The following is a 111,932-nucleotide window of genomic DNA, read 5'->3' as shown; positions in this document are numbered from 1 at the left end:
CGGCAGTGGCTTCATCGGTCCTCCCATGACGCGATCATCCTATGCTTTTGCAGAATTTTGTGTTGGAATCGGATTCCAACATTAGATGCCAAGGAGATCGGCCCATGCCAGCGCCTGTTCGCGGGAACCCGGTCACGTGGCTGTCGAGCACGGCCCTGAAGTTCCCTGCGCTCACTGTCGCCATCTGGCTGGCACTGAGTGCAGTTCTGGTCGTCGTTCCGCCGAGCCTTGAAGACGTTGTCGAACGAGGCACGACCGCATTCCTGCCTGACGGGGCGCCGAGCGTGCGTGGCCTGGACGCGATGGGTTCTGCGTTCGGCACGGGAAAGGCGGAGGCCTACGCGTTCATCGTCCTGGTCAACGACGACGGGCTGAGCAAGGCCGACGGGGCCACCTATCGGCGTCTCGTGGCCGGGCTCGATGCCCATCCGGATGAGGTGGTCGAGGTCCAGGACTATCTGGAGCAACCTCAGTTGCGGACTGTGTTGACCAGCAAGGACGGCCGCGCCACCTACATCCCAGTCGGGTTGAAGGCCCCTATCGGGTCGCCTCGGTCGAACGAGGATGTGGCGCTCCTACGCGGCATCGTCGATGACGCGGGCACTGCCCCGGGCACGAAGGTCCACATCACGGGCGACCCGGCGACGGTGGCTGACCTGACCACGGCGGTCGAGGAGGCCTCGGACAGGATCCACCTCATCAGCGTCGGCTTGCTGGTGCTGATCCTGGCGCTGATCTATCGGCGACTGGTCACCGTGCTGATTCCGCTGGTCACTATCGGGGTGGCCCTGGTCTGCACACGGGGCGTGCTGTCGATCCTCGGTGAGTCGGGGCTCGCACTGTCGTCGTACACCTCGGCGTTCGTGATGGCCATCGTGCTCGGTGCTGGCACTGACTACTCGGTGTTCCTGATCAGCCGGTTCCGGGACGAGTACCGTGACACCGGCCAGGTGGCGACGGCGATCCAGACGGCCACGACGCGGATCGGGACCGCGCTGGTCGCCTCCGCTGCCACGGTGATTCTGGGCGCGAGCACGTTGATCGCGGCCAAGCTCGGCATCTTCTCCACCACCGGTCCGGGGATGGCGATCGCGGTCGCAGTGTCCCTGGCGGCCACCCTCACCCTCACTCCCGTCCTCATTGCCTGGACCGGCACCCGGATCGGACCTGCGCCGGCGATCCGCCCCGAGTCCCTGTGGAGCAGGGTCGGCACGCTCGTCGCAGCACGACCCGCTCGGGTGCTCGTCGGCAGTGTCCTGTTCCTGGGAATCCTGGCAGCGTTCCTGCCCACGATGACGCTGTCGTTCAACACCCGGGCAGCTCAGCCCTCAGACACGCCGAGCAACATCGGAAACGCTGCACTGACCAAGCACTTCGCACCCAACGAGACTCTGCCCGACTACATCTTGGTCACGGCGCAACGCGACATGCGCAACCCGAAGGACCTGGCCAGCCTCAACACCCTGAGCCGTGCCATCGCCAAGGTCCCGGGGGTGACCTCGGTACGCAGCATCACCCAGCCCAGCGGCGAGCCGTTGTCGCAAGCACAGATCAGCAAGCAGCTCACCACCCTGGCAAAGCAGTTGAACAAGGCGGACCGCAAGCTCACCAAGGCACAACCCGGCCTGATCGAACTCAGCGACGGAGCCGCCGAGCTGGACCGAGGCGCCAACAAGTTGGCCGACGGCAGCGTGCAGGCCGTGGACGGCGTCGACCAGTTCGTCACCGGCCTGACCGAACTCAACGAAGGGCTGGAGACTGCCGCAGACAACACCGATACCGCTGCGTCTGGCGCAGGCGACCTCGCCGAGGGCGCACTCCAGCTCGCCCGTGGGCTTCAGAGCGCGCATGACAAGGCCACCCTCGGGGTCGAGGGACTCAAGGCGATCGAGCAGGCGCTTGCCAAGGACCTCCTGTGCGGTGTCGACCCGGTCTGCAATAAGGCGAGAAAGGGACTCAAGCAGATCGTCGATGCCCAGGACGAACAGCTCCTCGGCGGCCTCCAGGAAGCTGCTGACGCCGCCCTGAGCATCGCGAATGGACAAAGCACCCTCGCCGACGGACTCCGCAAGCTCCACGGCGGCCTGGTCCGCGCAGAGAAGGGCAGCGGACAACTCGCCGACGGGCAGAAGGTCTTCCGGACCAAGCTCCTCCAACTCGCGACAGGGACCGAAGAGCTCGCCGCAGGAACCAGTGCGCTGAGCCCGGGCATCAATCAGCTCGCAGACGAGACCTCCCGACTCACCGACGGACTCGACCAGGCAGGCACCTACCTCTCCGACGTGGGCGCACAAGCCAACACTGCGGATGCCGGCGGGTTCTACCTCCCCGCCAGCGCGCTCGAGAACCGGGACTTCGCGCTGGCCCGCACAACGTTCCTCAGCGCCGACGGTCGGGTCGCCCGGATCCAGATCAGCGGCGAGACCGACCCGCTCAGCGTCGATGGCGTCGACCGCTACACCGTCACCCGCGATGCCGCAGCACGAGCCATCCGCGGCACGACCCTGGCTGACGCCGACCTGCTCGCGACAGGAGCCGGCGGGCTGGGAGCAGACCTCCAGGACTACCTCGACCACGACACCCGTTTCGTGGTCGGACTGGTCCTTCTCATCGTGTTACTCATCCTGATCCTCACCCTCAGGTCACTGATCGCTCCCGTCTACCTGCTGGCCTCGGTGATCTTGTCCTGCGGCGCGGCACTCGGCCTGACCACCTTGTTCTGGCAACACCTCATGGGGCAGAACATCGAGTTCAACGTGCCCGTCATCACGTTCGTCCTCTTGGTCGCCGTCGGCGCCGACTACAACATCCTGCTGATGAGCCGGATGCGAGAAGGAGGCCTGAGCCTCAGCCGACGCGACGTTGCTGATGCCGTCACCGCCACCGGCCCCGTCATCACCTCGGCCGGCGTCATCTTCGCCAGTGCCTTCGTCGCGCTGATCGGCTCGTCCGTGCACGGACTGGCTCAAACCGGATTCGCCGTCGCAGTCGGACTCCTCCTCGACACATTCGTTGTCCGCACCCTCGTTGTCCCCGCGTGCGCCGCCCTGCTCGAGGAGCACAACTGGTGGCCCACGCGACCCGGCACTGGTGAGGCCAGCGAGTCCGCGTGATCGCCGATCGAGAGCAGAAGGGACACCTCAGGATGAGCCAACCCGTCAGGATCTACGACCCGTTCGACCCACAGGTCCAACAGGACCCGTACCCGGTCTACGAGCAGTTGCGAGACGAGGCCCCGGCGTACTGGGCCGAGGACGCCAACACTTGGGTCCTGAGCCGTTACGACGACGTCTCCGCGGCTCTCGCCGCTCCAGAGACCTTCTCTTCGGCCAAGGGGATCTTCCCGTCGCCACCCGGCGTCGATCAGTCGGACCTCTTCCTACCGATGCTGATCATGACCGACCCACCACGGCACGCCCAGCTGCGCGCCCTCGTCAGTCGGGCCTTCACGCCGCGACGCATTGCTTCGATGGAGACCTCAATCCGGCAGACCACTGACCACCTTCTCGGGCAGATCAACCCGGGCCCATGGGACTTCGTCTCCGATTTCGCGGGACCCTTGCCTGCGATCGTGATCGCCGAACTGGTCGGGGTTCCCGCCGACGACCGCGAACAGTTCCGGGCATGGTCATCGACCCTCGTGCAAGCGAACCCGATCCACGGAGCGCGCGATGGTCTTGCCGCAGCCGCGTCGCTCTACGAGTACTTCGCCGGCTTCCTCGCCGAAAGACGCCGCACACCCAGGAGAGACCTGATCTCCGATCTGGTCCATGCCGAGGTCGAGGGCGAAAGACTCACTGACGACGAGGTGTTGGGGTTCTGCCTGCTGCTCCTGGTGGCCGGCCACGAGACCACGACGAACCTCCTTGCCAACAGCATGGCCATCCTCACAACCCGTCCCCAGGACCGAGCCCGGATGGCACACGAGCCTGCGGTCCTGGCCTCGGCAATCGAAGAACTGCTGCGCTACGACTCCCCCGTTCAAGGACTCTCGCGGACCCTGACCCGTGACATCACCCTCCACGGCGAGACGCTCCACTCCGGGCAGACAGCCCTGCTCCTCTTCGGCTCCGCCAACCGTGATCATCGAGCGTTCGCCAACCCCGACGAGTTCCAGGTCGAACGCGAGCCGGGACGCCAAGTCGCCTTCGGGCGAGGACCTCACTTCTGCCTCGGAGCCGCCCTCGCCCGCATGGAGACACGGATCGCTCTTCACGCCTTGCTCAACCACACGTCCTTCAAGTGGTTCGCCGATTTACCCGCCGCCAAACGACTTCACTCCGGCCCCATCCGCGGCTACGCATCACTTCCCGTGCAGTAACGGACCCAATCAACGACAGCGAAGGAGGTACCGATGAAGGCCGAGCCCAAACCGAGTCGCGCCAGCGTCCTGCACGCGGTCATCGACACCACGCTTGCCCGACGAGACGGGCAGATCCCTACCGACATCGAGGGTATCGACAACTTCTTCGACGGCATCGAGGACCTTGCAAGCGCACTCCTTCTACGTTGGCACACACGCCTGATCGCATCGCTGGAACGCGGACTGTCCGATGAACCCGAGGATCGCGAGGAAGCCGTCATCGAGGCATGGCGCCACGCCACCTGGATCTACTGGGGCGTGCGAATGGTGATCGACGAACTGACGGAGAACCCACCGACCGAGACCATTGCCGAAGCCGTCCGCATGACCGCCCGCAACGACTGGGCAGCCATGGCCATCGCCGCCGGCCTGGCCAGCGGGTTCGACGAACCCGCCGCCCGCGTCGGCCATCGAATGGAGCTGGAGGCACGCCGCCGCAACCAGCTCGAGCGCAGCACGGCCCGGGACCCGCACGAACGAGGGTTTCTCATCAGACTCAAGGACGCGATCATCGGCCGCGCCTCGACCTCACCGCTCTCCGATACCTAGTGTCCAAGTTCCTGGGGAGTCGGGCCAATGTCATTCGCCGAAGCCACTGATCCGCGCGGCGGGCCCTAATCGAGCCTAGGAGCGGCCGGGGTTGGCGCGTTCACGCCGTCACCAGGTCCCGCGCCGGGACGTAGATGTTCCGGCGGCTCAGCCAGTCAGGCGTCTGTGCGCGGACCCGGTCCGGGGTGAGGAACGGGTGCTCGGGTGTCCACGGCGTGGGCAGCGATGAGCGGATCGACCAGGCCGGCGCGTCGAGTCCTGCCGACTCGAGTTCGTGAGCGACGACCGCAGCCAGCAATGCATCCCACTCGGCCGATCCGACCGAGGCGGGCTCGGCCGCCCATGAATCGAGGAGGATCTGGCGCAGTGTGTCGTCTTGTTCGCCGACGATCGCGTTGAGGTGGTCGCGGCCCTGGAGGAGCATCCGCCAGATCCACTCCCTTTCGCCGGCGAGGAAGTAGCCCCGCATCGCAGCAGCGGTGGCAGGCGCCGACATCAACCCACGGGCTTTCGCGGCGCCGAGAGCACGACCGAGCCGCTGGGCGCGGATGAGGAACTGGGCGAAGGGTCGGGTGTCGCCGGTGAGGTAGGTCGAGAGCCGCGGCGCCGAGGTCCCCAGTGCCCGGGCGAAACCGGCTTGGGAAAGGCCGCTGATGGTCACCGCGTCTCGCAGGAGGGTGATGACCTCGGCGCTGTCGCGGTCGAGTGGCTGTCCCATGCCCGGATTCTACCATTATCTAACTCGGTAACGGCTTCCCTCGCATCGATGCAACCAAGCTCCTCAGCGATCGGTCAGAGGTCCTTCGTGGCCAGGCTCGACAGGGCTTCGGCTATGACCTTGTCGCGGTTCTCGGCCGCGTGCTGATAGCGCAACGCTGCGCCGGCAGTGGAGTGTCCGAGGCGGGACATCAGTTCGGCCAGGGTTGCGCCAGTGCTGGCAGCCAGGACCGCTCCGGTGTGGCGAAGATCGTGGAACCGGAGATCAGGTCGACCGGCGGCCTCCCGGGCCTTGTAGAAGACCCTGTAGAGGGTGGCGGGCGCCAGGTGCTTCGTTGGGTCGCCAGCGGCAGGGAACAGGAGGCCATCGCGGCCTCCGGTGATGTTGTCGCTCAGGTGCGCCTTCACGACGGGGAGAAGGTGCGGTGGAATCGAGACGTCGCGCGTGCCCGCGTCTGACTTCGGCGTGCCGATGATGGACTCGCCCTTCACGCGGACCACGGCTCGGCGGATCTTGACGACGCCGTTGATCACGTCGAAGTCGTGGCGGCGTAGTTCGGTGATCTCTCCGAAGCGGAGTCCGCACCATGACGCGAGCAGGATCATCAGCCGGTAGCGCTCAGGCATCGCCTTCGTCAGTGCCTCGAGCTCAGCCAGGGTCGCAGGGGTGATCTGCTTGACGCGTTTCGTGTTGGCCGCGCCGCGAATGTGACAGGGATTGAAGTCGATCAGACGACGTTGCACGGCGTCGCCCAGGATCGTCCTGAGCAGGCCATAGGCATGTGCAGTGGCGGTCGGGGTCGCCTCCCCCATCCGGTAGTGCCAATCGTCGATCAGATCGGCAGTCACGTGCTTCAGGGCGACGTCGCCGAACGTCGGCAAGATCCGCGCGTCGAGAATCTGGCGATAGTGATAGCGAGTGCGCGGCTTCAACTGACGATGCGTGAGCCAGCGCTCGGCGTGCTCCCCGAACGTGAGTGGCTTAGTCGTCCTAGGCGGCGTCCAGTCCTCGTTGTTGATCTCGCGACGCCGATCGGCGAGCCACGCCTCGGCATCCTCAGCCGTCTCGAATGTCACCGATGCCTTGTGCCGGACTAGGTCGGGACCGAGGTAAGACGCCTGATAGCGCTTGCTTGGAAGCTTCCTGATCGCTCCGAACCCGCGCCTGCGTGGCATGCCCACTCCCCATTTTCGTGCAACAACGTGCAACAAGGATGGCAAAACCCGTGCATTTCTGTCCAGATGCAAAAGCGATACTGGATCCTGTTTCCGCAGGTCAGGGGCGTTTTGTCCACTAATGTCCAGTATCGCCGCATCCCGTGAAACAAGATTCAAACCCAGTATCGCCCACCATCCAGAGAACCCTCTCTGAGCTGCATCACTGCAGGTCAGAGAGGGTTCTCTCATTTCTCTTCGACCTGCCGATTTGGGAATCATTCTCAGAAAATCGGCCATTGGGAAGCAGATGGGAAGCAAGCATCTCCGGCAAGCAGCCCGACAGCCACGAAGAAGCTCGCACAGCACCTCAACAAGCTGCGCACGCCGAAGGCGAAGGTCCCTGCCTGATGTCAGAGCTTCTGTATTTCTCGTGGCCGAGGGTCGTTCTCCATGATCTCGAGCCGCTGTCTGTCGTCGTCGGGTGCGAGCGGCACGGGGGGCGCCAGGGCTGTCTGGCCGGAGGCCGTTCGTCAGCCGAGTGGCTATTTCTTCCTCGCCCGCTGCCCGATGGCAGCAGCAGCGGCGCGCAGCAGGATCGATGTCATGAACACGATCACCAGCAAGTCCCTTCGCACCGCCGTCGTCTCCCTCGTGGCGCTGGGCGTCTTCGCAGCCTGTGGCACCGACTCCGACGACGCAGAGAAGACCGACGCCGACCAGAGCAGCCAGGTCGCCCAGGCCGCGACGCCGTCCGACATCCTCGCGGCCACTCCGTGGGAGACCACAAGCGCCGTCGACCAGGACGGCAACGAGGTGTCGCTCGACGACGAGAACGTCAACACCTTCGTCGGCTGGGCGTACTTCAAGGCCGACGGCACGTTCACGATGTACACCCTCGACGACGCTCCCAAGATGCAGGGGGACTGGACCGTCACCGAGGACGGAAAGACCCGCAGCATCGTCGCCAAGGACGAGGACGGCAAGGTCCTCTTCACCCGCGACTCCGACATCGTCACCCTCACCGACGCCGAGTTCACCTACCGGGTCTTCCCCGAGGAGGGCGACACCAGCGCCTACTACGACATCGTCCACACTCCTACCGACCACGCGGAGCCGACCGCCTGAGGTTCCTGGAGCCACACCCGACGGGCGCTCGGCAACAGCCGAGCGCCCGTTCGCGTGTTGTTGAGCGCGGGGTCGTGGCGTCCTGACAAACTGGGTCGGCTCGCTCTCCAGGAGGTCGGATGGACACCACCACGACGATCGTCTTCGTCGCCGTCGTCGTCGGTAGGTTCCTGCTCCCGCTGCTGATCCTTCGCCACCCCCTGCCAGCGATCGTCGCTTGCCTGATCCTCGACGGAGTCGATCAGTCGATCTTCCAGTGGTTCGGCCACGACCCGCCGGGATACCAGGGCTACGACAAGGCGATGGACATCTTCTACCTGGCGATCGCCTACCTCGCGACGCTCCGCAACTGGACGTCGATGTGGGCGTTCCAGGTTGCGTGGTTCCTCTACTTCTACCGGCTCGTGGGGGTCGTGCTGTTCGAGTTCCTCCACGTGCGGGTGCTCCTGCTGATCTTCCCCAACACGTTCGAGTACTTCTTCATCGCCTACGAGGCGATCCGCACCCGCTGGCGTGTCGTCGGTCGCGACTACCGCTTCTGGATCGGACTCGCCACCGTCATCTGGATCGTGGTGAAGCTGCCGCAGGAGTACTGGATCCACGTGGCTCGGATGGACCTCACCGAGACCTTGGCCGACCACCCGTGGACGATCGGTCTCCTGGTCGCGCTGATCGTGGTGGCGCTCGGTGCCGCGACCTGGGCGCAACGCCGCTATCTCGGCGCGCCCGACCACGCGTTCACGCTCGCCAGCCCGCCGATCCCGGCGGAGATCGACGAGGCGCGCGAGCGCGCGGCCTGGACCGCCAAGTACGCGCGGGTCCGCTCGATCGCGACGCTGGAGAAGATCGTCCTCGTGGGTCTGGTCTCGGTGATCTACGCGCAGGTGCTGCCCGACTACGACGGGTCGAAGCTGCAGCTCTTCATCGGTGTCGCCATCGTGGTCGCGGTCAACGCGGCGTACACGATCGCGGCCTCGCGCCGGATGTGGACGGTGGAGAGTGCGTGGGCCGGCTTCGTCGGGCGCCTCGCCTTCAACGTCGCCTTCGTCTACGGCGCCGACTGGCTGCTCAACCGCAACAGCGGCGACATCGACATCATCGACACCCTCTTCTTCCTGAGCCTCATCAGCCTGATCACCTCCCTGCACGACCGCTATCGGCCGGTGCACTCCGTGCGCAAGCGGCAGTTCGTGCCCGAAACCGATGGGAGTACGCCGGCCCTTGGCCGATAGGCTGGGCGCGGCCACGACCGTTGGCCACCAGTCGCTACCTCCAGGAGGAAACGTGTCCGAGATCCAGGTCTCCGTCGTCGGCGCCGAAGGGCCAGCGCAGCAGACGGTTCCTGCGGGCACGCGCGCCTGGGAGCTCTTCCGCGACGACGCCGACGTGATTGCTGCGCGGGTCTCGACAAGCTCGACCACCGGCGGAGCAAGCTCGACCACCGGCGGGGCAAGCTCGACCACCGGCGGTGCGGACGCGACCACGGAAGCCGTGCTCAAGGACCTCTCCTACGTCCTCGCCGAGGGAGACGTGGTCGTGGGTGTCCAGATGGGCACCCCCGACGGCCTCGACATCCTGCGCCACTCCACTGCGCACGTCCTGGCGCAGGCCGTGCAGCAGGTGTTCCCGGAGGCGAAGCTCGGCATCGGCCCGCCGATCCAGGACGGCTTCTACTACGACTTCGACGTCGAGACGCCGTTCGTGCCCGAAGACCTCGACAAGCTCGAGACCGCGATGCGCAAGATCATCAAGGAGAACCAGCGCTTCGAGCGCCGGGTCACCACCGACGCCGACGCGCTGGTCGAGCTGGCCGACGAGCCCTACAAGGTCGAGCTCATCGGGCTGAAGGGCGGAGTCTCGACAGGCTCGACCACCGACGCGATCGCCGAAGGGGCGAGCGCGGAGGTGGGTGCCGGAGAACTCACCATCTACGACAACATCAACCGCAAGGGCGAGGTGGCCTGGAAGGACCTCTGCCGCGGGCCGCACCTGCCCACCACCAAGCGCATCCCGGCGTTCAAGCTGATGCGCACGGCGGCGGCGTACTGGCGAGGCAACGAGAAGAACAAGCAGCTCCAGCGCGTCTACGGCACCGCCTGGCCCAGCAAGGAGGAGCTCGACGCCCACCTGCACCGGATCGAGGAGGCGGAGCGCCGCGACCACCGCAAGCTCGGCCGCGAGCTCGACCTGTTCTCGTTCCCCGACGAGATCGGCTCCGGGCTGCCGGTCTTCCACCCCAAGGGCGGCGTGATCAAGCGGGCGATGGAGGACTACGTCCGCGAGCGTCACATCGCCGAGGGCTTCGAGTACGTCGGCACCCCGCACATCGCCAAGGAGGGGCTCTTCTACACCTCCGGCCACCTGCCGTACTACGGCGAAGGCATGTATCCCGCACTCGACGTCGACGGCATGGACTACCGCCTCAAGGCGATGAACTGCCCGATGCACAACCTGATCTTCCGTTCCCGGCAGCGCTCCTACCGCGAACTGCCGCTCCGACTCTTCGAGTTCGGCCACGTCTACCGGCACGAGAAGTCGGGCGTGATCCACGGCCTGACCCGCGTGCGCGGCTTCGCCCAGGACGACTCGCACTCCTACGTGACGCCGGAGCAGGCACCTGCCGAGGTCGAGCACCTGCTCAACTTCATGCTGTCGCTGCTCCGCGACTTCGGTATCGACGACTTCTACCTGGAGCTCTCCACCCGTGACGACTCCAAGGACAAGTTCATCGGATCCGACGAGGACTGGGAGAAGGCGACGCAGGTGCTCGAGGAGGTAGCGCGCGCCACCGGCCTCGAGCTGGTCCCAGACCCGGGTGGCGCGGCTTACTACGGCCCGAAGATCTCCGTGCAGGCCAAGGACGCTATCGGGCGCACCTGGCAGATGGGCACCGTCCAGTACGACTTCAACCAGCCCTCACCCGACCGCTTCAACCTGGAGTACGTCGCCGCCGACGGCAGTCGCCAGCAGCCGGTGATGATCCACTCGGCGAAGTTCGGCTCGATCGAGCGGTTCATGGGCGTGCTCGTGGAGCACTACGCAGGCGCGTTCCCGCCCTGGCTCGCACCGGCCCAGGTGCAGGGCATCCCGATCGCGGAGCGGCACGTCGACTACCTCTACGAGGTGGCGGCAGAGCTGAAGAAGCACGGGATCCGCGTCGAGATCGACGAGTCCGACGACCGGATGCAGAAGAAGATCCGCAACGCGCAGCTGCAGAAGGTGCCGTTCATGGTCATCGCCGGTGACAACGACGTCGAGGCCGGTGCGGTGAGCTTCCGCTATCGCGACGGTCGTCAGGACAACGGCGTGCCGATCGCCGAGGCCGTCCAGCGGGTGGTCGACGCCGTCGTAGCGCGCGAGCAGGTCTGAGCGTCGAGATGGAGCAGCGGCAGCACGGGGTCGGCGAGCCGGACGGGCTGGAGCGGATCTGGACGCCGCACCGGATGGCCTACATCCGGGAGAGCGACACCGACGTGGGATGCCCCTTCTGCACGATCCCGTCCGGTGCGTCGGCGGCCGGCCTCGTGGTCGCGCGCGGCGAGCACACCTACGGGGTGCTCAACCTGCATCCCTACAACCCGGGCCACCTCATGGTGCTGCCCTACCGGCACGTCGCCGGCCTCGATGAGCTGACCAAGGACGAGTCCGACGAGCTGATGGCGCTCACCCAGGCCGCGGTGCGGACGATCCGGGCGGTCAGCAACCCGCACGCGTTCAACGTCGGCATCAACCTCGGCCGGGCGGCCGGTGGCTCGCTGGCCGACCACCTCCATCAGCACGTGGTGCCGCGTTGGACCGGCGACGCCAACTTCATCACCGTCACCGGCGGCACGAAGACGCTGCCGCAGCTCCTCGGCGACACCCGCGAGCTGATAGCCGTCGCCTGGGACGGTCCGGGGGCGATCCACGAATGAGCGGTGCGGCGTACGGCGTGCACTCGGAGGTGGGAACCCTCCGGAAGGTGCTCGTCTGTGCGCCGGGGCTCGCCCACGCGCGCCTCACCCCGTCGAACTGCGACGACCTGCTCTTCGACGATGTCATGTGGGTGCAGAACGCCCAACGGGATCATGCCGAGTTCATGGAGCTGATGAGCGGTCGCGGGATCGAGGTGTTGGAGTTCCACCAGTTGCTGAGCGAGACGCTGCAGCAACCCGAGGCGCGCAGCTGGCTGCTGGATCGCAAGGTCACGGCCAACCAGGTCGGCCTCGGTCTGGTGGACGACACCCGCGCGTTCCTGGAGGCGCTGGTGGCCGAGGAGCTGGCCCGCTATCTCGTCGGTGGTCTGGCCGTCGCGGATCTGCCCGACGAACACCGCACGGACTACCTGGCGCTGGCCAGGGGATCTCGGGGTGTGCACGAGTACCTGCTCCCGCCGCTGCCGAACATGCTCTATACCCGCGACACCACCTGCTGGATCGGCGACGGCATGACGCTCAACCCGCTGCACTGGCCGGCACGACACGACGAGACCCTGCTCTACAAGGCGCTCTACTCCTTCCACCCCGCCTTCGCCGACGCGGGCATCCCCGTGTGGTGGGGCGACCCAGAGGTCTCGTGGGGGCAGGCGACGCTCGAAGGCGGAGACGTGATGCCGCTGGGCAACGGCGTGGTGCTGGTCGGGATGAGCGAGCGGACCTCCAGGCAGGCGATCACCCAGCTCGCGGCTCGGCTCTTCGAGGGCGGAGCCGCCGAGCAGGTGGTGGTCGCCGGGATGCCCAAGATGCGGTCGGCGATGCACCTCGACACGGTGCTCACCTTCGCTGACCGCGACGTGGTGACCGCCTATCGCGACGTCGTCGACCACCTGGCTCCCTTCACCCTGCGTCCCGGGGTCGGGGGCGGCGTACATGTCACCGCGGAGCGGCGCCACCTCACCGACGTCGTCGCGAAGGCACTCGGAATCGATGGGATCCGAGTGATCGAGACCGGTGGCGACGTCTACGCGAGCGAGCGTCAGCAGTGGGACTCGGGCAACAACGTGGTCGCGCTCGAACCCGGTGTGGTGGTCGGCTACGACAGGAACACCCACACCAACGCGCTGCTGGAGGCGGCCGGGATCGAGGTGCTCACCATCGTCGGCGCAGAGCTCGGCCGGGGCCGCGGCGGCGGGCACTGCATGACCTGTCCGCTCCTTCGCGACCCATGCGCGTGGTGAGTCCCCGGTGACCACCGGGTAGCCTGCTGCCGCCATGTTGGAGAGATTCCGCGCGTTCTGGACGCGCCTGCTGTCGCCGATCGCCCGCCTGTTCATCCGTCTGGGGATCAGCGCGGACGCCGTCACCCTCGTCGGGACCCTCGGCGTGTGCGCGGGTGCCCTGGTCTTCTTCCCCCAGGGAAAGCTGCTCACGGGTGTCCTGGTGATCACCGCGTTCGTCTTCAGCGACCTCATCGACGGTCACATGGCGCGGCTGACCGGCAAGACGAACAAGTTCGGAGCATTCCTCGACTCCACCCTCGACCGGATCGGCGACGGCGCGATCTTCGGCGGACTGGTGCTCTACTTCGCCGGTCCCGGCGACAGCCGGCTCTACACCGTCCTCGCTCTCGTCTGCCTGATCATGGGCGCGGTCACCTCCTACGCCCGGGCGCGAGCCGAGGGTCTTGGCTACGAGGCGAAGGTCGGTATCGCCGAGCGTTCCGACCGGCTCGTCTCGATCCTGGTGATGACTGGCCTCGGTGCGATCTTCGACCTGCCGATCCTCATGGAGATCACCCTGTGGGCACTCGCGATCGCCAGCACGGTCACCGTCGCGCAACGGATCTGGGTGGTGCGCAAGCAGGCGTACGCGGAGGCGGAGTCCGCATCCTGAGGCGGACCTGCCACGTGGCGTGAGACTCGGCTGAGGGCAGCGCGACGCTGGCTCTACGATGAGTCCATGGCTTCTGAGACTCATCTGGACGGCGCTGCGGCGACCGGTACGTCCGCGGTCAAGCGCGGCATGGCGGAAATGCTCAAGGGCGGCGTGATCATGGACGTGGTCACCCCCGAGCAGGCGAAGATCGCCGAGGACGCGGGAGCCGTCGCAGTGATGGCGCTCGAGCGGGTTCCCGCCGACATCCGCGCTCAGGGCGGCGTCTCCCGGATGAGCGACCCGGACATGATCGACGGCATCATCGAGGCCGTCTCGATCCCGGTCATGGCGAAGGCCCGCATCGGCCACTTCGCCGAAGCCCAGGTGCTGCAGTCGCTCGGCGTCGACTACATCGACGAGTCCGAGGTGCTGACCCCGGCCGACTACGCCAACCACATCGACAAGTGGGCCTTCACGGTGCCGTTCGTCTGCGGGGCGACCAACCTCGGCGAGGCCCTGCGCCGGATCACCGAGGGTGCGGCGATGATCCGTTCCAAGGGTGAGGCCGGCACCGGCGACGTCTCCAACGCCGTCACGCACATGCGCACCATCCGTCGGGAGATCCGCCGCCTCGGGGCGCTCGACGCCGACGAGCTGTACGTCGCGGCGAAGGAGCTCCAGGCGCCGTACGAGCTGGTCAAGGAGGTGGCCTCGACCGGCAAGCTGCCCGTGGTGCTCTTCACCGCTGGCGGTATCGCCACCCCCGCTGACGCGGCGATGATGATGCAGCTCGGCGCGGAAGGCGTCTTCGTAGGATCCGGCATCTTCAAGTCAGGCAATCCGGCGCAGCGTGCCGAGGCGATCGTCAAGGCGACGACCTTCCACGACGACCCCGACGTGGTGGCGAAGGTCTCGCGCGGTCTCGGTGAGGCGATGGTCGGGATCAACGTCGAGGAGATCCCGCAGCCGCACCGGCTCGCCGAACGCGGCTGGTGACCGACTCGGGCGAGGAGCGCGACGTCTCGGAAGGGTCGCGCACCTCGCCACGCCGACTGCTCGCCTGGACCGTCGGCGTCACTGCGGCGCTGGCTCTCTTCGTCTACGTGCCCGGTCCGGTTGCTACCGTGCTGCACAAGCGGGACGCTGCACAACTGGTCGATCAGGTTGCTGATCAACGGACAGCGGCCCTTCAGCGCGCGGAGACTGCCCGGTCAGCGCTCGCGCCGTTGGGTTCACCGGTGCGCTCCTGGTCTTCGGTCAACTGCGAGGTCCGCCCGCGCTACAGCGACGGGGACGGGGAGCAGGGGGTTGTCGTCCGCTATCAGCAGGCGTGCGAACCCATGGTCCGCGAGATCTATGCCCTGCCGAGCGGGCGCAGCACCGTGGCAGATGCGGCGGCGCTCCTGAAGGGCCGGCTGAGCGAGTCAGAGCGCACCTGCTATGAGCCGATCTACGATGTTGTGGACCTGCGGCTGGGGGAGATCGACGCCGATGGCTACGCGATGGCGCTGCGGTGGGTCGGCCGGCAGGGCAAGTCGTCACATGGTGACGTCTCCTGCGCGTTGCCGGTCCCGAATGACGACGGCGCGACCCGCGTCGAGATGATCGTCGACGAGCCGCTGACTGCCGATGCCTATGTGGTGTTTTCGGTGTTCGGTGAGACGGTCCTCAGCAACATCGGTTGCGAGCGGTCGGTTGGCTGGCTCGGCAGCTGCACGGACCCGCCGGAGGGCGCGCCCTACCTATGATCAGGAGAGCAATGCGACGGAGTACGCCGGAAGACGAGTTGCGCGACCTGGCGAGACTTCTGGTGCGCGCGGGCCTGGGCTCACCGGAGGACGTCCGCCAGGAGCTCGCGGACGCGATCGAGCGGCTGGTGCCCAGGCGAGATTCCGGCCGCCTGGCGGCCGCCTGGCTGGAGGAGGCCCGCCGCGATGCGCTTGCTGAGCAGGAGTCCTGGTCGAGGCGCACCGACTACGACCTCCTGGAGGAGGCCTTTGCGACCTGCGAGCAGCAAGGCGTGCGAGTCCTTCAGGGGGTCGCCGATCACTGGAGTGCCAAGGCGGAGCTGGAGCGGTCTCCCGGTGGGCGCGGCATCGTCTGGTTCACGGCACCCGACGTCTGGCACGCGATCGACCACGGGATGCTCGAGATCAACCTGTGGCACGCTGACACGGCCAATGCCGCACCCGGGGACGAGCTGCTCGACGAGGTCGTGGCGATCTTCGCCCGGCACGGTCTCGACGCCCACTTCGACGAGGGCCGGATCGAGGTGGCGGCGCACTGGCGGCGCCGGCTCTGAGAGCAGCCTGAACGGCAGGCGAAGCGGCGCGGCGCGCCCCTGTGGATAAGTTCTGCGGCCGTCGGCGATCCACGGCACCCTCGTCGCCATGACATTTCAGGACCTGCCCGACGACTGGAGCGACCGTTCGCTCACCCCTGACCTGCTGCCCGACATCGTCGACCTCTTCGTCAGCGACGAGGCTAAGAGCGCGGGTTGCCTCGCCCTGCTCGTGCTCGACAGCGAGCTCCGGATGCTGCAACCGATCGTGATCAGCGAGATGGCCGGGCACCGCCCAGGGGAGGGTGGCGGCGACTTCCTCGAGCAGTTCGCGGCGATGCTCGACGAGAGTGGTGCCCGCGTGGTCGCTGCGCTCGGTCGCCTCGGGGACGTGCCGCCGAGTGAGGGCGACGTGGCGTGGGCGTCCTACCTGCGGGACAGCCTCGGGGGTCGCCTGGTGGCCGTCTTCCTCGCCACCCGTGACGCGGTGGTCGAGATCGGCCCGACCACCGCAGCCGCCTGACCGTTCGGACCGATGCCGGGAGCCGGGCCCCGAGTGTCAGGGCGTCAGGCGAGCCAGGATCTCGGCAGCCGGGCCCGACAGGGCGGAGCGGTGGCCGGCTCCGGCCCAGAGTGCCATCGCCTCCGGGTCGCCGGCCTGCGCCGCCGCGGTCCGGATCGGTCGGGACAGGTGGTGCAGGTTCGGGTACGCCGCCACCGCGGTCGCCTCGTGGGTGCGCGTGAATTCGTTGGCGAGCGCTCGTGCCCACCGGCCGCTGAAGGCTCGGGTCACGACCGCCTCGCGAGGCGGGCCGGTCAACGCCTCGCGGTGCGGGAGGGGTGTCTTGCTCTCCTCCGCCACGAGGAAGAGCGTGCCGACGGCGACCGCGGCCGCGCCGGCCTCCACGAGCCGGTCTACGTCTGCGCTCTCTGCGACACCACCGCTCGCGATGACGGGGAGCCCCAGGTCGAGGACGGCACGAAGCACCTCCACGGTCGCGTCGTCGTTCGGCTTGTCGGCGAGGTGCCAGGTCCCGCGGTGACCGCCTGCTGTCGCGCCCTGGGCGACCAGGAGGTCTGCGCCGAGCACGACGGCCTCGCGTGCCTCGTGAGCCGAGGTCACGGTGAAGCCCACGGCGGTGCCGGCGCTGTGCAGCGCCTCGACGGCCGATCGCGGGACCGGGCCGAAGGTGAAGGTGACCAGCTCGACCGGGTCGGCAACCAGACGGGTGAGCTTCTCGGCGAAGGCGTCGTCGTCGAACCGTGGCCTACCTGGCGTGGTCCCGTATCGGGAGGCAGTCTCCGAGAGCGCTGCGCGATGAGCCGTGATCCGGTCGGCCAGCTCCGCGCTGCGATCGGTCTGCGGGGTGAAGAGGTTGACGGCCACCGGGCCGCCGGTGAGCGCGCGATAGGCAGCGATCTCGGCGCCCATGGCGTCGGCTGTGAGGTAGCCGGCTGCGAGGAACCCCAGGCCGCCGGCGTCGGTGACCGCCGCGGCGAGGGCCGGGGTCGAGGCGCCGGCCATGGGGGCCGCGACGACGGGGGAGGGACGATCGAGTGCACGCACGTGTCGAGGGTAGGACGACGCTCCGAGGCCTGCCCCGGCGACACTACGATGCGAGACATGACCAGGATCGGTGTGTTCGCGCTCCAAGGCGACGTCCGGGAGCATCTGCAGGCGCTCGGTGAGCTCGGGGTGGAGGCGTTCGGCGTCCGCCGGCCGGCGGAGCTGGAGCGATGTGACGGCCTGGTGATCCCTGGCGGTGAGTCGACCACGATGGGCAAGCTGGCCCGGATCTTCGACCTGCTCGAGCCGCTGCGGATGCGGGTCAAGGGCGGCATGCCCGTCTTCGGCACCTGCGCAGGCATGATCATGCTGGCTGACCGGGTGGTGGACGGCACCATCGACCAGGAGACGATCGGCGGCCTGGACATGACGGTGCGCCGCAACGCGTTCGGTCGCCAGGTGGACTCCTTCGAGACGCGTCTCAGCGTCACGGGCCTCGACCAACGGGTGCCGGCGGTCTTCATCCGGGCGCCCTGGGTCGAGGAGGTCGGGCCGGGGGTCGAGGTGCTCGCACGTGTCGACGCCGACCCGGCCTACGGGGACGCCGCGGGTAGGATCGTTGCGGTCCGGCAAGGCCGGCTCATGGCGATGTCCTTTCACCCCGAGATCGGGCAGGACACCTGGGCACACCGGTTGTTCGTCGATCTGGTCGAGGAGACCCTGCCCGCCGCGTCGGACCGACGACCGAACTGACCGGAAGAAGGACACCATGTCTGGCCACTCCAAGTGGGCGACCACCAAGCACAAGAAGGCCGCGATCGATGCCAAGCGCGGCAAGCTCTTCGCCAAGCTGATCAAGAACATCGAGATCGCAGCGAAGATGGGTGGTCCTGACCCTTCCGGCAACCCCACGCTCTACGACGCCATCCAGAAGGCCAAGAAGCAGTCGGTCCCCAACAAGAACATCGACTCCGCGGTCAAGCGCGGCGGCGGTCTCGAGGGCGGCGGCGTCAACTACGAGACGATCATGTACGAGGTCTACGGACCGCAGGGCGTCGCCTTCCTCGTCGAGTGCCTGACCGACAACAAGAACCGCGCGGCCATGGAGGTGCGGACCGCGGTGAACCGCAACGGCGGCACCATGGCCGACCCGGGATCGGTCTCCCGACTCTTCACCCGCAAGGGCGTCGTCATGGTCACCAAGGCTCAGGAGAGCCGGGAGGTGGCCGAGGACGACGTGCTCGAGGCCACCCTCGAGGCCGGCGCCGAGGACGTCAACGATCTCGACGAGGCGTTCCAGGTGCTCAGCGAGGCGACCGACATGGTGGCGGTCCGCACGGCGCTCCAGGAGGCGGGCATCGACTACGACTCCGCAGACGTGGAGTTCGTGGCCAGCATGGAGATCCCCGTCGACGCCGAGGCGGCAGGCAAGGTCTTCCGGCTCGTCGACGCGCTCGAGGACCTGGACGACGTACAGAACGTCTTCACCAACGTCGACGTGCCCGACGACGTGATGGCGGAGCTCGACGCCTGAGCCCGATCGACACGAACCGCCCGGCTCCCGCGTACCGGGAGGCGGGCGGTTTGCGTACCACGGCCGCGGCCCGACTCCCATGGTCGCGCGTGTCGCGACGCTGCGGCCCCGGGGCTGTTGTTAGGTTGAGGTACGAACATGTGTTCGGATGCCAGGAGGTGGACGCGTGCGCGTCATGGGGATCGATCCCGGGCTCACCCGGTGCGGGGTCGGCGTCGTCGACGGCTCGGTGGGTCGGCCGTTGCGGCTTGTGGACGTCAACGTCATCCGGACCTCCGCGCAGATCCCGGTAGCGACCCGGCTGGTGACCATCGAGAAGGGCATCGATGCCTGGCTCGACGAGTATCGCCCCGACGCCGTGGCAGTCGAACGGGTCTTCGCGCGCTCCGACGTCAGCACGGTCATGGGCACGGCGCAGGCCAGCGGTATCGCGCTCGTCTGTGCCGCGCGCCGCGGACTGCCCGTCGCCCTGCACACCCCGAGCGAGGTGAAGGCCGCGGTCTCGGGGAACGGGCGCGCCGACAAGGCCCAGGTCGGAGCGATGGTCGCTCGGATCCTCGGCCTCGATGCGGTGCCGAAGCCGGCCGACGCGGCGGATGCACTGGCGCTGGCGATCACCCATGTCTGGCGAGGCGGAGCCCAGGCTCGGATCGAGGCTGCCGTCGCGCAGGCCCGCGGTGCCGGCGTACGGGCAGCGACGCAGGCAGGCAGCCGATGATCGCCTTCGTCCGCGGCACCGTCGCCGCCGTCGGTCTCAACGACGCGGTCGTGGAGGTCGGCGGGGTGGGTCTGGCGCTGCAGTGCACGCCGCACACGATCTCGACCCTGCGCGTAGGGGAGCCCGCCGTCCTGCCGACCTCCCTGGTGGTGCGGGAGGACTCGCTGACCCTCTTCGGCTTCCTCGACGAGGACGAGCGTCAGTGCTTCGAGCTGCTGCAGACCGCGAGTGGCGTCGGGCCGAAGCTGGCGCAGGCGATGCTCGCGGTCTTCCGTCCCGACGACCTGCGCGTCGCGGTGGCTGGCGACGACGTCAAGACGCTGACGAAGGTGCCGGGCATCGGCCAGAAGGGCGCACAACGCATCATCTTGGAGCTGAAGGACCGGATCGGAGTGCTCCCGACCGGCGGCCCGCAGCGGCAATCGGTAGCCGGCGCCGGGGCGCCGTGGCGCGACCAGGTCCATCAGGGCCTGGTCGGCCTCGGATGGTCGGCGAAGGAGGCCGAGCAGGCGGTCGAGCTGGTCGCGCCCGAGGCCGGCGATGTTCCCGACGTCGCGGCCCTGCTCCGCGCTGCGCTGCAGGCCCTGAGGAAGGGCTGAGCGGATGGATCACTTCGAGACCGCGGAGCAGGAGCACCTCGACCGTTTGATGAACGCCGACGCGGACGGCGCCGAGCGGGCCGCCGAGGCGGCGTTGCGGCCGCGCACCCTCGACGAGGTCGTCGGCCAGCAGCGGGTACGCGATCAGCTCGGGCTGGTTCTCGACGCGGCGAAGGCGCGACAGCGCACCCCCGACCACGTCCTGCTCTCCGGTCCACCCGGACTCGGCAAGACCACCCTCGCGATGATCATCGCCGCCGAGATGACGGTTCCGCTGCGGCTGACCAGTGGCCCTGCCATCACCCACGCGGGTGATCTGGCCTCGATCCTGTCGGGGCTCAACGAGGGAGACGTGCTCTTCGTCGACGAGATCCACCGCATGTCCCGGGCGGCCGAGGAGATGCTCTACATGGCGATGGAGGACTTCCGGGTCGACGTGGTGATCGGCAAAGGCCCGGGGGCGACGGCGATCCCGCTGGAGCTACCCGCGTTCACGCTGGTCGGCGCGACCACGCGTGCAGGGCTGCTGCCCGGACCTCTGCGCGACCGGTTCGGATTCACCGGCCATCTCGAGTTCTACGAGCCCGATGAGCTCGACCTCATCGTGCGGCGCAGCGCCGGGCTGCTCCGTACCGAGCTGACCGATGACGGCAGCCGCGAGATCGCCGGGCGCTCCCGCGGTACGCCGCGGATCGCGAACCGGCTGCTCCGCCGGGTGCGCGACTACGCGCAGGTCCGGGCCGACGGCCTGGTCACGCTCGACATCGCGCAGCGGGCGCTGGAGCTCTTCGAGGTCGACGCCTCGGGGCTCGATCGCCTCGACCGGGGCGTCCTGGAGGCGCTGTGCCGGCGGTTCGCCGGCGGACCGGTCGGCCTCTCCACGCTCGCTGTCGCGGTCGGCGAGGAGCGGGAGACAGTGGAGGAGGTCGCCGAGCCCTTCCTGGTCCGCAACGGCTTCTTGGCCCGTACGCCGCGGGGCCGGGTCGCGACCCGGCTGGCCTGGGAGCACCTCGGCCTGACCCCGCCTCGGAGCGACGTGGCGGACGCCATGCTCTTCAACGAGTGATCTGAGGCTAGACTCCTGTGTCGTTCTGCCCTCGACATGTGCTGAGAGGTCCTACCCACCATGGGTGAGCTGGTTTCACTGCTCCCGATCATCGCGATCTTCGCGATCTTCTATCTGTTGATGATCCGTCCGGCGTCGAAGCGGCAGAAGGCCCTCCGCGAGATGCAGCGCAGTCTCGAGGTCGGCGACCGCGTGTTGACGCAGAGCGGCATCGTCGGCGTCATCCAGGCGTTCGAGGGCGACCTCGTGCGCCTACAGATCGCCGACGGCGTCGTGGTCACCGTGATCCGTCCCGCTGTGGCCGGACTCGCCGGGGAGGTCCTGGGGCAGCAACAGCCCGAGGAAGCGCCCGAGCAGGACGGGTGATCGGGTGACGGTCACCCGCGTCTGGACCGATCTGGTCAAGGACGTTCCTGACTACCCCCAGCCCGGCGTGATGTTCAAGGACATCACCCCGGTCCTGGCCGACCACGATGCGTTCACCGCGGTGGTGTCCGACCTGGCAGCGGCAGGTCGGAACGAAGCCGGCGACGTGGTGGTCGACAAGGTGGTGGGCATGGAGGCCCGCGGCTTCATCCTGGCTGCGCCGGTGGCGTTGGCCTTGGGCGTCGGCTTCGTTCCGGTACGGAAGGCGGGCAAGCTCCCACGGCAGTGCCATGCGATCTCCTACGAGCTGGAGTACGGCGAGGCGACCCTGGAGATGCACACCGACGCGATCGCGCCGGGGGAGCGGGTGCTGCTCGTCGACGACGTACTCGCCACCGGCGGCACGGTGGCGGCGACCCGCGAGCTGATCGCCCGCAGCGAGGGTGTGGCGCACGCGGTCGCCGTACTCATCGAACTCAGTTTTCTTCCGGGACGCGACGCGGTGGGAGACCTCCCGCTGACCTCGCTGCTCCGGGTCTGATCCTTCCCAACATCCACGAGAACCCGAGGTAGAAGTCAACGTGTCGACGTCGGACCACTTTGAAATCTGGCAGCGCCGCGAGGCCCTGGCCGAAGCGATGATCCCGGTGATCGGACGGCTCTACCGCGAGCGGGACGTCACCATCTTGGTGCACAGCCGGTCGCTGGTGAACAAGTCCGTGATCAGCATCCTCAAGACGCACCGCTATGTGCGCCAGATCGAGGACCGCGAGCTCGCCATCGAGGACACGTCCCCGATCCTCAATGCCCTCGCCGAGCTGGACCTCGGTCCGTCCCGCATCGACATCGGGCAGCTGGCCATCGCCTATGCCAAGGACGAGCGTGGCCTCAGCGTCGAGGAGTTCACCAAGGACGCCGTCGCCGGGGCCCTCGGTGACAACAAGGTCGTGCGCGAGGGACCGACCGACGTGGTGCTCTACGGCTTCGGGCGGATCGGCCGGCTGCTGGCACGGCTGCTGATCGAGAAGGCCGGCTCGGGCAACGGCCTGCGGCTGCGCGCTGTCGTGGTCCGCAAGGGCTCCGAGGACGACCTGATGAAGCGGGCCTCGCTGCTGCGCCGCGACTCGATCCACGGCCAGTTCAACGGATCGATCCACATCGACGCTGACGAGAACGTGATCTGCGCCAACGGCAACGCGATCAAGGTCATCTACTCCAACGACCCGTCCGAGGTGGACTACACCGAGTACGGCATCAAGGACGCGATCCTGATCGACAACACCGGCAAGTGGCGTGACCGCGAGGGGCTCTCCAAGCATCTGCGGCCGGGCATCGCGAAGGTCGTGCTCACCGCGCCGGGCAAGGGCGACGTCAAGAACATCGTGCATGGCGTCAACCACCACACCGTCGACGGCGACGACACCGTCATCTCCTGCGCGAGCTGCACGACGAACGCGATCGTGCCGCCGCTCAAGGCGATCAACGACGAGTTCGGCATCGTGCGAGGACACGTCGAGACGGTGCACTCGTTCACCAACGACCAGAACCTGCTCGACAACTTCCACAAGGGCAACCGGCGTGGCCGCTCGGCACCGCTCAACATGGTGCTCACCGAGACCGGGGCCGCCTCCGCCATCGCCAAGGCGCTCCCGGAGCTCGAGGCGCACATCTCCGGATCGGCGATCCGGGTCCCGACGCCGGACGTCTCGATGGCGATCCTCAACCTCGACCTGGCGAAGGAGACGACGCGCGAGGAGCTCAACCAGTACCTGCGCGAGGTCTCCCTGCACTCGCCGTTGAAGCGGCAGATCGACTTCACCACCTCCAGCGACGCCGTCTCCACCGACTTCGTCGGCTCCCGGCACGCCAGCATCGTCGACGCCAACGCGACGATCGTGAACGGGAAGAATGCGATCGTCTACCTCTGGTACGACAACGAGTTCGGCTACTCCTGCCAGGTCGTGCGTGCCGTCCAGCACATCTCGGGCGTCGAGTACCCGCTCTTCCCGCAGGACTGACGGCCGGCTCGCTGCCCCGCGCGCCCCCGCCTCGCCTATCGGTGAGCGGGGGCGCTCGTGCGTTTCCGATCTCCTAGACTGTGGCAATGGCCGACCAACACTCCGAGTCACCGCGCAATCCGGAGCCGTTGGGCGCGCACTCGGCGCGACGGATGAGGGCTCGGCTGGCGCGGATCGGAGCTCGGCCGCAGGGTGGCAACCCGGTGCTGGAGCCGCTCTTCAGGGTGGTGCGGGCCAACCACCCGAAGGCCGACCTGGCGCTCCTCGAGCGTGCCTACCAGACCGCTGAGCGGTTGCACGGCACGCAGATGCGCAAGAGCGGCGACCCCTACATCACCCATCCGCTGGCGGTGACGACGATCCTCGCCGAGATCGGGATGACGGAGCCGACGCTGATCGCGGCGCTGCTGCACGACACGGTCGAGGACACCGACTACACCCTGGAGCAGCTGACCTCCGACTTCGGCTCCGAGGTGGCCCAGCTCGTCGACGGGGTGACCAAGCTCGACAAGGTGCAGTACGGCGACTCGGCGCAGGCCGAGACGATCCGCAAGATGATCGTCGCGATGTCGCGCGACATCCGGGTGCTGGTGATCAAGCTCGCGGACCGGCTGCACAACATGCGGACGCTGCGCTACGTGAAGCAGGAGACCCAGGAGCGCAAGGCACGCGAGACGCTCGACATCTATGCGCCGCTGGCCCACCGACTCGGCATGAACACGGTGAAGTGGGAGCTCGAGGACCTTGCCTTCGCCACGCTGCACCCCAAGATCTACGACGAAATCGTGCGCATGGTCGCCGAGCGGGCTCCCTCGCGGGACCAGTTCCTCGCCGAGGTCATCGACCAGGTCCAGCAGGATCTCAAGGTCGCGAAGCTCAAGGCGACGGTCACCGGCCGCCCGAAGCACTACTACTCGATCTACCAGAAGATGATCGTCGGCGGTCGTGAGTTCTCCGACATCTACGACCTGGTCGGCATCCGGATCCTGGTGGACGACGATCGTGACTGCTACACGGCCCTCGGCGTCGTGCACGCGCGGTGGAACCCGGTACGCGGTCGCTTCAAGGACTACGTCGCGATGCCGAAGTTCAACATGTACCAGTCGCTGCACACGACGGTCATCGGTCCCTCCGGCAAGCCCGTCGAGATGCAGATCCGGACCTTCGCGATGCACCGACGTGCGGAGTACGGCGTCGCCGCACACTGGAAGTACAAGGAGGACGGACGCAACGGCGTCGACACCGAGCGGCTCGCCGAGGGCGACGACATGGCGTGGGTACGCCGGCTGTTGGACTGGCAGAACGAGATGGAGGATCCGGGGGAGTTCCTGGAGTCGCTCCGCTTCGAGATCAACCGCGCCGAGGTCTACGTCTTCACGCCGCGCGGCGACGTGATCGCGCTGCCGACCGGCAGCACGCCCGTCGACTTCGCCTACGCCGTGCACACCGAGGTCGGCCACCACACGATCGGCGCTCGCGTCAACGGGCGCCTGGTGCCGTTGGAGTCGACCCTGGAGAACGGCGACGCCGTCGAGGTCTTCACCTCGAAGGCGCCGAACGCAGGCCCCTCGCGTGACTGGCTGGGGTTCGTCCGCTCGCCGCGGGCGCGCTCCAAGATCCGGCAGTGGTTCACCAAGGAGCGTCGCGAGGAGGCCACGGAGCGCGGCAAGGACCAGATCGCGAAGCTGCTGCGCAAGGAGGGCATGCCGCTCAAGCGGCTGATGTCGCACGAGTCGCTGACCGAGGTCGCCACTCAGCTCAAGCTCGCCGATGTGAGTGCCCTGTACGCTGCGGTCGGCGAGGGCAACATCAGTGCCCAGGCGGTGGTACGCCGCGTGGTGGATCTGCACGGCACGACACCGGAGCCCGCGGAGACACCGGCAGAGGAGCTGCCGATCTCCCGGCGCCATCGGGTCCCGCTGGGCGCCGGCGACGACTCCGGCGTGCAGGTCAGGGGAGCCGACGGCCTGTGGGTCAAGCTCGCCAAGTGCTGCACCCCCGTGCCGCCGGACGAGATCCTCGGCTTCGTGACCAAGGGCGGGGGCGTCTCGGTGCACCGGGTCGACTGCACCAACGCTGCCGAGCTCAAGACACAGCCTGAGCGGCTCGTCGAGGTCGAGTGGGCCCCGAACGCCAAGTCGACCTTCCTGGTCAACATCCAGGTCGAGGCGCTCGACCGCGCCCGGCTGCTCTCCGACATCACGCTCGCGCTCAGCGACGTGCACGTCAACATCCTCAGCGCCTCGCTCACCACGACCCGCGACCGTGTCGCCAAGAGCAAGTTCTCCTTCGAGATGGCCGACGCGATGCACCTCGACACGGTGCTGCGCGCCGTTCGCAACGTGCCCGGCGTCTTCGACGCCTACCGCATCACCCAGTAGAACGCCGCGGCTGCCGGGTCAGTCGTTCCCGGTGGCCGGGTCTGTCGTTCCCGGTGGCCGAATCCGTCGCTCCCGGTGGTCGAGCCTGTCGTTCCCGGTGGTCGAGCCTGTCGTTCCCGGTGGCCGAATCCGTCGCTCCCGGTGGTCGAGCCTGTCGTTCCCGGTGGTCGAGCCTGTCGAGACCACAGTCCGGTGGAGGTCTCGACAACTTCCCCACCGGCGGCTCGGCCACCGGTGGGGAACGGGTCAGCCGTTGAAGTCGGCGGCGGCCTTGCGGGCCATGTCGAGGAACGCCTGACGGGAGGCGAGGTTCTCCTCGAGCTTCTTGACCTGCTTGTCGTCGCCCTTGGTGCGTGCGGCGGCCAGGTCCGACTCGATCTCCGCGATGGCGGTCTCGAGCTTGCCGATCATGTCGTCGGCGCGAGCGCTCTTCTCCGGGTCGCTACGCCGCCACTGCTCGTCCTCGACGCCGCGAATGGCCTGCTCGACCTTGCGCATCCGGCCTTCGAGGTCCTTGATCCGGCCGCGCGGCACCTTGCCGGCCGCGTCCCAGCGGTCGGAGATGTCGCGGAAGACCCGCTTGGCGGCGTCAAGGTCGGTGACCGGCAGGAGCGCCTCGGCCTCCACCAGCAACTGCTCCTTGACGACCGCGTTGGCCTCGAACTCGGCGTCGATCGCCGCGTTGGCGGCGTCCCGCGCGGCGAAGAACGTGTCCTGCGCTCCGCGGAAGCGCTTCCACAGCGCGTCGTCGATGTCGCGTGGAGCCGGGCCGGCCGCCTTCCAGTCCCGCATCAGATCGCGGAACTTTCCTGCCGTCGGCCCCCAGTCGGTGGAGTCCGCCAGCGCCTCGGCGGCCTGGGCGAGCTTCTCCTTGACGACCCGGGCGCTCTCGCGGCGCTCGGCCTGCTCGGCGAAGTGGGACTTGCGGCGCCGGGTGTAGCCCGTGCGCGCGGTGGAGAAACGCCGCCAGAGGGCGTCATCGCTGGCACGGTCCAGCCGTGGCAGCGCCTTCCACTCCTCGAGCAGGTCGCGGAGCCGATTCGCGCCGTTGCGCCAGTCGTTCGACTCCGCGAGCTTCTCGGCCTCTGCGACGATCGCCTCCTTGCGCTCGCGCGACTCCGCGACCCGCTGCGCGCGTTCCGCCTTGCGCGCCTCGCGCTGCTGGGCGATGACCGGGGCCAGCGCGTCGAGACGCGCCAGGAGGCCAGCGAGATCACCGACGGCGGAGGCATCCACGATCTGGGCGCGCACGCCCTTGACGGACTCGCTCGCCTCCTCGGGGGTGAGGGCTCCTCCGGCCACTCGCTGGGCCAGGAGGTTCACCTCGAAGGCGAGGGCTTCGAAACGGTTGGTGTAGAAGGCCAGGGCCTCCTCGGGGGTCCCTTCGGGGTACTGACCGACGGGGCGTTCCCCGTCAGCAGTGCGGACGAAGACGGTGCCGTCCTCGGCCACGCGACCCCACTCGGACTCATGCTGAGCGCTCATGGTCGACCATCGTAGTCATGCCGCCGGTGCGGGTCGGTAGGCTCTACCGGTCAGAGTGTCCGCGCGAGTTGAGGTGCGCCTTGTTCATTGCCGGATTCCCCGCCGGGCCGTGGGGAACCAACTGCTATGTCGTCTCCACCGGTGCCGGCAACGAGTGCGTCGTCATCGACCCGGGCAAGGACGCTGCCGACGGCGTGGCTCAGGTCGTGCGGGAGCACCGGCTCAAGCCGGTGGCGGTCCTGGTCACCCACGGCCACGTCGACCACATGTGGTGCGTCGCCCCGGTCGCCGGGACCTATGACGCGACCGCATGGATCCACCCGAGCGACCGGCACCTGCTCACCGACCCGTTGGCGGGGATGAGCCGGGAGTCCAGTTCGATGCTGCTCGGCGGCGACTACCAGTGGGCGGAGCCGGACGACGTCCAGGAGCTCGCCGACCTGGCCGAGCTGGAGCTGGCCGGTCTGCGCTTCGTCGTCGACCACACGCCGGGACACACCGAGGGGTCGGTGACCTTCCGGACGCCGTACGCGCGCGACGACATCTCCGAGGTGATGTTCTCAGGCGACCTGCTCTTCGAGGGCTCGATCGGGCGCACCGATCTGCCGGGCGGCGACCACCCGACGATCCTGCGGAGCCTCGCCACCAAGGTGCTGACGCTGCCCGATGACATCGTGGTGCTTCCCGGTCACGGCAACCAGACCTCGATCGGCCGGGAGCGTGCCACCAACCCCTACCTGCTCGACCTCCAGCGCGAGGGCGGCGCCGACCAGGTCACGCGGGGGCTGTGATGGCGAAGATCGCGCCGCTCAGCGGATTCCCCGAGTTCCTGCCGGCCCAGCGCACGGTCGAGCGGCTGGCCATCGAGTCGCTGACCCGCACCTTCGAGCTGCACGGGTTCGGCAACATCGAGACGCGTGCCGTCGAGCCCCTTGAGCAGCTGCTGCGCAAGGGAGACACCTCCAAGGAGGTGTATCTGCTGCGCCGCCTCCACGAGGAGTCCGAGGAGGGCCATGCCGGACTCGGGCTGCACTTCGACCTGACGGTCCCGTTCGCCCGCTACGTGCTTGAGAACGCCGGAAAGCTGGAGTTCCCCTTCCGCCGCTTCCAGATCCAGAAGGTGTGGCGCGGTGAGCGACCACAGGAGGGGCGCTACCGGGAGTTCACCCAGGCCGACATCGACATCGTCGGGCGCGACGTACTGCCGTTCCACCACGACGTCGAGGTGGCGCGCGTGATGCTTGAAGCGCTCTCCGGCCTCGACTTCCTTCCGGGGTTCCGCCTGCAGGTCAACAACCGCAAGCTCATCCAGGGCTTCTACCTCGGCCTGGGCGTCGACGCCGCCGGCGCCGAAGAGGTGATGCGGCTGGTCGACAAGCTCGACAAGCTGCCCGAGGAGAAAGTGCGCGAGCTCCTCCTCGACGAGGCTGGGGTGACCGCGGAGCAGGCCGACCGGTGCTTGGCACTCTCTCGGATCTGCACACCCGACGACTCGTTCGTCGACCAGGTGAACGCGCTCGGCGTCGAGCACCCGCTTCTCACCGAGGGCCTCGCGGAACTGGCGGAGCTCATGCGCGCCTGCGCTCCGCTGGTCACCGACCGGGTCCGGATCGAGGCTGACCTCAAGATCGCTCGGGGCCTCGACTACTACACCGGCACTGTCTTCGAGACTCGCCTGGACGGTCACGAGTCGCTCGGTTCGATCTGCTCCGGGGGGAGGTACGACGCCCTCGCCTCCGACGGGCGCAGCACCTACCCGGGGGTCGGCATCTCGCTCGGCCTGAGCCGGGTCCTGGCCCCGCTGCTCGGCAAGGGTCTGTTGGCCGCGGACCGGAGCGTTCCGAGCGCCGTCCTCGTGGCGCTGGCCGACGAGGAGTCGCGAGGCGAGTCGGAGGTGATCGCGCAGAGCCTGCGCAGCAACGGCGTGCCGTGCGAGGTAGCGCCGACGGCGGCCAAGTTCGGCAAGCAGATCCGTGCCGCGGAGCGGCGGGGCATCCCGTGGGTGTGGTTCGCGCAGGCCGACGGGACCCACCAGGTCAAGGACATCCGCTCCGGCGACCAGATCACGGTCGATCCGGCCACCTGGACACCACCCGCAAACGATTTGAGGCCTACCGTCGGCACCGCCGATAGTTGACTCGTCGGCACCGCCGATCGTCGGCACCGCCGGCCATGAGCAGCGAGCTCCGCACCGGAGATCAACACCGCGGCTCAGCCACCGTTCGTCGTAGTACCCATCCAGCAGCATCCGATTCGAGGAGTACCCACCGTGATCCGCACCCATGACGCCGGCGCCCTGCGCGTCGAGCACGTCGGCCAGACCGTCACCCTCGCCGGGTGGGTGGCCAACCGGCGCGATCACGGCGGCGTGGCCTTCATCGACCTGCGGGAGGCCAGCGGAGTCGTCCAGGTGGTGATCCGCGACGAGGCGGTGGCACACAGCCTGCGCAACGAGTTCTGCCTCAAGGTCACCGGTGAGGTCACCGCTCGTCTCGAGGGCAACGAGAACCCCAACCTGCCGACCGGCCAGATCGAGGTCGTGGCGAGCGAGGTCGAGGTGCTCTCGACGGCCGCGCCGCTGCCCTTCCCGATCAGTGACCACGTCGAGGTGGGGGAGGAGGTGCGGCTCAAGCACCGTTACCTCGACCTGCGCCGTAGCGAGCCCAACCGGATCATCCGGCTGCGCAGCAAGGTCAACAAGGCCGCTCGCGACGTCCTCGACCGCCACGACTTCGTCGAGGTGGAGACACCGACGCTGACCCGCTCGACTCCGGAGGGCGCCCGCGACTTCCTGGTCCCGGCGCGCCTGCACCCGGGCAGCTGGTACGCCCTCCCGCAGAGCCCGCAGCTCTTCAAGCAGCTGCTCATGGTCGGCGGGCTGGAGCGGTACTACCAGATCGCGCGCTGCTACCGGGACGAGGACTTCCGCGCCGACCGACAGCCGGAGTTCACCCAGCTCGACATCGAGCTGAGCTTCGTCGACCAGGACGACGTGATCGCCCTCATGGAGGAGGTGCTGGCGGAGATGTGGGCCCTCGTGGGCCACGAGATCCCGCGCCCGATTCCGCGGATGACCTATGCCGATGCGATGGCCAGGTTCGGCTCCGACAAGCCCGACCTGCGGATGGGCCAGGAGCTCGTCGACTGCACCGCCTACTTCGCCGACACCGGCTTCCGGGTCTTCCAGGCGCCGTACGTCGGTGCTGTCGTGATGCCCGGCGGCGGCAGCCAGCCACGCCGTCAGTTCGACGCCTGGCAGGAGTGGGCCAAGCAGCGCGGTGCGAAGGGTCTCGCCTACGTGACTGTGGGGGAGGACGGCACCCTCGGTGGACCGGTCGCCAAGAACCTCAGCGAGACCGAGCTCGCCGGGCTGGCCGCACACACCGGCGCCAACCCGGGCGACTGCATCTTCTTCGCAGCCGGCGCGGTCAAGAGCTCGAGAGCACTGCTCGGCGCCGCGCGCCTCGAGATCGGGCGGCGTTGCGGGCTTATCGACGAGTCGGAGTTCGCTTTCACCTGGGTCGTCGACGCACCTCTCTTCGAGCCGGCCGACGACGCGGTTGCGAGCGGTGACGTGGCCGTCGGTGCGGGCGCCTGGACCGCGGTCCACCACGCCTTCACGAGCCCGAAGCCGGAGTTCCTCGACACCTTCGAGGCAGACCCGGGCGCAGCCCTCGCGTTCGCCTACGACATCGTCTGCAACGGCAGTGAGCTGGGCGGCGGCTCGATCCGTATCCACCGCGAAGACGTGCAGAAGCGCGTCTTCGAGGTGATGGGCATCGGGCCCGAGGAGGCCGACGAGAAGTTCGGCTTCCTCCTCGACGCCTTCAAGTACGGCGCCCCGCCGCACGGCGGCATCGCGGTCGGCATGGACCGGATCGTGGCGATTCTTTCGGGTGCCGACTCGATCCGCGACGTGATCGCCTTCCCGAAGTCGGGTGGTGGCTTCGATCCTCTGACCGAGGCTCCTGCCCCGATCACGCCGGCGCAGCGCAAGGAGGCCGGCGTCGACGCCGTGCCCGAGAAGGCCGACGAGGCGCCGACGGTCGGCTGATCCGGTGGGTCAGCCGGCCGAGCCGACGGGCCAGGAACACAACGGGCAGGGCGAGGGCGGCACCCGCCCCCAGAACCCGAACGCGACCCGATTCGCCCCGGTGACCGCCACCGAGCCGCGCCCGCGCCTGGCCCAGCATGCCGTGATCGGTCTGCTGGTCGTCCTCGGCGTGCTGATCGTCGCCTTCATGCTGGCCACGCTCGCCGTCGCTGTGCTGATGGTTCCACGTTGACGAAGCGGTCGGTGGGGGCGCAGCCGAAGGTTCCGTCGAAACCGGATCGTTACTCACGGGTGACACGTTCGCTGCTTGCCGAGCCGTAGAGTCCGACCGAGCCTCGGGGCACGTGCCTCGGGCGATGGAAGCGAACGCGACGGGACGAGGTGGCAATGTCCAACCCCATTGGCCTGCAGGACGGTGGGCTCGCGGATCCCGCGTCGACCTCTGGTGCCTCTGAGGAGCCCGGCGGTCCCGTGATCAGCAAGTCGCCAACGCAGTTGGCGATGGGGCGCCTGCTCAAGGACAAGCTGACGATGATCTCGGCCGCGTTCGTGGTGTTCTTCGTGCTGCTCGCGCTGACGGCCCCGCTGGCGTATCACGTCTTCGGCTGGATCGACCCGCTGAAGTCAGATCAGGATCTGCTGAACGACTTCAGCCTGCCCGCGGGCAAGTGGGGAGGCATCTCATCCGACCATTGGCTCGGGGTCGAGCCAGGCGCGGGTCGGGACACGCTCGCCCGGGTCTGGTACGGCACCACGTTCTCGCTGCTGATCGCCCTGTCGGCAACGATCGTCGCGATGGTGCTCGGCGTCGTGTTGGGTATCGTCTCCGGCGCTGCCGGGGGTTGGGTGGACGCGATCATCGGCCGCATCATCGACCTGACCTTGGCGTTCCCGCAGACCCTGATGCTGCTGGCGCTGGCCAGCACCGGCATGATCATGGTCCGCAACTACCTGCACACGCCTGCCGGGAACGTCACCGCGGCCGTCTACGTGGTGATCGTCCTGGGCGCATTCGGCTGGACCAGCATCGCGCGGATCGTGCGTGGCCAGGTGCTCTCGATGCGGGAGTTCGAGTTCGTGCACGCTGCGCAGATGATGGGTGCCTCCAAGGTCCGCATCTACTTCCGCGAGATCCTGCCCAACCTGTGGGCGCCGATCCTGGTCACCTTCACGCTGATGATGCCGGCGTTCGTCTCGGCGGAGGCGGCGCTCGCCTACCTCAACGTGGGCATCGGCGCCCCGACGCCGACGCTGGGCAATGTGCTGTCGGACTCGATCAGCTTCGCTGACACGGCCCCCGTCTACTTCTTCGTGCCCGCCTGCATGATCGCCGCCATCGTCATCTCGTTCAACCTGCTGGGCGACGGCTTGCGCGACGCCCTCGACCCGAAGGGCAACCGGTGACTTCTCGCCGGGCCACAACTGAGCTTTGTCGACACAGCGTCGACGGAGGTGCCGCACGAAGTGCCGCACGACAAGGAGGAACCAATGGGTAACAGACTGAAGAGGATGGTCGCGCTCGGTGCGGCCGGAGTCCTCGGGTTGTCTCTCGCCGCGTGCGGCGGGGACTCGAACGACAACGGAAACAAGGGCCCCGGGGGCAACAACGGCGAGCCCGGCGAGGCCGGCGGCACGCTGACGGTGCTTCAGCACTTCCCCTTCGAGAGCTCGGACCCCAACCGGATCTACTACGGTGTGCAGCTTGCCTCGTGGCGCCGGACGCTCTACCGCGGTCTCGTGGCCTTCCCGATGTCGGAGGACCCGGCGGTCGCCAACACGCCGGTCGCTGACCTGGCGACGGACACGGGCACCTCGTCCGAGGGCGGCAAGGTCTGGTCCTTCACGCTCAAGGATGGCGTGAAGTGGGAGGATGGCTCGGACATCACCTGTGAGGACGTCCAGTACGGCGCCAGCCGTAGCTTCGCCAACGACGTGATCATCGGAGGGCCGACCTACCTCCTCAACTACGTCGACGTGAAGGACTACCCGGGCCCCTACAAGGCGACCCCGGAGCAGCAGCAGGCCTTCGACGAGGCCGTCAGTTGCGATGGCAAGACCATCACCTTCCACTTCAACAAGCCGTGGGCCGACTTCCCGCAGGCGATCGCCGGCCTGATGATGGCCGACCCCTACAAGGAGTCGCAGGACAAGGGTGACGGTTCCAAGTGGACCATCCTCTCCAACGGCCCTTACAAGATCGAGGGCAACAAGTGGGACAAGAACAAGGGCGCGACGCTGGTCCGCAACGACCAGTACGACCCGGCCACTGACGACCCGGAGCAGTTGCGTCTGGCCCTGCCCGACCAGATCAACTGGGAGGTCAACCCGTCCGACACCGCCGGTGAGCTCTTCAACGACCGCCTGATCCAGGACGGCCCGAAGGACCAGGCCGCGATCACCTGGGCGCGCCTGAACCCGGCGCAGCTCTCGCAGATCTCGGGTCCGGTGGAGGACCGTTACCTGAACGTGGTCTCGCCCTACACCGACTATCTCGTGCTGAACCACAAGACGCTGACCGACCCCGCCGTGCGCAAGGCCCTCGCGGTCTCGCTGAACGCCAACGGCTACATCAAGGCCACCGGTGGCTCCACCGTGGCAGAGCCGGCCGAGACGATCATCAACCCCGGTGTCTCCGGCTCCCAGGACAACCCGGCCTTCGCCGAGGACAACGACAACAACGGTGACCCCGAGGCCGCGAAGGCGATCCTCGAGGAAGCCGGCGTGAAGATGCCGGTCAAGATCAAGCTCGCCTACCAGAAGTCCCCGACGCAGGACAAGGCGATGGCGATCATCCAGCAGACCTGGAACGAGTCCGGCTTCGAGGTCACCCTCGACGGCCAGGGCGACACCTACTACGACGTCATTGCGCAGCCCGACAAGGACATCGACGTGATGTGGGCCGGCTGGGGTGCCGACTGGCCGTCGGCGATGACCGTGCTGCCGCCGCTCTTCGACAGCCGGCCGAACTTCTCCTCGACCACCTGTGGCAACGACTACGGGTGCTACGAGAGCGACGAGGTCAACAAGCTGTTCGACGACGCTGCGAACGCGGCTGACGTCGACACGCAGGTCGGCATCCTTCAGGAGATCGACGCCAAGCTGGGTGAGGACTACGCCTACATCCCGCTCGACAACCAGAAGTTCAACTGGCTGCGTGGCTCGAAGGTGACCGGCTTCACCACGACTCCAGCATCCTCGCAGTACCCGGAGATCGGCCTCATCGGCGTCGCGAAGTGACGCAATGAGTCCGAAGTGACTCCTCCGGTGCCGGGCATCCATCACACGGTGGATGCCCGGCACCTCCCCGGGCGGGCTTCCCCGCTCACCCCGTCACGCTTCCGCGTGACGGCCCCGATTCAGAAGGTGGGAACCCTCCATGTGGGCCTATGCTGCGCGCCGCGTCGTCATCGGCATCCTGCTGCTCCTTGCCCTCTCGCTGGTCACGTTCATCCTGTTCTTCGCCTCGCCGGCAGACCAGGCCAAGCTGGCCTGCGGCAAGCAGTGCACACAGGCACAGATTGCGGTCACTGAGAAGGCGCTGGGCTACGACAAGCCCGTCTACGAGCAGTGGGCCGGCTTCGCCAAGGGCGTCGTCGCTGGACGGGACTTCCCGATCGACCAGGCACAGAGAGAGGCTGCACCGGAGACGGTCACGCACTGTGCAGCGCCCTGCCTCGGCTTCAGCAAGTACTACGGCGAGACCGTCAACAGCCTGATCAAGGACTATGCGCCGATCTCGATCTCGCTCGCGGTGGTCGCGGTAGTGCTCTGGCTGTTCTTCGGCGTGCTGTTGGGTATCGCCGCAGCCGTCACGAAAGGTTCGATCCTCGACCGAGGAATTGTCGGCCTCACCCTGCTCGTCTACGCCTTTCCTACCTTCTTCATCGGCGTCTTCTTCCTGAAGTACGTGGTGGTCAAGTGGGGGCTCCTCGACTATCCGTACTACACGCCGATCGCAGAGGGTGGAGTGTGGGGTTGGCTGACCAACCTCTGGCTACCGTCGCTGACCCTCGCTCTCGTCTTCCTGGCCAGCTACGTCCGCATGACGCGCGCGTTCGTGCTGGAGTCGCTGGGCGAGGACTACATCCGCACAGCCAAGGCCAAGGGCCTCAACTCACGGGCGGTGCTCTTCAAGCACGGCCTGCGCGCGGCGCTGACACCGCTGGTGACGATGACCGGCATCGACTTCGGGACTTTGCTCGGCGGTGCGATCATCACGGAGTCGGTCTTCGCCTATCCGGGCCTCGGCCTGCTGACCGTGCAGTCCTCCCAGGCCTGGGACCTGCCGACCGTGGTCGGCATCGTGCTGATCGCCGGTTCGTTCGTGGTCCTGATGAACATCATCGTCGACATCGCCTATGCCTTCATCGACCCGCGGGTCCGGCTGGGCTAGGAGATCGCTGAGATGGAGCAGAACGCACACATGGACGAGAAGCAGCCCTTCCTGAAGGTGGAGAACCTCAAGGTCCACTTCCCGACGCAGGACGGACTGGTCAAGGCCACGGACGGACTCAGCTACGCGCTCGACCGAGGCCAGACGCTCGGCATCGTCGGCGAGTCCGGGTCGGGCAAGTCGGTCTCGAGCTCGGCGATCCTCGGCCTTCACCGCGGCACGAACGCCAAGGTGGAGGGGCGGATCCTGCTGGACGGCGTCGACCTGCTGGCGCTGAACAACGCGGAGATGCGCAAGCTGCGGGGCAAGGAGATCGCGATGATCTTCCAGGACCCGCTCTCGGCGATGCACCCGTACTACACCGTGGGCAACCAGATCGCCGAGGCCTACCGGGTGCACCACAAGGTCAGCAAGAAGGCGGCGCGTACCCGCGTGATCGACATGCTGGAGCTGGTCGGCATCCCACAGCCCGACGTGCGCTTCGACAGCTACCCGCACCAGTTCTCCGGTGGGATGCGGCAGCGGGCGATGATCGCCATGGCGTTGATCAACGACCCCAGCCTGCTCATCGCCGACGAGCCCACCACGGCGCTCGACGTGACGGTGCAGGCCCAGATCCTCGACCTCCTGCAGAACCTGCAGCGGGAGTTCAACACCGCCATCATCATCATCACGCACGACCTCGGCGTCGTGGCCGAGATGGCTGACGAGGCCCTGGTGATGTACGCCGGCCGCGCGGTGGAGCACGGCCGGGTTAAGGAGGTGCTCACGCACCCCCAGATGCCCTACACCTGGGGCCTGCTCTCCAGCGTTCCCGACATCACCGGCGATCCCAACGCACGGATGGTTCCGGTACCCGGCAACCCGCCGAGCCTGCTGAGCCCGCCGACGGGCTGCGCCTTCCACCCCCGGTGCGTGCACCGCGACAAGGTGCCCGGCGACCTGTGCACGACCGAGCTGCCCGATCTCGTCCCGGGCCCGCGGGGAGGGCTGCACCTGAAGCGCTGCCACCTGGCGGACCCCGAGTCGATCTATCAGAACGAAGTGATCCCCGAGATCGCTCCCGACCTCGCTGAGGAGCGGTGATGACCGAGTACGACGAGGCCACCGCTGCTGCCTCCGGGCCGAGCCTGGACGCGGTCCTGGCTCAAGCGCACGCCCCTGCGCAGCTGGACCCGAACGCACCGCCGGTGTTGACGGTGCGTGATCTTGAGATGCACTTCCCGGTGCGCTCCACCGGCGTTGTCCGGCGAAAGATCGGCGACGTGAAGGCGGTCGACGGCATCTCCTTCCAGATCCCCAAGGGTGGCTCGCTCGGTCTGGTGGGAGAGTCGGGCTGCGGAAAGTCCACGGCCGGACGTGCCATCACACGGCTCTACAAGCCGACCGGCGGCTCGGTGGAGTTCGAGGGCCGCGACCTTGCGAAGGTGTCGAACCGGGGTCTGAAGCCGCTGCGCCGCGAGGTGCAGATGATCTTCCAGGACCCGTACAGCTCGTTGAACCCGCGGCACACGGTCGGCTCGATCGTCGGGGCGCCGCTGCGGATCCACAACGTCGTGCCGAAAGACCAGACGCTGAAGCGGGTCCAGGAGCTCCTGGAGGTCGTCGGCCTCAACCCGGAGCACTACAACCGGTACCCCAACGAGTTCTCCGGCGGTCAGCGCCAGCGCATCGGCATCGCGCGCGCTTTGGCCCTGCAGCCGAAGGTCATCGTCGCCGACGAGCCGGTCTCGGCACTCGACGTCTCGATCCAGGCCCAGGTCGTCAACCTGCTCCAGGACCTGCAGCGTGAGTTCGACATCGCCTTCCTCTTCATCGCGCACGACCTCGCCGTGGTCCGCCACTTCTGTCCCGAGGTCGCGGTCATGTACCTCGGCAAGATCGTGGAGATCGCCGACCGCGAGACGCTCTACAGCCGGCCCAACCACCCCTACACGCAGGCGCTGCTCTCAGCGGCACCGGACGTGAAGCAGGCGGCGATCGGCGGCCGGCGTGAGCGGATCCGGCTGGAGGGCGACGTGCCGAGCCCGATCAACCCGCCGTCCGGCTGCCACTTCCGGACCCGGTGCCCGCTGGCCCGGGAGATCTGCGCCAAGGTGGAGCCGCCGATGCTCCAGATCGGCCCGCGCCACAAGGTCGCGTGTCACTTCGCCGGCGAGCTGGGCCAGCACCCGGCCGACCCGGTGACCGCGCGGATCCTCGGTGTCGACAACGCCGGCAACCCGGACCCCGGGGCCAGCCCGGTGGAGCTGGACGACCAGCCGGGCTTCTCCGATGTGTGGTTCGACCTCAAGGCGCGCACGACCGTCAAACCCTGACTGCGTAGGCTGAGCGGGTGGACGGTCTCTTCGACGCCCCCGGGCAGGTCAGCAGTGGCTCCCTCGCCGGCAACGCCCATTCCTCGGCACCGCTGGCGGTGCGGATGCGGCCGCGTCGACTCGACGAGCTCGTGGGTCAAGCGCACCTTCGTCAGGAGGGCTCTCCGCTCCACCAGCTGATCACCGGGAACCGGCCGATGAGCGTGGTGCTGTGGGGGCCGCCGGGCACCGGAAAGACGACGCTCGCCGCGATCCTCTCCGGCCAGACCGACCGGGACTTCGTCGAGGTCTCGGCAGTCTCGGCGGGCGTCAAGGACGTGCGCCAGGCGGTCGACGCCGCGCGTGCCCAGCTGGTGCGCCAGGGGCGCGAGACGGTGCTCTTCGTCGACGAGGTGCACCGCTTCAGCAAGGCACAGCAGGACGCGCTCCTGCCGGGGGTAGAGAACCGCTGGGTCAGCCTGGTGGCGGCGACCACGGAGAACCCGCACTTCTCGGTGATCTCGCCGCTGCTCTCGCGCTCGCTCCTGGTCACGCTGGAGTCCTTGACCGAAGACGACATCGGGGAGGTTCTGGCCCGCGCCGTCGCCGACGAGCGCGGCCTGGCGGGGAGGTTCGAACTCGCCGACGAGGCGCGAGACCACCTGGTCCGCCTCTCCGGCGGCGACGCGCGCCGCGCCCTCACCTACCTGGAGGCGGCAGCCGGCGCGGCGATCGCGACGAGCTCGACCAGCGGGGACGGTGCGAGCGATGTGGTCGTGATCGACCTCGAGACGGCGGAGACCGCGGTGGACCGGGCCGCCGTGCGCTACGACCGCCAGGGCGACCAGCACTACGACGTGGTGTCGGCGTTCATCAAGTCGGTGCGCGGCTCCGACGTCGATGCGGCCCTGCACTACCTGGCCCGGATGATCGCCGCGGGGGAGGACCCGCGGTTCATCGCCCGTCGGCTGGTCATCCTCGCCAGCGAGGACGTCGGCCTGGCTGACCCCAACGCCTTGCCCATCGCCGTGGCTGCTGCCCAGGCGGTCCAGCTGATCGGCATGCCCGAGGCGCAGCTCAACCTCGCGCACGCAACCATCGCGCTGGCCGTCGCCCCCAAGTCGAACGCCGTCACCAACGCGATCTTCGCCGCGCTCGGCGACGTCAAGGCAGGCAAGCTCGGTCCGGTGCCGTCGCACCTGCGTGACGCGCACTATGCCGGTGCCAAGAAGCTCGGTCACGGCAAGGGCTACCGCTACGCGCACGACGAGCCGTTCGGGATCGCCGAGCAGCAGTATGCACCGGACGTCGTCGACGGCACCGAGTACTACAAGCCGACCGCGCTCGGCGCGGAGGCGGCCATCAAGGACCGCTGGGAACGTGTGCGCCGACTGATCCGTGGCGCGCGGTAGGGTCAGGTCTCATGACCACCGCCATCGTCGTGACCGCCGCGTTCTGCGCCGTCACCCTGCTTGCCGTGGTCATCGCAGGCGCGCTCCTGGTCCGGACGGCCCGCGCGCAGGCGCGTCGTACCGAGCTGGCACTCGCCGAGGCACGGGCCGAGGCGGAAGCCCTGCGGGCGCGGGTCGATGCGCTGGCCCTCACCGCCGCCCCGACCGTGGTCGAGGAGTATGTGATCACCGGTCTGGGCACCGAGGTCGATGAGACCGCCGCGCGACCCGTCGCGGAGCGGATCGACGGCCGACTCTTCGTCGACATCGTCGCGCGCGAGTCCGTGGTGAAGGCCGCCGCCTTCGGGCATGGCCTGCGACAGGCGCTGAGCCCGGAGTCCCGCAACCGGATCCGCTTCGAGATGAAGCGGGAGATGAAGCGGCTGCGCAAGGAGCGCCGGACGATCGTGCGCAGCCTCAAGCGCGAGGCCGCCATCCGACAGCGAGCCGCCCGGGACCTCCGCATGGAGGAGACCGCATGAGACGTGGCTTCTGGTTCGCTGCTGGGGCCGGGGCCGGGATCTATGCGATGAACCGTGCCCGCCGGCTGACCGAGAGCTTCACCGCCAGTGGACTACGCGATCGTGCCTCAGCACTCGCGTTGGGCGCCCGGCTGGTCCGCGACGAGGTGGCACAGGCGAGCGCCGACCGCGAGGTCGAACTGCGTGATCGTCTCGGGCTGGCGCCGACGGAGCCGCGGCGGGAGCTGAGCGGCGCCACCACCCGACCACAACTGACCGAATCACGAACGACAGATGAGCGAGGCAGCAACTGATGGAGACCGCGGAGATCCGCCGCAGGTTCGTCGCCCACTTCGAGAAGGCAGGGCACCAGGTCGTCCCCTCGGCGTCGCTGTTGCTCGACGACCCGACCCTGCTCTTCGTCAACGCCGGCATGGTGCCCTTCAAGCCCTACTTCCTCGGTCAGGAGACGGCGCCGTACGACCGGGCGGTCAGTGTGCAGAAGTGCGTCCGCACGCTCGACATCGAGGAGGTCGGCAAGACCACTCGGCACGGCACGTTCTTCCAGATGTGCGGCAACTTCTCCTTCGGTGACTACTTCAAGCAGGGCGCCATCAAGCTGGCGTGGGAGCTCATCACCAAGAGCCAGGACGACGGCGGCTACGGCTTTGACCCGGAGCGGATCTGGGTGACGGTGCTGGCCGGGGACGACGAGTCCAAGGAGATCTGGAAGACCGAGGCAGGGCTGCCGGACGAGCGGATCCAGGAGCGAGGGCTGCTCGACAACTACTGGAACATGGGCGTGCCCGGCCCGGGGGGACCGTGTAGCGAGATCTACTACGACCGCGGCCCCGAGTACGGCAAGGACGGCGGCCCGGTCGTCGACGAAGACCGCTTCCTGGAGATCTGGAACCTGGTCTTCATGCAGGAGAGCCTGCACACCGTCCGGGCGAAGGACGACTTCGACGTCGAGGGCCCGCTGCCGGCCAAGAACATCGATACCGGACTGGGCCTCGAGCGGGTCGCGTACCTGCTCCAGGGCAGGCAGAACATGTACGAGATCGACGAGATGTTCCCGGTCATCGAGAAGGCCGCACAGCTCACCGGCAAGCAGTACGGCGCCAACCACGAGGACGACGTCCGCTTCCGGGTGGTCGCCGACCACGTGCGCTCCTCGCTGATGCTGATCGGGGACGGCGTCACTCCTGGCAACGAGGCCCGCGGCTACGTGCTGCGTCGGCTGCTTCGCCGGGCGGTCCGGTCGATGCGGCTGCTCGGCTACTCCGAGCGTGCGCTGCCCGAGCTGTTGCCTGTGTCGCTGGAGAAGATGAAGCTCGGCTACCCCGAGCTCGAGGCCGGGTGGGAGCGGATCGCGCGGGTGGCCTACGCGGAGGAAGACGCGTTCCGCAAGACGCTGCAGTCCGGCACCCAGATCTTCGATCACGCCGCTGACGAGGTGAAGCAGACGGGTGGCACCACGCTGTCGGGCGAGAAGGCGTTCGCGCTCCACGACACCTACGGGTTCCCGATCGACCTCACCCTCGAGATGGCCTCGGAGGCCGGTCTCGACGTCGACCACGACGGCTTCCGGCGGCTCATGGCCGAGCAGCGGGAGCGAGCCAAGGCCGACGCCAAGGCGAAGAAGGGGCAGCACGCCGACACGGCGGTCTACCGCACCATCCTCGACGAGCACGGCCCGACGGACTGGCTCGCCTACGAGACGCTCAGCACCGAGTCGAAGGCGCTCGCTGTGCTGCGAGGCGGCGTACCCACGGCAGCGTTGGGCAACGGCGAGGTCGGCGAGATCGTGCTCGACCGCACCCCGTTCTATGCCGAGTCGGGCGGTCAGGTCGCCGACGCGGGCATCATCGAGTTCGACGGCGGACGCCTGGAGGTGCTCGACGTCCAGCGCCCGGTTCGCGGTCTGGTCGTGCATCAGGTGCGGGTGGTAGACGGCGAGTTGGTGGCAGGCTCGACCTCCGGCGGCCCGCTGCTGCACGCGCAGGTCGATCCCGAATGGCGGATCGGGGCGCGCCAGGCCCACTCCGGCACCCACGTGGTCCATGCCGCGCTGCGCGACGTGCTCGGCCCGACCGCGCTCCAGTCCGGCTCCTACAACCGACCCGGCTACCTCCGACTCGACTTCGGCTGGACCCAGTCGCTGAGCGAGCAGCAGCTCCGTGAGATCGAGCAGGTCTCCAACCACGCGTTGCGCGCGGACCTGCCGGTGGGCTGGCAGTACATGACCCTCTCCGAGGCGAAGGACTGGGGCGCGATCGCGCTCTTCGGCGAGACGTACGACGAGACTCAGGTGCGCGTCGTCGAGATCGGCGGCCCGTGGTCGCGCGAGCTGTGCGGTGGCACCCACGTCGACCACTCCTCGCAGATCGGCACCATCGTGGTGACCGGTGAGTCCTCCGTGGGCTCGGGCAACAGGCGCATCGAGGCGTTCACCGGGCAGGAGGGCTTCGCCTATCTGGCTCGCGAGCGCGACGTCGTGGGACAGCTCACCGGCCTGCTCAAGGCCCAGCCGGACGACCTGGTGGGCCGCGTCCAGGACATGGTGGATCGCCTGAAGGCTGCGGAGAAGGAGCTGGAGAAGGCGCGGGTCGCGAGTCTGCTCGCCTCGGCGGGCCAGATCGCCGCAGCCGCCCAGGACGTCGGTGGCGTCCAGGTGGTCGCCCACCACGCCCCAGGCGCTGCAGGCGGCGATGTGCGGACGCTCGCCCTCGACGTACGGGGTCGGCTGCCGCAGGACCGCCCCGGCGTGGTCGTGGTGCTCGGCGAGGCTGAGGGCAAGGTGGCAGCGGTGGCTGCCGTCAACGAGGCCGGCCAGGCCCGGGGCCTGAGCGCCAACGACCTGATCCGCGCCGTCGGCCCGCTGCTCGGCGGCAAGGGCGGCGGCAAGGCCGACGTGGCCCAGGGCGGCGGCACTGACACGGCTCGCATCGCCGAGGCGCTCGAGGTCGTCGTGGCCGAGGTGGCCCGGACGTCGTGATCGCCGCGAGTGTGAGGATCGCCTAGCGTGCGCAACGGAGTGCGCCTCGGCCTTGATCCGGGCGATGCCCGGATCGGGGTCGCGCGATGCGACCCCTCCGGCATCATCGCCACTCCCTTGGAGACGGTGCCCCGCGGGAAGGGCGACCTCGCCCGTCTCGCGGAGCTCGTCGCGGAGGAGGACGCCGTCGAGGTGGTCATGGGGCTGCCCCGGTCGCTCTCCGGGGGCGAGGGGCCCGCGGCAGCACGGGTGCGCGTGTTCGCCGCCGAGCTGGCCCGGGCGATCGCGCCGACCCCGGTGCGGCTCGTGGACGAGCGGTTGACGACCGTCACGGCGGAGTCGATGCTTCGGGAACGTGGAAAGAAGGGGCAGAAGCGGCGAGCAGTGGTCGACATGGCCGCCGCTGTCGTGATCCTGCAGCACGCGCTGGACGCGGAACGTGCGCGCGGAGAGGCACCGGGGGATGTGCTGACCGACGCGCCGGATGAGGAGACACACGGATGAACGACCCCGAGGACTCGCTGCTCCCCGGTGCCGAGGAGGCACCCGAGTCCGGTCCAGGAACAGCGCGCGGTGGACGTCGGCGCGCCGAGAAGCGTCCGCGCCGTCTCGGTGGCTGCCTGGTGGCGCTGTTGCTGGTCGGTGCGCTGGGGGGCGTCGCCTGGGTCGGCCTGACGGCCGGGGTGGACTGGGTGAAGCAGCAGTTCGCCGAAGCGGAGGACTTCTCCGGCCCGGGCTCTGGGTCGGTCGTGATCGAGGTCAGCCCCGGTGACACGGCCACCGACATCGGGCGCACCCTCCACGACGCCGGTGTGGTCGCCTCCGTGGAGGCGTTCACCGACGCCGCCCGCGGCCGCAGTGAGGAGGCGGCTCGGATCCAGCCGGGCTCCTACGAGATGCGCAAGGAGATGAAGGCAGCCGATGCGCTCGGTGTGCTGATCAACCCGGGCAATGCGATGGTCACGAGGATCACCGTTCCGGAGGGCCTGCGAGCGGTCGACGTGGCTGCGTTGCTGGCGGAGAAGACCGACTTCTCCAAGAAGCAGTTCGACAAGGCCCTCACCCGGGCCGACGAGCTCGGGCTCCCCGACTACGCGGGCGGCAAGGCGGAGGGATACCTCTTCCCCGCGACGTACGACTTCGGTCCCAAGGACCAGCCCGTCGACATGCTGCGGGCGATGGTCGACCGGTGGCGTCAGTCCGCGGAGCAGAACGACATCGAGCAGGCTGCCCAGCGGCTGGGCTACACCCCGCACGAGCTGATGACGGTCGCCTCGCTCGTGGAGGCAGAGGGGCGCGGCGACGACATGCCCAAGATCGCCCGGGTGATCTACAACCGGCTGGAGAACCCCGGCACGGCCGGGACGATCGGCCGGCTCGAGATCGACGCGACCGTCAACTACGCCCTCGGCCGCAAGCTGGGGGTGGCGATCAGCACCGCGGAGATCGACTCCGTCGCCGACAACCCCTACAACACGCGTCGCCAGACCGGGCTTCCGCCCGGACCGATCGAGGCACCGGGCGACGCGGCCATCGCGGCGGCGCTCGCTCCGGCCAAGGGGGACTGGTACTACTACGTGACCGTCGACCTGCGCACCGGCGAGACGAAGTTCGCCACCACGTACGACGAGTTCTTGCAGTACAAGGCGGAGTTCCAGACCTACTGCCAGACCTCGGACGCCTGTTGATGATGCGCTGTGGAGTGCTGGGTGACCCGATCGCCCACTCGCTCTCCCCGGTGCTGCACCGCGCGGGCTATGCCGCGGCCGGGCTGGACTGGGAGTACGACGCGCACCGCGTCGGGGAGGCGGAGCTCGCCGACTTCCTGGCTGGTCTCGACGCAAGCTGGCGGGGGCTCTCGTTGACCATGCCGCTCAAGCGGGCGGCGCTGCCGCTGGCGTCGGTGGTCACCGAGGTCGCGCGCTTGGCAGGTGGCGCCAACACCCTGATCCGCCAGGACGACGGAGGCTGGGCCGCCGACAACACGGACGTGCCCGGTGCTGTCGCTGCGCTGCGGGAACGGTACGACGGCCCGATCGACCGTGCGACGATCCTCGGAGGGGGTGCGACCGCCACCTCGGTCGGGTTGGCGCTCGCCGAGCTCGGCGCTTCGGAGCTGCTTCTGCTGGTGCGCGCGCCGGAACGGGCTGCGGAGACCGTCGCGGCGCTGCGCGCCCACCCCCGTGCCCCGCAGGTCCGGGTCGAGACGCTCGCCGCGGGTCGACCGGTCGGCGAGGTCGTGGTGTCGACGGTGCCTGCCGAAGCGCAGACGGCGGAGCTGGTGAAGTCGTGCGCCGGGCTGCCGGTGACCTTCGAGGTGGTCTACCACCCCTGGCCGACACCGCTTGCCGCAGCCCAGCGCGGCATCCTGGTCGGCGGCCTCGATCTCCTGGTGCATCAGGCGGCTGCCCAGTTCAGGCTCTTCACCGGGGTCGAGGCGCCCCTGACGGCGATGCGCGCAGCGGGGGAGCAGGCCCTTGCCGAGCGGGTCGCGGGACGAGGGTCGACGCGATGAGCTCGTTGGCTCTGGCGCCGGCGCTCGCTGCGGGGGCGGCGACGGCGGTGGCTGCTGGGCTCATGCCGCGCTGGGTGGCTACGCTGCCCGAACCGGAGGAGCCGGAGGAGGGCAAGCCGCCGTACGCGGTACTCGCGACCGGGGCGACGCCGTACTACGTGGGCGCGGGGGCGATCGTCGGGGCGGTTCTGGGCGGCACGCTCGGTTGGGTGTGGCCGTTGCTGTTCCTGGTGCCACTGGGCGCACTCGGGGTGGCGTTGGCGCACCTCGACTTCCGGACTCGGCTCCTGCCGAAGAGGCTCGTGCTGCCGGCGTACCCGGTGCTGGTGGTGCTGCTCCTGGTCGTCGGGCTGCTCGACGGCTCGATCGACGGGCTTACCCGGGCAGCCGGTGGCTGGCTGGCCGCGAGCCTCCTCTACTGGTGCCTGTGGCGGTTCACCCGGGGCATGGGGTACGGCGACGTACGGATGTCCGGCCTGCTCGGTCTCGCGCTGGGCTATCTCGGGTGGAGCACGCTCGTGCTCGGCCTCTACGCCGGCTTCGTCGTGGGTGTCCTGGGCTGGGTCGTGCTGCGCCTTGCCCGGCTGACGCACGACCGGCACTTCCCGTTCGGCCCGTTCATGCTGGTCGGTGCCGTGGTCGGCATCGCTCTGGTCGCCGCAGGCTGGTCCCCGCTCGCCCCCTAGCCCCCGTGCACCACGGCGGCGCTGCGGCTGTCTCGTGAGCGGGTGGGGTTGCATCCCAGCACGTGGGCGCATGGAAGACTGGGCCCATGCTGCGATGGCTCACTGCGGGCGAGTCCCACGGACCCTCACTGGTTGCGATCCTCGAAGGCCTGCCTGCGCACGTGCGGGTGACCTCCGAGGAGCTCGCCGACTCCCTGGCTCGCCGCCGGCTCGGCTACGGCCGCGGTGCGCGGATGAAGTTCGAGCAGGACCAGATCACGGTGGTCGGCGGCGTCCGCCACGGCGAGACGCAGGGCGGTCCGGTCGCGATCCAGGTCGGCAACACCGAGTGGCCGAAGTGGGAGAAGGTCATGGCCGCAGACCCGGTCGACGCCGCGGAGCTGGCCGAGAGCGCCCGTAACGCCCCGCTCACCCGACCGCGGCCGGGGCACGCCGACCTCGCGGGCATGCAGAAGTACGACTTCGACGAGGCTCGGCCGGTGCTGGAGCGCGCCTCGGCGCGGGAGACGGCGGCACGGGTCGCCCTGGGCCGGGTGGCCAGCAACTTCTTGGAGCAGGCAGTCGGGGCGCGCATCGTCTCGCACGTGGTCGAGCTCGGCGGTGTTGCGGCCCCGGCCGGACTGGTCCCGGCTGCCGACGACGTCGCGCGGTTGGACGCTGACCCGGTGCGGTGCCTGGACGCCGAGGCAAGCAAGCGGATGGTCGAGCGGATCGACCAGGCCCACAAGGACGGCGACACCCTCGGCGGAGTCGTCGAGGTGGTCGTCCACGGGCTGCCACCGGGTCTCGGCTCGCACGTGCACTGGGACCGTCGCCTCGACTCCCGCCTCGCGGGAGCGCTGATGGGGATCCAGGCGATCAAGGGCGTCGAGGTCGGGGACGGCTTCGACCTGGCAGCGACGCCGGGCTCCCTCGCGCACGACGAGATCGTCACCGAGAACGGTGCCCTGCGGCGTACGTCGGGGCGTGCCGGCGGCATCGAGGGCGGCATGACCACCGGCGAGGTGATGCGCGTGCGCGCCGCGATGAAGCCCATCGCCACGGTGCCGCGGGCGCTCCGGACCGTCGACGTCGCCACCGGCGAGGCCACCGTCGCGCACCACCAGCGCTCCGACGTCTGCGCCGTCCCAGCGGCGGGCATCGTCGCCGAGGCGATGGTCGCACTCGTGCTGGCCGACGCCGTCGTCGAGAAGTTCGGCGGCGACTCGGTAGCCGAGACGGCTCGGAACGCCGCCTCCTACCTCGAGGCGATCACGTACAAGTGAGCCCGCGCATCGTCCTCATCGGCCCGATGGGCGCCGGCAAGACCACCGTCGCCGAACGACTCGGCGAGCGCTGGCAGCTCCCGGTGCGCGACACCGATCAGGACGTGGAGTCCGAGACCGGGCGCACCATCTCCGACATCTTCGTGGAGAGTGGAGAGGCGCACTTCCGGGAGCTCGAGCGTGCTGCCGTGGCGCGGGCGTTGGCCGAGCACGAGGGAGTGCTCTCGTTGGGCGGTGGTGCGGTGCTCGACCCCGAGACGCGCGCGCACCTGAGCGGTCACACCGTCGTCTTCCTCGAGGTGGGTCTGGCAGAAGCGGTCCGCCGGGTCGGTCTCGGCACGGGCCGCCCGCTGCTGCTGGGCAACGTGCGTGGGCGGATCAAGGCCCTCCTTGACGAGCGCACCCCGATCTACCGCTCGGTGGCGACCCACAGTGTCAGCACCGACGAGCTCGACCCTGACGAGGTCGCTGCCCGGATCATCGACCTGGTGGAGGAGAAGCCGTGAACGACACCGTGCTGCATGTGGGCGGCGCCGCGCCGTACGACGTGGTGGTGGGCCGCGGCTTGGCGGAGCATCTGCCCGCGGTCCTCGGCACCTCGGTGCAGCGGGTCGCCCTGCTCTACGCGGAGCCCCTGCACCACCTCGCGCAGCAGGCGCTCGACGTCCTGGTCGCGCACTACGACGTGCTTGCGCTGGCGCTCCCCGACGGGGAGCGCGCCAAGACCTCCAGCGTCGCCCACGAGTGCTGGGAGGCGCTCGGCGAGGCAGGGTTCACCCGCTCCGACGCGGTGGTCACCTTCGGCGGCGGAGCGACCACGGACGTCGGCGGCTTCGTCGCCGCGTCCTGGCTGCGCGGCGTACGGGTCGTGCACATGCCCAGCACGCTGTTGGCCATGGTCGACGCGGCGGTGGGCGGCAAGACCGGCATCAACACCGGCGCCGGCAAGAACCTCGTGGGCGCCTTCCACGAGCCGGCAGGGGTGCTCTGCGACCTGGCCCTCCTGGACACACTGCCGAGCGAGGAGATCTCAGCGGGCCTCGGCGAGGTCGTGAAGTGCGGCTTCATCGCCGATCCCACCATCCTCGACCTGGCCGAGAGCGATCCCGGCGCCGCCCAGGACTCGACCTCCGCGGTGCTGCGTGAGCTGGTCGAACGGGCGATCCAGGTCAAGATCGACGTGGTGGTGGCCGATCTCAAGGAGACCGGCGGCGCCGACGGGCACCCGGGCCGTGAGGTGCTCAACTACGGACACACCCTGGCGCACGCGATCGAGCGCGCCACCGACTACGAGATCCGGCACGGCGAGGCCGTCGCGCTCGGCTGTGTGTACGTCGCCGAGGTGGCCCGCCGCGCCGGCCTGATCGATGACGACCTCGCGGCTCGGCATGCCCGGGCCTTTGCCGCGGTGGGCCTGGCCACCACCTGGTCCGGAGCGGCGTTCGACGAGCTGCTCGCCACCATGGCGGTGGACAAGAAGTCGCGTGGCTCGCAGCTGCGACTCGTGGTGCTGCACGGTCTCGCGGACCCGAGGATCCTCGCCGGCCCCTCCGAGGACCATCTGCGTGAGGCGTACGCGGCTCTCGGCGGTGCCCGATGACGGTGCTGATCCTCAACGGACCCAACCTGGGTCGGCTGGGTCGGCGCCAGCCGGAGATCTACGGTCACACCACCCACGCAGAGCTCGCCGAGCGGTGCCAGGAGTGGGGACGCGACCTGGGACTGGAGGTCGAGGTACGGCAGACCAACCACGAGGGCGAGATGCTCGACTGGCTCAACGCCGCGGCGGACGCCGGGCACCCGGTGGTGCTCAACGCTGCGGCGTGGACTCACTACTCCTACGCGATCTTCGACGCCTGTGCGCAGTTGACCGCGCCCCTGGTGGAGGTGCATCTCTCGGAGCCGCTGCAGCGCCCTGAGGAGTTCCGGCACACCTCGGTGGTGACCCCGCACGCCGCGACGGTCATCGCCGGCCACGGTGTCGACGGCTACCGCCGGGCGCTGGAGTTCCTGGCCGGAAGCCTCTGACTACCTGTCGAGGAGATGCCGTCAGCGGAGTCCGGTGAGCCGCTCCAGCTCGGCGAGGGCGTCCACCGTGTACGGCGCCAGGCGCTGCAGGTGCGGGATCGTGTCGCGGCAGCCCACGATGCCGAGGGTCACCGTGTCGGTGTAGCCGACGAGAGTCACGTTGAGCCCGTAGCCGTCACAGAGGAACGACAGCGGCACGAGCGTCTCCAGCCTGGCGCCGCCCAGGTGCAGCGGCTCCTTGGAGAGCACGACGTTGGAGACCGTGAAGTTGAAGATCGGCGGCAGCTTCTGGAGTGCACCGGTCTTCTGCCCGACAGCCAGCGGCAGCAACCCCAGCAGCGTGTAGTGCTGGAGCGCGTTCGGTGACATGTCGAGCAGCTCTGCCTTGCCCCGGGTCGTCACGGCGTGGATCCGGCGCAGCCGCTCGAGCGGATCCCCGTCGGCGGTCCCCAGCGGGCAGACGAATCCGGTCGCCGCGTTGATGGTGTCGGCCTCCCGCTCGAAGCCCACCGGGATCGACGCGGTGACGTCGGCGGCCGGCAGCGTCTCCTGCTCGCTCAGGTAGCGGCGTACGGCGGCGCCGAGCGAAGCGAGCACCACGTCGTTGACCGTCGTCTCGGAGGCCGCGGCGACCGCCTTCAGCCGGGACAGCGGGAGCTCCGCCATGGCGACCCTGCGGTGTCGGGTGATGCGGGTGTTGAAGGGAGTGCGTGGCGTGCGTAGCGCGGCCCGGATGTGGCTGTTGGCGCCACCGACCATCCCGGTCAGCTTGGCGCCGACCTCGCCGACCGCGCGGAGGCCCTCGGAGGTGCGGGCGGCCGTCGTGCGGGCGAGTGCGTCGACCGGGTGCCGACCGTCCTCCTGGAGCCCCGGCACGTCGGCGAGAGCGTGCGTCTGGCGCGGCTCGGCCGTCAGCCAGTGCCGGATCACGTTGACGGCGCCCATCCCGTCGACACTGCAGTGGTGCGCCTTGAAGTAGAAGGCAAACCGGTTGTCGGAGAGTCCCTCGATGACGTAGGCCTCCCACAACGGCTTGTCGAGGTCGAGAGGGGTCGAGTGCAGGCGCTGCACGAGGCTGCCGAGCTCGCGCTCGCCGCCCGGCTGCGGGACCGCGGCCAGGTGCACGTGGTAGTCCGGATCGGGTGCCGCCTTCTCCCAGCGCGGCACCAGGTCGCCCACGGCCCCCACCACACGGGAGTCGAAGGGGAACGGGATGAACTCCAGCTCCGCGAACGCCTCGTAGATGCTGCGCGCGTAGCCAGGCCCGGCGTCGTCGGGGGCGCGGAAGATCGCGAGCGCGCCGATGTGCATGGGCGTCCGCGGCGACTCCATCCGCCAGAACATCGCGTCGACGGGGCTGAGCAGTTTCATGAGGCTCCCCGGTGCAGGTGAGGGCTGGCAGGGCTGAGGAGCATCGTACGGATGTGGGGGCCTCTTCGTGGGGCGTATAGCATGGGCGGTCGGCCCGATCTGGTGCGTCTGCGCACGATCGCCGGCCCCGAGATCCCCGACCCAGCGAAGAAGGCTCATCCGCGCATGGCAACCACCAACGACCTCAAGAACGGCATGGTTCTCAACATCGACGGGCAGCTCTGGTCCGTCGTGGAGTTCCAGCACGTCAAGCCGGGCAAGGGCCCCGCGTTCGTGCGCACCAAGCTGAAGAACGTCGAGTCGGGCAAGACCGTCGACAAGACCTTCAACGCGGGTACCAAGGTCGAGACCGCCAACGTGGACAAGCGCTCGATGCAGTACCTCTACAACGACGGCACGTCCTACGTCTTCATGGACGTCCAGACCTACGACCAGATCGAGGTCACCCCGGAGATCGTCGGCGACGCCGCGAACTTCATGTTGGAGAACCAGGAGGCGATCGTCGCCACCAACGACGGACGGGTGCTCTACGTCGAGCTGCCTGCCTCCGTCGAGCTGCTGATCGCCGAGACCGAGCCCGGTCTGCAGGGCGACCGCTCCACGGGCGGCACCAAGCCGGCCACGCTGGAGACCGGCCACACGATCCAGGTGCCGCTCTTCCTCTCCACCGGCGAGAAGGTCAAGGTCGACACCCGCGACTCCTCCTACCTGGGTCGCGTCAAGTCCTGATGGCTGGTTCGCGCAGCAAGGCGCGCAAGCGGGCGCTGGACATCCTCTACGCCGGTGAGCTGCGCAACGAGACACCGTCGGCGTCCCTCGACCGCTGGATCCAGGAGGGGGAGCCGCTGAGCAACCCCTACACGGTCGAGCTGGTCAAGGGCGTCGCCGAGCACCTCCAGGAGATCGACCGTGAGATCCGGGAGGCCGCTGAGGGCTGGACCCTCGAGCGGATGCCGGTGGTCGACCGGAACGTGCTCCGGTTGGGTGTCTACGAGCTGCTCTGGGCCGAGGACGTTCCGGACGGCGTCGCGGTGAGCGAGGCTCTCGCGCTGGTGCAGGAGCTGTCGACCGACGACTCCCCGAGCTTCGTCAACGGCGTGTTGGGCGCGATCCAGCGCAGCAAGGCCGGCAAGCCGACGCCGTGAGGCTGTTCGCAGCGCTCCTCGTGTTCGCCTCGGGTCGGTAGCGGCTCAGAACGGTTGCGGAGCGCCCAGCGTGAAGCGGGTCCGCTCGAGCACGGCGCCCCGGTGTGTCCCGGGCACGAGCCAGGAGCCGAGGACCCCGTCAGAGGTCACCTCGACGTCCACCGTGGCGAGGCGCATCCGGCCACTCGCCTTGAGCCTGGTACCGCGCAGCGAGCCGTCGGGGAACTGCTGGATCACTCGCGCCCGGCTGAAGACCGGCAGCCGCGGTCCGGAGGTCCGGATCTGTGCGGCCCGCACCGACCAGGAGCGGTCGGTGGCCCCCTCGGCGCCGAAGGAGCTCCCGGTAGGCGCGCCGGTGAAACGGGAGAGCGTCTTGGGGATCGCCCAGTTGGCGCGACCGCCGACGAGGCTGGTGGGGGAGTCCACCGACATGAACGGGATCGTGCCGACGAAGCGCCGGCCGACGCGGAGACCCACGACGCCGAAGACCTCGTCGTAGCGCCCGACCGGGGTGTCGGCGTACCGGACCAGGCCGCCGATGACGACGGCCGCGCGTCCGCGGGCTCGTAGTGCAGGCGGCAGAGCGTCGTTGGCCTCCGGCGTCGCCTTGGCCCACCACACCACAGCCTGGGCGGCGACCGACCACGGCGCAGGCGCGGTGTTCGCGGGGAGGTCTGCCACCAGCTCGGCGGGGAGGGTGCACTCGGGCACACCCGGCACATCGCGCAGATCGAGAGTCATGGCGAGATTCTGATGCACGCCGGTGCCGTTCGTCCCGCCGGTCCGGAGTTTTCCGTCCGGGCGACGGGCCCTCGCCGTGCGCCGCCGGGCAGCGCGCTGATAAGTTGGCGCGCGGTCCACTTCCTTTAACGAGCCGTCCTGTGAGGCGGAGAAGGAGCCGGCAGGTATGCCACCCAGCCCTGAGGACGACCGCGGTCGCGCGGTCCTCGACGCCCAGGACATCGCCCGGGCACTGACGCGGATCTCCCACGAGATCCTTGAGCGCAACCGGGGAGCGGATGATCTCCTGCTCCTCGGCCTCCCGACTCGCGGCGTGCCGCTGGCGCGCCGGATCGCGGAGCGGATCGGCGAGGTCGAAGGCCGGGTCCCCGAGGTGGGATCGCTCGACGTGACGCTGTATCGCGACGATCTCCGCAAGCACCCGGCCCGCGGCCCGCAGCGCACCGAGATCCCCGGCAGCGGCGTCGACGGGAAGACCGTGGTGCTCGTGGACGACGTGCTCTACTCGGGCCGCACGATCCGTGCCGCGCTCGACGCGCTCGCCGACTACGGCCGCCCAGGCGTGGTACGGCTCGCTGTCCTGGTCGACCGGGGCCATCGTGAGCTGCCGATCCGCGCCGACCACGTCGGCAAGAACCTGCCCAGCGCGCGCACCGAGCGGGTGATGGTCCGGTTGGTGGAGAGCGACGGGTACGACGAGGTGCGGATCGCGGACGCGGCCGGAGCGGAGGGGCAGGCATGAAGCATCTGCTGAGCATCGACGACCTCACGGTCGATGACATCGAGACCCTCTTCGGTACCGCCGCCGAGATGCACGACGTGCAACGCCGTTCGGTGAAGAAGCTCCCGGCGCTGCGGGGCCGCACGGTGATCAACCTCTTCTTCGAGGACTCGACGCGCACCCGCTCCAGCTTCGAGATCGCCGGCAAGTGGCTCTCGGCCGACACGATCAACATCTCGGCCAAGGGCTCCTCGGCGAGCAAGGGCGAGAGCCTGCGCGACACCGTGCTCACGGTGACCGCGATGGGTGTGGACGCACTCGTCGTACGGCACGCCGCGAGCGGTGCGGCTGAGCAGATCAGCAACTGGGTCGACGTCGCGGTGATCAACGCCGGCGACGGGATGCACGAGCACCCCACCCAGGCGCTGCTCGACGCCTACACCCTGCAGCGCCAGCTCGGCGACCTCGCCGGCCGGCACGTGGTGATCGTCGGCGACCTCACCCACAGCCGGGTCTTCCGCTCCAACGTCAAGCTGCTGCGCAAGCTAGGGGCGGAGGTGACCGTCGTCGCTCCGCCGACCCTGATGCCGAGCGGCATCGACGCCTGGTCGAAGGAGGCCGGGTTCGCGGCGAGCTGGGACCTCGACGAGGTGCTGCCCAGCGCCGACGCAGTGATGATGCTGCGGGTGCAGCGCGAGCGGATGCAGGGCGGGTTCTTCCCGACACCGCGCGAGTACACGGTCGGCTACGGGCTGACGCGTGGTCGCCTGTCGTTGCTGAAGCCCGACACTCCCATCTGCCACCCCGGCCCGATGAACCGCGGCCTGGAGATCGCCCCGGAGGCGGCCGACGCCGCATCCAGCAAGGTGCTGGACCAGGTCTCCTCGGGAGTCGCGGTCCGGATGTCCGTGCTCTACCACCTGCTTGCCGGAGAGGAAGTCGCCTGATGAGCGCCCCGATCGTCGTCCGTGCCGCCACGCTGCCTACGGGGGAGCGTGCCGACCTGCTGCTGCGCGAGGGTGTGATCGCTGAGATCGGCACCGTGGCGGCCGGGGCGGGTGCCGAGGAGGTCGACGCCGACGGGCTGGTCGTCCTCCCCGGCCTGGTCGACCTGCACACCCACTTGCGGGAGCCCGGGCGAGAAGACGCGGAGACCGTGCGTACCGGGTCGCGCGCTGCTGCCGCCGGCGGCTTCACCGCGGTCCTCGCGATGGCGAACACAACGCCGGTGACCGACACTGCCGAGGCCGCCGAGCGCGTCTTCGACCTGGGTCGGGCGGCCGGTCTCGTCGACGTGCAGCCGGTCGGTGCGGTGACCCGCGGACTCGCGGGGGAGGAGCTTGCCGAGCTCGGCCTCATGGCGCGCTCTCGCGCGGGGGTCCGGGTCTTCTCCGACGACGGCAGGTGCGTCGCCGACGCTCGGGTGATGCGTCGCGCGCTGGAGTACGTGAAGCCGTTCGGCGGCGTGGTCAGCCAGCATGCCCAGGAGCCGACCCTTGCCGGAGCACAGGCCTGTTGCCACGAGGGCGAGCTCTCCGGGCGACTCGGGCTTCCCGGTTGGCCCGGGGTGGCCGAGGAGGTCATCGTCGCGCGCGACGTGATGCTGGCCCGCCACACCGGCTCGCGGGTGCATGTCGCTCACGTCTCCACCGCTGGCTCGGTGGAGGTGATCCGCTGGGCGCGCGGCCAGGGGATCCAGGTGACCGCCGAGGTCACACCGCATCACCTGCTGCTGACCACCGACCTGCTGGCCGGTTACGACCCGGTCTTCAAGGTCAACCCACCGCTGCGTCCGGAGGAGGACACCCTCGCCCTGCGGGAGGCGTTGCGCGACGGCACGATCGACGCCGTCGCGACCGACCACGCGCCGCATGCCCGGCACGACAAGGAGCATGCGTTCGTGGACGCGGCCTTCGGCATGCTCGGTCTGGAGACCGCCCTCGCCGTGGTGCGTACCGCGGTGCCCGAGCTCTCCTGGGAGGAGGTGGCCCGTGTCATGTCGGCGAACCCGGCTCGGATCGCCGGGCTCCCAGGGCACGGGCGACCGGTTGCCGTGGGTGAGCCGGCGAACCTGACGCTGGTCGACCCCGAGGCAGAGGTCACCGTGGACCGGGACGCCTCCCACTCACTGTCGCGCAACAATCCGTGGCACGGGCGCACCCTGCGCGCCGCGGTCGTCGGCACCTTCCTGCGGGGCGCGCGAACCCACGGTTGAGGCAGCACAGGTCAGCGGTTGCGCGGCACCTCGTTGCGACGTCCGCTGACCTGGACGTTGGTGCGTCCCTTGCTCACCTTGACGACGTTGGCACGACCGTCGACGCGCAGGCTGGCGAGACGGCGATGGACGAGTCGATTGCGGTTGCCGTGGACCCGAGCCGTCGTGGTCCGGCGGCTCTCCACCCGGTTCCGGTTGCCGCGCACCGTGACCTGGAGGACCCGGTCGGCCGCCACGTGCGAGGAGCGGGCGCGCACGCGGGCCCGCTCCAGCTGTCCGTCGACCTCCACCGTGTGTCCGCGGCCGTCCAGCAGCACGTCGAGCATCGATCCGGCGCGCAAGGTGTTGCCGACGCCGCTCACCCGGTTCTCGTAGAGGATCGAGCCGACGACGGTGTTCCGGTCGCCGAGCACCTCGAGGGTGTCCACGAACCAGGCATCGACCGTGACGTCGTCCGCCGTGATCCGCAGGGTCTTGCACTCGCCGGTCAGGTAGTAGTCGACGCCATCGCGGTCGAGGACGACGAGACCTCCGGTCGAGCTGGTGCACGACTTCACGACCCGCGCCCGCGGCTCCGCCTGCGCCGGTACGTCGCTCACCACCGTGGCGAGCGCAGTAGCGGTGAGGAGGGTCGCAGCGACGGCTGCGATCGGGCGGGACGAGGTGGGCACGAGCGGCTCCTGACAAGCGATGGGGCGTGCGTACTAACGGTACGTACCAACGGTATGTGCAGATGGCGACGGACGGGGTGTCCGCCGCGGGTGAGCCTGCCCACAGAGCCGGCGGCAGCGGTGTCCACCGCAGACCCTCGGCGTACGAGCGGGGTCGGTGCGCTGCTAATGTTCACAACTGCTCGTCCCATCCTTTAACGAACCGTCCTGTGAGGCGGAGAAGGAGGTTCGGCGTGCCGCTGCATGCCACCCGCAAGCCCGCACTCCTCGTGCTCGAAGATGGCCGGTCCTTCCGTGGCCGGGCCTACGGAGCCGAAGGGGAGACCTTCGGAGAAGCAGTCTTCTCGACCGGGATGTCCGGCTACCAGGAGACGTTGACCGACCCGTCCTACCACCGCCAGGTGGTCGTCATGACCGCGCCGCACGTCGGCAACACGGGCATGAACGACGAGGACCCGGAGTCCAAGCGCATCTGGGTCGCCGGCTATGTCGTCCGCGACCCAGCACGCGTCTCGAGCAGCTGGCGCGCCCAGCGCCCGCTCGACGAGGCGCTGCGTGACCAGGGCGTCGTCGGCATCTCCGAGATCGACACCCGCGCCCTCACCCGGCACCTGCGTGACCGCGGTGCCATGCGCGTGGGCATCTCCACCACCGAGACAGACCCGGCCAGACTTCTCGAGCGCGTCCGCGCCTCGGCGGAGATGGCCGGCGCCAACCTCGCTGGCGAGGTCTCCACCAAGGAGCCCTACATCGTGCCGGCGGTCGGCGAGCGCACGTTGCGCGTCGCCGCACTCGACCTCGGCATCAAGGAGATGACCCCCGAGCGCCTCGCCGAGCGCGGAGTCGAGGTGCACGTGCTGCCCTCGACCGCCACCCTCGAGGACGTCCTCGCCGTTGAGCCCGACGGTCTCTTCTTCTCCAACGGCCCCGGCGATCCGGCGGCGACCACGGGCCAGGTGGAACTGCTCAAGCAGGCGCTTGAGCGAGGCCTGCCCTACTTCGGGATCTGCTTCGGCAACCAGCTCTTCGGCCGGGCCCTGGGCTTCGACACCTACAAGCTCAAGTACGGCCACCGCGGTATCAACCAGCCGGTGATGGACCTGACCACGCGGAAGGTCGAGATCACCTCCCACAACCACGGGTTCGCGGTGGACGCGCCGATCGGCGAGGAGACCCGCACCCCGTACGGCGTCGCCACGGTCAGCCACGTCTGCCTCAACGACGACGTGGTCGAGGGCCTGGAGTTGCGCGACGACGCCGGCAACCTCAAGGGCTTCTCGGTGCAGTACCACCCGGAGGCCGCCGCCGGACCCCACGACGCGGCGTACCTCTTCGATCGGTTCGTGGAGCTCATGGGGGTCTCGACAAGCTCGACCACCGGAGAGGAGGCCTGAGATGCCGAAGCGTGAAGACCTCAAGTCCGTGCTCGTGATCGGGTCCGGCCCGATCGTGATCGGCCAGGCCTGCGAGTTCGACTACTCCGGCACCCAGGCCTGCCGCGTGCTGAAGGAGGAGGGCCTGCGGGTCATCCTCGTCAACTCCAACCCGGCCACGATCATGACCGACCCGGAGTTCGCCGACGCGACCTATGTGGAGCCGATCACTCCGGAGTTCGTCGAGAAGGTGATCGCCAAGGAGCGCCCCGACGCGATCCTTCCGACCCTGGGTGGGCAGACCGCACTCAACACCGCGATCGCCCTGCACGAGAACGGCGTGCTGGAGAAGTACGGCGTCGAGATGATCGGCGCCAGCTTCGAGGCGATCCACCGTGGCGAGAACCGTGAGCTCTTCAACGCGATCGTCGAGAAGGTCGGCGGCGAGGTCGCGCGCAGCTTCGTCTGTCACTCGATGGACGAGGTGCAGAAGGCGGCGGAGGAGTTGGGCTTCCCCATCGTGGTGCGTCCGTCGTTCACGATGGGCGGCCTGGGTTCGGGCATCGCCTACAACGAGGCCGACATGCACCGCATCGCCGGTGCCGGCCTTTCCGCCAGCCCCACCACCGAGGTGCTGATCGAGGAGTCGATCCTCGGCTGGAAGGAGTACGAGCTGGAGGTGATGCGCGACCGGGCCGACAACGTCGTCATCATCTGCTCCATCGAGAACTTCGACCCGATGGGCGTGCACACCGGCGACTCCATCACGGTGGCACCCTCGATGACGCTGACCGACCGCGAGTACCAGCACCTGAGGGACCTCGCGATCGGCATCATCCGCGAGGTGGGTGTCGACACCGGCGGCTGCAACATCCAGTACGCCGTCAATCCGGCCGACGGTCGGGTCATCGTGATCGAGATGAACCCCCGTGTGTCCCGGTCGAGTGCGCTCGCGTCGAAGGCCACCGGCTTCCCGATCGCCAAGATCGCGGCCAAGGTTGCCGTGGGCTACACGCTCGACGAGATCCCCAACGACATCACCGTGCGTGCCGACGGCGGCTCGACTCCGGCGGCGTTCGAGCCGACCCTCGACTACGTCGTGGTGAAGGTCCCGCGCTTCGCCTTCGAGAAGTTCCCGACCGCCGACGCCACCCTGACCACGCATATGAAGTCGGTCGGCGAAGCGATGTCGATCGGCCGCAACTTCACCGAGGCGCTCAACAAGGCACTGCGCAGCCAGGAGCAGAAGGGCGCCCAGTTCGACTTCGGCGAGATCGCGGTGTGGGGATTCGCACCGGACTCGATGGCCGCCGACATGCGCGCGCAGTTGCTCGACGAGATCAGCGTGCCGCACGACGGGCGACTGCAGAAGGTCATGCAGGCGATCCGCCTGGGGGCCACGCCCGAGCAGGTGCACGACGCCACGAAGATCGACCCGTGGTTCGTCGACCAGCTGTTCTTGATCTACGAGATCGCGCAGGAGGTTGCGGCTGCCGAGGCGCTCGACGAGCCCACCTTGCGGCTGGCCAAGCGGCACGGTTTCTCCGACGTGCAGATCGCGCAGATGCGCGGCCTCACCGAGGCCGAGGTGCGTGCTGCCCGGCATGCGACCGGCGTGCGCCCCGTCTACAAGACGGTCGACACCTGCGCGGCCGAGTTCGCCGCCCAGACGCCGTACCACTACTCCTCCTACGACGAGGAGACCGAGGTGCGTCCCCGAGCCGAGGGCAAGGAGGCCGTGATCATCCTCGGTTCCGGGCCCAACCGGATCGGGCAGGGCATCGAGTTCGACTACTCCTGTGTGCACGCGTCGCTCGCACTGGCCGAGGCCGGCTACGAGACGATCATGGTCAACTGCAACCCGGAGACGGTCTCCACCGACTACGACACCTCCGACCGGCTCTACTTCGAGCCGCTGACCCTGGAGGACGTGCTCGAGATCTACGAGGCCGAGAAGGCAGCGGGCCCGATCGCCGGTGTCATCGCGACGCTGGGAGGCCAGACGCCGCTGGGGTTGGCCCAGGGGCTGCAGGACGCCGGCGTGCCGATCGTCGGAACCAGCCCCGAGGCGATCGACCTCGCCGAGGAGCGCGGGGCGTTCGGCCGGGTGCTCGCCGAGGCCGGGCTGGTCGCCCCCAAGCACGGCACCGCGGTGTCGTACGACGAAGCGAGGGAGATCGCGCACACCATCGGCTACCCGGTGCTGGTGCGGCCCTCCTACGTCCTCGGCGGCCGCGGCATGCAGATCGTCTACAGCGACGAGGCCCTGGCGGCCTACATCGAGGCGGCCACCGAGATCAGCCCCGACCGGCCCGTGCTGGTCGACCGGTTCATCGACGATGCCGTCGAGATCGACGTCGACGCGCTCTACGACGGCACCGAGCTCTTCCTGGGCGGCGTGATGGAGCACATCGAGGAGGCCGGGATCCACTCGGGCGACTCGTCGTGCGCGTTGCCGCCGATCACCCTGGGCGACGCCGAGATCTCCCGGATCCGGGAGGCCACCACGGCGATCGCGCGGGGGGTCGGCGTACGCGGGCTCATCAACATCCAGTTCGCGCTGGGTGCTGACGTGCTCTACGTGATCGAGGCCAATCCGCGTGCCTCCCGCACGGTCCCGTTCGTCTCCAAGGCCACCGGCACCCAGCTGGCCAAGGCTGCGGCCCGGGTCATGCTCGGGGAGTCGATCGCCGAGCTGCGCGCCTCGGGCGCGCTGCCGGCCGAGGGCGACGGCGGAACGCTGCCGGCCGACGCGCCGATCGCGGTCAAGGAGGCCGTGCTGCCGTTCAACCGCTTCCGCACTGCGGAGGGGCAGTTCGTCGACACCGTCCTCGGTCCGGAGATGAAGTCGACCGGTGAGGTCATGGGCTTCGACGCCGACTTCGGCACCGCGTTCAGCAAGTCCCAGGCAGCGGCGTACGGACCACTGCCCACCACGGGCAAGGTCTTCATCTCGATCGCCAACCGCGACAAGCGGACGATGATCTTCCCGGCTCGGGTGCTTGCCGACTACGGGTTCGAGATCCTCGCCACGCAGGGCACCGCCGAGGTGCTGGCCCGCAACGGCATCAAGGCGAGCCGGGTGCGCAAGCACTTCGAGGGGGCCGGTCCCGATGGCGAGAAGACCGTGGTGGAGATGATCCGTGACGGTGAGATCGACCTGATCGTCAACACCCCGCACGGCTCCACCGGCGGCGGAGACTCGCGTGTCGACGGCTACGAGATCCGTTCCGCGGCGGTGCTGACCGGCACGCCGTGCATCACCACGGTGCAGGGCCTGGCCGCGGCGGTGCAGGGGATCGCGGCGGTGCGCGAAGGCGCCATCGGCGTGCGCAGCCTGCAGGACTGGGCCGAGGTGCTCGGCCACGGAGCCTCCCGGTGAGCAGTCCCTATCGGCTGCTGTTTGACAAGGTGCTCGTCCGCAGCGACGCCGAGCGGGCCCACCAGGTGGCGTTTCGCGCCATCCGGTCGGCCCGCCCGGTGCTGGCCAGCCGGCTGGGCACCGGGGTCCGCGAGGCCGGACGCAGGATCCCGCGGGAGCCGGTCGTCGCCTTCGGGCTGACCTTCCCGAACCGCCTCGGCCTGGCGGCCGGCTTCGACAAGAACGCCGTAGGCATCGACGCGCTCGGCGCGCTCGGCTTCGGTCACGTCGAAGTGGGCACGGTCACCGGCCGTCCGCAGCCGGGCAACCCGAAGCCGCGGCTCTTCCGGCTTCCGGATGATCGCGTCGTCATCAACCGGATGGGGTTCAACAACGACGGCGCCGAGGTCGTCGCCCGCCGCCTCGAGGAGCGGGCGAAGCTGCGCGTGCACGGCATCGGCAACGGGCCGGTGCTGGGCGTCAACATCGGCAAGACCAAGGTCGTGCCGGACGACGACCTCGCCGCGGTGGTGGCCGACTACGAGTTCTCGGCCCGCCACCTGGCGCCGCATGCCGACTACCTGGTGGTCAACGTCAGCTCGCCCAACACTCCCGGCCTGCGCAACCTGCAGGCCGTCGAGAAGCTCGAGCCGATCCTCACGGCGGTACGCCGCACCGCCGACCAGGTCAGCCCGCGACGGGTGCCGCTCCTGGTCAAGATCGCACCGGACCTCGCCGACGACGACATCGATGCGGTCGCCGATCTCGCCACTGCGATCGAGCTCGACGGGATGATCGCTACCAACACCACGATCTCGCGTGAGGGCCTGCGGAGCAGCCCCGCCGCCATCGAGGCGGCCGGAGCCGGTGGCCTCTCCGGCGCGCCGTTGCGGGATCGCTCCCTGGCGGTGCTCGCCCGGCTGCGGGCGCGGGCCGGGGCGGGCGTGGACCTGGTCGGCGTCGGCGGCGTCACCAGCCCGGAGGATGCCGCCGCGCGCGTGGCGGCCGGTGCGGTGCTGGTGCAGGGCTACACCGGCTTCATCTACGAGGGGCCGCTCTGGCCGACCCGGATCCTGGCGGGGTTGGGCAGCTGATGGCGGGCGGCCCGCTCTCGACCACGGCCGAGGTGCTGGCCGTGCGTGGGGTGGGCGCCTTCTCCGGGGTGACGCTGTCGGTCGGAGAGGTCGCCGACCGGCACCGCCCGGGGCAGTTCCTCAGCGTCGCCGACCCGGACCCGACGCGACTGCTGCGTCGTTCGGTGCAGGTGCATCGGGCGGCCGGTCCCGGAGTCCGGCCCGGCACGCTCGAGCTCGTCATGGACCCGGGTGACGTCCTCGCCGACCGTTTGGCCGTCGGCGACGCCTGGCCGGTGATCGGTCCGCTGGGCCGGCCGTTCGCGCTTCCCAAGGAGCCGGTGACCTGTCTCCTGGCCGGCGCCGGTGCGCATGCCGCTCCGCTTCTCGGACTCGCCGATCGACTGGCGGAGCGAGGGTGCACCGTCCACCTGCTGCTCGGCGGCGCTGACGGGAGCCGGGTGCTGCCGAGCCACGACGTACGACGTGCGGTGCGTTCGACCACCGTCGTCACCGACGACGGGTCGATGGGACGGCACGGCAGCATCGCGAGCGTGCTGGGAGAGACCGTGGAGCGCACCGGCGCTGCGGTCGTCTACGCAGGAGCGCCGACCTCGACCCTGCACGAGGTGGCGATCGCCGCGGAGGCGGCGGGGGCCTGGAGCCAGGCGGTGCTGGACGGTGAGCATCCGTGCGGCACGGGACTGTGCCACGGCTGTCCGGTGCCGGTCGTGGGGGAGGACGGGGTCGGACGCACGGTGCGCGGCTGTGCCGAGGGGCCGGTCTTCCGCGGTGACCGGGTGCGCTGGCATGACCTGACAGAGAAGGGCGGTGGCCGATGACTACCCTTCCCTTCGCCGCACCGGTGGTGATCGCCGCGGGGTGCGGCGGCACCGGACGCGAGCTGGCCGCCTTCGACGGACTTGCCGGGGTCGGCGGCTTCGTCTCCCGCTCGCTGACGTTGACGGCACGCTCCGGTGCGCCCGCGCCCCGGGTCGTCGCAGCGCCGTCGGGGGTGCTGCACGCCACCGGCCTCCCGAACCCCGGCCCGGAGCAGTTCCTCGCCCTGGAGCTGCCGTGGCTGGTCGCCCACGGCGTGGTGCCGGTCGCCTCGCTCGCAGCTGCCGAGCCGGACCAGTGGCAGGAACTCGTGCGGCTGGTCGCCGCCGCACCGGGCCTGCGGGCGATCGAGCTCAACCTCCAAGCCGACGGCGGGCTCATGCCCGAGGGCGAGCCGCGACTGCTGGCCGCCGTCGTCGGCGCGGCCCGCGCGCAGCTGCCTCCCGGTGTTGCGCTGCTCGTGAAGCTCGGCCACGACCCGTCCCGGCTGGTGACGAGGAGCAGGCTCGTCGTCGAAGCCGGCGCGGAGGCAGTGGTCCTCGGAGGAGGAGTGCCTGCCCTGCTGCCGGACGGACGGCCCGCCAGTCTCGTCGGCCCCGCTGTGCGGTCCACCGCGCTGCGCGCCGTGGCCGAGGTGCACGCGGCGCTTCCCGACCTCCCGGTCGTCGCCGCGGGCGGGATCCGCACCGCGGCCGAGGCCCGGACGTTCCTGGCTGCGGGCGCCGCGGCCGTCCAGATCGGCAGCGCCCTGCTCGCCGATCCCACCACTGCCGCGCGGGTCGCGGCCGACCTGAGGGATGGACGATGAACAGCTTCGGTAGCCGCCTGCACACGGCGGTCCGCTCGCGTGGGCCGCTGTGCGTGGGCATCGACCCGCACGCCGCACTCCTCGCGTCCTGGGGCCTCGGCGACGATCTGGCGGGCCTGGAGCGCTTCTCGGCGACCGTCGTCGATGCGCTCGCGGGCGAGGTCTCGGTGCTGAAGCCCCAGAGCGCGTTCTACGAGCGCTTCGGCAGCCAGGGCATCGCGGTGCTGGAGCGCACGATCACCGACGCCCGGTCCGCCGGGGCGCTGGTGCTCCTGGATGTGAAGCGTGGCGACATCGGCTCCACCTCGCAGGCCTACGCCGATGCCTACCTCGACCCCGCCTCTCCGCTCTTCTCCGACGCGGTCACGGTGAGCCCCTATCTGGGCTTCGAGTCCGTGCGGCCGATGCTCGACACGGCCCGGGCCCACGGCGCCGGTGTCTTCGTCCTGGCCCTGACCTCGAATCCGGAGGGGCCGCAGTTCCAGCACGCCACCACTGCGACCGGGCGCACCGTCGGCGGCACCGTGCTCGACTCGCTGGCAGCGCTCAACGAGGGAGCGGAGCCGCTCGGCTCCTTCGGTGCGGTGGTCGGCGCGACCGTCGGTGACGTGGGGGAGAGCTTCTCCATCAACGGCCCCCTGCTTGCCCCCGGAGTCGGGGCCCAGGGCGGCACCCCCGAGGACGTGCGTCGTGTCTTCGGCGCGGCCGCGGCCAACGTGCTGCCCTCCTCCTCGCGGGAGGTGCTGCGTGCCGGTCCCTCGAACGCGGCGCTGCGGGAGGCCGCAGCCCGGGGCAACGACCAGTTCGCGGGTCTGCTCGGATAGGGCCATGACGAAGCCAGGGAGGTGCTGACCGATGTCGCGTCGCGGTGCACAGCGGGCGAGGACGATCAGCGGTTCGGCAGGCCTCGCAGGCAACGCGCCGCCCGTTCGGCGTCTCGCGGCCGTCCTCATCCTGACGCTGCTGTTCGGCCTCGGCGCCTGCTCGAAGAGCGCGGAGGAGAAGCGCGCCGACTACTGCGCCGCGGTCAAGGATGCCTCGACCGGTCTCACCCGCACGGCCGACGAGGGAGGTGCCTCCGCCTTCCTGAAGGCGCTGCCGGTCCTGGAGGAGCTCGCCGAGCAGGCACCGAGCGACCTCAAGGACGAGTGGCAGACCTATCTGGGCGCGCTGCGCAACCTGCGCGACGTGCTGGCCGAGGCGAAGGTGACTCCCGAGGAGCTGAGCGACGGCGTACCGAAGCGGCTGTCGGAGGAGGAGCGGGCCCGCGTGCTCGGCGCCGTACGCAACGCTCGGAGCCCCCAGACGCAGGCGGCAGCCCAGGGCATCACCCAGCAGGCGCTCGACGTCTGCCGGACCCAGATCCTCTGACGATCGACGCAGGCTCACAGCGAGCGACCCGGCGTTGCCGGGGCTCCGCGGCTGTGACTAGGGTGAGCCGACACCGCCATTCGATGCCGAAGGACGAGGACCCCACCCGTGGCACTGCCCCCGCTGACCCCCGAGCAACGCCAGGCGGCGTTGGACAAGGCCGCTGCCTCGCGACGGGAGCGGGCCGAGGTGAAGAACCGGCTCAAGCACTCGGGCGCCTCCATCACCGAGGTGATCCGCGAGGGCCAGGTCAACGAGGTCATCGGCAAGATGCGGGTGATCGACCTGCTGCAGGCGATGCCCGGACTCGGGAAGGTGCGTGCCGGCCAGCTGATGGAGCGGCTCAACATCGCCGAGAGCCGCCGCGTGCGCGGCCTCGGGGTGAAGCAGATCGCCGCCCTCGAGGCCGAGTTCTCCTCGCGCGGCTGACCACGCGATGACAGAGCAGGACAAACCGGCGCCCAGCCGGCTGGTGGTGCTGGCCGGCCCGACGGCGGTCGGCAAGGGCACGGTGGCGAACGTGATCCGCGAGGAGCATCCAGAGGTGTGGATCTCCGTGTCGGCGACCACCCGGCCCGCGCGGCCCGGTGAGATCGACGGCGTGCACTACTGGTTCGTCTCCGACGAGCGCTTCGACGAGATGATCGCCGAGGGCGAGCTGCTGGAGTGGGCCGTCGTGCACTCGGCCGCGCGGTACGGCACGCCGCGAGGTCCGGTCGAGGAGGCGTTGGCTGCCGGTCGGCCGGCGCTGCTCGAGATCGACCTCCAGGGCGCCCGGCAGGTGAAGGCCTCGATGCCGGAGGCACTCTTCGTCTTCCTCAAGCCCCCCTCCTGGGAGGAGCTGGTACGCCGCCTGGTGGGCCGGGGCACCGAATCGGAGGAGGAACGGGAGCGTCGGCTGGCCAGCGCGCGGGTCGAACTGGCCGCGGAGAGCGAGTTCGACGTGGCCATCGTCAACCACGAAGTTCGTGAAGCCGCAGGTCAGTTGCTAACCTTGATGCGGCCTGTCTGATCTCCTGGTCAGTCTCCCGGCCCAGCTCCAACCCATCTCAAGCGAAACGTGAGGCCTCTGCACGTGTCTGCCCCCACCGGTGAGGGTGTTACCCACCCGTCCATCGACGAACTGTTGACCAAGACGGACTCGAAGTACAAGCTCGTCCTCTACAGCGCCAAGCGCGCCCGGCAGATCAACGCCTACTACTCGCAGCTCGGCGAGGGCCTCCTGGAGTACGTCGGCCCGCTGGTCGACACCCACGTGCAGGAGAAGCCGCTGTCGATCGCGCTCCGCGAGATCAACAACGACCTGCTGACCTGCGAAGACATCGACCCGGCCGAGCTCGCCGCCGAAGAGGCCGCCGCTCAGGCCGCCGCCGAAGCAGCCTTCCCGGCCGAGTGACCTTCGGCGGACATCCATGAGGATCGTCCTGGGCGTCGCCGGCGGGATCGCGGCGTACAAGTCGTGTGAGGTGCTGCGGCGCCTCAAGGAGTCCGGGCACGACGTCACCGTCGTGCCCACGGCGGCGGCCCTCGAGTTCGTCGGTGCGCCCACCTGGGCCGCCCTCTCGGGCAAGCCGGTCTCCAGCGAGGTCTGGGACGGCGTGCACGAGGTGCCGCACGTCCGGATCGGCCAGGAGGCGGATCTCGTGATCGTCGCGCCGGCGACCGCCGACCTCCTTGCCAAGGCCGCGCACGGCCTCGCCGACGACCTGCTCACCAACACCCTGCTCACCGCCCGCTGCCCGGTGCTCTTCGTGCCGGCCATGCACACGGAGATGTGGGAGCACCCGGCCACCCAGGCCAACGTGGCCGCGCTGCGCCAGCGCGGCGGCCAGGTGATGGAGCCGGCCGAGGGCCGGCTGACGGGCAAGGACACCGGCAAGGGGCGGCTTCCGGAGCCGCTCGAGATCGTCGACCTGGCCATGGACGTGCTCGCCCGGGGCCGGGTCAGTCAGGACCTGGCCGGTCGCCACGTGGTCGTCTCCGCCGGCGGCACGCGGGAGTTCCTCGACCCGGTGCGGTTCCTGGGCAACCGCTCCTCGGGCCGGCAGGGGCACGCGCTGGCCCGGGCGGCACTCGCTCGTGGAGCGGAGGTCACCCTGGTGGCCGCCAATGTCTCGCTGCCGGAGCCTGCCGGAGCCAAGGTCGTGCCGGTGACGACGACCGAGGAGCTGCGGGTCGCCGTGCTCCGTGCCGCCGCCGGTGCGGACGCGGTCGTCATGGCCGCGGCTCCGGCCGACTTCCGGCCGGTGCACAGCGAGACCGCGAAGATCAAGAAGGCCGCCGACGGCTCCGCGCCGGTCGTCGAGCTGGTCCAGAACCCCGACATCCTCAAGGAGCTCTCCACCGAGCGGCTCCGCGACGGCCAGATCGTGGTGGGCTTCGCCGCCGAGACCGGCGACGAGACCGGCTCGGTCCTCGACCTCGCCCGGGCGAAGCTGGCCCGGAAGGGCTGCGATCTGCTCGTCGTCAACGACGTCAGCGGTGGCGCGGTCTTCGGCGCCACCGACAATGAGGCGGTCATCCTGGCGGCCGACGGCGACGAGGTGCCGGTCCCGCGGGGGAGCAAGACCGAGGTCGCGCACGCGATCTGGGACCAGGTTGCTGCTCGGCTGGGCTGACGCCGACCCTGAGCAGGGCGGGGGCCGAGGCGTGGACGTCCGGATCGTAACCGGGAGGCGCGGCTATCGTTGCACGACGCAGTAACACCGAACACACCTGTTGGGAGTGAGTACGACTGTGGCTGGACGCCTCTTCACCTCCGAGTCCGTGACCGAGGGTCACCCAGACAAGATCGCTGACCAGATCAGCGACACGGTCCTGGACTATCTGCTGGAGCACGACCCCAAGTCACGCGTCGCCGTGGAGACCCTGCTCACCACCGGCCTCGTCGTCGTGGCGGGCGAGGTGACCACCAACGCCTACGCGCCGGTCGCCCAGCTGGTGCGCGAGAAGATCATCGAGATCGGCTACGACCACTCCGACAAGGGCTTCGACGGCCTGACCTGTGGTGTGCAGGTCGCGATCGGCTCCCAGTCCGCCGACATCGCGCAGGGTGTCGACACCGGGCACGAGGCGCGCGTCGAGGCCTCCGCCGACGAGCTCGACGGTCAGGGCGCCGGCGACCAGGGCCTGATGTTCGGCTACGCCTGCGACGACACGCCGGAGCTCTTCCCGCTGCCCATCAAGATCGCGCAGTCGCTCGCCGAGCGCCTGACCGAGGTGCGCAAGGACGGCACCCTCGACTACCTGCGGCCCGACGGCAAGACCCAGGTCACCATCGAGTACGACGAGAACAACCGTCCGGTGCGGATCGACACCGTCGTGCTCTCGACGCAGCACGCCGAGGAGATCGACCTCGAGTCGACGCTGCAGCCCGACATCAAGAAGCACGTCATCGACCCGGTGCTCGCTCGCTTCGACATCCCGTCCGAGGGTTACCGCCTGCTGGTGAACCCGACCGGCCGCTTCGTGGTCGGCGGTCCCATGGGCGACGCTGGCCTGACCGGTCGCAAGATCATCGTCGACACCTACGGCGGCATGGCCCGCCATGGCGGTGGCGCCTTCTCCGGCAAGGACCCCTCGAAGGTCGACCGCTCGGCCGCCTACGCGATGCGTTGGGTAGCCAAGAACGTCGTCGCGGCCGGACTCGCCCGTCGCTGCGAGGCGCAGGTCGCCTACGCCATCGGCAAGGCGCACCCGGTCGGCGTCTTCATCGAGACGTTCGGCACCGGCACCGTGCCCGACGAGCAGATCCAGGAAGCCGTGCTCAAGGTCTTCGACCTGCGTCCGGCCGCCATCATCCGCGACCTCGACCTGCTCCGCCCGATCTACGCGAAGACCTCCGCCTACGGCCACTTCGGTCGTGAGCTCCCCGAGTTCACCTGGGAGCGCACCGACCGCGCCGACCAGCTCAAGGCCGCCGTCTCCGCCTGATCTGCTCTTTCTGGAACTGTTCCAGCCTTGGCAATTCCCCGCCCGGGCGGGGAATCTGTCGCTTAGTCACCGTTGCTACGGCCGACAAGTGACAAGTTCCCCGCCCGGGCGGGGATTTTGTACGACGACAGCGCGGGGTGTGTCTGGCGCGACTGGTAGGAATTGCCGCATGAGTCAGGAGCGGACGCAGCAGGAACTGCTGCCGGGCATGGTGCGGGCTGGCTTGCGGCGTGCGCCGGCGCGGTCCGGTGTGGAGATCGCTGCTGACCGTCCGGTTGCCCAGGTGCTGGTCGATCTGCCGCTGGCTCACCTCGACCGGCCGTTCGACTACCTGGTCCCCGCGAGCATGGCGGAGCAGGCGGCTCCGGGGGCACGGGTGAAGGTCCGCTTCGCCGGGAATGACGTCGACGGCTTCATCGTCGGTCGGGTCGCGGCCAGCGAGCACGAGGGCCGGCTGCAACCGCTACGGCGGGTCGTGAGCGGTGAGCCGGTCCTGAGTCCGGCGGTCGCTGAGCTCAGCCATCTGGTGGCGGAGCGCTATGCCGGCACCCGCGCCGACGTGCTCCGGCTCGCCGTCCCGCCCCGCCATGCCACGACCGAGAAGGCAGCGCACCTGGGCCCGGCACCTCCGGTGCTGCAGGGCGGCGCCGTCGACGAGGCGTGGGCGGGGCTTGAGCACGGCAGCGAGTTCCTAGCGGCGCTGCGCACCGACGGGAGCCCCCGCGCGGTGCTGGCCGTGCCACCCGCGGCGTCCTGGCCGCGGCTGCTCGCCGAGGCGATCGGGGCGGCGTACGCCGGCGGGAGGGGAGCGCTGGCCTGCGTCCCCGATGCGCGGGATGTCGACCGGCTCGACCAGGCGCTCACCGAGCTCCTCGGAGCCGGCCAGCATGTCGTCCTGACCGCGGAGCAGGGGCCGGCGGCCCGCTATCGCTCCTTTCTCGCCGTCGCCCGGGGGGAGCGCAGGATCGTGGTCGGCAACCGGGCTGCCGCGTTCGCGCCGGTGCACGATCTCGGCCTCGTGGTGATCTGGGACGACGGTGACGACCTGCATGCCGAGCCGCGGGCGCCGTACCCTCACGTGCGCGAGGTGCTGCTCCTGCGCGCCCAGCACGAGTCGACGGCGGCGCTGGTCGCCGGGCATGCGCGCACGGTTGAGGGGGAGTACCTGCTCCGGACCGGCTGGGCGCACCCGGTGCAGGCGCCCCGGGAGCAGGTGCGCGCCGCGGTACGCGTCGGAGTCACCGGCGCCAGCGACCACAGTCGGGAGCGCGATCCCCTCCATGCCGCCGCGCGGATCCCCGCCGAGGCCCACGCGCTGATCCGCTCCGGGCTAGGCGAGGGCCCGGTACTGGTGCAGACGCCGCGGTCCGGGTACGCCGCACGGCTGGCCTGCGAGCGGTGCCGTACGCCGGCCCGCTGTCGGGCCTGCCACGGTCCGTTGAGCCAGGCCCGGCCGGAGGTTGCGCCAGGCTGTCTCTGGTGTGGCGAGCACTCTCCCGAGTGGGCCTGCCCCGAGTGCGGTCACCGCGGGCTGCGGGCGCCGGTGCGCGGCGCGGACCGTACCGCGGAGGAGCTGGGGCGCTCCTTCCCCGGCGCCACCGTGCGGAGCTCCTCGGCACAGCGTGTGATCGATCGCGTCGGCCCGCAACCGGCGCTGGTGGTGGCGACGCCCGGGGCGGAGCCGGTGGCCGAGAGCGGCTATCGCGGGGTGATCCTGCTCGACACCTGGTTGCTCCTGGGACGCGATGACCTGCGTGCCGAGGAGGAGGCGCTTCGACGCTGGTTCAACGCCGCCGCGCTCGTCGCGCCCGGCGGTCGGGTGCTGGCGGTGGGCGATCCGTCGCTGCCGGGCTTGCAGGCGCTGGTGCGCTGGGATCCGGCAGGTCACGCCGCACGCGAGCTGGAGGAGCGCCGCTCGGCCCGGCTCACCCCCGCCAGCCGGATGGCGACCCTGGAGGGCCCGCCGGGTGCGGTCTCCGACGCGATGCTGGTGCTGGAGCTCCCCGAGGGCGCCGACATCCTCGGTCCCGTGCCGGTGCCGTCCCGCGACACCGACGTGGAGCGCATGGTGCTCCGCGTGCCACGGCATCTCGGTGGTGCGCTGAGCAAGGCGCTGCTCGACCTGCAGAAGGTCCGTTCGGCCCGCAAGCTGGATCCTGTCCGCGTGCAGGTGGATCCGATCACCCTCTGACCTCGGACTAGACTGTGCCGCCTGTCCAGCCCCGAGGAGCAGCGTGGCCATCCAGCCCATCCGTTTGTTCGGCGACCCCGTCCTGCGCAGTCGCGCGGTCGAGGTCACCACGTTCGACCGAGAACTGCGCACGCTCGTGCAGGACCTCACCGACACGATGCTGGAGGCTCCGGGAGCCGGCCTCGCTGCTCCACAGATCGGCGTGAGCCTCCGCGTCTTCACCTGGAACGTCGACGGCGAGGTCGGGCATCTGATCAACCCCTCGCTCGACCTCTCGGAGGAGACGCAGGACGGACCGGAGGGCTGCCTCTCGCTGCCCGAGCTCACCTACGACTGCCTGCGCGCCCTGCGGGTCGTCGCGACCGGCTTCAACATGCACGGCGAGCCGGTCACGATCGAGGGATCTGACTATCTGGCACGCGCGATCCAACACGAGACCGACCACCTGGACGGCGTACTCTTCATCGATCGCCTCGATACCGAGGCCCGCAAGGCGGCGATGAAGGAGATCCGGGACTCCGCGTGGTTCGGCCAGGAGAGGCCCGTCGTGAAGCTCTCGCCCCACCCCACCAACGGATTCGGAATCTGAGGAACATCACAGCATGCGTGTCGTCTTCGCCGGTACCCCCGAGGTCGCCCTGCCCGCACTGCGGGCGATCGCCGACTCCGCTCACGACCTGGTCGGAGTGGTGACTCGTCCCGACGCGCCTGCCGGCCGCGGACGCAGGCTGGTGGCCTCGCCGGTCGCCCAGGCCGCCGAGGAGCTCGGGGTGCCGGTGCTGAAGCCCGACCATCCGCGGGATCCGGAGTTCCAGGCAGAGCTGCGTGGGCTCGCCCCCGACGCCTGCCCGGTCGTCGCCTACGGTGCGCTGTTGCCGCAGTCGGCGCTCGACATCCCTGAGCACGGCTGGATCAACCTGCACTTCTCGTGCCTCCCGGCATGGCGCGGCGCCGCGCCGGTGCAGCATGCGATCTGGGCGGGCGACGAGATCACCGGCGCGACCACCTTCCGGATCGTGAAGGAGCTCGACGCGGGGCCGACGTACGGCGTCATGACCGAGCGGATCCAGCCCAGCGACACGTCGGGCGACCTGCTGGGCAGGCTGGCCGACGGCGGCGCCGACCTGCTGGTGCGCACCCTCGACGGCATCGCCGACGGGAGCCTGGTCGCCGTCGAGCAGCCCAGCGACGGCGTCTCCTTCGCACCCAAGATCCTGACCGAGGACGCACAGGTCCAGTGGAGTGAGCCGGCTGTCGCAGTCGACCGACGGATCCGCGCCTGCTCGCCGTTCCCGGGGGCCTGGACGACGCTGGAGGGCGAGCGGTTCAAGATGGGCCGGGTCGAGCTGGTCCCCGAGGTGGCGCTGCCGGCCGGTGAGCTCACGGTCGGCAAGAACGAGGTCCTGGTCGGCACCGGCACGCACGCGGTGCGGCTCGGCGAGGTGAAGGCGTTCGGCAAGAAGCAGATGGGCGCGGCCGACTGGGCGCGAGGCGCACGGGTGGAGTCGGGAACCCGCTTCGGGAACTGACATGGCTGCCGAGGATGCTGTGGACGACCGTGCGGCGACGCCCGAGGACGTCGACGCGATCTGCCGGTCGCTGCCTCATGTCACCTTCGGCACGAGCTGGGGCTCGGCACCGACCTACTTCGTCTCCGATCCGGCGACGAAGGCGAAGCCGAAGGGATTCCTGATCTTCCGTCCGGCGCGGGCGGCCGACGTCGATCCCGCCACGGGCGAGCCGTACGACGACCTGCTCGTGCTCTTCGCCGCCGACCAGGGCGCGAAGGCAGGCGTCGTCGAGAGTCCGGGCCCGTTCTTCACGATTCCGCACTTCGACGGCCATGACGGTTTCCTCGTCCAGCAGTCACGGCTCGGTGAGGTCACGGTCGCCGAGCTGCGCGAGGTGATCACCGACTCCTGGCTGCGGATGGCGCCCAGCAAGCTGCGGCGCGGCTTCTTGGAGGCCGAGCCGAAGAGTGACGATGAGTGAAGCGCGCCGTCGGCCCACTGGCGGCCGCTCTCGGCAGGGACGGAGTCGGATCGACGCGCCGCGGCTGGCGGCGTACGACGTCCTTGCGGCCGTGCGCGAGGACGATGCCTATACGAACCTCGTGCTGCCCGCGACGCTCTCTCGTGCCGGGCTGACCGGCCGCGACGCAGCCTTCGTCACCGAGCTCGCCTCGGGGACGATCCGTTGCCAGGGAACCTACGACGCGATCCTGGCGGCCTGCATCGACCGTCCGTTGGCGAAGACCGACCGTCGGCTGCTGGACGTGCTCCGGCTGGGGGTGCACCAGCTCGTGGCCATGCGGGTGCCTGACCACGCCGCGATCAGCTCATCGGTGGAGCTCACCCGAGCGCGGGTCGGTCCTGGTCCGGCCGGCTTCGCCAATGCCGTGCTCCGCAAGGTCGCCGCCCGGCCACTCGCCGAGTGGCTGGAGATCATCGCTCCCGGAGACGACCCGACAGCCCTGGCGCTGCGCACCTCGCATCCGATGTGGGTCGTGGAGCGGCTGGCGGCCGCCTGGCAGGCGTGCGGCGGCGCTGCGACCGAGCTCCCGGCCCTGCTGGCGGCCGACAACGATGCCCCTGCGGTCACCCTGGTGGCGCGCCCGGGCGTCTGCGCGCCTGAGGAGATGGAGCAGCTCGGGGCTGCGCGGCTGCGCTGGTCGCCGTGGGCATGGGCACTGCCGGGAGGCAATCCGGGGGAGATTCCTGCCGTGGCACAGGGGCGAGCGGCCGTCCAGGACGAGGGTTCCCAGCTGGTCGCCGCCGCGCTCGCGGCCGCCCGGCTCGGCGGCCGCGACGAGAACTGGTTGGACCTCTGCGCCGGCCCCGGCGGCAAGGCCGGCCTCTCCGCCGCACTGGCGGCCCAGCGTGGCGCTCGTCTGCTCGCCGTCGAACGCCAACCGCACCGTGCCGGGTTGGTCGGACGTGCCGTCCGCGCGGTGGCCGGGGGAGTACGTGGCGTGATCGCAGCAGACGGCACCAGGCCGGCCTGGCCGGCGGGCACCTTCGACCGTGTGCTCGTGGATGCGCCTTGCTCCGGACTCGGTGCGCTGCGCCGACGGCCCGAGTCCCGTTGGCGCCGTCGCCCCGACGACCTGCCCGGGCTGGTCGCGTTGCAGGCCGACCTGCTGCGCTCGGGCCTGGAGGCGCTCCGTCCTGGCGGCCTGCTCCTCTACGCCACCTGCTCACCGGTGCTGGCCGAGACCGCCGAGATCGTCGAGAAGGTGCTTGCCGAGCGTGCCGACGTACAGCTGGAGGATCTCCGCGACAACACTGCCCTCGCGCCGCTTCGGAGCACGGACGCACCGCCGAGTCGCGGCCCGCGGCTGTGCCTGCCCGGGGGCGTCGAGGCGGGCGCCCGGACCCTCCAGCTCTGGCCCCATCTGCACGGCACCGACGCGATGTTCCTCGCTCTCCTGCGCCGTACGCCCTAGGAACCGTTGATCAATCTCGTCTGCTGCGCGACGGCGACACTGATCAGCACTTCCCTGGCCGCAGCCGACCGGGACGGCGCAGGTAGGCGACGTCGGCACCGCCGCTGGCGCTACCCTCGGCGCATGGAGGCGGTGGAGGTCGAGGTCGACAACCGGGTGATCCGGATCAGCAACCCCGATCGCGTCTACTTCCCCGAGATCGGGGCCACCAAGATGGACCTCGTCGACTACTACCTTGCCGTCGGCGACGGGATCGTCCGGGCACTCTACGAGCGGCCCTGCATGCTGCACCGGTATCCGAAGGGACTGGGCGGACCGAAGGTGCACCAGAAGCGACTCCCTGCGGGCGCGCCGGAGTGGGTGGAGACGGTCCAGCTGCACTTCCCGCGTTGGAACCGGACCGCTGACGAGCTCTGCGTCACCGAGCTCGGCAGCGTGATCTGGGCGACGCAGATGTCCACCGTCGAGTTCCACCCCTGGAACAGCCGGCGTCCTGAGACGGAACGGCCGGACGAGTGGCGGATCGATCTCGACCCCGGTCCGGAGTCTGACTGGGCCCAGGTACGCCGCGTGGCCGGGGTCGCCCATGAGGTGCTCGACGAGCTCGGCGCGACCGGGTTCCCCAAGACCAGCGGCGGTGCTGGCCTTCACATCTACGTGCGGATCCGCGCCGACCATGACCACAAGCAGGTACGCCGCGCCGCTCTCGCCTTCGCCCGCGAGGTCGAGCGCCGATCACCCGAGGACGTCACCACCGCCTGGTGGCGCAAGGACCGCGATCCGGGCCGGCTCTTCGTCGACTACAACCAGAACGCCCGCGACCACACGATCGCGGCGGCGTACTCGGTGCGTGGGGTGCCTCGGGCTCGTGTCTCGGCGCCGCTGGCGTGGAGCGAGATCGCTGAGGCGGAGCCTGACGACTTCACGATCCTGACCATGCCGGAGCGCTTCGAGCGACTCGGCGATCTGCACGCGGAGATCGACGACCGCGTGTTCGACATCGCGCCGCTGCTCGAGTGGGCCGAGCGCGACGAGACGTCCGGGGCGGCTGACCCCGGGGAGAGCGAGGAGTGATGAGCGCGAAGGAAGACGGACGGGTGGACCTGACCCGGGTCGCCGCGGAGCTGGTGGGTGACCTCGGGAACCACGCCTCCGGCCGCACGGCCCGGACCATCGTGCATGGCAGCGGCCTGCGGACGGTAGTGATGGCGCTGGACACGGGGCGCGAGCTGGCCGATCACAAGGCGCCCGGTCCCGCTGTTCTCCAGGTCCTGCGTGGCGAGCTGGAGCTGCGTTGGGAAGGGGAGGTGGCGGTGCTGCGGGAGGGCGAGCTGATCCCGATCCCTGACGCGATCCACGCCGTCCACGCGCAGACCCGCTGCGCGTTCATGCTCTCGGTGGCGCTGCCCTCGGCGTGACATAGGGTGGTCGCCCGTGGGCATCCAGATCACCCCCAGCATCCTCAACGCCGACCTTGCCGACCTGGCAGGGGAGGTGGCCCGGATCGGCAGCGCCGACTGGGTCCATGTCGACGTCATGGACAACCACTTCGTCCCGAACCTGACGCTCGGGCTGCCCGTGGTCGAGTCGCTGGCGAAGTCGAGCGCCCTGCCGATGGACGCCCACCTGATGATCGCCGACCCGGACCGCTGGGCTCCGGCCTACGTCGAGGCCGGCTGTGGTTCGGTGACGTTCCACGCCGAAGCCGCGGCGGCTCCGGTGCGGCTTGCGCGGGAGATCCGGTCGCAGGGCGGGCGTGCCTCGATGGCGCTCAAGCCGGCGACGCCGGTGGAGCCCTACGAGGAGCTGCTTCCGGAACTCGACATGTTGCTGATCATGACTGTCGAGCCCGGGTTCGGTGGCCAGAGGTTCCTCGACCTGTGCCTGCCCAAGATCCGTCGGGCTCGGGCGTTGCTCGACAAGCACGGCGTCGAGACGTGGCTTCAGGTCGACGGCGGAGTCTCGCTCGAGACGATCGAACGCTGCGCCGAGGCCGGGGCCGATGTCTTCGTGGCCGGCTCTGCCGTCTACTCCGCAGACGACCCGGACCGGATGGTGGCCGAGCTCCGCGCGCGGGCCGAGCGGGTGCGGAACACCTAGACCCTGCTGGCCACCCACCGGACGGGGTGCGCACGATGGTGCGGGGGCTTATGGCAGGATGTGGTCGACGAGTTTTCAACTCGCGTGCTCTGGGGTCGGTGAAATTCCGAGCCGGCGGTGAAAGTCCGCGACCCGGTCACAACCAGTGACCGGTTGACCAGGTGGAACTCCTGGACCGACGGTCAAAGTCCGGATGGGAAGAGCAATGCGATGACCAGCCGTGTCGACACGGCAGGCCACGCCCACTACGCCCCAGAGTCCGCGACCGGACCAGAGAGGCGAGGCGGTGGCCACCAGCGCAGGGGAGTTCCACGCCGGCGAGGTGCGCGCCATGCGGCGTGCCCTCGAGCTCGCGGCCACTCCCGGCGTGCCGCTCGGCCCCAACCCGCGGGTCGGCTGCGTCCTGCTGGCCCGGGACGGGCGGGTGGTAGCCGAGGGCTACCACCGGGGTGCCGGAACGCCGCACGCTGAGGTGGAGGCACTGGCGGCGGCCGGCTCCGCCGCACGGGGTACGACGGCCCTCGTCACCTTGGAGCCCTGCAACCACACCGGACGCACCGGTCCGTGCGCCGAGGCGCTCATCGAGGCAGGCGTGGCCCGCGTGGTCTTCGCCCAATCCGACCCGAACCCGACCGCGCAGGGTGGCGCAGCCCGGCTCCGCGCAGCGGGGCTCACGGTGGAGTCCGGACTCCTGGCTGAGGAGTCGCGCGTGCTCAATCGAATCTGGAGCCGAGCGATGGAGCTCGGCCGTCCCTTCGTGACCTGGAAGTTCGCCGCCACTCTCGATGGCCGGAGCGCAGCTGGCGACGGCACCAGCCGGTGGATCTCCTCGCCCGAGGCGCGCCGGGACACGCACCGGCTACGTGCCGACGCCGACGCGATCCTGGTCGGCACCGGCACGGTGATCGACGACGATCCTGCCCTGACGGTGCGTGACGCACAGGATCGGCCGCTGCCCCGGCAGCTGCTCCGGGTGGTGATGGGGGAGCGAGACATTCCCGCCGGCCGCCGCGTCCTGGACGACAGCGCCGAGACCCTGCACCTGCGCACCCATGACCCGAGGGAGGTGCTGGCTGCCCTGTGGGCGCGCGACGCACGCCATCTCTTCCTGGAGGGTGGACCGACCGTGGCCGCTGCCTTCCTGCGCGCCGGCCTCGTCGACGAGGTCGTCTGCTACCTGGCCCCGATGCTGCTGGGCTCCGGTCGTGCGGCAGTCGCTGACCTCGGCATCGACACGATCGCGGACGCACGGCACCTGGAAGTCACCGACATCAGCATCCTCGAGGCGCCCGACAGCGCCCCCAACATTCGTCTCACCCTCTCGCCCGAACCGCCCGCAACGAAGGAGCAGTGATCATGTTCACCGGCATCGTCGAGGAGCTCGGCACCGTCGTCGACATCGTCCCTCAGGGGGACGCCCTCCAGCTCACGATCCGCGCCGAGACCGTGCTCGACGACGTACACCTGGGCGACTCGATCGCGGTCAACGGCTGCTGCCTGACGGTGGTCTCAACAGGCTCCAGCACCCCTGGCGGGGTGGCGGACCTGTGGACTGCCGACGTCATGCAGGAGACGCTCGACAAGACCTCGCTCCTTGGCGCTGCCGCCGGCGACCGGGTCAACCTCGAACGTGCAGTGACAGCGGACAAGCGTCTCGGTGGCCACATCGTGCAGGGGCACGTCGACGGCGTAGGCACGCTCCTGCGCCGCGAGCCCAGCCAGCATTGGGAGGTCGTGGAGATCTCCCTGCCCGAGCACCTCGCTCACTACCTCGTCGACAAGGGGTCGATCACGGTCGACGGCATCTCTCTCACCGTCGTGGAGGCGGGCGACACGTCCTTCACCGTCAGCCTGATCCCCGAGACCCTGGCACGCACCACGCTCGGCTTCCGGGCGGTCGGCGACCGGGTCAACCTCGAGGTCGACGTGATCGCCAAGCATGTCGAACGCCTGCTCCGTCCGGAGTACGTCGAGCGGCTACGTCCGTGAGAGCCGTCCCTTCCCGAAACCACAGCATCACAACAGCAGGAGTCAACCGATGACCGAACACGCCAGCGTCCGTCTCGACCCGGTCGAGCGCGCTATCGAGGACATCGCCGCGGGCAAGGCCGTGGTCGTCGTCGATGACGAGGACCGTGAGAACGAGGGCGACATCATCTTCGCCGCATCGAAGGCGACGCCGGAGCTGATGGCATTCACCATCCGCCACTCCAGCGGCGTGATCTGTGTGCCGATGCCGGGGGAGATGCTCGACCGCCTCGAGATCCCCCTGATGACGCCGCACAACCGCGACAAGCTGCGGACCGCCTACACCCTCTCCGTCGACGCGCGTGACGGCGTCAGCACGGGCATCTCGGCTGCCGACCGGGCCCGCACCGCGCGGGTGCTGGCCGACTCGGCGACCGAGCCGTGGGAGCTGACGCGCCCCGGGCACGTGTTCCCGCTGCGCTACCGCGAGGGTGGGGTCCTGGTGCGCCGCGGCCACACGGAGGCGGCGGTCGACCTCGCCAGGCTGGCTGGCCTGACGCCGGCGGGTGTGCTCGTCGAGATCGTCAACGACGACGGCACGATGAAGCGTGCGCCCGAGCTGCGCGCGTTCGCCGACGAGCACGGCCTGGCGATGATCTCGATCGAGGACCTGGTCCGCTACCGCAGGCGCACCGAGCATCTGGCCGAGCGGGTCGCCGTGACGACGTTGCCCACGCGCTCCGGCGACTTCACCGCGTATGGCTACCGGATCACCATCGACGGCAGCGAGCACGTCGCGCTGGTTGCAGGTGACGTCAGCGGCGACGAGCCGGTGCTCACCCGGGTCCACTCCGAATGCCTGACCGGGGACGTCTTCGGCTCCTACCGATGCGACTGCGGCCCGCAGCTCGACGAGGCGCTGGAGCAGATCACCAAGGAGGGTCGCGGCGTCGTGGTCTATCTGCGCGGCCACGAGGGGCGCGGCATCGGGCTGGTCGCCAAGCTGCAGGCATACCAGCTGCAGGACGGCGGCCGCGACACGGTCGACGCGAACCTCGACCTCGGCCTGCCCGCGGACGCGCGCCACTACGGCACCGCAACGCAGATCCTGCGCGACCTCGGCGTCACGAACGTGCGGTTGATGACCAACAACCCCGACAAGGTCAGCAACCTCGAGGACTACGGTGTCCGGGTCGCTGAGCGGGTGCCCCTCACCCCGCATCCCAACGACCACAACCTGGCCTACCTGTTGACCAAGCGCGACAGGATGGGACACCAACTACCTGATCTCGGCTTCGAGCCGGGCCAGACCCACGACGAGGAGTAGCAGACATGAGTGGAGCCGGAGCCCCTGACGAGAAGCCGATCGACTGCCACGACCTCCGGGTGGCCGTGGTGGCGGCGAGCTGGCACGAGACCGTCATGAACGGCCTGCTGGACGGCGCCGAACGCTGCCTCAAGGCCTACCGCGTCGAGGCGCCCGTGGTCGTGCGCGTCCCGGGAGCCTTCGAGCTGCCGGTGGTCGCCAACGCACTGGCCGCCTCCTACGACGCGGTGATCGCCCTCGGCGTCGTGATCCGTGGCGGTACGCCGCACTTCGAGTTCGTCTCCAACGCGGCGACCGACGGTCTCACCCGCGTCGCGATCGATACGGGCGTGCCGATCGGCTTCGGCCTGCTCACCTGCGACAACGAGGAGCAGGCCCTCGACCGGGCGGGCCTCGCCGACTCCCGTGAGGACAAGGGCTGGGAGGCCACGTCGGCTGCGCTGGTCACCGCCACCACCTTGCGCAAGATCCGGCGCGGCTTCATCGAGTCCCAGCTCTGAGGATCCTGCTCCCCGGACCCGGCACGCGCCGGCCGGGGAGGAGCCGTAGGGTTGGTGCACGTGAAGACGTTCGAGGAACTCTGGGCCGAGCTCAACGAGAAGGCCCGGTCCCGCCCCGAGGGGTCCGGCACGGTCAAGCAGCTCGACGCCGGCGTCCATGCCATCGGCAAGAAGCTGGTGGAGGAGGCTGCCGAGTCCTGGATGGCTGCCGAGCATGAGGGCAAGGAGGCGGCTGCGGAGGAGATCTCCCAGCTGCTCTACCACGCGCAGGTGCTCATGATCGCCACCGGCCTCACCCTCGACGACGTCTACGCACACCTCTAAGGAACCCACGAATGACCGAGACGCCCAACGGCCTCCTGCGGATCGCCGTACCCAACAAGGGGGCGCTGTCGCAGGCCGCGACCGAGATGCTGCGCGAGTCCGGCTACCGCCAGCGCAGCGACAGCAAGGAGCTGGCGCTCACCGACGCGGAGAACAACGTCGAGTTCTTCTACCTGCGGCCCCGCGACATCGCGCTCTACGTGGGTGAAGGAACGCTCGACGTGGGCATCACCGGCCGCGACCTGCTCCTCGACTCCGGTGCTGCCGCCCATGAGGTGCGCGGCCTCGGCTTCGGCCGTTCCCGGTTCCACTTCGCGGCGCCGGCGGGTCGCTACCAGGCACTGGGCGACCTCGAAGGTCTGCGGATCGCGACGTCGTACGTCGGCATCGTCGAGCGGTTCCTGGCCGAACGCGGGATCGGTGCGTCGGTGACCCGTCTCGACGGCGCGGTCGAGACCAGCATCCAGCTCGGGGTGGCCGATGTGATCGCCGATGTCGTGGAGACCGGCAGCACGCTGCGTGCCGCCGGCCTGGCGACCTTCGGCGAGGTGATCCTCAACTCCGAGGCGGTGCTCATCGACCGGCCGGGCGCCGACCAGCACCCGGGCTACGAGGTCTTCATGCGCCGCCTCGAAGGCGTGCTGGTGGCGCGCTCCTACGTGATGATGGACTACGACATCAAGAGCGAGCACGTCAGTGACGCGGTCGCCCTCACGCCGGGCATCGAGAGCCCGACCGTCTCGCCACTTCATCGACAGGGCTGGGTCGCGGTGCGGGCCATGGTCCCGCGCGACGGCGCCCAGCGTCTGATGGATGCGCTCTACGACCTGGGTGCGCGCGGCATCCTGCTCACCGATATCCATGCCTGCCGCCTCTGAGGCCGCCGGCCGGCCGCGCACCTGGCGTCCTCTGGGGGTCAGGATCGTCGGCATCACGGGAGGCGTCTTCCTCTTCGTCATCTTCGTGGCTGTGTGGGTGCTGCTTCCGGAGTCGGTGCAGGAGGACTTCGACCTCTTCCAGCGGATCACGGCGATCGTCCTGGGCATCGGAATAGCCTCCGTCTTCTGGGCACTGCTGCGCGCGCGTGTCGAGGTCAGTGACCAGGGCCTGGTGGTCGTCAACGGCTACAAGCGCCGTGACTTCGAGTGGGCGCAGGTGATCGCGGTCCGGTTGCCGCGCGGCGCCCCGTGGGCCGTGCTCGACCTCGCCGACGGCACCACGTGCTCGGTGATGGCGCTCCAGGGCTCGGACGGTCCCCGCGCCCACGCCGGTGTCGAGGCGATCCGCGAACATCTCTGACCTCCGGGCCGGGCGGCATGCGTCGCGCCGAAGGCATGACGTTGCGGCGGCGCGCAGACGCGCGTGCGTGTCGAACGGCTGACGGCGCGGCCGGAGCGTGTCACCATGGCGCCATGTGGCGCCCGCAACCCGGATGGCACGCGCTCCCCGGCGGTCGGGGACCGTGCACCCTGGGGGTATGGCGGGCAGTGCTGGGGGAGCAGCCGGTGGTCGTCAAGCGGTTGGCGGCTCCTCAGCCCGGTGATCCGGGCGAGCTCTCCGACCCGCATCACTTCGCCTGGTGGCGCCGCGACGCCGATGTGCAGGCCGCGGGCCTGGTCGAGGGTACGACCGGGCTTCGGGCGCCGGGGCGCTCCGCTGTCGACGAGGACGACGACGGCATCACGATCATCCAGCCCTGGGTGGAGGACGCCGCCAACAACGGCCTGGTGGTGGCCCGGTGTCTGGGCCGCTTCGCAGGCGAGCGGCTCCACTACCAGCAGGCAGCCCGCAATCAGCTGCGGGACCGGATGCGTCGCGTGGCCCACAACGGTGGTTGGCGGACCCTTGCCCGCACGACGGTGGCGGACGTCGCCGACCGGCTCTGGGCGCGTCAGCTCACGCTGCTCGACGAGCTGGACGACCTGCCGCAGGTCGTGCAGCACGGTGACCCGACGCCGGCGAACCTCCTCGGGCGCGAGGGCGACGACGTGCTGGCGATCGACTGGGGAAGCCTCGGTCACGGCCCGGTCGGCTCCGACCTGGGCTACTACGCCCTGAGCGCGCGAGAGGAGTTCACGCCTCTGGTCGACGCCTACCTGCTGGGGCTGCCGGACGGCATCGCAACACGCGCCGAGGTCGAGCACGGTGCCCGGGTCACCGCGGTCCTCACCGCGGTCAACCGCGTCGAGTGGGCGCTCTTCCGGGCCGCTGCGGGAGAGGGAGCGCTGGCAGCCAAGTACCGGCACCCTGCCGTGGCGCCGTACATCCGGTCGCTGCAGCGCCTCTTCCCCGAAGTCGAACGCCTCCTCTGAGCGCTCCGCTCAGCGCCAGATGTCGCACGCTTCGAAGTCGCCACTCTCGTAGCCGCGGCGGAACCACTGCATCCGCTGCTCGGAGGAGCCGTGGGTCCACTGCCCGGTGTCGACCCTGCGTCCGGCGACCTTCTGGATGTGGTCGTCTCCGACGGTGTAGGCGGCGTCGAGGGCCTCCTGGATGTCACCCTGGTCGATGGATTCGAAGATCCGGACGCCAGAGTCGTCGGTGGTGCTGGACGCGGCCCGGGTCCACAGTCCCGCGTAGCAGTCGGCCTGGAGCTCGAGCTTGACCGCATCGCTGTTCTCGCCCTGCTGGGTGCGTACGTTGCGCATCTGCTGGGTCACGTTCTGGATGTGGTGCCCGTACTCGTGCCCGAGCACGTAGGGCTCGACGAAGTCGCCGCCCTTCCCGCCGAGCTGGCCCTCGAGGACGTCGTCGAAGAAGGTCGGGTCGAGGTAGATCACGCCGTCGCCGGGGCAGTAGAACGGACCGACAGCCGAGGTCGCGTTGCCGCAGGCGGTGTCGACCGAGCCGGAGAACGTCTGGATCGGGGCCGGTTGGAAGCCGCGGATGCCCTGGCCCGCCCAGAAGCTCTCCAACGAGAGCGCGACGGCCTTGCGTGCACACTTCTCGCTCTTGTTGGCGTCGGCCCCGGTCCGGCAGTCCGCATAGGCGTTCGGATCTCCGGGGGCAGCGTTGTCGCCGCTCCCTCCGCCGCCCATCATCTGGGAGACCACGTAGATGATGATGACCAGCACCAGACCCAGGCCGCCGCCGCCCGCCATCCTGCCGGTGGGGATCGGCATCCGCCGGCCCCCGCCGCCCCCGCTGCCGGCGTCGCTCACCCGGCCGGAACCGATGTTGGCCTTGGGGTTGAACCGCATGGTGGCGCGCCTTCCGTCGATCCCGAACCGAGTGCCGGCGCGGAGCCGGCCACCCGTAGAGTAGATGCCCTGATGATCACTGCCCAGCAACTCGAAGTGCGGGCCGGTGCGCGACTCCTCATGGAGAACGTCAGCTTCCGGGTCGCCGCGGGCGACAAGATCGGGCTGGTGGGGCGCAACGGTGCCGGCAAGACGACACTCACCAAGATCCTGGCCGGCGAGGCGCTGCCCGCTGGCGGTCAGGTGACCCGCAGTGGCGAGGTGGGCTACCTCCCGCAGGACCCGCGGGTGGGCGACCCCGAGGTGCTGGCACGCGACCGGATCCTCTCGGCTCGGGGGCTCGACGAGGTGGTGCGCCGACTCCGTGATGCGGAGCGCGACATGGGCTCTTCCGACCCGGCCGTCGCGGAGCGGGCGATGAAGCGCTACGCCCGCGCTGACAACGAGCTCCATGCGGGCGGCGGATATGCCGCGGAGTCCGAGGCGGCGACGATCGCCAGCAGCCTCGGCATCGAGGAGCGGATCCTCACCCAGCCCCTGAAGACCCTCTCCGGCGGCCAACGACGTCGCGTGGAGCTGGCCCGGATCCTCTTCTCCGACGCCGAGACGATGCTGCTCGACGAGCCCACCAACCACCTCGACGTCGACTCCGTCGTGTGGCTGCGCGGATTCCTGGCCAGCTACAGGGGCGGCCTGATCGTGATCAGCCACGACAACGAGCTGCTGGAGGCCACGGTCAACAAGGTACTCCACCTCGACGCCAACCGAGCCACGATCGACACCTACAACATGGGCTGGAAGGCGTACCTGACCCAGCGCGAGACCGACGAGCGGCGGCGCAAGCGCGAGCGAGCCAATGCCGAGTCGAAGGCCAAGACGCTGACCGACCAGGCCAACCGGATGCGCGCGAAGGCGAGCAAGGCCTCGGCTGCGCAATCGATGCTGAAGCGGGCCGAGAAGATGGTGGCCGGGCTGGAGAGCGAGCGTCAGGCCGACAAGGTGGCTCGGATCAAGTTCCCGGCCCCGGCGGCGTGTGGCAAGACGCCGCTCACCGCTCGTGAGCTCTCGAAGTCCTACGGGTCGCTCGAGGTCTTCATGGACGTCGACCTGGCCATCGACCGCGGCAGCCGGGTCGTCATCCTCGGGTTCAACGGAGCTGGTAAGACCACCATGCTGCGGATCCTGGCGGGGATCGACCAGCCGGACACCGGCGAGGTGATCCCCGGTCACGGTCTCAAGATCGGCTACTACGCCCAGGAGCACGAGACCCTCGACGTCAAGCGCACCGTGCTGGAGAACATGCAGAGCGCGGCTCCGCAGCTCACCGACACCGAGGCGCGCAGCGTGCTGGGATCCTTCCTCTTCTCCGGCGACGACGTGCACAAGCCCGCAGGGGTGCTCTCCGGCGGCGAGAAGACGCGGCTCGCGCTGGCAAGCCTGGTGGTGTCCAGCGCCAATGTGCTGCTGCTCGACGAACCGACCAACAACCTCGATCCGGCCTCGCGTGAGGAGGTGCTGGCCGCGATCCGCACCTACGAGGGTGCGATCATCCTGGTCACCCACGACGAGGGCGCCGTCCGAGCGCTCGAGCCCGACCGGGTGCTGCTGCTGCCCGACGGCGACGAGGATCTCTGGTCCGACGACTACGCCGACATCGTCTCGCTCGCCTGAGAGCGACCACAACAGGCGCCGCCGCTTGCACCACCGGGCCGGCGTGGTCGGAACAAAGTGGGCTCCCACGGTGTTCTGATGTCGTTTGACCTGAGGTGAGGAGGTGGTCCATGTCAGGGATGGGCGGCATGGGGGCCACGTGGCGCAACCTGCGTACTGACCGCAGCGTGGTGAGCACGAAGCTCGAGCGCAAGACACTGCGACGGGTGGTCGGCTTCGCCGGGCCGCACCGGCGCCTGATCGCATGGTTCCTCCTCTTCACGGTCCTCGACGCCTGTCTGGTGGTGGTCACCCCGCTGCTGGTCCAGCGCGTCGTCGACGACGGCATCCTCGCCGGCGACACCCGCCTGGTGGTGACGTTGGCAGGCGTCATGGCGATCACGGCCCTCCTGGGCGGACTGTTGACGGTGCTGGTCGGCTGGTTCTCCTCACGCATCGGCGAGGGTCTCATCTTCGACCTGCGCACCCGGGTCTTCGGACATGTGCAACGACAGCCGCTGGCCTTCTTCACTCGCACCCAGACCGGTGCGCTCGTCTCTCGGCTCAACAATGACGTGATCGGTGCTCAGCGTGCGTTCACCTCGACGCTCTCGGGCGCCGTCTCCAACGTCATCTCGGTCGTGGTGGTCGGGGCAGCGATGTTCGCCCTCAGCTGGCAGGTGACACTGGTCTGCCTGGCGATGTTCCCGGTCCTGCTCCTCGTCTCCCGCTGGGTGAGTCTCCGTCTGGCCGGTCTCACCCGCGAGCAGATGGACGGCAACGCCGACCTCGGCAACCAGATGACCGAGCGGTTCAACGTCGGCGGCGCCATGCTGCTGAAGCTCTTCGGTCGTCGCGACGCCGAGGATCGGCTCTTCTCCGCGAAGGCCGCGGTCGTCCGCGACCTCGGTGTGCGGATCTCGCTGCTCACCCGCCTCTTCGTCGGCGTGATGGCGACGGTGCCCGCGGTTGCCACCGCGCTGGTGTACGGCGTCGGCGGCGTGATGGCGATCAACCAGGAGCTGTCGGTCGGCACCGTCCTCGCCCTGGCGACGCTGCTCCTGCGGCTGCTCGGCCCCCTGCAGGGCCTCTCCAACGTGCGGGTCGACGTGATGACGGCGCTGGTCAGCTTCGAGCGGGTCTTCGAGGTGCTCGACCTGCCGTCGGCGATCGTGGACCCCGCTGACCCGCGCCGGCTGCCCAGTGGTCCGCTCGAGGTCGAGTTCGACCACGTCGCGTTCCGCTACCCGCGTGCCGACGAGGTCTCGTTGGCCTCGCTCGAGAAGGTGGCCCGGACCGACCACCACGACTCCGGACAGGTGCTCCGCGACGTGACCTTCACTGCCGAGCCCGGCCAGATGATCGCACTCGTCGGGCCCTCGGGGGCCGGCAAGTCGACGATCACCAACCTCGTCGCCCGGCTCTACGACACGACGGGCGGCGCTGTCCGCGTCGGTGGCGTCAACGTGCGCGACCTCGCTCTCGACGATCTCGAGGATGCCGTCGGCTACGTCACGCAGGACGCGCACATGTTCCACGACACGATCGCGGCCAACCTCCGCTACGCCCGACCGGCCGCCAGCGAGGAAGAGCTGTGGGCGGCGCTGGAGGGTGCCCGGGTGGCAGATCTGGTCCGGGCACTCCCCGCCGGTCTCGACACCGTGGTCGGCGACCGGGGACACCGCCTGTCCGGCGGCGAGCGCCAGCGGATGGCGATTGCGCGCCTCCTGCTGAAGGCACCTGCAGTCGTGGTGCTCGACGAGGCGACCGCTCACCTGGACTCCGAGTCGGAGGCGGCTGTGCAGCAGGCCCTCGACGTGGCGCTGGCCGGCCGCACCTCGTTGGTGATCGCCCACCGCCTCTCCACGGTGCGACACGCACACACGATCCTGGTCGTCGACGACGGCACGATCGTCGAGCAGGGCACCCACGAGGAGCTGCTGGCTCGCGGAGGCCTCTACGCAGATCTCTACCGCACGCAGTTCCGCGACGACCTCCACGAGGAGCCCGCATGGACCTCCATCTGACCGATCGCGCCTACCTGGTCACGGGAGCCGGCCGCGGCCTCGGCCTCGCGACCGCCCAGGCATTGCTCGACGATGGTGCGCGTGTGCTCCTCTCCGGCCGCACAGCGGAGTCGTTGGTGGCCGCGGCGGACGGACACGGCGATCGTGCGGCGTGGCAGATCGCCGACAACGCCGATCCTGCCGCGGCGGAGCGGCTGGTCTCTGCTGCGTTGGGTCGATTCGGTCGCCTGGACGGCGTCGTCATCTCCGTGGGTGGACCGCCGCCCGGCACCGCGACCGGGACCACCGACGACCAGTGGCGGCTCGGCTTCGAGTCCGTGTTCCTCGGCGCGCTGCGCATCGCCCGTACAGCTGCGCAGAGGCTCGCCGACGGCGGGTCGATCACCTTCGTGCTCTCCACCTCGGTGAAGGAGCCGCTGGCCGGCCTCGCCGTCTCCAACGGCTTGCGCCCCGGTCTGGCGATGGTCGCCAAGGACCTGGCCCGGGAGCTCGGCCCGCGCGGCATCAGGGTGAACGGCGTGATGCCGGGCCGGATCGCTACCGACCGGGTCCAGGAGCTCGACGAACAGAGCGGTGACGCCGCTGCGTCCCGGAGCGCCCACGAAGCGCTCATTCCGCTCGGCAGGTACGGGCGCCCTGAGGAGTTCGGACGGGTCGCCGCGTTCCTGGCCTCACCGGCCGCGTCATTCGTGAGCGGTGCTCTGGTCCCCGTCGACGGGGGAGCCCTCCGCTCCCTCTGAGCGAGCGGAGGCCGTTGGCCCGGCCCCCATCGCCGCCTGGCGTGCGGCCAGCCGCTCTGCTGCTGTTGTCCTCGGGCGCCGCGGACGTGGCGCCCGGGGCGTGCGCGCGGGTCGCTTTCCGGTCTTGCCTCGATACTCGTCCACGGCCATCCAGAGGAAGCCGACGATGGCCAGCACCCCGAAGAACCACCACTGCAGGCCGTAGAAGAAGTGTGGTCCGTTCGTCCGGTCCGGCGGCTCAGCGTGCTCGAGCGTCGTCGCGGGGCCCGGATCCTCCGCGGTGAGGTCCACGAAGCCCTGATAGGCGGTGAGGCCGGTGGCTTCGGCGATCTTCGTGCTGCTGATCGCGCGTGTGGAGTGGTCGTTGACCTTCGTGGAGTCTCCGGTGGCGTCCTGCCGTGCCCACCCGGTGACGGTCACCGTGCCCTCCGGTGGCTCGGGCACCTGCTCGGGGCGAGTGCCGGAGTTCTCGGTAGCCAGCCACCCGCGGTCGACCATCAGCGCGGTGCCGTCGGTGGTGATCAGCGGCACGACGACGTCGATGCCCGACGCGCCGTCCCGAGTCCGGTAACGGACGACGACGGTGTTGGCGACGTCGTACTCACCGGTGGCGGTGACGCGCTGCCACTGGTGGGCAGCGGCGAGTCCTCGGTCGGTCGTGAAGACCTGCTCCACCGGCATCGGGTCGGCGTCGATGTTGCGCTCGAGGATCGCGTTGCGGTCCTTGCGCTCCTCCAAGCGGTGGAACTGCCACTCGCCGAGCCACCAGGCACCCCACGCCAGCAGCAGGACGGCAACGAGGAAGAGGATCCACCGCCGCGAGAGCAGGAAGGACAGCGAACGCACGCCCTGAGGCTAGCCGTCGGTCTCGACATGCCGGGCACCCGACCCGCACCTGTGATCTGCGCTACGCCGACCTAGACTCGCTCCATGACGCCCTTGCGCGACAACCACGGCCGGATCGCCACCGATCTGCGAGTCTCCCTCACCGACCGCTGCAACCTGCGTTGCAACTACTGCATGCCGGCGGAGGGACTCGACTGGCTGCCCGACGACAAGGTGCTCACCGACGACGAGGTGGTGCGCCTGATCGGCATCGCAACCGAGCGCCTCGGTGTGCAGGAGGTGAGGTTCACCGGGGGCGAGCCGCTGGTCCGCCGGGGTCTGGTGGAGATCGTCCGGCGTACGGCGCAGCTGGCGCACCGCCCGGAGATGTCGCTGACGACGAACGCGCTCGGGTTGAAGCACACCGCGGCAGCGTTGGCAGAGGCGGGACTCGATCGGGTGAACGTCAGCCTGGACACGATCCGGCCGGAGACGTTCGCCGAGATCACCCGCCGTGACCGGTTGCCTGACGTGATCGCCGGCCTGATGGCGGCCCGCGCTGCGGGTCTCGGCCCGGTCAAGGTCAATGCCGTCCTGCTGCGGGGCGTGAACGACGACCAGGCAGGGGAGCTGCTGCGGTGGACGATCGACCAGGGCTTCCACCTGCGCTTCATCGAGCAGATGCCGCTGGATGCCCAGCATGCGTGGCACCGCGAGCAGATGATCACGGCCGACGAGATCTTCACCCGCCTGGAGAAGGAGTTCGTGCTGACCCCCTCGGGCGAGCCGCGCGGGAGCGCGCCGGCCGAGCTGTTCACCGTGGACGGCGGCCCCGCCACGGTCGGCGTGATCGCCTCGGTGACACGTCCGTTCTGCGGTGACTGCGACCGGGTGCGACTCACCGCTGACGGCCAGGTGCGCAACTGCCTCTTCGCGCGCACCGAGTCGGACCTGCGGACGCCGATGCGCGCCGGCGCGAGCGATGCCGAGCTCGCCGAGCGGTGGGTGCGGGCGATGGCCACGAAGCTGCCCGGGCACGGCATCGATGACCCGGCGTTCCTCCAGCCGGCGCGGCCGATGTCCGCCATCGGCGGCTGAGCGGCCGGCTCCCTCAGGGGGGCGGGAGTCCGCCTCACAGGAAGGGGACGACGTCCTTGAGGAATCCCCGCGCTTCGAGGAACTCGGAGAGCGACGTTCGGTGGACGTCGCAGGCGAGCCACACCTTTCGGCGCTCAGGGGTGTGCAGCCGGGGGTTGTTCCACTCGAGGCTCCAGGTGGCCGGCTCCTGACAGCCGCGTGCGGAGCAGATAGCGCCCTCGGGACCGGAATCGTGGGACAGCACGTTCTCAACTCCTGAGGTGGGCGGCGGGTCGGACAGCTACGGGGGGAAACCGTCCGACCCCCGCCCGAGGCAGTGCCTCACGGCGATCCTGCCACGCAGATGCGGACGGCGTACGGGAAAAGCGCGGATAGGAGACGTCAGTCACGTGGTCGGGTGGTGCGGGAGCTCGTGGCCCCAAGGGGCGGAAGGAAGGTCAGCCTCCCGTGGCTTGCCGGGCATCGCGTTCGCGAAGACGACGGCGACGTAGGGCAGGAAGACGGCACCGATCACCAGGATCCAGCGGAACCAGCCCGGTCCGACCGCGACGGCGCCCACGAAGCAGACGGTACGCACCAGCATGGAGAGCAGGTAGCGCCGTTGCCGGTCGCGGATCTCGGCGTCCGGGCTCGGTGCTGCGGTCGTGATCCGGATGGCGTCGTCGTGGTGACGCGGACCCCGTGCAGACATGCCGTCCAGTCTACGCCGGTCGCATGTGCGTAGGCTGAGCGGTGAACCCTGAGGAGGACCCATGAGCAACCGCACCTACCGCCTGACCGAGATTGTCGGCACCTCGCCGGAGAGCATGGAGCAGGCGGTGCGCAACGGCATCGAACGCGCCTCACAGACGCTGCGTCACATCGACTGGTTCGAGGTCACCCAGGTCCGGGGCCAGGTCAAGGACGGGCAGGTCGAGCACTTCCAGGTGGGTCTGAAGATCGGCTTCCGCCTCGAGGACGAGTGAGTTCGGACAAGTGAGTTCGACGGAGACGGCGCACGGCCCCGCACCGTGGCCCGCGCCGTCTTCGCACCCCTGGTGCGTGTGAGACAGGTCAACCCGCCCGCTGCGCGGCGCGAGTAGGTCTACCCGGGGGTAATCGCTAGCGTCGTCGGACGTGAGCAGATCTGTCCTCATCACCGGCGGCAACCGCGGCATCGGGCGCGCACTTGCCGAGGCGTTCCTTGCCCAGGGCGACAAGGTCGCCGTCACCACCCGCAACGGCGGCGGCCCGGAGGGCGCGCTCGACATCCGCTGCGACATCACCGTCCCGGAGCAGGTGGATGCGGCGTTCGCGCAGATGGAGGAGGCGCACGGCCCCGTCGAGGTGCTCGTCGCCAACGCCGGCATCACCCGCGACACCCTGGTGCTGCGGATGAGCGACGCCGACTGGGACGACGTGATCGCCACCAACCTCACCGGCTCCTTCCGGGTCGCGCGCCGTGCTGCCAAGGGCATGTTGCGTCTGCGACGGGGGCGGATCATCTTCATCTCCTCTGTCGTCGGACTGCTCGGGTCGCCCGGCCAGGTCAACTACGCCGCGTCCAAGAGCGGGTTGGTCGGCATGGCCCGGTCGTTGGCCCGCGAGCTGGGCTCCCGATCGATCACCGCCAACGTGGTTGCTCCGGGCTTCATCGAGACCGACATGACCGAGGTGCTTCCCGAGGAGCAGAAGGCCGCCTACCAGGGCCAGATCCCGCTCGGTCGCTTCGGTGCCGTCGAGGACATCGCCGGCGCCGTCACCTGGCTCGCCGGGGACGGGGCGGGCTATGTGACCGGCGCCGTGATCCCGGTCGACGGCGGACTCGGCATGGGCCACTGACACACCACTGCGTGAGAACAGGAAGACGACATGGGAATCCTTGAGGGCAAGCGCATCCTGGTGGCGGGGGTCACCATGGACTCCTCCATCGGTTTCGCCACCGCGAAGGTGGCGCAGGAGCAGGGCGCCACGGTGCTCATCTCCAACTTCGGGCGGGCGCTCGGCATCACCCGCCGTATCGCGAAGCGGCTCCCGCAGGAGCCCCCGGTGCTCGAGCTCGACGTCACCGACGCTGACCACCTCGCCCGCCTCCCCGAGCTCGTCCGCGACCATGTGGACGGACTGGACGGCGTGGTGCACTCGATCGCCTACGGCAATCCCGAGACGCTGCTCGGCGGCAAGTTCATGACCGGGCCGTGGGACGACGTCGCGCAGGCCGTGCAGGTCTCCGCCTACTCCCTCAAGTCGCTCGCCGAGGCGACCCGGCCGCTGATGGGGGCTGGAGGATCGATCGTCGGCCTCACCTTCGACGCCACCATCGCCTGGCCTGCCTACGACTGGATGGGCGTCGCCAAGGCCGCGCTGGAGTCGACCTCCCGCTACCTCGCTCGCGACCTCGGCCCCGAGGGCATCCGCGTGAACCTGGTCTCGGCCGGTCCGCTGCGGACCCTGGCTGCCAAGGCGATCCCGGGTTTCGAGGACCTGGAGGACACCTGGTCGACGCGGGCGCCGCTGGGCTGGGACAACACCGACCAGATCCCCACGGCGAAGGCCGTCTGCGCGCTGCTCTCGGACTTCTTCCCCGCCACCTCCGGTGAGATCGTGCACGTCGACGGCGGCTTCCACTCGATGGGGAGCTGACCGCGCGGGTTGACCTGCTCTGACAGGATCGTCCGCGTGGAGATGCGTCGGACACTGGTCATCGTCAGGCATGCCAAGGCGGAGGCCTTCGCTCCCGAGGATCACGCGCGGGTGCTCAGCGCCCGCGGTGAGGCCGACGCGTATCGTCTCGGCGCCGAGCTGGCCCTGCGTGGCGTGGAGCCCACAGCTGCCGTCGTCTCCGACGCGGCCCGGACCCGCGGCACCTGGGCGCAGATCCGTGCAGGTGCGGAGGAGAACGGCGCAACCTGGTCGCCGGTCGTCGACTTCTCCCGAGCGGTCTACAGCAGCGACCCCGAGACCCTGCTTCAGCTCGTCCGCGAGGTCGATGCGGAGGCGCCCGCGTTGATGGTGGTCGGGCACAACCCGACGGTCGCCACCCTGGCGCTGCTGCTCGACGACGGCGATGGCGACCCCGCCGCGGCGCGGGCGATGGCAGGTGGCTACCCGACTGCGGCGTACGCCGTCTTCTCGGTCCCGGGGGAGTGGCGCGACCTCGACTTCGGCGGCGCCAGGCTTGATGTCTTCGGCGTCGCGCGTGCGGGGTAGCCGACGGATCAGACGGGCGGCGCAGGGGTGACGATGCCTGCGGCAGCGTCGGCGGCCTCGATCTCCTCGCGCGAGATGCCGAGCAGGTACATGATCGCGTCGAGGTAGGGAACGTTGACGGCCGTGTCGGCGGCGGCCTGCACCACCGGCTTGGCGTTGTAGGCGATGCCCAGGCCGGCGGCGTTGAGCATGTCGAGATCGTTGGCCCCGTCGCCGATCGCGATGACTGCGGACTCCGGCACACCGACGTCAGCGGCGAAGCGGCGCAGCGCGGCGGCCTTCCCGGCACGGTCGACGACCTCGCCGATCACCTCGCCGGTCAGATGGCCGTCGACCACCTCGAGCTGGTTCGCCTGCGCATAGTGGATGCCGAGCTCTGCGGCGATCCGGTCCGTGATCTGGTTGAACCCGCCGGAGACCAGAGCGAAGCGATAGCCGAGCCGGCGCAGGGTCCGCACCAGTGTGCGGGCGCCGGGGTTGAGCTGGATCGACTCGTAGACCTCCTCGAGGGCGCTCTCCGGCACTCCCTTGAGCAGCGCCACCCGTTGGCGCAGCGACTGCTCGAAGTCGAGCTCGCCGCGCATCGCGGCCTCGGTCACTCGTGCGACCTCGGCCTCGCACCCGGCGTGAGCGGCGATCATCTCGATCACCTCGCCCTGGATCAGGGTCGAGTCGACGTCCATGACGATCAGGCGCATGCTGTGCCGCAGCAGACTGGCGGGCTGCACGGCGACGTCGATGCCCGATCGGACCGCCTCCTTCACCAAGATGGCGCGAAGGCGCTCGACCGGCACGCCCGAGACATGGAACTCGATCGCGGTCACCGGGTAGCGCGCCATCCGCACGATCCGGTCGATATTGGCGCCCGAGTCGGCGATCCGGCCGGTCATGGCCGCAACGGCCGAGGCCGGGAGTGGCGAGCCGATGACGGTCACGTGGCAGCGCCCTTCGCGCCTGGTCCGGTTGTCACCGGTGCCGCGCTCGATCTCGACCGACATGCCGATCGACTCTGCGGCGTCCTGGACCTGGTCGCGCAGCTTCTTCCAGTCGCGCGGTGCGGTGACGAGCACCCCCAGCACCAGTCGACGACGCAGCACGATCTGCTCCAGGTCGATCACCTCGACCCCGGCGCGTGCCAAGGTACGGAAGATGGTGGAGGTGACCCCCGGCCGGTCCTTGCCGGTGACGGTGATCAGCAGGGTCTTGGGGGCGTCGGGCTGCTCGCTCATGTCAGGGCTGAGCGTAGCGCTGTCGACCGGCGGTGCGGCGACGGACGCCCGGTCAGGTCTGAGCCGGGGGCCACACCTCCGGCGACGCGGCGGCGACCCACGCCTCCCGCGCGGCACGCCCCAGCTCGACCAGCGCCGTACGCCGGGCGCCCGCCTCGGCTGCCGTGGCTGCCGCACCGTCGTCGGCGAGAGCCAGGTCGACGATGGCCAGCGCCTGCTGCGCCTGGACGGCGAGGTCGACGGCATCGGCCGGTACGCCGTCGGGGTGGCGGAGGGCTGGCCTCCGTCGTAGGTTCATCAACGCGTCGGCCACCTCCGGATTCCAGCGGGCCACCTCGAGGTCGGCGAGCCGGGAGGCCGTCTCGGCCCACGCCCGGCGCATCGTGCGTGCCGCCTCACCGAGGTCGGTGAGCTGACGTCGCGAAGCGGGCAGTGCGGTCCAGACCACGCCGGCGCCGGCCCGGTGTGGCACCAGGCCGAGCTCCGCGCCGACCAGCACCACGGCCTCGCCGGCTTCCAGCGCTGCGCGGTTGAAGGCGGCCGGGCCACCGAGGCCGGCGGGGTGGCCTGCTACCGGCAGTGCGAGGCCGGCCCCCTGCGCCCCGGTACGCCGCAGCGCCGGGAGCGCGAACAGGAGCGGGAGCGACTCCTCGCCGGGCAGGCCTACGACATCGTGCGCCGCATCACCGTCCAGGACCGCCTCGCAAACCTCGCTGGGGCGTGCGTGGCCGCGCAGCCAGGCTGTCAGCCACCAGGCCATCCGGGCCGAGTCGAGGTCGGGGTGTGCAGACACCCGACGCACTCTAACGACGTGCTGCGGCGCCCGTCGCCGAGGTTCCGCAGCGAGGCCATCGCCGCCTGGATAGGGTGCTGGCATGACCGCCGTGCTGGAGTTCACCGACATCACCGTGCGACGGGGCCGGTCCACCTTGCTGCGTGGCGTCGACTGGCGGGTGGACGAGGGCGACAGGTGGGTGGTGCTCGGGCCGAATGGCGCCGGCAAGACCACGCTGATGCAACTCGCCTCCGCGCAGATGCACCCGACCTCAGGCACGGCGAAGATCCTCGGCGAGCGCATCGGAGCGGTCGACGTCTTCGAGCTCCGCCCTCGCATCGGCGTGACGAGCGCGGCCATCGCGGAGCGGCTGCCGCGCGGCGAGCGGGTGCACGACGTCGTGGTGACCGCCTCCTACGGCTCCTTGGGCCGCTGGCGTGAGGAGTTCGACGATCTCGATCACGAGCGCGCGGAGAGCCTGCTGGCGGAGGTGGGCGCTGCCGACCTTCGTGATCGGACCTTCGGGACGCTGAGTGAGGGCGAGCGCAAGCGCGTCCTGATCGCCCGGGCATTGATGGCAGACCCTGAGCTCCTGCTGATGGACGAGCCGGCTGCCGGACTGGACCTGGGCGGCCGCGAGGACCTCGTCTCCACGTTGGAGGTGCTCGCGGTCGACTCCGGATCGCCCGCGATCGTGCTGGTCTCCCATCACGTCGAGGAGATCCCGCCCGGCTTCACCCACGGCCTGTTGCTCCGCAAGGGAGAGGTCGTCGGAGCCGGGCCCCTCGACGAAGTGATCACCGAACCCCTCCTGGCCACAACCTTCGGCATGCCGCTCGCGCTCACGCGCGCCGATGGCCGGTTCGCCGCCCGACGTCGTACTCGCAGGCACTAGGCTCCTGACATGGACTGGCTCAACGGGTTCAAGGACTGGCTCGGCGACAACGCGTGGGCGAGCTGGCTCGGTGTGACCGGACTGCTCCTCATCGGGGAGATGTTCAGCCTGGACCTGGTGCTGGCCATGCTGGCTGCTGGAGCTGGCGTCGGCATGCTCGTCGCGCTGCTCGGTGGTCCTTTCTGGCTCCAGGTCATCCTCGCCGCCGTGACGGCCCTGGCGGCGCTCGGCCTGCTGCGGCCGTCGATCCGCAAGCGCCTGCACAGCGGACCGGAGCTGACCATCGGCCACGACCGGCTGGTCGGCCGTCAGGGCACGGTGCTCTCCCAGGTCTCCGGGCTCCAGCCCGGCCTGATCAAGCTGGCGGGGGAGGAGTGGACCGCCCAGCCGCTCGACGAGACGATCGTGATCGAGGCCGGCGCGGTCGTTGACGTCCTGGAGATCCGCGGTGCGACGGCCATCGTGCACCCGGTACCTCAGATCGACTGACGTTCGCGCGTGAGAAGCACGCCGATCTGGGTAGGAGAGCCGTGACCGCAACTGGTGAAAGGAAAGCCGCATGGTTGTGTTGATCCTGCTGGCCCTACTGCTGCTCTTCGTGGTGGTAGTGCTGGCCAAGACGGTGCGCATCATCCCGCAGTCGCGGGCTGGCATCGTCGAACGCTTCGGGAAGTACAAGGCGTCGCTCCCGGCGGGCCTCAACGTCCTGGTGCCCTTCATCGACAAGGTGCGCTACGTGATCGACCTGCGCGAGCAGGTCGTCTCGTTCCCGCCGCAGCCGGTGATCACCGAGGACAACCTGGTCGTCTCCATCGACACCGTCATCTACTTCCAGGTGACCAACCCAGTGGCCGCCACCTACGAGATCGCCAACTACATCCAGGCGGTCGAGCAGCTCACCATGACGACGCTGCGCAACATCGTCGGTGGCATGGACCTCGAGGAGACGTTGACCAGCCGCGATGCGATCAACAGTCGGCTGCGCGGCGTGCTCGACGAGGCCACGGGCAAGTGGGGCATCCGCGTCAATCGTGTCGAGCTCAAGGGCATCGACCCGCCTCCGTCGATCAAGGACTCGATGGAGAAGCAGATGCGGGCGGATCGCGACAAGCGTGCCGCGATCCTCACGGCCGAAGGACAGCGGCAGTCCGCGATCCTCACGGCCGAAGGCGCCAAGCAGTCGGCGATCCTGAACGCGGAGGGCGACCGCGAGTCGCAGATCCTGCGCGCTCAGGCCGACCGCGAGGCCGCGATCCTGCGGGCACAAGGTGAGGGCCAGGCGATCCAGACCGTCTTCCAGGCGATCCACGACGGCCAGCCCGATCAGTCCCTGTTGGCCTATCAGTACCTCCAGATGATGCCGAAGATCGCGGAGGGCGACGCCAACAAGGTGTGGATCGTGCCGTCGGAGATCGGCAAGGCGCTGGAGGGCCTCGGCTCCACGATGACCAACCTGCAGGGCATTCCGAAGGACGCCAGCCCGCGGGTGCGCGTCGACATGGGCGCAGCCACGGAGGTGCCTGCTCAGCCCGCGGCGGACGACCCGACGCTGGCCGGGACCCATGATGCCGTGCAGCAGGCGATCGCGGAGGCAGCCGGTGCCTCGATGTCGGGTCCTGGCGACCCGCACCCGACGCCGCCGTCCGCTGCGCCTGCGCCGGGTCCGGATGCCCCGGAGGCCGGTCAGGGTTGAGCCTCTTCGAGGTCGTCGCGCTCCTCCTCGCGGGGTTCGCGGCCGGCACCATCAACACCGTGGTGGGGTCGGGGACGTTGGTGACGTTCCCGACCCTGCTGGCGTTCGGCGTGCCTCCGGTGACTGCCAACGTCTCGAACACCATCGGGCTCGTGCCGGGCTCGATCAGCGGCGCTGTCGGCTACCGGCGGGAGCTGGCCGGGCAGCGGGCTCGGGTGCTGCGCCTCTGCTCGGCCAGCTTCCTCGGCGCGCTGGTCGGTGCGGTCCTGCTGCTCGTGCTTCCCCCGGGGGCCTTCGAAGCGATCGTCCCGGTGCTGATCCTGCTGGGCTGCGTCCTGGTCGTGGCGGGGCCGCGGATCTCGGGCTGGGTGGCGCGACGTCACGAGGCGACGGGAGGACTGCCCGAGAGCGGCGCCTGGTGGGTCTGGCCGCTCGTCGGCCTGACTGGCGTCTACGGGGGTTACTTCGGTGCCGCGCAGGGAGTGCTGCTCATGGCCGTGCTCGGTATCGGGGTCAACGAGACGCTGCAGCGCCTCAACGGCGTCAAGAACGTCCTCGCCGCGGTCGCCAACGGCGTCGCGGGGCTCGTCTTCGCGTTCGTGGCGGACGTCGACTGGTGGATCGTGCTGGTCATCGCGCTGGGCGCGGTGGTCGGCGGCCAGGTCGGGGCGTCGTACGGGCGGCGGCTGCCGGCTCCAGTGCTGCGTGCCTTCATCGTCTTGGTGGGTGTCGTTGCCTTGGTGATGTTCCTCTTCTGAGCTTCTCGTGCCCAGAGCCAAGCGGGCCGCGCTCCTCGACGAGAGGAGCGCGGCCGCTTGCGTTGCTGCGGTGTCGAGGCTGGTCAGGCGCTCTTGACCACCGCGGTGTCGGCGAAGTTGTCGTGCCAGCCACGGCCGAACGGGTTGGAGTTGATCGTGACCGCGATGGCGATCACTGCCGCCAGCGAGCCGAGCCCGGTCAGGACGCCGAGGACCGGGATGCCGGCGAACAGGCTGAGTGCCAGCCAGATGTTGCGCTTGATCGCCTCCTCCTGGGTCGGCACCGCGCTCTGGGCGTTGACGACGCGGAGGTTCATCACCTTCTTGCCGATGGTCTGGCCGGTCGTCGACTCGAAGTAGACCATGTAGCCGAGCTGGGCGACGCCGATGATGGCGGAGATGAGGATCGTGCCGATCGTCTCCCCGGCGATGCCGAGGATGCCGAAGATGATCCCCAGCACGATGGCGGTCGGGATGCCGACGATGAGCCCGTCGAGCAGGCGGGCCACGAAGCGCTCGAGGAGGCTTCCCGGCACCGGGCCGGTCGGTGGCTGCTGCGGCTGCTGCGGGAACGGTTCAGACATAGGCACCTCATGAGTCGTTGGATGATGAGCCGACAAAGGTACTCATACCCGCCCAAGGTGACAACGCCACGCCGGCCGGGTGACCTGTCAGCGACGAATCCCGGCGATGCCGGCGGCCACCGCGCCGAGAGCCGGCAGGGTCAGCATCAGGCTGGCGCGCTTCGACACCACGCCCTCGCGGCCGGCCAAGACCCCGGCCGCCGCGTCGGCTGCGTCGACCGCCACGCCGATCAGCACCATCGAGCGCCGGGTCTCCGGCGGGGCGAGCAGGGTCACCGCGCCGAGCGTGATCTCGCGGGAGCCGAACATCCGGTTCATGTAGGTGACCTGCGGCTGCTCGTCGGCTCTCAGCTGGAAGAGACGTGCGGCGGATCGGGGAGCAAGGAGAGCCAGCATGCCGATGAGGATGCGGCCGACGGCGAGACCGGTGACAGAGTTCATGTGACGCACATTACTGGCCGTCGGCGCCGGCCTTGTGCACGTACGCCGACACCCAGGTCTCCAGCTCGGCGAAGGCGCGGCGGCGCGCCGGCTCGCGAGAGAGCCAGACGTCGTGGCGGGCGTCCGGGATCGCGATGCTGGTGACGTGGGTGCCGAGTGCAGGGGCCCAGCGCCGGATCTGTTCGACGTCGAGGACGATGTCGGTGGTGTGCACCTCCTCGCTCATCTCGGCGGGGCTGCCGGTGCGTGCGCTGGAGAGCACCAGCGACGGCACGGTGAGACCCAGTCCGCGGTGCAGCTCCGCGTGGCCGCGGCGCACAGCGCGCAACCAGCCGGCGTACACGGGCCATGACTGGAGCGGCTTCCACGACAGGTCGAAGTCGAACTCACCTTCGTGCTCACGGTGCAGGCTGCGAGCGTAGAGGCCACTGACCTTGCGCGGGATCTCCCGCATCGGGGTGCGTCGTCCGACCTGGTCGAGCACACCGGTGCCCAGGGTGCGCAGCAGCCAGGGGCCCTTGAGGTCGAACCAGGGGGAGTTGAGCACCATGGCAGCGGGACGGTGGCCGCGCTCTCGAAGCCAGAGGGGGAGCGTGAGGCCGCCGGTGGAGTGCGCGGAGACCACGACGGGCAACCCGGGTGCGGAGACGGCCTGCCAGGCGAGGTCGAGCTCCGGAAAGTAGTCGGCCAGGTCGGTGACGTAGTTGGCGGTCTGTCCGGGCAGCAGGGAGCGCCCGTACTTGCGTAGGTCGAGCGCGTGGAACTCCCAGCCACGGGCAGCCCACCAGTCGGCATACCCGGTCTGGAAGAAGTAGTCGGCGAACCCGTGCACGTGCAGCACGGCGCCCCGGGGTCCAGACGCGGGGACGGAGTCCGGGTCGGCAGGACGGCTGACGAGCGTTGCCACCACGGGGCCCTCGTGGTCGTCGGCGAGCGTGAAGGTGGTGCGGCTGTAAGGGGCGCCCAGGACGTCGGTGACCGGCGTGGAGGAGGTCATGGGGCGATTCTGGCAAACCTCGGGGTGGCGGCGGGAATAGCCTCGCCGTCGGACTGGTTCCCCAGGCAGTTCAACTTTCAACTACCTGGAGGCGGAGTCATGCAGCTCGGAATCTTCACCGTCGGTGACGTCACCACCGACCCGACGACCGGTGTCACCCCGACCGAGCACGAGCGGATCAAGGCCACCGTCGCGATCGCCAAGAAGGCCGAAGAGGTGGGCATGGACGTGATGGCGTTCGGGCAGCACCACAACCCGCCCTTCGCCGCCTCGTCACCGACGACCACGATGGCCTACGTCGCCGCACAGACCGAGAGGCTGATCCTCTCGACCGCGACCACGCTGATCACCACCACCGACCCGGTGCGGATCGCCGAGGACTACGCCCAGCTGCAGCACCTGGCCGACGGCCGAGTCGACCTGACCCTGGGACGCGGCAACACCGGACCTGTCTACCCGTGGTTCGGCAAGGACATCCGTGACGGCATCCCGCTCGCGGTCGAGAACTACGCGCTGCTGCGTCGGCTGTGGGACGAGGACGTCGTCAACTGGGAGGGCAAGTACCGCACGCCGCTGCAGGGGTTCACGGCCACGCCCCGTCCCCTGGACGGCGTCGCGCCCTTCGTCTGGCACGGTTCGATCCGCAGCCCGGAGATCTCGGAGCAGGCGGCGTACTACGGCGACGGCTTCTTCCACAACCACATCTTCTGGCCCGCGGGTCACACGCAGCGGATGGTGGAGCTCTACCGACGCCGCTACGAGCACTACGGGCACGGTCGCGCCGACCAGGCGATCGTCGGCCTCGGCGGGCAGGTCTTCATGCGCAAGAACAGCCAGGATGCGGTCCGGGAGTTCCGGCCGTACTTCGACCGTGCGCCCGTCTACGGACACGGCCCGTCCTTGGAGGACTTCATGGAGGCGACCCCGCTCACCGTGGGTTCGCCCCAGCAGGTCATCGAGCGGACGCTCTCCTTCCGCGACTACGTCGGCGACTACCAGCGCCAGCTCTTCCTGATGGATCACGCGGGCCTGCCGCTGAAGACGGTGCTGGAGCAGTTGGACATCCTCGGCGAGGAGGTCTTCCCGGTGCTGCGCAAGGAGTTCGCCGCCCTCAAGCCGGCGCACGTGCCCGAAGCACCGACGCACGCCTCGTTGGTGGCAGCCGCGGGCGGTCCGAAGGACAGCACCGTTCACGCTCCCGCCGACGACGTGACGGGCCAGTCGCCGGTCACCGTCTGAGGGTGCACCCCGGCAGCCGGTTAGGCCCCGGTGGTCGAGCTTGTCGAGACCCATCCACCCTGCTCGGTGGTCGAGCTTGTCGAGACCCGTCCACCCTGCTCGGTGGTCGAGCTTGTCGAGACCCGTCCTCCTCGAGATCCAGCAAAGGAACCCCATGAAGATCGTCGTCATCACCGCCGGGCTCAGCGAGCCGTCCTCCACGCGGCTCCTGGCCGACCAGCTCGCGGAGGCCGCTGTCCGCGAGCTCGAGCTGCGCGGTGAGGTCACCCAGGTCGAGGTCGTGGAGCTGCGCCGGCTCGCGCACGCCCTTGCCGACCGGCTCACCAGCGGCTTCGGCTCGACCGAGCTGGAGGCGGCCATCGCGTCGGTGCGCACCGCAGACGCGCTGATCGCCGTCACGCCCGTCTTCTCCGCCTCCTACAGCGGCCTCTTCAAGACGTTCTTCGACGTCCTGGAGCCGGAGACATTGGTAGGTATGCCGGTGCAGATCGCCGCGACCGCCGGCACCGCCCGGCACTCGCTGGTGCTCGACCACGCGTTGCGGCCACTCTTCGCCTACCTCCGCGCGATGGTGCTGCCGACCGGCGTCTTCGCGGCCACCGAGGACTTCGGCGGCCCGGGTACGACGGCGCTGGCGGCCCGCGTTGCCCGGGCCGGTGCGGAGCTCGCCGACCACCTGGCTGGAGCTACCCGGCGGGAGCCGGCCCGCGACGAGTTCGCGGAGCCGGTCCCCTTCGAGCGGCTGCTGCGCGGGATCTGACGCGCAGGGAACCGCTGATCGATCTCGCCTGCGGCGCGGGCGAGATTGATCAGCACCTCCCTAGGCCGTGGCCTAGTGCTGGTAGGTGCCGTGGAGGATCGCGCGCCCCAGCGTCTTGAACGCGAGGTTGAACGACACAACGGCAGGCGACGCGTCTGCGTCCACCCCGAGCGACTCTTCCGAGACGGCGTGCACCACGAAGTAGTAGCGGTGGACCTGGTCGCCCTGCGGCGGCGCCGCGCCCATGAACCCGGCGACGCCGCCGTCGTGACGCACGTGGAAGGCGTTGCCGGGCAGCGCCGCGGAGGCGGCGCCGGTGTCGAGGGAGGTCACGTCGGCCGGGAGGTCGACCAGCACCCAGTGCCAGAAGCCGCTGGGTGTCGGCGCGTCCGGGTCGAAGCAGGTGACGACGTACGACTTGGTCCCTTCGGGGGCGCCACTCCAACTGAGCTGCGGGGAGGTGTTGCCGAGGGCAGCGACCTGGTCGTCCTTCAGCTGCTGACCGTCGGCCAGGTCCGTGCTGGTGACTGTGAAGGAGGGCCGCGCCGGCAGCAGGTCGTAGGGGTTGGGGCTGACGGGACGTTCGATGCTCATAGCGCCACCGTAGTGCTCCGCGCCACGCGTTCCGAGGGGCGGAGCGGCAGGGGTCGGACTCAGGCCGGTACGGAAGAATGGCGCACGTGACCTCCCCCTCGGAACTGCTCGACCGCACCCTTGCCGCCATCCGCCCGCTCGACTCAGCCGCCATCCGTGCCGCGACCGAGCGCCAGGCCCAACTCACGAAGCCCGCCGGGGCCCTGGGGGTGCTCGAGGCAACCTCTGTCCAGTACGCCGGCATCACGGGTCTCTGCCCGCCGGCCGTGCCCGCTCGGGTGGCGGTCGCGGTCTTCGCCGCGGACCACGGCGTGGTGGCCAGTGGCGTCACCCCCTGGCCGCAGAGCGTGACCACCTCCATGGTGGAGAACTTCCGCGCCGGGGGCGCCGCCGTCAACGTCCTGGCCCGTCAGGTGGGGGCCGATGTGGTCGTGGTCGACATCGGCATGGCCGACGACGTCAAGGAGGATGCGGTCGTGCAGGTGCGCAAGGTGCGCGCCGCGACGGCGGACCTCGCACGGGGGCCGGCGATGAGCGGCGACGAGGCACTGGCCGCGATCGGCGTCGGGATCCGTGTCGCAGACGAGCTTGCCGATGCCGGTTACGAGCTCCTGGTCACGGGCGACATGGGCATCGGCAACACGACGGCCTCGGCATGCCTGATCAGCCGCTTCGCCGAGCGCCCGGCCGACGAGATCACGGGGCGCGGCACCGGGATCGACGACGAGATGCTCGCTCACAAGACCAGCATCGTGGCCTCCGCCACCGGGCGTCTTCCTGCCGACGCCGATCCGCTGGCGGTGCTTGCCGAGGTCGGCGGTCTGGAGCATGCGGGTCTCGCCGGCCTGATCCTCGGCGCCGCTGCCCGCCAGGTGCCGGTGCTCCTCGACGGCGTGATCGCAGGAGCAGCCGCCCTTCTCGCTGCTGCGCTGAGTGCTGATGCGATCGACTACTGCATCGCCGGGCACCGTAGCGCCGAGCCGGGACACACGGCTGCCCTGGAACGGCTCGGGCTGCGACCGTTGGTCGACCTGGACCTGCGGCTGGGAGAGGGGAGTGGCGCCGTCCTCGCTGTCCCTCTGGTGCGGGCGGCGGTTGCCGTGCTCGCCGAGATGGCCACCTTCGAGACTGCGGGGATCGACCAGTGAACGACCAGATCTATCCGGCCGGGCTCCGACTCACCGGACGCAAGGTTCTCGTCGTCGGCGGCGGCCATGTGGCCCAGCGTCGGGTACCCGCGCTGATCGCCGCCGGCGCCGACGTGCACGTCGTCTCTCCCGAGGTGACACCTGCGATCGAGGGTCTACGCAACGAGATCACCTTGCACCTCCGCGGCTTCGAGACCTCCGACCTCGACGGCGCCTGGTATGCCATCGCGGCCACCGACGACGCCGAGACCAACGTCGCCGTCACGGTCGCTGCGGAGGAGCGCCGCATCTTCTGCGTGCGCAGCGACGACGGCCGGGACGGGAGCGCCTGGACGCCGGCCGTGGGCCGTCACGGAAGCGCCACCGTCGCGGTGCTGGGCAACCGGGAGCCTCGTCGTTCTGCTCACCTGCGCGACGAGATCATGCATCTCCTGCGTGAGGGCCTGCTCGAGGTGGAGCACGACCACACGCCGGGTGTCGTCCTCGTCGGCGGTGGTCCGGGGGATCCGGAGCTGGTCACGATCGCGGCCCGCAATGCGCTCGCCTCCGCCGACGTGGTGGTGGCCGATCGGCTCGCTCCCCGCGAGCTGCTGGACGAGCTCGGTGCCGATGTGGAGCTGATCGACGTCGCCAAGTTGCCGCGTGGCCGCTCGGCAGCGCAGGAGTTCATCAACAAGGTGATCGTGGAGCGCGCGCTCGAAGGCAAGCGTGTGGTCCGCTTCAAGGGCGGCGACAACTTCGTCTACGGGCGTGGATTCGAAGAGGTCATCGCCTGCCGTGCCGCAGGTGTGCCGGTGACTGTCGTGCCGGGCCTCTCCTCGTCGATCGCGGTGCCCGCCCGCGCGGGGATCCCGGTCACCCACCGCGGTGTCACCCACGAGTTCACGGTCGTCTCCGGGCATCTCCCGCCCGGACATCCTGAGTCGCTCGTGGAGTGGAGTGCCCTGGCCCGGCTCCGCGGCACGATCGTGCTCCTCATGGCGGTCGAGAACGCACCGGCGATCGCTGCGGCGTTGGTCGACGGTGGCCGGCCCTCCGGTACGCCGGTGGCCGTCGTCCAGGACGGCACGATGCCGGGGGAGACCAAGGTGCTCTCCACGCTCGGCGAGCTCTCGGCGGACCTGTCTGCGCACGGCGTGCGCCCGCCGGCGATCATCGTGGTCGGCGAGGTCGTCGCGGTCGCCCACCCGGAGCGCTTCGGCGGCCGGTGATGGTGCGCCTGGTCCCGGTCACCGACCCGGCTGACCCGAGGCTCGCGGACTACCGCGACCTGCGCGACGTGCAGTTGCGCAAGCACCTCGAGGCCGAGCACGGACTCTTCATCGCCGAGGGTGAGAAGGTCGTCCGCCGTGCCCTGGAGTCGGGCTACGAGGCGCGGTCGTTCCTGATGGCGCAACGGTGGCTGGAGGGGCTCGACGACGTTCTCGGCCCGAGCGACGCGCCGTGCTACGTGCTGAGCGAGGAGCTGGCCGAGCAGGTCACCGGCTTCCACGTGCATCGGGGCGCGTTGGCCTCCCTGCAACGCAGGTCACTGCCCTCCGTCGACGAGGTGCTGACCGACGCCCGCGCGGTGCTCGTCCTGGAGGACATCGTCGACCACACCAACGTCGGTGCGATCTTCCGCAGTGGCGCGGCCATGGGCTTCGATGCCGTGCTGCTGTCACCGCGCTGTGCCGACCCGTTCTACCGCCGGGCCGTCAAGGTCGGGATGGGCGCTGTCTTCAGCACCCCGTGGACCCGGCTCGATGATTGGTACGACGCCCTGCCGGCGCTCTCGGAGCGCGGCTTCACCACGGTCGCCCTGACGCTCGCCGACGACGCGACTCCGATCGAGGAGGCGGTGGCAGGCCTCGACCGGGTCGCCCTCGTGCTCGGCTCGGAGGGTCCGGGGATCTCGGCGCGGTGGCAGGCGACCGCTCAGCGGCGCGCGATCATCCCGATGCGCGAGGGGATCGACTCGCTCAACGTCGCGGCCGCGACGGCTGTGGCCTGCTACCTGACACGCCGCGCGCTCGACGGCTGACGCGCGAACCCGTGGGGTGGCGTCGTTTGCGCGAACTCGACGCGTGATTTGCGCGAACTCGGCGCGTGATTTGCGCGAACTCGGCGTGTTATCCGCGCGAACTCGGCAGGCGGCTCACTGCTCGGGCTCCTCGACGGGCCAGTGCGGCGGGTAGTCGTCGGCCAGCTTGTCGTGGATCTTCTGCAGCTTCTTGCGCGCCTTGGTCGAGAGGCGGTCGCCGAAGACGGTGCCGACGGTGTGGTCGGTCTCGTGCTGCAGGCACCGGGCCAAGAGGCCGTCTCCGGTGAAGCTCACCGGCTCGCCGTCGAGGCCCTGACCGATCACCGAGGCGGTGTCGGGGCGCGAGCAGTCGACGAAGGCGCCGGGAAAGGAGAGGCAGCCCTCCTCAGCGGTGTCGAGGTGGCGGTCCTTGCCCTCGGGCAGGGTGAGCTCCGGGTTGCAGACCACGCCCACCACGTGGTTGCCGCTCGCGTCCGGGCAGTCGAAGACGAAGACCGCCAGGTCGATGCCGATCTGGCAGGCAGCCAGGCCGACCCCCTCGGCGGCGTACATGGTGGCGACCATGTCGGCGACCAGGCTCCGCAGGTCGTCGCCGAACTCCGTCACGCGCTGCTGCGGCGCATGCATGACCGGCGTGCCCCAGCGCGTCATCGGACGGACGGTACCGCCCTCCGGCAGTGGTCCGTGAGGGGCCAGGGGAGCGCTCGTCATGCCCCCGAGCCTACGAGATCCGGGCGCTCGGCCTCACAGCCCCCGGAGCTCCGAGCGTTCAGTCGTCCAGGTCGTCGAGAAGCTGGCGATAGGTCGCCCGGTCCTCGATGCGCAACTGCGCCGCCTGTTGCTGGGCGAGCACCTGCAGCCTGAGCACGTCGTGCAGCGCCTCTGCGCGCAGGTGCAGCAGCTCGTCGGCAAGCCGCTGTGCGCCGGGACTGTCCGGCTCCTGACGCACGCGGCCGTCCTTGCCGAGCAGGCCACTGGCGCGAGCCTCCTCCTCGACCCGTTCCAGGGTGCGGGCGGTCCCGTGCACCTCCGCGAGCAGCCGGTCGCTGGTGCGGAGCAGGGCACCGTCCGCGCCGTTGCGGGTGAGGTCCGCAGCGACGGTCTCAGCCCGGCCGCAGAGCGCCTCGGCGCCTTGGACGCGGTGTGTCCGGTCGGCCCGGCGGGTCCGCGGGCGCCACAGGGCAGTGGCGATGCCACCGGTGAGGGCGACCACACCGACCACACCGAGCCCTTCCAGCCAGGCAGCGTTGTTCCCGGCGACCACGACGACCGAACCGAGGCCCGCGGTCGCCGAGGTCGCCCAGGGGGCGACCGGACTCACCCGCTGGCGGGTACGCCGCTCGACGACGCTGGGAAGGGACTCGGGCTGCGCCACGGCGTTGACGGTGTCGGGCCACTCCTGGCCGAGGTAGGCCCACCCGGCGCGCAGTCCCTTGGGACTGCCCAGGGTGGCAGCCGGGCCGCTGTCGTGGAGCTCGGTGAGGAAATCTGCTCGCGACGCCGGCCGCAACCGGTGCAGGAGCTCCCTGAGGCCGCCGCTGGGAAGCTGCTCCCACAGTCGTTGCATCCGGTCGCCCTGCCCGCGCATCGTCACCCTCGCTCGTCGTACCTCGCCGACTCCAGGCTACTGGGCTCCTGAGCCAGGAGGCGCGTGCGCGTCATTTGTGACGATGGACATCCGCGAACATGTGGCGCCGCGTGTAACTCGGAGTTACATTTTCTCCATGTCCCTTCTCAAAGCATCCAGGGCCGCCGTCTCCCCGGGAGGGAAGCACGGCGTGAGCAGCCGCGAGTCCCGCGACCCGATCGGACTCGCCGTCCTGGCCCTCAACAAGCTGGCTCAGAGCGAACTGATCGACCGGATCGGCCTGCGCAAGCAGACCGAGCGCGGAGTCTTCACCGCGACCCGTAGCGGGTTCAAGGTGGCTGGTGCGGCGAGCCGCGCCTTCACCCGCGGTGGCAAGGTGGGCGCCGACGGCGTCCGCGTGCCGAGCGCCAACCCCAGTGGCATCTTCGACCTGACGCCGGGTGAGGACGAGCAGATGCTCGTCGACGTGGTGAAGGAGTTCGCCACCGAGGTGGTTCGCCCCGCCGCTGCGGAGGCGAACGAGAGCTGCACGGCTCCCGACGAGGTGCTGGCTGCGAGCCTCGAGATCGGACTCCCGATCCTGGGCGTCCCGGAGAAGCTCGGCGGGATCTCCGAGGAGCGCTCCGCGATGGCCGGCACCCTGGTCGCCGAGGCGCTGGCCGAGGGCGACATGGGTCTGGCGGTCGCGGCGCTCGCACCGGGCGCCGTCGCCACGGCGCTCTCGCTGTGGGGCACCGACGAGCAGCAGACCACCTACCTGCCGGAGTTCACCGGCGACTCGGTCCCGGTCGCCGCGTTGGCGCTGACCGAGCCCACCGTGCTGTTCGACGTGCTCAGCCCGTCGACCAAGGCGGTCAAGGACGGCTCCGACCTGGTGCTCAACGGCGTCAAGTCGCTGGTGCCCCGGGGCGCGGACGCAGAGCTCTTCATCGTGGGCGCGCAGCTCGACGGCAAGAACGTGCTCGTGCTCGTCGAGTCCGGCACCGAAGGCGTCCAGGTCGAGGGCGACCCGGCGATGGGCGTGCGGGCGGCCAGCCTCGCGAAGGTGACGCTCACCGACGTGCGCGTGCCCGCCAGCGCCGTGCTCGGCGCGACAGACGGGACGACGTACGTCGAATGCGTGCGCCTCTCCCGCCTCGCCTGGTGCGCGTTGGCGATCGGGACCGGCCAGGCGGTGCTCGACTACGTGAAGACCTACGTCAACGAGCGCGAGGCGTTTGGCGAGCCGATCAGCCACCGTCAGGCAGTCGCGTTCATGGTCGCCGACATCGCGACCGAACTGCAGGGCATGCGGCTGCTGACCTACCGTGCGGCCTCGCGGGCCGCTCAGGGCAAGGACTTCTCCCGTGAGGTCGCATTGGCGCGCAAGGCCTGCACCGACCATGGCATGCGGATCGGTCTGGACGGCGTCCAGCTGCTCGGCGGCCACGGCTTCGTCAAGGAGCACCCGGTCGAGCGGTGGTACCGCGACCTACGTGCCATCGGCCTCGTGGAAGGAGGCGTCCTGGTCTGACCGACCGGGCACACCGACATGATCAATCTTGAGACTCCCAAGAAGCACCGCGCCCTGATCGACCAGGCGCACCAGGTCGCGATGAACATGCTGCGACCGATCTCTCGCAAGTACGACCGCGCCGAGCACGAGTACCCCAAGGAACTCGACATGCTCGCCGCGATGATCGACGGACTCTCCGAGTCCGGTGCCTCCGAGGGCGCCGGCGCCACCGGCGTGCGCCGCGACGAGAAGGAGGAGAAGGCCGGCGTCAAGAACGGCGCCAACCTGGCCTCCGTCCTCTCCGTCGCCGAGATGTGCTGGGGCGACACCGGGCTGCTGCTCTCGATGCCGAGGCAGGGCCTGGGCAACTCGGCGATCGCCTCGGTCGCCAACGACGAGCAGCTGAAGCGGTTCGCCGGCACCTGGGCCTCGATGGCGATCACCGAGCCGTCCATGGGATCCGACTCAGCCGCGCTGACGACGACCGCCGTCAAGGACGGCGACGAGTACGTCCTCAACGGCGAGAAGATCTTCGTGACCTCCGGTGAACGCTCCGACAGCGTGGTGGTCTGGGCCTCGCTCGACAAGTCGCTGGGACGTGCCGCGATCAAGTCCTTCGTCGTCAAGAAGGGCACCCCGGGCCTGAAGGTGGAGCGGCTGGAGCACAAGCTGGGCATCCGTGCCTCCGACACGGCTGTGATCACCTTCACCGACTGCCGCGTTCCGGCTGAGAACCTCCTCGGCAACCCGGAGATCGACGTCAAGCAGGGTTTCGCCGGCGCCATGGCGACCTTCGACAACACGCGTCCGCTGGTCGCGGCGATGGCCGTCGGCTGTGCACGCGCCGCTCTCGACCTCACCCGCGAGCTGCTCGCGGAGGCGGGGATCGAGGTCGACTACGACAAGCCGGCCAACCTGCAGCACGCCGCAGCTGCGCGTTTCCTCCAGCTCGAGTCCGACTGGGAGATGGGACGACTGCTGACGATGCAGGCGGCCTGGATGGCGGACAACCGCAAGCCGAACTCGCTGGAGGCCTCGATGGCCAAGGCGAAGGCCGGCCGCGTCGGCTCCGACGTGACGCTGAGCTGCGTGGAGCTCGCCGGTTCCGTCGGCTACAGCGAGACCGAGCTGCTCGAGAAGTGGTCGCGGGACTCGAAGATCCTCGACATCTTCGAGGGCACGCAGCAGATCCAGCAGCTGATCATCGCTCGCCGGGTGCTGGGTCTGTCGAGCGCCGAGCTGAAGTAGTACTGACACGACGAAAGACCCGGCTCCCTCACAGGGGAGCCGGGTCTTTCGTCGTTGAGCGGATCGGTGTCGGGAGCGGTGCAGATGATGATCAGGCGATCTGACGGAAAGGGTCGTGCTCGGCGAGCAGCTTGTCGACGCGGGCCTGGTCGAGACGAGCCGCGACCGACTGGTTCTCCTGGGCGTCCCGCACACACTTGGCGAGAGTGAACGACGACGTGGTCAGGAAGAGGGTGCCCAGGGCGAGGAAGGCGCGGATCCACGGCTCGACCGGCAGGTAGCAGACCGCCAGGATCATGGTGAGGAGGGCGATGCCGAAGGAGATGCCCGCCTGGAGGAAGAAGGCGTTGGTGTTCTTGGCCTGGAACGAGTTGTTGTTGTTCATGCCTCAACCTTCGCCTCCGGCGCCGGGTGAGCACATCCGCCCACGTACCTGTGTTCTGTTGAGTAC

The 111,932-nt window shown here is 69.5% G+C and carries 116 protein-coding genes and 1 riboswitch (1 of these 117 running past the window's edge); of the genes, 95 read left to right on the top strand and 21 right to left on the bottom strand.

Annotated features, from left to right (window positions below; all coding sequences use genetic code 11):
- On the bottom strand, positions 1–15 hold the beginning of the coding sequence (locus DNK54_RS04345) for a TetR/AcrR family transcriptional regulator (protein WP_056757058.1). It extends 588 nt beyond the left edge of the window; only the first 15 of its 603 coding nucleotides appear in the window; the start codon lies at positions 13–15; its stop codon lies off the left edge, out of view.
- 89 nt (positions 16–104) lie between these two features.
- Between DNK54_RS04345 and DNK54_RS04340 the strand changes: the two genes are divergently transcribed.
- Genes DNK54_RS04340 through DNK54_RS04330 form a run of 3 tightly spaced genes read left to right on the top strand, consistent with a single transcriptional unit; the run spans position 105 to position 4,912 of the window.
- Complete coding sequence (locus tag DNK54_RS04340) at positions 105–3,113, top strand: MMPL family transporter (RefSeq protein ID WP_161605253.1); 3,009 nt, start codon at positions 105–107, stop codon at positions 3,111–3,113.
- Between the two features lie 32 nt (positions 3,114–3,145).
- Entirely contained in the window at positions 3,146–4,321 is a 1,176-nt protein-coding gene (locus DNK54_RS04335) for a cytochrome P450 (RefSeq protein WP_056757062.1), read from the top strand.
- A gap of 33 nt (positions 4,322–4,354) precedes the next feature.
- Positions 4,355–4,912: a hypothetical protein gene (locus tag DNK54_RS04330; protein WP_056756832.1), complete on the top strand. Its 558-nt coding sequence runs from the start codon at positions 4,355–4,357 to the stop codon at positions 4,910–4,912.
- 100 nt (positions 4,913–5,012) lie between these two features.
- Here DNK54_RS04330 and DNK54_RS04325 read toward each other — a convergent pair whose 3' ends face one another.
- Both DNK54_RS04325 and DNK54_RS04320 read right to left on the bottom strand, forming a co-directional pair.
- A complete protein-coding gene (locus DNK54_RS04325) occupies positions 5,013–5,630 on the bottom strand; it encodes a helix-turn-helix domain-containing protein (protein WP_056756837.1) in 618 nt (205 codons plus the stop codon).
- A 74-nt stretch (positions 5,631–5,704) separates the two neighbouring features.
- Positions 5,705–6,877, bottom strand: a complete 1,173-nt coding sequence (locus tag DNK54_RS04320) for a tyrosine-type recombinase/integrase (protein WP_204164402.1) — start codon at positions 6,875–6,877, stop codon at positions 5,705–5,707.
- Positions 6,878–7,390: 513 nt separating this feature from the next.
- Here DNK54_RS04320 and DNK54_RS04315 point away from each other — a divergent pair.
- The 10 genes from DNK54_RS04315 to DNK54_RS04270 all read left to right on the top strand — a co-directional run bounded on the left by DNK54_RS04315 (position 7,391) and on the right by DNK54_RS04270 (position 16,508).
- The gene (locus tag DNK54_RS04315; protein ID WP_110205673.1) at positions 7,391–7,912 is read left to right on the top strand and encodes a DUF4822 domain-containing protein; all 522 of its coding nucleotides are present in this window, start codon (positions 7,391–7,393) and stop codon (positions 7,910–7,912) included.
- 119 nt (positions 7,913–8,031) lie between these two features.
- On the top strand, positions 8,032–9,144 hold the full coding sequence (locus DNK54_RS04310) for a hypothetical protein (protein ID WP_110205672.1): 1,113 nt from the start codon (positions 8,032–8,034) through the stop codon (positions 9,142–9,144).
- 52 nt (positions 9,145–9,196) lie between these two features.
- Positions 9,197–11,281: a threonine--tRNA ligase gene (gene thrS / locus DNK54_RS04305; RefSeq protein ID WP_110205671.1), complete on the top strand. Its 2,085-nt coding sequence runs from the start codon at positions 9,197–9,199 to the stop codon at positions 11,279–11,281.
- 8 nt (positions 11,282–11,289) lie between these two features.
- Positions 11,290–11,826: an HIT family protein gene (locus DNK54_RS04300; RefSeq protein WP_110205670.1), complete on the top strand. Its 537-nt coding sequence runs from the start codon at positions 11,290–11,292 to the stop codon at positions 11,824–11,826.
- On the top strand, positions 11,823–13,067 hold the full coding sequence (locus DNK54_RS04295) for an arginine deiminase (RefSeq protein ID WP_110205669.1): 1,245 nt from the start codon (positions 11,823–11,825) through the stop codon (positions 13,065–13,067). The genes DNK54_RS04300 and DNK54_RS04295 overlap by 4 nt, the downstream gene beginning before the upstream one ends.
- Before the next feature lie 34 nt (positions 13,068–13,101).
- On the top strand, positions 13,102–13,722 hold the full coding sequence (pgsA, locus tag DNK54_RS04290; RefSeq protein ID WP_110205668.1) for a phosphatidylinositol phosphate synthase: 621 nt from the start codon (positions 13,102–13,104) through the stop codon (positions 13,720–13,722).
- A gap of 66 nt (positions 13,723–13,788) precedes the next feature.
- A complete protein-coding gene (gene pdxS, locus DNK54_RS04285; protein WP_110205667.1) occupies positions 13,789–14,700 on the top strand; it encodes a pyridoxal 5'-phosphate synthase lyase subunit PdxS in 912 nt (303 codons plus the stop codon).
- Positions 14,697–15,452, top strand: a complete 756-nt coding sequence (locus tag DNK54_RS04280; RefSeq protein ID WP_110205666.1) for a hypothetical protein — start codon at positions 14,697–14,699, stop codon at positions 15,450–15,452. The genes pdxS and DNK54_RS04280 overlap by 4 nt, the downstream gene beginning before the upstream one ends.
- Before the next feature lie 11 nt (positions 15,453–15,463).
- Positions 15,464–16,006 (top strand): DUF6891 domain-containing protein, encoded by a 543-nt coding sequence (locus DNK54_RS04275; protein ID WP_110205665.1) that lies wholly within the window; start codon positions 15,464–15,466, stop codon positions 16,004–16,006.
- An 88-nt stretch (positions 16,007–16,094) separates the two neighbouring features.
- On the top strand, positions 16,095–16,508 hold the full coding sequence (locus DNK54_RS04270; protein ID WP_110205664.1) for a hypothetical protein: 414 nt from the start codon (positions 16,095–16,097) through the stop codon (positions 16,506–16,508).
- Between the two features lie 36 nt (positions 16,509–16,544).
- Here DNK54_RS04270 and DNK54_RS04265 read toward each other — a convergent pair whose 3' ends face one another.
- Positions 16,545–17,552: a nitronate monooxygenase gene (locus DNK54_RS04265; protein WP_204164401.1), complete on the bottom strand. Its 1,008-nt coding sequence runs from the start codon at positions 17,550–17,552 to the stop codon at positions 16,545–16,547.
- Between the two features lie 57 nt (positions 17,553–17,609).
- Between DNK54_RS04265 and pdxT the strand changes: the two genes are divergently transcribed.
- From pdxT to DNK54_RS04220, 9 genes are all read left to right on the top strand, one after another.
- Positions 17,610–18,245, top strand: a complete 636-nt coding sequence (gene pdxT / locus DNK54_RS04260) for a pyridoxal 5'-phosphate synthase glutaminase subunit PdxT (RefSeq protein WP_110205663.1) — start codon at positions 17,610–17,612, stop codon at positions 18,243–18,245.
- A 16-nt stretch (positions 18,246–18,261) separates the two neighbouring features.
- On the top strand, positions 18,262–19,026 hold the full coding sequence (locus DNK54_RS04255; RefSeq protein WP_110205662.1) for a YebC/PmpR family DNA-binding transcriptional regulator: 765 nt from the start codon (positions 18,262–18,264) through the stop codon (positions 19,024–19,026).
- A gap of 175 nt (positions 19,027–19,201) precedes the next feature.
- Positions 19,202–19,744 (top strand): crossover junction endodeoxyribonuclease RuvC, encoded by a 543-nt coding sequence (gene ruvC, locus DNK54_RS04250; protein ID WP_204164400.1) that lies wholly within the window; start codon positions 19,202–19,204, stop codon positions 19,742–19,744.
- The gene (ruvA, locus tag DNK54_RS04245) at positions 19,741–20,343 is read left to right on the top strand and encodes a Holliday junction branch migration protein RuvA (protein WP_110205660.1); all 603 of its coding nucleotides are present in this window, start codon (positions 19,741–19,743) and stop codon (positions 20,341–20,343) included. Before ruvC ends, ruvA begins: the two co-directional genes overlap by 4 nt.
- 4 nt (positions 20,344–20,347) lie before the next feature.
- Positions 20,348–21,409, top strand: coding sequence for a Holliday junction branch migration DNA helicase RuvB (ruvB, locus tag DNK54_RS04240; protein WP_110205659.1), 1,062 nt, complete (start codon positions 20,348–20,350; stop codon positions 21,407–21,409).
- Between the two features lie 60 nt (positions 21,410–21,469).
- Entirely contained in the window at positions 21,470–21,775 is a 306-nt protein-coding gene (gene yajC, locus DNK54_RS04235) for a preprotein translocase subunit YajC (RefSeq protein WP_110205658.1), read from the top strand.
- Positions 21,776–21,779: 4 nt separating this feature from the next.
- Positions 21,780–22,316, top strand: coding sequence for an adenine phosphoribosyltransferase (locus tag DNK54_RS04230; RefSeq protein ID WP_110205657.1), 537 nt, complete (start codon positions 21,780–21,782; stop codon positions 22,314–22,316).
- Positions 22,317–22,356: 40 nt separating this feature from the next.
- Positions 22,357–23,793, top strand: coding sequence for a glyceraldehyde-3-phosphate dehydrogenase (locus DNK54_RS04225; RefSeq protein WP_110205656.1), 1,437 nt, complete (start codon positions 22,357–22,359; stop codon positions 23,791–23,793).
- A gap of 152 nt (positions 23,794–23,945) precedes the next feature.
- Positions 23,946–26,174 carry a RelA/SpoT family protein gene (locus DNK54_RS04220; protein ID WP_110205655.1) on the top strand — a complete coding sequence of 743 codons (2,229 nt, stop codon included), beginning with the start codon at positions 23,946–23,948 and terminating at the stop codon, positions 26,172–26,174.
- 246 nt (positions 26,175–26,420) lie between these two features.
- Here the strand turns inward: DNK54_RS04220 and DNK54_RS04215 are convergent, their stop codons facing one another.
- The gene (locus DNK54_RS04215) at positions 26,421–27,659 is read right to left on the bottom strand and encodes a DUF349 domain-containing protein (RefSeq protein ID WP_110205654.1); all 1,239 of its coding nucleotides are present in this window, start codon (positions 27,657–27,659) and stop codon (positions 26,421–26,423) included.
- A gap of 80 nt (positions 27,660–27,739) precedes the next feature.
- On the opposite strand from DNK54_RS04215, the gene DNK54_RS04210 reads away from it, so the two are divergent.
- The 21 genes from DNK54_RS04210 (at position 27,740) to DNK54_RS04110 (ending at position 49,807) form a co-directional block, all read left to right on the top strand.
- The gene (locus DNK54_RS04210) at positions 27,740–28,450 is read left to right on the top strand and encodes an MBL fold metallo-hydrolase (protein WP_110205653.1); all 711 of its coding nucleotides are present in this window, start codon (positions 27,740–27,742) and stop codon (positions 28,448–28,450) included.
- Positions 28,450–29,796, top strand: coding sequence for a histidine--tRNA ligase (hisS, locus tag DNK54_RS04205; RefSeq protein WP_110205652.1), 1,347 nt, complete (start codon positions 28,450–28,452; stop codon positions 29,794–29,796). The genes DNK54_RS04210 and hisS overlap by 1 nt, the downstream gene beginning before the upstream one ends.
- 132 nt (positions 29,797–29,928) lie before the next feature.
- Positions 29,929–31,713: an aspartate--tRNA ligase gene (gene aspS, locus DNK54_RS04200; protein ID WP_110205651.1), complete on the top strand. Its 1,785-nt coding sequence runs from the start codon at positions 29,929–29,931 to the stop codon at positions 31,711–31,713.
- Between the two features lie 4 nt (positions 31,714–31,717).
- Positions 31,718–31,945 (top strand): hypothetical protein, encoded by a 228-nt coding sequence (locus DNK54_RS04195; RefSeq protein ID WP_110205650.1) that lies wholly within the window; start codon positions 31,718–31,720, stop codon positions 31,943–31,945.
- 155 nt (positions 31,946–32,100) lie between these two features.
- Positions 32,101–33,117 carry an ABC transporter permease gene (locus DNK54_RS04190; RefSeq protein ID WP_110205649.1) on the top strand — a complete coding sequence of 339 codons (1,017 nt, stop codon included), beginning with the start codon at positions 32,101–32,103 and terminating at the stop codon, positions 33,115–33,117.
- An 84-nt stretch (positions 33,118–33,201) separates the two neighbouring features.
- Complete coding sequence (locus tag DNK54_RS04185) at positions 33,202–34,950, top strand: ABC transporter substrate-binding protein (RefSeq protein WP_110205648.1); 1,749 nt, start codon at positions 33,202–33,204, stop codon at positions 34,948–34,950.
- Between the two features lie 139 nt (positions 34,951–35,089).
- The gene (locus tag DNK54_RS04180) at positions 35,090–36,106 is read left to right on the top strand and encodes an ABC transporter permease (RefSeq protein ID WP_110205647.1); all 1,017 of its coding nucleotides are present in this window, start codon (positions 35,090–35,092) and stop codon (positions 36,104–36,106) included.
- 12 nt (positions 36,107–36,118) lie between these two features.
- Positions 36,119–37,192 carry an ABC transporter ATP-binding protein gene (locus DNK54_RS04175; protein ID WP_110205646.1) on the top strand — a complete coding sequence of 358 codons (1,074 nt, stop codon included), beginning with the start codon at positions 36,119–36,121 and terminating at the stop codon, positions 37,190–37,192.
- On the top strand, positions 37,192–38,424 hold the full coding sequence (locus DNK54_RS04170) for an ABC transporter ATP-binding protein (RefSeq protein ID WP_110205645.1): 1,233 nt from the start codon (positions 37,192–37,194) through the stop codon (positions 38,422–38,424). Before DNK54_RS04175 ends, DNK54_RS04170 begins: the two co-directional genes overlap by 1 nt.
- Positions 38,425–38,441: 17 nt before the next feature.
- Positions 38,442–39,815 (top strand): replication-associated recombination protein A, encoded by a 1,374-nt coding sequence (locus tag DNK54_RS04165; protein WP_239459896.1) that lies wholly within the window; start codon positions 38,442–38,444, stop codon positions 39,813–39,815.
- An 11-nt stretch (positions 39,816–39,826) separates the two neighbouring features.
- Positions 39,827–40,336 (top strand): hypothetical protein, encoded by a 510-nt coding sequence (locus tag DNK54_RS04160; protein ID WP_110205644.1) that lies wholly within the window; start codon positions 39,827–39,829, stop codon positions 40,334–40,336.
- Positions 40,333–40,629 carry a DUF6167 family protein gene (locus DNK54_RS04155; RefSeq protein ID WP_110205643.1) on the top strand — a complete coding sequence of 99 codons (297 nt, stop codon included), beginning with the start codon at positions 40,333–40,335 and terminating at the stop codon, positions 40,627–40,629. The genes DNK54_RS04160 and DNK54_RS04155 overlap by 4 nt, the downstream gene beginning before the upstream one ends.
- A complete protein-coding gene (gene alaS, locus DNK54_RS04150; RefSeq protein WP_110205642.1) occupies positions 40,629–43,313 on the top strand; it encodes an alanine--tRNA ligase in 2,685 nt (894 codons plus the stop codon). Before DNK54_RS04155 ends, alaS begins: the two co-directional genes overlap by 1 nt.
- 27 nt (positions 43,314–43,340) lie before the next feature.
- Positions 43,341–43,817, top strand: coding sequence for a Holliday junction resolvase RuvX (gene ruvX / locus DNK54_RS04145; RefSeq protein ID WP_110205641.1), 477 nt, complete (start codon positions 43,341–43,343; stop codon positions 43,815–43,817).
- A complete protein-coding gene (gene mltG / locus DNK54_RS04140; protein WP_110205640.1) occupies positions 43,814–45,001 on the top strand; it encodes an endolytic transglycosylase MltG in 1,188 nt (395 codons plus the stop codon). The genes ruvX and mltG overlap by 4 nt, the downstream gene beginning before the upstream one ends.
- Positions 45,001–45,828 (top strand): shikimate dehydrogenase, encoded by an 828-nt coding sequence (locus DNK54_RS04135; RefSeq protein ID WP_110205639.1) that lies wholly within the window; start codon positions 45,001–45,003, stop codon positions 45,826–45,828. The genes mltG and DNK54_RS04135 overlap by 1 nt, the downstream gene beginning before the upstream one ends.
- Positions 45,825–46,514 carry a prepilin peptidase gene (locus DNK54_RS04130; RefSeq protein ID WP_110205638.1) on the top strand — a complete coding sequence of 230 codons (690 nt, stop codon included), beginning with the start codon at positions 45,825–45,827 and terminating at the stop codon, positions 46,512–46,514. Before DNK54_RS04135 ends, DNK54_RS04130 begins: the two co-directional genes overlap by 4 nt.
- An 86-nt stretch (positions 46,515–46,600) precedes the next feature.
- Positions 46,601–47,779, top strand: a complete 1,179-nt coding sequence (gene aroC, locus DNK54_RS04125; RefSeq protein WP_110205637.1) for a chorismate synthase — start codon at positions 46,601–46,603, stop codon at positions 47,777–47,779.
- Positions 47,776–48,285 (top strand): shikimate kinase, encoded by a 510-nt coding sequence (locus DNK54_RS04120; RefSeq protein ID WP_239459895.1) that lies wholly within the window; start codon positions 47,776–47,778, stop codon positions 48,283–48,285. Before aroC ends, DNK54_RS04120 begins: the two co-directional genes overlap by 4 nt.
- A complete protein-coding gene (aroB, locus tag DNK54_RS04115) occupies positions 48,282–49,379 on the top strand; it encodes a 3-dehydroquinate synthase (RefSeq protein ID WP_110205636.1) in 1,098 nt (365 codons plus the stop codon). Before DNK54_RS04120 ends, aroB begins: the two co-directional genes overlap by 4 nt.
- Positions 49,376–49,807 (top strand): type II 3-dehydroquinate dehydratase, encoded by a 432-nt coding sequence (locus tag DNK54_RS04110; protein ID WP_110205635.1) that lies wholly within the window; start codon positions 49,376–49,378, stop codon positions 49,805–49,807. Before aroB ends, DNK54_RS04110 begins: the two co-directional genes overlap by 4 nt.
- Positions 49,808–49,828: 21 nt before the next feature.
- Here the strand turns inward: DNK54_RS04110 and DNK54_RS04105 are convergent, their stop codons facing one another.
- On the bottom strand, positions 49,829–51,178 hold the full coding sequence (locus DNK54_RS04105) for a WS/DGAT/MGAT family O-acyltransferase (RefSeq protein WP_110205634.1): 1,350 nt from the start codon (positions 51,176–51,178) through the stop codon (positions 49,829–49,831).
- 165 nt (positions 51,179–51,343) lie between these two features.
- Here DNK54_RS04105 and efp point away from each other — a divergent pair, with 165 nt between their 5' ends.
- Positions 51,344–51,907 carry an elongation factor P gene (efp, locus tag DNK54_RS04100; RefSeq protein ID WP_110205815.1) on the top strand — a complete coding sequence of 188 codons (564 nt, stop codon included), beginning with the start codon at positions 51,344–51,346 and terminating at the stop codon, positions 51,905–51,907.
- The gene (gene nusB / locus DNK54_RS04095) at positions 51,907–52,323 is read left to right on the top strand and encodes a transcription antitermination factor NusB (RefSeq protein ID WP_110205633.1); all 417 of its coding nucleotides are present in this window, start codon (positions 51,907–51,909) and stop codon (positions 52,321–52,323) included. The genes efp and nusB overlap by 1 nt, the downstream gene beginning before the upstream one ends.
- Before the next feature lie 45 nt (positions 52,324–52,368).
- Here nusB and DNK54_RS04090 read toward each other — a convergent pair whose 3' ends face one another.
- A complete protein-coding gene (locus tag DNK54_RS04090) occupies positions 52,369–53,064 on the bottom strand; it encodes an acetoacetate decarboxylase family protein (protein WP_162602295.1) in 696 nt (231 codons plus the stop codon).
- A gap of 166 nt (positions 53,065–53,230) precedes the next feature.
- On the opposite strand from DNK54_RS04090, the gene pyrR reads away from it, so the two are divergent.
- The 3 genes from pyrR to DNK54_RS04075 are packed head-to-tail and all read left to right on the top strand — an operon-like array spanning position 53,231 to position 56,000.
- Positions 53,231–53,806, top strand: a complete 576-nt coding sequence (gene pyrR, locus DNK54_RS04085; protein WP_110205631.1) for a bifunctional pyr operon transcriptional regulator/uracil phosphoribosyltransferase PyrR — start codon at positions 53,231–53,233, stop codon at positions 53,804–53,806.
- Positions 53,803–54,732: an aspartate carbamoyltransferase catalytic subunit gene (locus DNK54_RS04080; RefSeq protein ID WP_110205630.1), complete on the top strand. Its 930-nt coding sequence runs from the start codon at positions 53,803–53,805 to the stop codon at positions 54,730–54,732. Before pyrR ends, DNK54_RS04080 begins: the two co-directional genes overlap by 4 nt.
- The gene (locus DNK54_RS04075) at positions 54,732–56,000 is read left to right on the top strand and encodes a dihydroorotase (protein ID WP_110205629.1); all 1,269 of its coding nucleotides are present in this window, start codon (positions 54,732–54,734) and stop codon (positions 55,998–56,000) included. The genes DNK54_RS04080 and DNK54_RS04075 overlap by 1 nt, the downstream gene beginning before the upstream one ends.
- Positions 56,001–56,011: 11 nt before the next feature.
- Here DNK54_RS04075 and DNK54_RS04070 read toward each other — a convergent pair whose 3' ends face one another.
- A complete protein-coding gene (locus tag DNK54_RS04070; RefSeq protein WP_110205628.1) occupies positions 56,012–56,671 on the bottom strand; it encodes a DUF3060 domain-containing protein in 660 nt (219 codons plus the stop codon).
- Between the two features lie 233 nt (positions 56,672–56,904).
- On the opposite strand from DNK54_RS04070, the gene carA reads away from it, so the two are divergent.
- The 28 genes from carA (at position 56,905) to DNK54_RS03930 (ending at position 83,597) form a co-directional block, all read left to right on the top strand.
- On the top strand, positions 56,905–58,065 hold the full coding sequence (carA, locus tag DNK54_RS04065; RefSeq protein WP_110205627.1) for a glutamine-hydrolyzing carbamoyl-phosphate synthase small subunit: 1,161 nt from the start codon (positions 56,905–56,907) through the stop codon (positions 58,063–58,065).
- A 1-nt stretch (position 58,066) separates the two neighbouring features.
- On the top strand, positions 58,067–61,426 hold the full coding sequence (carB, locus tag DNK54_RS04060) for a carbamoyl-phosphate synthase large subunit (RefSeq protein ID WP_110205626.1): 3,360 nt from the start codon (positions 58,067–58,069) through the stop codon (positions 61,424–61,426).
- Positions 61,423–62,499 (top strand): quinone-dependent dihydroorotate dehydrogenase, encoded by a 1,077-nt coding sequence (locus DNK54_RS04055; RefSeq protein WP_110205625.1) that lies wholly within the window; start codon positions 61,423–61,425, stop codon positions 62,497–62,499. Before carB ends, DNK54_RS04055 begins: the two co-directional genes overlap by 4 nt.
- Positions 62,499–63,320: an iron-sulfur cluster-binding protein gene (locus DNK54_RS04050; RefSeq protein WP_110205624.1), complete on the top strand. Its 822-nt coding sequence runs from the start codon at positions 62,499–62,501 to the stop codon at positions 63,318–63,320. Before DNK54_RS04055 ends, DNK54_RS04050 begins: the two co-directional genes overlap by 1 nt.
- Entirely contained in the window at positions 63,317–64,126 is an 810-nt protein-coding gene (locus DNK54_RS04045) for a nitronate monooxygenase (protein WP_110205623.1), read from the top strand. Before DNK54_RS04050 ends, DNK54_RS04045 begins: the two co-directional genes overlap by 4 nt.
- Positions 64,123–64,950 (top strand): orotidine-5'-phosphate decarboxylase, encoded by an 828-nt coding sequence (pyrF, locus tag DNK54_RS04040; protein WP_110205622.1) that lies wholly within the window; start codon positions 64,123–64,125, stop codon positions 64,948–64,950. Before DNK54_RS04045 ends, pyrF begins: the two co-directional genes overlap by 4 nt.
- A gap of 31 nt (positions 64,951–64,981) precedes the next feature.
- A complete protein-coding gene (locus DNK54_RS04035) occupies positions 64,982–65,497 on the top strand; it encodes a hypothetical protein (protein ID WP_110205621.1) in 516 nt (171 codons plus the stop codon).
- Positions 65,498–65,605: 108 nt separating this feature from the next.
- Entirely contained in the window at positions 65,606–65,926 is a 321-nt protein-coding gene (mihF, locus tag DNK54_RS04030) for an integration host factor, actinobacterial type (RefSeq protein ID WP_110205620.1), read from the top strand.
- Positions 65,927–65,933: 7 nt separating this feature from the next.
- The gene (gmk, locus tag DNK54_RS04025) at positions 65,934–66,509 is read left to right on the top strand and encodes a guanylate kinase (RefSeq protein WP_110205619.1); all 576 of its coding nucleotides are present in this window, start codon (positions 65,934–65,936) and stop codon (positions 66,507–66,509) included.
- Between the two features lie 63 nt (positions 66,510–66,572).
- Positions 66,573–66,893: a DNA-directed RNA polymerase subunit omega gene (rpoZ, locus tag DNK54_RS04020; RefSeq protein ID WP_110205618.1), complete on the top strand. Its 321-nt coding sequence runs from the start codon at positions 66,573–66,575 to the stop codon at positions 66,891–66,893.
- A gap of 16 nt (positions 66,894–66,909) precedes the next feature.
- The gene (gene coaBC / locus DNK54_RS04015; protein ID WP_110205617.1) at positions 66,910–68,115 is read left to right on the top strand and encodes a bifunctional phosphopantothenoylcysteine decarboxylase/phosphopantothenate--cysteine ligase CoaBC; all 1,206 of its coding nucleotides are present in this window, start codon (positions 66,910–66,912) and stop codon (positions 68,113–68,115) included.
- A gap of 118 nt (positions 68,116–68,233) precedes the next feature.
- Positions 68,234–69,430, top strand: a complete 1,197-nt coding sequence (metK, locus tag DNK54_RS04010) for a methionine adenosyltransferase (protein WP_110205616.1) — start codon at positions 68,234–68,236, stop codon at positions 69,428–69,430.
- Between the two features lie 169 nt (positions 69,431–69,599).
- Complete coding sequence (locus DNK54_RS04005; RefSeq protein ID WP_110205615.1) at positions 69,600–71,621, top strand: primosomal protein N'; 2,022 nt, start codon at positions 69,600–69,602, stop codon at positions 71,619–71,621.
- A 43-nt stretch (positions 71,622–71,664) separates the two neighbouring features.
- Positions 71,665–72,210, top strand: a complete 546-nt coding sequence (def, locus tag DNK54_RS04000) for a peptide deformylase (RefSeq protein ID WP_110205614.1) — start codon at positions 71,665–71,667, stop codon at positions 72,208–72,210.
- Positions 72,211–72,223: 13 nt separating this feature from the next.
- A complete protein-coding gene (gene fmt, locus DNK54_RS03995) occupies positions 72,224–73,150 on the top strand; it encodes a methionyl-tRNA formyltransferase (protein ID WP_110205613.1) in 927 nt (308 codons plus the stop codon).
- Between the two features lies 1 nt (position 73,151).
- Positions 73,152–73,613 (top strand): hypothetical protein, encoded by a 462-nt coding sequence (locus tag DNK54_RS03990; RefSeq protein WP_110205612.1) that lies wholly within the window; start codon positions 73,152–73,154, stop codon positions 73,611–73,613.
- Positions 73,606–75,066 (top strand): RsmB/NOP family class I SAM-dependent RNA methyltransferase, encoded by a 1,461-nt coding sequence (locus tag DNK54_RS03985; RefSeq protein ID WP_110205611.1) that lies wholly within the window; start codon positions 73,606–73,608, stop codon positions 75,064–75,066. The genes DNK54_RS03990 and DNK54_RS03985 overlap by 8 nt, the downstream gene beginning before the upstream one ends.
- A gap of 123 nt (positions 75,067–75,189) precedes the next feature.
- The gene (gene ligD / locus DNK54_RS03980) at positions 75,190–76,140 is read left to right on the top strand and encodes a non-homologous end-joining DNA ligase (RefSeq protein ID WP_110205610.1); all 951 of its coding nucleotides are present in this window, start codon (positions 75,190–75,192) and stop codon (positions 76,138–76,140) included.
- Complete coding sequence (locus DNK54_RS03975) at positions 76,140–76,484, top strand: cupin domain-containing protein (protein WP_110205609.1); 345 nt, start codon at positions 76,140–76,142, stop codon at positions 76,482–76,484. The genes ligD and DNK54_RS03975 overlap by 1 nt, the downstream gene beginning before the upstream one ends.
- A gap of 16 nt (positions 76,485–76,500) precedes the next feature.
- Positions 76,501–77,166, top strand: a complete 666-nt coding sequence (gene rpe, locus DNK54_RS03970) for a ribulose-phosphate 3-epimerase (protein ID WP_110205608.1) — start codon at positions 76,501–76,503, stop codon at positions 77,164–77,166.
- An 82-nt stretch (positions 77,167–77,248) separates the two neighbouring features.
- A riboswitch (FMN riboswitch) is annotated at positions 77,249–77,374 on the top strand.
- Positions 77,375–77,497: 123 nt separating this feature from the next.
- Positions 77,498–78,520, top strand: a complete 1,023-nt coding sequence (gene ribD, locus DNK54_RS03965) for a bifunctional diaminohydroxyphosphoribosylaminopyrimidine deaminase/5-amino-6-(5-phosphoribosylamino)uracil reductase RibD (RefSeq protein ID WP_110205814.1) — start codon at positions 77,498–77,500, stop codon at positions 78,518–78,520.
- A gap of 2 nt (positions 78,521–78,522) precedes the next feature.
- Positions 78,523–79,155, top strand: a complete 633-nt coding sequence (locus tag DNK54_RS03960; protein ID WP_110205607.1) for a riboflavin synthase — start codon at positions 78,523–78,525, stop codon at positions 79,153–79,155.
- Between the two features lie 49 nt (positions 79,156–79,204).
- Positions 79,205–80,461, top strand: a complete 1,257-nt coding sequence (locus DNK54_RS03955; protein WP_110205606.1) for a bifunctional 3,4-dihydroxy-2-butanone-4-phosphate synthase/GTP cyclohydrolase II — start codon at positions 79,205–79,207, stop codon at positions 80,459–80,461.
- A 5-nt stretch (positions 80,462–80,466) separates the two neighbouring features.
- Entirely contained in the window at positions 80,467–80,961 is a 495-nt protein-coding gene (gene ribH / locus DNK54_RS03950; RefSeq protein WP_110205605.1) for a 6,7-dimethyl-8-ribityllumazine synthase, read from the top strand.
- Between the two features lie 60 nt (positions 80,962–81,021).
- Complete coding sequence (locus DNK54_RS03945; RefSeq protein ID WP_110205813.1) at positions 81,022–81,285, top strand: phosphoribosyl-ATP diphosphatase; 264 nt, start codon at positions 81,022–81,024, stop codon at positions 81,283–81,285.
- Between the two features lie 11 nt (positions 81,286–81,296).
- Complete coding sequence (gene hisG, locus DNK54_RS03940; protein ID WP_110205604.1) at positions 81,297–82,163, top strand: ATP phosphoribosyltransferase; 867 nt, start codon at positions 81,297–81,299, stop codon at positions 82,161–82,163.
- Positions 82,147–82,584, top strand: coding sequence for a PH domain-containing protein (locus tag DNK54_RS03935; protein ID WP_162602294.1), 438 nt, complete (start codon positions 82,147–82,149; stop codon positions 82,582–82,584). The genes hisG and DNK54_RS03935 overlap by 17 nt, the downstream gene beginning before the upstream one ends.
- Positions 82,585–82,697: 113 nt before the next feature.
- Positions 82,698–83,597, top strand: a complete 900-nt coding sequence (locus DNK54_RS03930; protein ID WP_110205602.1) for a phosphotransferase — start codon at positions 82,698–82,700, stop codon at positions 83,595–83,597.
- Positions 83,598–83,606: 9 nt separating this feature from the next.
- On the opposite strand, the gene ypfJ is transcribed toward DNK54_RS03930, so the two are convergent.
- Positions 83,607–84,485 (bottom strand): KPN_02809 family neutral zinc metallopeptidase, encoded by an 879-nt coding sequence (gene ypfJ / locus DNK54_RS03925; protein ID WP_110205601.1) that lies wholly within the window; start codon positions 84,483–84,485, stop codon positions 83,607–83,609.
- A gap of 72 nt (positions 84,486–84,557) precedes the next feature.
- Between ypfJ and DNK54_RS03920 the strand changes: the two genes are divergently transcribed.
- The 3 genes from DNK54_RS03920 to DNK54_RS03910 all read left to right on the top strand — a co-directional run bounded on the left by DNK54_RS03920 (position 84,558) and on the right by DNK54_RS03910 (position 88,902).
- Entirely contained in the window at positions 84,558–86,156 is a 1,599-nt protein-coding gene (locus DNK54_RS03920; RefSeq protein WP_110205600.1) for an ABC-F family ATP-binding cassette domain-containing protein, read from the top strand.
- 110 nt (positions 86,157–86,266) lie between these two features.
- Positions 86,267–88,162 carry an ABC transporter ATP-binding protein gene (locus DNK54_RS03915; protein ID WP_110205599.1) on the top strand — a complete coding sequence of 632 codons (1,896 nt, stop codon included), beginning with the start codon at positions 86,267–86,269 and terminating at the stop codon, positions 88,160–88,162.
- A complete protein-coding gene (locus tag DNK54_RS03910; RefSeq protein ID WP_110205598.1) occupies positions 88,147–88,902 on the top strand; it encodes an SDR family oxidoreductase in 756 nt (251 codons plus the stop codon). The genes DNK54_RS03915 and DNK54_RS03910 overlap by 16 nt, the downstream gene beginning before the upstream one ends.
- Here DNK54_RS03910 and DNK54_RS03905 read toward each other — a convergent pair.
- A complete protein-coding gene (locus DNK54_RS03905) occupies positions 88,846–89,748 on the bottom strand; it encodes an SURF1 family cytochrome oxidase biogenesis protein (RefSeq protein WP_110205597.1) in 903 nt (300 codons plus the stop codon). The two genes, DNK54_RS03910 and DNK54_RS03905, sit on opposite strands and share 57 nt — an antisense overlap.
- Positions 89,749–89,832: 84 nt before the next feature.
- On the opposite strand from DNK54_RS03905, the gene moaA reads away from it, so the two are divergent.
- Positions 89,833–90,825: a GTP 3',8-cyclase MoaA gene (gene moaA / locus DNK54_RS03900; protein WP_110205596.1), complete on the top strand. Its 993-nt coding sequence runs from the start codon at positions 89,833–89,835 to the stop codon at positions 90,823–90,825.
- A gap of 34 nt (positions 90,826–90,859) precedes the next feature.
- Here the strand turns inward: moaA and DNK54_RS03895 are convergent, their stop codons facing one another.
- The gene (locus tag DNK54_RS03895) at positions 90,860–91,069 is read right to left on the bottom strand and encodes an acetone carboxylase (RefSeq protein ID WP_239459894.1); all 210 of its coding nucleotides are present in this window, start codon (positions 91,067–91,069) and stop codon (positions 90,860–90,862) included.
- A 141-nt stretch (positions 91,070–91,210) separates the two neighbouring features.
- The gene (locus tag DNK54_RS03890; RefSeq protein WP_110205595.1) at positions 91,211–91,516 is read right to left on the bottom strand and encodes a DUF3099 domain-containing protein; all 306 of its coding nucleotides are present in this window, start codon (positions 91,514–91,516) and stop codon (positions 91,211–91,213) included.
- 61 nt (positions 91,517–91,577) lie between these two features.
- Here DNK54_RS03890 and DNK54_RS03885 point away from each other — a divergent pair, with 61 nt between their 5' ends.
- From DNK54_RS03885 to DNK54_RS03870, 4 genes are all read left to right on the top strand, one after another.
- Positions 91,578–91,790 (top strand): dodecin, encoded by a 213-nt coding sequence (locus DNK54_RS03885; RefSeq protein ID WP_110205594.1) that lies wholly within the window; start codon positions 91,578–91,580, stop codon positions 91,788–91,790.
- 151 nt (positions 91,791–91,941) lie between these two features.
- Complete coding sequence (gene fabG, locus DNK54_RS03880; protein ID WP_110205593.1) at positions 91,942–92,646, top strand: beta-ketoacyl-ACP reductase; 705 nt, start codon at positions 91,942–91,944, stop codon at positions 92,644–92,646.
- A gap of 30 nt (positions 92,647–92,676) precedes the next feature.
- Positions 92,677–93,447 (top strand): enoyl-ACP reductase FabI, encoded by a 771-nt coding sequence (fabI, locus tag DNK54_RS03875; RefSeq protein WP_110205592.1) that lies wholly within the window; start codon positions 92,677–92,679, stop codon positions 93,445–93,447.
- Positions 93,448–93,483: 36 nt separating this feature from the next.
- A complete protein-coding gene (locus DNK54_RS03870) occupies positions 93,484–94,014 on the top strand; it encodes a SixA phosphatase family protein (RefSeq protein ID WP_110205591.1) in 531 nt (176 codons plus the stop codon).
- Between the two features lie 8 nt (positions 94,015–94,022).
- Here DNK54_RS03870 and serB read toward each other — a convergent pair whose 3' ends face one another.
- Positions 94,023–95,243 (bottom strand): phosphoserine phosphatase SerB, encoded by a 1,221-nt coding sequence (gene serB, locus DNK54_RS03865; protein WP_110205590.1) that lies wholly within the window; start codon positions 95,241–95,243, stop codon positions 94,023–94,025.
- Between the two features lie 52 nt (positions 95,244–95,295).
- Complete coding sequence (locus tag DNK54_RS03860) at positions 95,296–96,036, bottom strand: hypothetical protein (RefSeq protein WP_162602293.1); 741 nt, start codon at positions 96,034–96,036, stop codon at positions 95,296–95,298.
- An 82-nt stretch (positions 96,037–96,118) separates the two neighbouring features.
- Between DNK54_RS03860 and DNK54_RS03855 the strand changes: the two genes are divergently transcribed.
- The 4 genes from DNK54_RS03855 to DNK54_RS03840 all read left to right on the top strand — a co-directional run bounded on the left by DNK54_RS03855 (position 96,119) and on the right by DNK54_RS03840 (position 99,364).
- On the top strand, positions 96,119–96,913 hold the full coding sequence (locus tag DNK54_RS03855) for an ABC transporter ATP-binding protein (RefSeq protein ID WP_110205588.1): 795 nt from the start codon (positions 96,119–96,121) through the stop codon (positions 96,911–96,913).
- A gap of 9 nt (positions 96,914–96,922) precedes the next feature.
- The gene (locus DNK54_RS03850; RefSeq protein WP_110205587.1) at positions 96,923–97,402 is read left to right on the top strand and encodes an NfeD family protein; all 480 of its coding nucleotides are present in this window, start codon (positions 96,923–96,925) and stop codon (positions 97,400–97,402) included.
- Between the two features lie 70 nt (positions 97,403–97,472).
- Positions 97,473–98,606: an SPFH domain-containing protein gene (locus DNK54_RS03845; RefSeq protein WP_110205586.1), complete on the top strand. Its 1,134-nt coding sequence runs from the start codon at positions 97,473–97,475 to the stop codon at positions 98,604–98,606.
- The gene (locus tag DNK54_RS03840) at positions 98,603–99,364 is read left to right on the top strand and encodes a sulfite exporter TauE/SafE family protein (protein ID WP_110205585.1); all 762 of its coding nucleotides are present in this window, start codon (positions 98,603–98,605) and stop codon (positions 99,362–99,364) included. The genes DNK54_RS03845 and DNK54_RS03840 overlap by 4 nt, the downstream gene beginning before the upstream one ends.
- Positions 99,365–99,447: 83 nt before the next feature.
- Here the strand turns inward: DNK54_RS03840 and DNK54_RS03835 are convergent, their stop codons facing one another.
- From DNK54_RS03835 to DNK54_RS03825, 3 genes are all read right to left on the bottom strand, one after another.
- On the bottom strand, positions 99,448–99,948 hold the full coding sequence (locus DNK54_RS03835) for an RDD family protein (protein ID WP_110205584.1): 501 nt from the start codon (positions 99,946–99,948) through the stop codon (positions 99,448–99,450).
- A gap of 87 nt (positions 99,949–100,035) precedes the next feature.
- Positions 100,036–100,389 carry a DUF4267 domain-containing protein gene (locus DNK54_RS03830; RefSeq protein ID WP_110205583.1) on the bottom strand — a complete coding sequence of 118 codons (354 nt, stop codon included), beginning with the start codon at positions 100,387–100,389 and terminating at the stop codon, positions 100,036–100,038.
- Positions 100,390–100,399: 10 nt separating this feature from the next.
- A complete protein-coding gene (locus DNK54_RS03825) occupies positions 100,400–101,386 on the bottom strand; it encodes an alpha/beta hydrolase (RefSeq protein WP_110205582.1) in 987 nt (328 codons plus the stop codon).
- Positions 101,387–101,485: 99 nt separating this feature from the next.
- On the opposite strand from DNK54_RS03825, the gene DNK54_RS03820 reads away from it, so the two are divergent.
- Positions 101,486–102,625 carry an LLM class flavin-dependent oxidoreductase gene (locus DNK54_RS03820; protein WP_110205581.1) on the top strand — a complete coding sequence of 380 codons (1,140 nt, stop codon included), beginning with the start codon at positions 101,486–101,488 and terminating at the stop codon, positions 102,623–102,625.
- Between the two features lie 154 nt (positions 102,626–102,779).
- Entirely contained in the window at positions 102,780–103,385 is a 606-nt protein-coding gene (locus DNK54_RS03815; protein WP_110205580.1) for an FMN reductase, read from the top strand.
- 72 nt (positions 103,386–103,457) lie between these two features.
- On the opposite strand, the gene DNK54_RS03810 is transcribed toward DNK54_RS03815, so the two are convergent.
- Positions 103,458–103,979, bottom strand: coding sequence for a YbhB/YbcL family Raf kinase inhibitor-like protein (locus DNK54_RS03810; protein WP_110205579.1), 522 nt, complete (start codon positions 103,977–103,979; stop codon positions 103,458–103,460).
- Between the two features lie 77 nt (positions 103,980–104,056).
- Here DNK54_RS03810 and cobT point away from each other — a divergent pair, with 77 nt between their 5' ends.
- The 3 genes from cobT to DNK54_RS03795 are packed head-to-tail and all read left to right on the top strand — an operon-like array spanning position 104,057 to position 107,150.
- The gene (cobT, locus tag DNK54_RS03805; RefSeq protein WP_110205578.1) at positions 104,057–105,127 is read left to right on the top strand and encodes a nicotinate-nucleotide--dimethylbenzimidazole phosphoribosyltransferase; all 1,071 of its coding nucleotides are present in this window, start codon (positions 104,057–104,059) and stop codon (positions 105,125–105,127) included.
- The gene (gene cobA / locus DNK54_RS03800) at positions 105,124–106,338 is read left to right on the top strand and encodes a uroporphyrinogen-III C-methyltransferase (RefSeq protein ID WP_110205577.1); all 1,215 of its coding nucleotides are present in this window, start codon (positions 105,124–105,126) and stop codon (positions 106,336–106,338) included. The genes cobT and cobA overlap by 4 nt, the downstream gene beginning before the upstream one ends.
- Positions 106,338–107,150 (top strand): TrmH family RNA methyltransferase, encoded by an 813-nt coding sequence (locus DNK54_RS03795; RefSeq protein ID WP_110205576.1) that lies wholly within the window; start codon positions 106,338–106,340, stop codon positions 107,148–107,150. Before cobA ends, DNK54_RS03795 begins: the two co-directional genes overlap by 1 nt.
- A gap of 114 nt (positions 107,151–107,264) precedes the next feature.
- On the opposite strand, the gene def (DNK54_RS03790) is transcribed toward DNK54_RS03795, so the two are convergent.
- On the bottom strand, positions 107,265–107,861 hold the full coding sequence (gene def, locus DNK54_RS03790) for a peptide deformylase (RefSeq protein ID WP_110205575.1): 597 nt from the start codon (positions 107,859–107,861) through the stop codon (positions 107,265–107,267).
- Between the two features lie 58 nt (positions 107,862–107,919).
- Entirely contained in the window at positions 107,920–108,744 is an 825-nt protein-coding gene (locus DNK54_RS03785) for a hypothetical protein (protein ID WP_110205574.1), read from the bottom strand.
- 184 nt (positions 108,745–108,928) lie between these two features.
- On the opposite strand from DNK54_RS03785, the gene DNK54_RS03780 reads away from it, so the two are divergent.
- Positions 108,929–110,251: an acyl-CoA dehydrogenase family protein gene (locus DNK54_RS03780; protein WP_338036268.1), complete on the top strand. Its 1,323-nt coding sequence runs from the start codon at positions 108,929–108,931 to the stop codon at positions 110,249–110,251.
- Between the two features lie 18 nt (positions 110,252–110,269).
- On the top strand, positions 110,270–111,481 hold the full coding sequence (locus DNK54_RS03775) for an acyl-CoA dehydrogenase family protein (RefSeq protein ID WP_110205572.1): 1,212 nt from the start codon (positions 110,270–110,272) through the stop codon (positions 111,479–111,481).
- A 91-nt stretch (positions 111,482–111,572) separates the two neighbouring features.
- Here the strand turns inward: DNK54_RS03775 and DNK54_RS03770 are convergent, their stop codons facing one another.
- On the bottom strand, positions 111,573–111,866 hold the full coding sequence (locus tag DNK54_RS03770) for a YiaA/YiaB family inner membrane protein (RefSeq protein ID WP_110205571.1): 294 nt from the start codon (positions 111,864–111,866) through the stop codon (positions 111,573–111,575).
- Positions 111,867–111,932 lie beyond the last annotated feature (66 nt).

The organism is Nocardioides daejeonensis, from assembly GCF_003194585.1.
Lineage (GTDB): Bacteria > Actinomycetota > Actinomycetes > Propionibacteriales > Nocardioidaceae > Nocardioides > Nocardioides daejeonensis.
This window is presented reverse-complemented; position numbering and strand designations above follow the sequence as displayed.

Bases quoted from the DNA above. Each gene is read 5' to 3' on its own strand.
- DNK54_RS04340 (WP_161605253.1), top strand. From the start codon at position 105: ATGCCAGCGCCTGTTCGCGGGAACCCGGTCACGTGGCTGTCGAGCACG.
- DNK54_RS04335 (WP_056757062.1), top strand. From the start codon at position 3,146: ATGAGCCAACCCGTCAGGATCTACGACCCGTTCGACCCACAGGTCCAA.
- DNK54_RS04330 (WP_056756832.1), top strand. From the start codon at position 4,355: ATGAAGGCCGAGCCCAAACCGAGTCGCGCCAGCGTCCTGCACGCGGTC.
- DNK54_RS04325 (WP_056756837.1), bottom strand. From the start codon at position 5,630: ATGGGACAGCCACTCGACCGCGACAGCGCCGAGGTCATCACCCTCCTG.
- DNK54_RS04315 (WP_110205673.1), top strand. From the start codon at position 7,391: ATGAACACGATCACCAGCAAGTCCCTTCGCACCGCCGTCGTCTCCCTC.
- DNK54_RS04310 (WP_110205672.1), top strand. From the start codon at position 8,032: ATGGACACCACCACGACGATCGTCTTCGTCGCCGTCGTCGTCGGTAGG.
- DNK54_RS04300 (WP_110205670.1), top strand. From the start codon at position 11,290: ATGGAGCAGCGGCAGCACGGGGTCGGCGAGCCGGACGGGCTGGAGCGG.
- DNK54_RS04295 (WP_110205669.1), top strand. From the start codon at position 11,823: ATGAGCGGTGCGGCGTACGGCGTGCACTCGGAGGTGGGAACCCTCCGG.
- pgsA (WP_110205668.1), top strand. From the start codon at position 13,102: ATGTTGGAGAGATTCCGCGCGTTCTGGACGCGCCTGCTGTCGCCGATC.
- pdxS (WP_110205667.1), top strand. From the start codon at position 13,789: ATGGCTTCTGAGACTCATCTGGACGGCGCTGCGGCGACCGGTACGTCC.
- DNK54_RS04275 (WP_110205665.1), top strand. From the start codon at position 15,464: ATGCGACGGAGTACGCCGGAAGACGAGTTGCGCGACCTGGCGAGACTT.
- DNK54_RS04270 (WP_110205664.1), top strand. From the start codon at position 16,095: ATGACATTTCAGGACCTGCCCGACGACTGGAGCGACCGTTCGCTCACC.
- pdxT (WP_110205663.1), top strand. From the start codon at position 17,610: ATGACCAGGATCGGTGTGTTCGCGCTCCAAGGCGACGTCCGGGAGCAT.
- DNK54_RS04255 (WP_110205662.1), top strand. From the start codon at position 18,262: ATGTCTGGCCACTCCAAGTGGGCGACCACCAAGCACAAGAAGGCCGCG.
- ruvC (WP_204164400.1), top strand. From the start codon at position 19,202: ATGGGGATCGATCCCGGGCTCACCCGGTGCGGGGTCGGCGTCGTCGAC.
- ruvA (WP_110205660.1), top strand. From the start codon at position 19,741: ATGATCGCCTTCGTCCGCGGCACCGTCGCCGCCGTCGGTCTCAACGAC.
- ruvB (WP_110205659.1), top strand. From the start codon at position 20,348: ATGGATCACTTCGAGACCGCGGAGCAGGAGCACCTCGACCGTTTGATG.
- yajC (WP_110205658.1), top strand. From the start codon at position 21,470: ATGGGTGAGCTGGTTTCACTGCTCCCGATCATCGCGATCTTCGCGATC.
- DNK54_RS04220 (WP_110205655.1), top strand. From the start codon at position 23,946: ATGAGGGCTCGGCTGGCGCGGATCGGAGCTCGGCCGCAGGGTGGCAAC.
- DNK54_RS04215 (WP_110205654.1), bottom strand. From the start codon at position 27,659: ATGAGCGCTCAGCATGAGTCCGAGTGGGGTCGCGTGGCCGAGGACGGC.
- hisS (WP_110205652.1), top strand. From the start codon at position 28,450: ATGGCGAAGATCGCGCCGCTCAGCGGATTCCCCGAGTTCCTGCCGGCC.
- DNK54_RS04190 (WP_110205649.1), top strand. From the start codon at position 32,101: ATGTCCAACCCCATTGGCCTGCAGGACGGTGGGCTCGCGGATCCCGCG.
- DNK54_RS04185 (WP_110205648.1), top strand. From the start codon at position 33,202: ATGGGTAACAGACTGAAGAGGATGGTCGCGCTCGGTGCGGCCGGAGTC.
- DNK54_RS04180 (WP_110205647.1), top strand. From the start codon at position 35,090: ATGTGGGCCTATGCTGCGCGCCGCGTCGTCATCGGCATCCTGCTGCTC.
- DNK54_RS04175 (WP_110205646.1), top strand. From the start codon at position 36,119: ATGGAGCAGAACGCACACATGGACGAGAAGCAGCCCTTCCTGAAGGTG.
- DNK54_RS04170 (WP_110205645.1), top strand. From the start codon at position 37,192: ATGACCGAGTACGACGAGGCCACCGCTGCTGCCTCCGGGCCGAGCCTG.
- DNK54_RS04160 (WP_110205644.1), top strand. From the start codon at position 39,827: ATGACCACCGCCATCGTCGTGACCGCCGCGTTCTGCGCCGTCACCCTG.
- DNK54_RS04155 (WP_110205643.1), top strand. From the start codon at position 40,333: ATGAGACGTGGCTTCTGGTTCGCTGCTGGGGCCGGGGCCGGGATCTAT.
- alaS (WP_110205642.1), top strand. From the start codon at position 40,629: ATGGAGACCGCGGAGATCCGCCGCAGGTTCGTCGCCCACTTCGAGAAG.
- mltG (WP_110205640.1), top strand. From the start codon at position 43,814: ATGAACGACCCCGAGGACTCGCTGCTCCCCGGTGCCGAGGAGGCACCC.
- DNK54_RS04135 (WP_110205639.1), top strand. From the start codon at position 45,001: ATGATGCGCTGTGGAGTGCTGGGTGACCCGATCGCCCACTCGCTCTCC.
- DNK54_RS04130 (WP_110205638.1), top strand. From the start codon at position 45,825: ATGAGCTCGTTGGCTCTGGCGCCGGCGCTCGCTGCGGGGGCGGCGACG.
- aroC (WP_110205637.1), top strand. From the start codon at position 46,601: ATGCTGCGATGGCTCACTGCGGGCGAGTCCCACGGACCCTCACTGGTT.
- DNK54_RS04110 (WP_110205635.1), top strand. From the start codon at position 49,376: ATGACGGTGCTGATCCTCAACGGACCCAACCTGGGTCGGCTGGGTCGG.
- DNK54_RS04105 (WP_110205634.1), bottom strand. From the start codon at position 51,178: ATGAAACTGCTCAGCCCCGTCGACGCGATGTTCTGGCGGATGGAGTCG.
- efp (WP_110205815.1), top strand. From the start codon at position 51,344: ATGGCAACCACCAACGACCTCAAGAACGGCATGGTTCTCAACATCGAC.
- nusB (WP_110205633.1), top strand. From the start codon at position 51,907: ATGGCTGGTTCGCGCAGCAAGGCGCGCAAGCGGGCGCTGGACATCCTC.
- DNK54_RS04090 (WP_162602295.1), bottom strand. From the start codon at position 53,064: ATGACTCTCGATCTGCGCGATGTGCCGGGTGTGCCCGAGTGCACCCTC.
- pyrR (WP_110205631.1), top strand. From the start codon at position 53,231: ATGCCACCCAGCCCTGAGGACGACCGCGGTCGCGCGGTCCTCGACGCC.
- DNK54_RS04080 (WP_110205630.1), top strand. From the start codon at position 53,803: ATGAAGCATCTGCTGAGCATCGACGACCTCACGGTCGATGACATCGAG.
- DNK54_RS04075 (WP_110205629.1), top strand. From the start codon at position 54,732: ATGAGCGCCCCGATCGTCGTCCGTGCCGCCACGCTGCCTACGGGGGAG.
- carB (WP_110205626.1), top strand. From the start codon at position 58,067: ATGCCGAAGCGTGAAGACCTCAAGTCCGTGCTCGTGATCGGGTCCGGC.
- DNK54_RS04050 (WP_110205624.1), top strand. From the start codon at position 62,499: ATGGCGGGCGGCCCGCTCTCGACCACGGCCGAGGTGCTGGCCGTGCGT.
- DNK54_RS04045 (WP_110205623.1), top strand. From the start codon at position 63,317: ATGACTACCCTTCCCTTCGCCGCACCGGTGGTGATCGCCGCGGGGTGC.
- pyrF (WP_110205622.1), top strand. From the start codon at position 64,123: ATGAACAGCTTCGGTAGCCGCCTGCACACGGCGGTCCGCTCGCGTGGG.
- DNK54_RS04035 (WP_110205621.1), top strand. From the start codon at position 64,982: ATGTCGCGTCGCGGTGCACAGCGGGCGAGGACGATCAGCGGTTCGGCA.
- gmk (WP_110205619.1), top strand. From the start codon at position 65,934: ATGACAGAGCAGGACAAACCGGCGCCCAGCCGGCTGGTGGTGCTGGCC.
- coaBC (WP_110205617.1), top strand. From the start codon at position 66,910: ATGAGGATCGTCCTGGGCGTCGCCGGCGGGATCGCGGCGTACAAGTCG.
- DNK54_RS04005 (WP_110205615.1), top strand. From the start codon at position 69,600: ATGAGTCAGGAGCGGACGCAGCAGGAACTGCTGCCGGGCATGGTGCGG.
- fmt (WP_110205613.1), top strand. From the start codon at position 72,224: ATGCGTGTCGTCTTCGCCGGTACCCCCGAGGTCGCCCTGCCCGCACTG.
- DNK54_RS03990 (WP_110205612.1), top strand. From the start codon at position 73,152: ATGGCTGCCGAGGATGCTGTGGACGACCGTGCGGCGACGCCCGAGGAC.
- DNK54_RS03985 (WP_110205611.1), top strand. From the start codon at position 73,606: ATGAGTGAAGCGCGCCGTCGGCCCACTGGCGGCCGCTCTCGGCAGGGA.
- ligD (WP_110205610.1), top strand. From the start codon at position 75,190: ATGGAGGCGGTGGAGGTCGAGGTCGACAACCGGGTGATCCGGATCAGC.
- DNK54_RS03975 (WP_110205609.1), top strand. From the start codon at position 76,140: ATGAGCGCGAAGGAAGACGGACGGGTGGACCTGACCCGGGTCGCCGCG.
- ribD (WP_110205814.1), top strand. From the start codon at position 77,498: ATGCGGCGTGCCCTCGAGCTCGCGGCCACTCCCGGCGTGCCGCTCGGC.
- DNK54_RS03960 (WP_110205607.1), top strand. From the start codon at position 78,523: ATGTTCACCGGCATCGTCGAGGAGCTCGGCACCGTCGTCGACATCGTC.
- DNK54_RS03955 (WP_110205606.1), top strand. From the start codon at position 79,205: ATGACCGAACACGCCAGCGTCCGTCTCGACCCGGTCGAGCGCGCTATC.
- ribH (WP_110205605.1), top strand. From the start codon at position 80,467: ATGAGTGGAGCCGGAGCCCCTGACGAGAAGCCGATCGACTGCCACGAC.
- hisG (WP_110205604.1), top strand. From the start codon at position 81,297: ATGACCGAGACGCCCAACGGCCTCCTGCGGATCGCCGTACCCAACAAG.
- DNK54_RS03935 (WP_162602294.1), top strand. From the start codon at position 82,147: ATGCCTGCCGCCTCTGAGGCCGCCGGCCGGCCGCGCACCTGGCGTCCT.
- DNK54_RS03930 (WP_110205602.1), top strand. From the start codon at position 82,698: ATGTGGCGCCCGCAACCCGGATGGCACGCGCTCCCCGGCGGTCGGGGA.
- ypfJ (WP_110205601.1), bottom strand. From the start codon at position 84,485: ATGCGGTTCAACCCCAAGGCCAACATCGGTTCCGGCCGGGTGAGCGAC.
- DNK54_RS03920 (WP_110205600.1), top strand. From the start codon at position 84,558: ATGATCACTGCCCAGCAACTCGAAGTGCGGGCCGGTGCGCGACTCCTC.
- DNK54_RS03915 (WP_110205599.1), top strand. From the start codon at position 86,267: ATGTCAGGGATGGGCGGCATGGGGGCCACGTGGCGCAACCTGCGTACT.
- DNK54_RS03910 (WP_110205598.1), top strand. From the start codon at position 88,147: ATGGACCTCCATCTGACCGATCGCGCCTACCTGGTCACGGGAGCCGGC.
- moaA (WP_110205596.1), top strand. From the start codon at position 89,833: ATGACGCCCTTGCGCGACAACCACGGCCGGATCGCCACCGATCTGCGA.
- DNK54_RS03890 (WP_110205595.1), bottom strand. From the start codon at position 91,516: ATGTCTGCACGGGGTCCGCGTCACCACGACGACGCCATCCGGATCACG.
- DNK54_RS03885 (WP_110205594.1), top strand. From the start codon at position 91,578: ATGAGCAACCGCACCTACCGCCTGACCGAGATTGTCGGCACCTCGCCG.
- fabI (WP_110205592.1), top strand. From the start codon at position 92,677: ATGGGAATCCTTGAGGGCAAGCGCATCCTGGTGGCGGGGGTCACCATG.
- serB (WP_110205590.1), bottom strand. From the start codon at position 95,243: ATGAGCGAGCAGCCCGACGCCCCCAAGACCCTGCTGATCACCGTCACC.
- DNK54_RS03855 (WP_110205588.1), top strand. From the start codon at position 96,119: ATGACCGCCGTGCTGGAGTTCACCGACATCACCGTGCGACGGGGCCGG.
- DNK54_RS03850 (WP_110205587.1), top strand. From the start codon at position 96,923: ATGGACTGGCTCAACGGGTTCAAGGACTGGCTCGGCGACAACGCGTGG.
- DNK54_RS03845 (WP_110205586.1), top strand. From the start codon at position 97,473: ATGGTTGTGTTGATCCTGCTGGCCCTACTGCTGCTCTTCGTGGTGGTA.
- DNK54_RS03835 (WP_110205584.1), bottom strand. From the start codon at position 99,948: ATGTCTGAACCGTTCCCGCAGCAGCCGCAGCAGCCACCGACCGGCCCG.
- DNK54_RS03830 (WP_110205583.1), bottom strand. From the start codon at position 100,389: ATGAACTCTGTCACCGGTCTCGCCGTCGGCCGCATCCTCATCGGCATG.
- DNK54_RS03825 (WP_110205582.1), bottom strand. From the start codon at position 101,386: ATGACCTCCTCCACGCCGGTCACCGACGTCCTGGGCGCCCCTTACAGC.
- DNK54_RS03820 (WP_110205581.1), top strand. From the start codon at position 101,486: ATGCAGCTCGGAATCTTCACCGTCGGTGACGTCACCACCGACCCGACG.
- DNK54_RS03815 (WP_110205580.1), top strand. From the start codon at position 102,780: ATGAAGATCGTCGTCATCACCGCCGGGCTCAGCGAGCCGTCCTCCACG.
- DNK54_RS03810 (WP_110205579.1), bottom strand. From the start codon at position 103,979: ATGAGCATCGAACGTCCCGTCAGCCCCAACCCCTACGACCTGCTGCCG.
- cobT (WP_110205578.1), top strand. From the start codon at position 104,057: ATGGCGCACGTGACCTCCCCCTCGGAACTGCTCGACCGCACCCTTGCC.
- DNK54_RS03795 (WP_110205576.1), top strand. From the start codon at position 106,338: ATGGTGCGCCTGGTCCCGGTCACCGACCCGGCTGACCCGAGGCTCGCG.
- def (WP_110205575.1), bottom strand. From the start codon at position 107,861: ATGACGAGCGCTCCCCTGGCCCCTCACGGACCACTGCCGGAGGGCGGT.
- DNK54_RS03775 (WP_110205572.1), top strand. From the start codon at position 110,270: ATGATCAATCTTGAGACTCCCAAGAAGCACCGCGCCCTGATCGACCAG.
- DNK54_RS03770 (WP_110205571.1), bottom strand. From the start codon at position 111,866: ATGAACAACAACAACTCGTTCCAGGCCAAGAACACCAACGCCTTCTTC.